This window comes from Paenibacillus sp. S-38 (assembly GCF_049942825.1).
GTDB lineage: Bacteria > Bacillota > Bacilli > Paenibacillales > NBRC-103111 > Paenibacillus_G.
The window spans coordinates 7,676,852-7,770,000 of the sequence record NZ_CP187970.1 but is presented as its reverse complement, the minus strand read 5'-3'; the positions used below and the strand labels follow the sequence as shown (position 1 = coordinate 7,770,000).

General features: G+C 52.3%; 88 protein-coding genes, 12 tRNA genes, 5 rRNA genes and 1 other annotated feature (2 of these 106 running past the window's edge). Of the genes, 98 read left to right on the top strand and 7 right to left on the bottom strand.

Features of this window, described 5'->3' with window-relative positions:
• From ACP26L_RS33975 to ACP26L_RS33620, 72 genes are all read left to right on the top strand, one after another.
• Window positions 1-2,119 (top strand): 23S ribosomal RNA (locus ACP26L_RS33975) (it extends 803 nt beyond the left edge of the window).
• Window positions 2,120-2,281: 162 nt separating this feature from the next.
• Window positions 2,282-2,398, top strand: a 5S ribosomal RNA gene (gene rrf, locus ACP26L_RS33970).
• A gap of 380 nt (window positions 2,399-2,778) precedes the next feature.
• On the top strand, window positions 2,779-3,240 hold the full coding sequence (locus tag ACP26L_RS33965) for a CtsR family transcriptional regulator (RefSeq protein WP_426449970.1): 462 nt from the start codon (window positions 2,779-2,781) through the stop codon (window positions 3,238-3,240).
• 52 nt (window positions 3,241-3,292) lie between these two features.
• Window positions 3,293-3,811 (top strand): UvrB/UvrC motif-containing protein, encoded by a 519-nt coding sequence (locus tag ACP26L_RS33960; protein WP_426455205.1) that lies wholly within the window; start codon window positions 3,293-3,295, stop codon window positions 3,809-3,811.
• 28 nt (window positions 3,812-3,839) lie between these two features.
• Window positions 3,840-4,907 carry a protein arginine kinase gene (locus tag ACP26L_RS33955; protein ID WP_426449969.1) on the top strand — a complete coding sequence of 356 codons (1,068 nt, stop codon included), beginning with the start codon at window positions 3,840-3,842 and terminating at the stop codon, window positions 4,905-4,907.
• A 73-nt stretch (window positions 4,908-4,980) separates the two neighbouring features.
• On the top strand, window positions 4,981-7,425 hold the full coding sequence (clpC, locus tag ACP26L_RS33950) for an ATP-dependent protease ATP-binding subunit ClpC (protein WP_426449967.1): 2,445 nt from the start codon (window positions 4,981-4,983) through the stop codon (window positions 7,423-7,425).
• 165 nt (window positions 7,426-7,590) lie between these two features.
• Window positions 7,591-8,958: a DNA repair protein RadA gene (radA, locus tag ACP26L_RS33945; protein WP_426449966.1), complete on the top strand. Its 1,368-nt coding sequence runs from the start codon at window positions 7,591-7,593 to the stop codon at window positions 8,956-8,958.
• A gap of 11 nt (window positions 8,959-8,969) precedes the next feature.
• Complete coding sequence (gene disA / locus ACP26L_RS33940; RefSeq protein ID WP_426449965.1) at window positions 8,970-10,052, top strand: DNA integrity scanning diadenylate cyclase DisA; 1,083 nt, start codon at window positions 8,970-8,972, stop codon at window positions 10,050-10,052.
• Between the two features lie 76 nt (window positions 10,053-10,128).
• Entirely contained in the window at window positions 10,129-10,860 is a 732-nt protein-coding gene (gene pssA, locus ACP26L_RS33935; protein WP_426449964.1) for a CDP-diacylglycerol--serine O-phosphatidyltransferase, read from the top strand.
• 148 nt (window positions 10,861-11,008) lie between these two features.
• Window positions 11,009-12,103 (top strand): PIN/TRAM domain-containing protein, encoded by a 1,095-nt coding sequence (locus tag ACP26L_RS33930; protein WP_426449963.1) that lies wholly within the window; start codon window positions 11,009-11,011, stop codon window positions 12,101-12,103.
• A gap of 92 nt (window positions 12,104-12,195) precedes the next feature.
• Window positions 12,196-12,903, top strand: a complete 708-nt coding sequence (gene ispD / locus ACP26L_RS33925; RefSeq protein WP_426449962.1) for a 2-C-methyl-D-erythritol 4-phosphate cytidylyltransferase — start codon at window positions 12,196-12,198, stop codon at window positions 12,901-12,903.
• Window positions 12,900-13,382, top strand: coding sequence for a 2-C-methyl-D-erythritol 2,4-cyclodiphosphate synthase (ispF, locus tag ACP26L_RS33920; protein ID WP_426449961.1), 483 nt, complete (start codon window positions 12,900-12,902; stop codon window positions 13,380-13,382). The genes ispD and ispF overlap by 4 nt, the downstream gene beginning before the upstream one ends.
• Before the next feature lie 82 nt (window positions 13,383-13,464).
• On the top strand, window positions 13,465-14,916 hold the full coding sequence (gltX, locus tag ACP26L_RS33915; protein ID WP_426449960.1) for a glutamate--tRNA ligase: 1,452 nt from the start codon (window positions 13,465-13,467) through the stop codon (window positions 14,914-14,916).
• Window positions 14,917-15,362: 446 nt separating this feature from the next.
• The gene (cysE, locus tag ACP26L_RS33910) at window positions 15,363-16,010 is read left to right on the top strand and encodes a serine O-acetyltransferase (RefSeq protein ID WP_426449959.1); all 648 of its coding nucleotides are present in this window, start codon (window positions 15,363-15,365) and stop codon (window positions 16,008-16,010) included.
• A 2-nt stretch (window positions 16,011-16,012) separates the two neighbouring features.
• Window positions 16,013-17,410, top strand: a complete 1,398-nt coding sequence (gene cysS, locus ACP26L_RS33905) for a cysteine--tRNA ligase (RefSeq protein WP_426449957.1) — start codon at window positions 16,013-16,015, stop codon at window positions 17,408-17,410.
• An 11-nt stretch (window positions 17,411-17,421) separates the two neighbouring features.
• On the top strand, window positions 17,422-17,856 hold the full coding sequence (locus tag ACP26L_RS33900; RefSeq protein ID WP_426449955.1) for a Mini-ribonuclease 3: 435 nt from the start codon (window positions 17,422-17,424) through the stop codon (window positions 17,854-17,856).
• Window positions 17,857-17,878: 22 nt separating this feature from the next.
• Complete coding sequence (gene rlmB, locus ACP26L_RS33895) at window positions 17,879-18,634, top strand: 23S rRNA (guanosine(2251)-2'-O)-methyltransferase RlmB (protein WP_426455204.1); 756 nt, start codon at window positions 17,879-17,881, stop codon at window positions 18,632-18,634.
• A gap of 14 nt (window positions 18,635-18,648) precedes the next feature.
• The gene (locus tag ACP26L_RS33890) at window positions 18,649-19,164 is read left to right on the top strand and encodes an NYN domain-containing protein (RefSeq protein WP_426449954.1); all 516 of its coding nucleotides are present in this window, start codon (window positions 18,649-18,651) and stop codon (window positions 19,162-19,164) included.
• A 113-nt stretch (window positions 19,165-19,277) separates the two neighbouring features.
• Window positions 19,278-19,922, top strand: a complete 645-nt coding sequence (gene sigH / locus ACP26L_RS33885) for an RNA polymerase sporulation sigma factor SigH (RefSeq protein WP_014372566.1) — start codon at window positions 19,278-19,280, stop codon at window positions 19,920-19,922.
• Window positions 19,923-20,306: 384 nt separating this feature from the next.
• On the top strand, window positions 20,307-20,456 hold the full coding sequence (rpmG, locus tag ACP26L_RS33880; protein WP_014372565.1) for a 50S ribosomal protein L33: 150 nt from the start codon (window positions 20,307-20,309) through the stop codon (window positions 20,454-20,456).
• Window positions 20,457-20,474: 18 nt separating this feature from the next.
• Window positions 20,475-20,687: a preprotein translocase subunit SecE gene (gene secE, locus ACP26L_RS33875; RefSeq protein ID WP_013921179.1), complete on the top strand. Its 213-nt coding sequence runs from the start codon at window positions 20,475-20,477 to the stop codon at window positions 20,685-20,687.
• 26 nt (window positions 20,688-20,713) lie between these two features.
• Window positions 20,714-21,247, top strand: a complete 534-nt coding sequence (gene nusG / locus ACP26L_RS33870) for a transcription termination/antitermination protein NusG (protein WP_014372564.1) — start codon at window positions 20,714-20,716, stop codon at window positions 21,245-21,247.
• 44 nt (window positions 21,248-21,291) lie between these two features.
• The gene (gene rplK / locus ACP26L_RS33865) at window positions 21,292-21,717 is read left to right on the top strand and encodes a 50S ribosomal protein L11 (RefSeq protein WP_013921177.1); all 426 of its coding nucleotides are present in this window, start codon (window positions 21,292-21,294) and stop codon (window positions 21,715-21,717) included.
• A gap of 102 nt (window positions 21,718-21,819) precedes the next feature.
• Window positions 21,820-22,512: a 50S ribosomal protein L1 gene (gene rplA, locus ACP26L_RS33860; RefSeq protein WP_013921176.1), complete on the top strand. Its 693-nt coding sequence runs from the start codon at window positions 21,820-21,822 to the stop codon at window positions 22,510-22,512.
• Between the two features lie 63 nt (window positions 22,513-22,575).
• Window positions 22,576-22,734 (top strand) — a sequence feature (ribosomal protein L10 leader region).
• 108 nt (window positions 22,735-22,842) lie between these two features.
• The gene (gene rplJ / locus ACP26L_RS33855; protein ID WP_013921175.1) at window positions 22,843-23,355 is read left to right on the top strand and encodes a 50S ribosomal protein L10; all 513 of its coding nucleotides are present in this window, start codon (window positions 22,843-22,845) and stop codon (window positions 23,353-23,355) included.
• 57 nt (window positions 23,356-23,412) lie between these two features.
• On the top strand, window positions 23,413-23,775 hold the full coding sequence (gene rplL / locus ACP26L_RS33850; RefSeq protein ID WP_013921174.1) for a 50S ribosomal protein L7/L12: 363 nt from the start codon (window positions 23,413-23,415) through the stop codon (window positions 23,773-23,775).
• 93 nt (window positions 23,776-23,868) lie between these two features.
• Complete coding sequence (locus ACP26L_RS33845) at window positions 23,869-24,465, top strand: class I SAM-dependent methyltransferase (protein WP_426449951.1); 597 nt, start codon at window positions 23,869-23,871, stop codon at window positions 24,463-24,465.
• Window positions 24,466-24,847: 382 nt separating this feature from the next.
• Window positions 24,848-28,402: a DNA-directed RNA polymerase subunit beta gene (rpoB, locus tag ACP26L_RS33840; RefSeq protein ID WP_426455202.1), complete on the top strand. Its 3,555-nt coding sequence runs from the start codon at window positions 24,848-24,850 to the stop codon at window positions 28,400-28,402.
• A gap of 117 nt (window positions 28,403-28,519) precedes the next feature.
• Window positions 28,520-32,140: a DNA-directed RNA polymerase subunit beta' gene (rpoC, locus tag ACP26L_RS33835; RefSeq protein WP_426449950.1), complete on the top strand. Its 3,621-nt coding sequence runs from the start codon at window positions 28,520-28,522 to the stop codon at window positions 32,138-32,140.
• A 150-nt stretch (window positions 32,141-32,290) separates the two neighbouring features.
• Complete coding sequence (locus tag ACP26L_RS33830; RefSeq protein ID WP_426449948.1) at window positions 32,291-32,542, top strand: ribosomal L7Ae/L30e/S12e/Gadd45 family protein; 252 nt, start codon at window positions 32,291-32,293, stop codon at window positions 32,540-32,542.
• A gap of 117 nt (window positions 32,543-32,659) precedes the next feature.
• On the top strand, window positions 32,660-33,079 hold the full coding sequence (rpsL, locus tag ACP26L_RS33825; protein WP_013921168.1) for a 30S ribosomal protein S12: 420 nt from the start codon (window positions 32,660-32,662) through the stop codon (window positions 33,077-33,079).
• Window positions 33,080-33,124: 45 nt separating this feature from the next.
• Window positions 33,125-33,595 carry a 30S ribosomal protein S7 gene (rpsG, locus tag ACP26L_RS33820; RefSeq protein WP_426449946.1) on the top strand — a complete coding sequence of 157 codons (471 nt, stop codon included), beginning with the start codon at window positions 33,125-33,127 and terminating at the stop codon, window positions 33,593-33,595.
• A gap of 43 nt (window positions 33,596-33,638) precedes the next feature.
• The gene (gene fusA, locus ACP26L_RS33815; protein WP_426449945.1) at window positions 33,639-35,714 is read left to right on the top strand and encodes an elongation factor G; all 2,076 of its coding nucleotides are present in this window, start codon (window positions 33,639-33,641) and stop codon (window positions 35,712-35,714) included.
• A gap of 35 nt (window positions 35,715-35,749) precedes the next feature.
• Complete coding sequence (gene tuf / locus ACP26L_RS33810) at window positions 35,750-36,940, top strand: elongation factor Tu (RefSeq protein ID WP_013921164.1); 1,191 nt, start codon at window positions 35,750-35,752, stop codon at window positions 36,938-36,940.
• A 241-nt stretch (window positions 36,941-37,181) separates the two neighbouring features.
• Window positions 37,182-37,490 carry a 30S ribosomal protein S10 gene (rpsJ, locus tag ACP26L_RS33805; protein WP_013921163.1) on the top strand — a complete coding sequence of 103 codons (309 nt, stop codon included), beginning with the start codon at window positions 37,182-37,184 and terminating at the stop codon, window positions 37,488-37,490.
• Window positions 37,491-37,544: 54 nt separating this feature from the next.
• Window positions 37,545-38,171, top strand: coding sequence for a 50S ribosomal protein L3 (rplC, locus tag ACP26L_RS33800; RefSeq protein ID WP_426449944.1), 627 nt, complete (start codon window positions 37,545-37,547; stop codon window positions 38,169-38,171).
• Window positions 38,172-38,195: 24 nt separating this feature from the next.
• Window positions 38,196-38,819: a 50S ribosomal protein L4 gene (gene rplD, locus ACP26L_RS33795; RefSeq protein WP_426449943.1), complete on the top strand. Its 624-nt coding sequence runs from the start codon at window positions 38,196-38,198 to the stop codon at window positions 38,817-38,819.
• Window positions 38,819-39,109: a 50S ribosomal protein L23 gene (gene rplW / locus ACP26L_RS33790; RefSeq protein WP_013921159.1), complete on the top strand. Its 291-nt coding sequence runs from the start codon at window positions 38,819-38,821 to the stop codon at window positions 39,107-39,109. Before rplD ends, rplW begins: the two co-directional genes overlap by 1 nt.
• A gap of 30 nt (window positions 39,110-39,139) precedes the next feature.
• Window positions 39,140-39,970 carry a 50S ribosomal protein L2 gene (rplB, locus tag ACP26L_RS33785; protein WP_014372561.1) on the top strand — a complete coding sequence of 277 codons (831 nt, stop codon included), beginning with the start codon at window positions 39,140-39,142 and terminating at the stop codon, window positions 39,968-39,970.
• Window positions 39,971-40,009: 39 nt separating this feature from the next.
• Window positions 40,010-40,291, top strand: a complete 282-nt coding sequence (gene rpsS, locus ACP26L_RS33780) for a 30S ribosomal protein S19 (RefSeq protein ID WP_426449942.1) — start codon at window positions 40,010-40,012, stop codon at window positions 40,289-40,291.
• A 47-nt stretch (window positions 40,292-40,338) separates the two neighbouring features.
• Window positions 40,339-40,674 carry a 50S ribosomal protein L22 gene (gene rplV, locus ACP26L_RS33775; RefSeq protein WP_426449940.1) on the top strand — a complete coding sequence of 112 codons (336 nt, stop codon included), beginning with the start codon at window positions 40,339-40,341 and terminating at the stop codon, window positions 40,672-40,674.
• 13 nt (window positions 40,675-40,687) lie between these two features.
• On the top strand, window positions 40,688-41,353 hold the full coding sequence (gene rpsC / locus ACP26L_RS33770; RefSeq protein ID WP_013921155.1) for a 30S ribosomal protein S3: 666 nt from the start codon (window positions 40,688-40,690) through the stop codon (window positions 41,351-41,353).
• 2 nt (window positions 41,354-41,355) lie between these two features.
• Entirely contained in the window at window positions 41,356-41,790 is a 435-nt protein-coding gene (gene rplP / locus ACP26L_RS33765; protein ID WP_014653005.1) for a 50S ribosomal protein L16, read from the top strand.
• Window positions 41,780-41,980, top strand: coding sequence for a 50S ribosomal protein L29 (gene rpmC, locus ACP26L_RS33760; protein WP_013921153.1), 201 nt, complete (start codon window positions 41,780-41,782; stop codon window positions 41,978-41,980). Before rplP ends, rpmC begins: the two co-directional genes overlap by 11 nt.
• Window positions 41,981-42,003: 23 nt before the next feature.
• Window positions 42,004-42,267 (top strand): 30S ribosomal protein S17, encoded by a 264-nt coding sequence (gene rpsQ / locus ACP26L_RS33755; RefSeq protein WP_013921152.1) that lies wholly within the window; start codon window positions 42,004-42,006, stop codon window positions 42,265-42,267.
• Window positions 42,268-42,310: 43 nt separating this feature from the next.
• Entirely contained in the window at window positions 42,311-42,679 is a 369-nt protein-coding gene (rplN, locus tag ACP26L_RS33750; RefSeq protein ID WP_013921151.1) for a 50S ribosomal protein L14, read from the top strand.
• 39 nt (window positions 42,680-42,718) lie between these two features.
• Complete coding sequence (gene rplX / locus ACP26L_RS33745) at window positions 42,719-43,072, top strand: 50S ribosomal protein L24 (protein ID WP_426449939.1); 354 nt, start codon at window positions 42,719-42,721, stop codon at window positions 43,070-43,072.
• A 32-nt stretch (window positions 43,073-43,104) separates the two neighbouring features.
• Complete coding sequence (gene rplE, locus ACP26L_RS33740) at window positions 43,105-43,647, top strand: 50S ribosomal protein L5 (protein ID WP_426449937.1); 543 nt, start codon at window positions 43,105-43,107, stop codon at window positions 43,645-43,647.
• 50 nt (window positions 43,648-43,697) lie between these two features.
• On the top strand, window positions 43,698-43,883 hold the full coding sequence (locus ACP26L_RS33735; RefSeq protein WP_010498863.1) for a type Z 30S ribosomal protein S14: 186 nt from the start codon (window positions 43,698-43,700) through the stop codon (window positions 43,881-43,883).
• A 33-nt stretch (window positions 43,884-43,916) separates the two neighbouring features.
• Complete coding sequence (rpsH, locus tag ACP26L_RS33730; RefSeq protein WP_013921148.1) at window positions 43,917-44,315, top strand: 30S ribosomal protein S8; 399 nt, start codon at window positions 43,917-43,919, stop codon at window positions 44,313-44,315.
• A 30-nt stretch (window positions 44,316-44,345) separates the two neighbouring features.
• Window positions 44,346-44,888, top strand: coding sequence for a 50S ribosomal protein L6 (gene rplF, locus ACP26L_RS33725; RefSeq protein ID WP_426449936.1), 543 nt, complete (start codon window positions 44,346-44,348; stop codon window positions 44,886-44,888).
• Window positions 44,889-44,952: 64 nt separating this feature from the next.
• Entirely contained in the window at window positions 44,953-45,321 is a 369-nt protein-coding gene (gene rplR / locus ACP26L_RS33720; protein WP_426449935.1) for a 50S ribosomal protein L18, read from the top strand.
• A 30-nt stretch (window positions 45,322-45,351) separates the two neighbouring features.
• Window positions 45,352-45,849, top strand: a complete 498-nt coding sequence (gene rpsE, locus ACP26L_RS33715; RefSeq protein WP_013921144.1) for a 30S ribosomal protein S5 — start codon at window positions 45,352-45,354, stop codon at window positions 45,847-45,849.
• Window positions 45,850-45,859: 10 nt separating this feature from the next.
• The gene (gene rpmD, locus ACP26L_RS33710; RefSeq protein WP_014372559.1) at window positions 45,860-46,048 is read left to right on the top strand and encodes a 50S ribosomal protein L30; all 189 of its coding nucleotides are present in this window, start codon (window positions 45,860-45,862) and stop codon (window positions 46,046-46,048) included.
• A 33-nt stretch (window positions 46,049-46,081) separates the two neighbouring features.
• Window positions 46,082-46,522, top strand: a complete 441-nt coding sequence (rplO, locus tag ACP26L_RS33705; protein WP_014372558.1) for a 50S ribosomal protein L15 — start codon at window positions 46,082-46,084, stop codon at window positions 46,520-46,522.
• Entirely contained in the window at window positions 46,522-47,823 is a 1,302-nt protein-coding gene (gene secY / locus ACP26L_RS33700) for a preprotein translocase subunit SecY (protein ID WP_426449934.1), read from the top strand. The genes rplO and secY overlap by 1 nt, the downstream gene beginning before the upstream one ends.
• 87 nt (window positions 47,824-47,910) lie before the next feature.
• Window positions 47,911-48,561, top strand: a complete 651-nt coding sequence (locus ACP26L_RS33695; RefSeq protein ID WP_014653004.1) for an adenylate kinase — start codon at window positions 47,911-47,913, stop codon at window positions 48,559-48,561.
• Window positions 48,561-49,313 (top strand): type I methionyl aminopeptidase, encoded by a 753-nt coding sequence (gene map / locus ACP26L_RS33690; RefSeq protein ID WP_426449932.1) that lies wholly within the window; start codon window positions 48,561-48,563, stop codon window positions 49,311-49,313. Before ACP26L_RS33695 ends, map begins: the two co-directional genes overlap by 1 nt.
• Window positions 49,314-49,322: 9 nt before the next feature.
• Entirely contained in the window at window positions 49,323-49,631 is a 309-nt protein-coding gene (locus ACP26L_RS33685; protein WP_426449930.1) for a hypothetical protein, read from the top strand.
• Between the two features lie 2 nt (window positions 49,632-49,633).
• Complete coding sequence (infA, locus tag ACP26L_RS33680; RefSeq protein WP_009676800.1) at window positions 49,634-49,852, top strand: translation initiation factor IF-1; 219 nt, start codon at window positions 49,634-49,636, stop codon at window positions 49,850-49,852.
• A gap of 58 nt (window positions 49,853-49,910) precedes the next feature.
• Entirely contained in the window at window positions 49,911-50,024 is a 114-nt protein-coding gene (gene rpmJ, locus ACP26L_RS33675) for a 50S ribosomal protein L36 (protein WP_003333770.1), read from the top strand.
• A gap of 16 nt (window positions 50,025-50,040) precedes the next feature.
• Window positions 50,041-50,409 (top strand): 30S ribosomal protein S13, encoded by a 369-nt coding sequence (gene rpsM / locus ACP26L_RS33670; protein WP_013921138.1) that lies wholly within the window; start codon window positions 50,041-50,043, stop codon window positions 50,407-50,409.
• Between the two features lie 19 nt (window positions 50,410-50,428).
• The gene (gene rpsK, locus ACP26L_RS33665; RefSeq protein ID WP_013921137.1) at window positions 50,429-50,824 is read left to right on the top strand and encodes a 30S ribosomal protein S11; all 396 of its coding nucleotides are present in this window, start codon (window positions 50,429-50,431) and stop codon (window positions 50,822-50,824) included.
• 127 nt (window positions 50,825-50,951) lie between these two features.
• Complete coding sequence (locus tag ACP26L_RS33660; protein ID WP_013921136.1) at window positions 50,952-51,896, top strand: DNA-directed RNA polymerase subunit alpha; 945 nt, start codon at window positions 50,952-50,954, stop codon at window positions 51,894-51,896.
• Window positions 51,897-51,951: 55 nt separating this feature from the next.
• Window positions 51,952-52,317 carry a 50S ribosomal protein L17 gene (gene rplQ / locus ACP26L_RS33655; protein WP_013921135.1) on the top strand — a complete coding sequence of 122 codons (366 nt, stop codon included), beginning with the start codon at window positions 51,952-51,954 and terminating at the stop codon, window positions 52,315-52,317.
• A gap of 93 nt (window positions 52,318-52,410) precedes the next feature.
• A complete protein-coding gene (truA, locus tag ACP26L_RS33650) occupies window positions 52,411-53,187 on the top strand; it encodes a tRNA pseudouridine(38-40) synthase TruA (protein WP_426449929.1) in 777 nt (258 codons plus the stop codon).
• Window positions 53,188-53,338: 151 nt separating this feature from the next.
• Window positions 53,339-53,776: a 50S ribosomal protein L13 gene (gene rplM / locus ACP26L_RS33645; protein WP_013921133.1), complete on the top strand. Its 438-nt coding sequence runs from the start codon at window positions 53,339-53,341 to the stop codon at window positions 53,774-53,776.
• A 19-nt stretch (window positions 53,777-53,795) separates the two neighbouring features.
• Entirely contained in the window at window positions 53,796-54,188 is a 393-nt protein-coding gene (rpsI, locus tag ACP26L_RS33640) for a 30S ribosomal protein S9 (protein ID WP_426449928.1), read from the top strand.
• Between the two features lie 195 nt (window positions 54,189-54,383).
• Window positions 54,384-55,076, top strand: a complete 693-nt coding sequence (locus ACP26L_RS33635; protein ID WP_426449927.1) for a phosphoadenylyl-sulfate reductase — start codon at window positions 54,384-54,386, stop codon at window positions 55,074-55,076.
• A gap of 27 nt (window positions 55,077-55,103) precedes the next feature.
• The gene (gene sat, locus ACP26L_RS33630; RefSeq protein ID WP_426449926.1) at window positions 55,104-56,279 is read left to right on the top strand and encodes a sulfate adenylyltransferase; all 1,176 of its coding nucleotides are present in this window, start codon (window positions 55,104-55,106) and stop codon (window positions 56,277-56,279) included.
• Window positions 56,280-56,349: 70 nt separating this feature from the next.
• On the top strand, window positions 56,350-57,114 hold the full coding sequence (gene cwlD, locus ACP26L_RS33625; RefSeq protein ID WP_426449925.1) for an N-acetylmuramoyl-L-alanine amidase CwlD: 765 nt from the start codon (window positions 56,350-56,352) through the stop codon (window positions 57,112-57,114).
• 65 nt (window positions 57,115-57,179) lie between these two features.
• Window positions 57,180-58,262: a P-loop NTPase gene (locus ACP26L_RS33620; protein ID WP_426449924.1), complete on the top strand. Its 1,083-nt coding sequence runs from the start codon at window positions 57,180-57,182 to the stop codon at window positions 58,260-58,262.
• A gap of 88 nt (window positions 58,263-58,350) precedes the next feature.
• Here ACP26L_RS33620 and gerD read toward each other — a convergent pair whose 3' ends face one another.
• Window positions 58,351-59,127, bottom strand: coding sequence for a spore germination lipoprotein GerD (gerD, locus tag ACP26L_RS33615; RefSeq protein WP_426449923.1), 777 nt, complete (start codon window positions 59,125-59,127; stop codon window positions 58,351-58,353).
• Between the two features lie 137 nt (window positions 59,128-59,264).
• Here gerD and ACP26L_RS33610 point away from each other — a divergent pair, with 137 nt between their 5' ends.
• A complete protein-coding gene (locus tag ACP26L_RS33610) occupies window positions 59,265-59,858 on the top strand; it encodes a KinB-signaling pathway activation protein (RefSeq protein WP_426449922.1) in 594 nt (197 codons plus the stop codon).
• A gap of 27 nt (window positions 59,859-59,885) precedes the next feature.
• Here the strand turns inward: ACP26L_RS33610 and pdaB are convergent, their stop codons facing one another.
• On the bottom strand, window positions 59,886-60,671 hold the full coding sequence (gene pdaB / locus ACP26L_RS33605) for a polysaccharide deacetylase family sporulation protein PdaB (protein WP_426449921.1): 786 nt from the start codon (window positions 60,669-60,671) through the stop codon (window positions 59,886-59,888).
• Window positions 60,672-60,777: 106 nt separating this feature from the next.
• Between pdaB and ACP26L_RS33600 the strand changes: the two genes are divergently transcribed.
• The 17 genes from ACP26L_RS33600 (at window position 60,778) to ACP26L_RS33520 (ending at window position 68,218) form a co-directional block, all read left to right on the top strand.
• Window positions 60,778-61,398: a stage II sporulation protein M gene (locus ACP26L_RS33600; RefSeq protein WP_426449920.1), complete on the top strand. Its 621-nt coding sequence runs from the start codon at window positions 60,778-60,780 to the stop codon at window positions 61,396-61,398.
• Between the two features lie 186 nt (window positions 61,399-61,584).
• Window positions 61,585-61,803 (top strand): hypothetical protein, encoded by a 219-nt coding sequence (locus ACP26L_RS33595; RefSeq protein ID WP_426455200.1) that lies wholly within the window; start codon window positions 61,585-61,587, stop codon window positions 61,801-61,803.
• Between the two features lie 305 nt (window positions 61,804-62,108).
• Window positions 62,109-63,645: ribosomal RNA gene (locus tag ACP26L_RS33590) — 16S ribosomal RNA — on the top strand.
• A gap of 274 nt (window positions 63,646-63,919) precedes the next feature.
• A 23S ribosomal RNA gene (locus tag ACP26L_RS33585) occupies window positions 63,920-66,842 on the top strand.
• A 197-nt stretch (window positions 66,843-67,039) separates the two neighbouring features.
• Window positions 67,040-67,156, top strand: a 5S ribosomal RNA gene (rrf, locus tag ACP26L_RS33580).
• Together the 16S, 23S and 5S rRNA genes with 12 tRNA genes alongside form the textbook arrangement of a ribosomal RNA operon.
• 31 nt (window positions 67,157-67,187) lie before the next feature.
• Window positions 67,188-67,263 (top strand) — tRNA-Asn (locus ACP26L_RS33575).
• 3 nt (window positions 67,264-67,266) lie between these two features.
• Window positions 67,267-67,342: transfer RNA gene (locus ACP26L_RS33570), tRNA-Thr, on the top strand.
• A gap of 4 nt (window positions 67,343-67,346) precedes the next feature.
• Window positions 67,347-67,418, top strand: a tRNA-Glu gene (locus ACP26L_RS33565).
• Window positions 67,419-67,446: 28 nt separating this feature from the next.
• Window positions 67,447-67,522, top strand: a tRNA-Val gene (locus ACP26L_RS33560).
• A gap of 1 nt (window position 67,523) precedes the next feature.
• Window positions 67,524-67,599, top strand: a tRNA-Thr gene (locus ACP26L_RS33555).
• A gap of 8 nt (window positions 67,600-67,607) precedes the next feature.
• A tRNA-Gln gene (locus ACP26L_RS33550) sits at window positions 67,608-67,682 on the top strand.
• 4 nt (window positions 67,683-67,686) lie between these two features.
• Window positions 67,687-67,762 (top strand) — tRNA-Lys (locus ACP26L_RS33545).
• Between the two features lie 42 nt (window positions 67,763-67,804).
• A tRNA-Leu gene (locus ACP26L_RS33540) sits at window positions 67,805-67,887 on the top strand.
• A gap of 7 nt (window positions 67,888-67,894) precedes the next feature.
• Window positions 67,895-67,969 (top strand) — tRNA-Gly (locus tag ACP26L_RS33535).
• 3 nt (window positions 67,970-67,972) lie between these two features.
• Window positions 67,973-68,049, top strand: a tRNA-Arg gene (locus tag ACP26L_RS33530).
• 16 nt (window positions 68,050-68,065) lie between these two features.
• Window positions 68,066-68,142 (top strand) — tRNA-Pro (locus ACP26L_RS33525).
• A gap of 5 nt (window positions 68,143-68,147) precedes the next feature.
• Window positions 68,148-68,218: transfer RNA gene (locus ACP26L_RS33520), tRNA-Gly, on the top strand.
• Window positions 68,219-68,311: 93 nt separating this feature from the next.
• Here the strand turns inward: ACP26L_RS33520 and ACP26L_RS33515 are convergent.
• From ACP26L_RS33515 to ACP26L_RS33495, 5 genes are all read right to left on the bottom strand, one after another.
• Entirely contained in the window at window positions 68,312-69,130 is an 819-nt protein-coding gene (locus tag ACP26L_RS33515; RefSeq protein ID WP_426449919.1) for an SDR family oxidoreductase, read from the bottom strand.
• A gap of 29 nt (window positions 69,131-69,159) precedes the next feature.
• On the bottom strand, window positions 69,160-70,185 hold the full coding sequence (locus ACP26L_RS33510; RefSeq protein WP_426449918.1) for an AI-2E family transporter: 1,026 nt from the start codon (window positions 70,183-70,185) through the stop codon (window positions 69,160-69,162).
• A 157-nt stretch (window positions 70,186-70,342) separates the two neighbouring features.
• The gene (locus ACP26L_RS33505; protein WP_426449917.1) at window positions 70,343-70,678 is read right to left on the bottom strand and encodes a general stress protein; all 336 of its coding nucleotides are present in this window, start codon (window positions 70,676-70,678) and stop codon (window positions 70,343-70,345) included.
• A gap of 73 nt (window positions 70,679-70,751) precedes the next feature.
• Window positions 70,752-72,497: an alpha-glycosidase gene (locus ACP26L_RS33500; RefSeq protein WP_426449916.1), complete on the bottom strand. Its 1,746-nt coding sequence runs from the start codon at window positions 72,495-72,497 to the stop codon at window positions 70,752-70,754.
• Between the two features lie 797 nt (window positions 72,498-73,294).
• The gene (locus ACP26L_RS33495; protein ID WP_426449915.1) at window positions 73,295-76,405 is read right to left on the bottom strand and encodes a response regulator; all 3,111 of its coding nucleotides are present in this window, start codon (window positions 76,403-76,405) and stop codon (window positions 73,295-73,297) included.
• A gap of 186 nt (window positions 76,406-76,591) precedes the next feature.
• On the opposite strand from ACP26L_RS33495, the gene ppc reads away from it, so the two are divergent.
• The 8 genes from ppc to ACP26L_RS33455 form a co-directional block, all read left to right on the top strand.
• Window positions 76,592-79,381: a phosphoenolpyruvate carboxylase gene (ppc, locus tag ACP26L_RS33490; RefSeq protein ID WP_426449914.1), complete on the top strand. Its 2,790-nt coding sequence runs from the start codon at window positions 76,592-76,594 to the stop codon at window positions 79,379-79,381.
• 581 nt (window positions 79,382-79,962) lie between these two features.
• Entirely contained in the window at window positions 79,963-80,520 is a 558-nt protein-coding gene (gene sigW / locus ACP26L_RS33485) for an RNA polymerase sigma factor SigW (protein WP_426455198.1), read from the top strand.
• Between the two features lie 91 nt (window positions 80,521-80,611).
• Window positions 80,612-81,223: a zf-HC2 domain-containing protein gene (locus ACP26L_RS33480; RefSeq protein WP_426449913.1), complete on the top strand. Its 612-nt coding sequence runs from the start codon at window positions 80,612-80,614 to the stop codon at window positions 81,221-81,223.
• Window positions 81,224-81,368: 145 nt separating this feature from the next.
• Window positions 81,369-82,175 carry a diadenylate cyclase CdaA gene (cdaA, locus tag ACP26L_RS33475; RefSeq protein WP_013921113.1) on the top strand — a complete coding sequence of 269 codons (807 nt, stop codon included), beginning with the start codon at window positions 81,369-81,371 and terminating at the stop codon, window positions 82,173-82,175.
• Window positions 82,176-82,177: 2 nt separating this feature from the next.
• Window positions 82,178-83,656 carry a CdaR family protein gene (locus ACP26L_RS33470; RefSeq protein WP_426449912.1) on the top strand — a complete coding sequence of 493 codons (1,479 nt, stop codon included), beginning with the start codon at window positions 82,178-82,180 and terminating at the stop codon, window positions 83,654-83,656.
• Window positions 83,657-83,824: 168 nt separating this feature from the next.
• A complete protein-coding gene (gene glmM, locus ACP26L_RS33465; protein WP_426449911.1) occupies window positions 83,825-85,165 on the top strand; it encodes a phosphoglucosamine mutase in 1,341 nt (446 codons plus the stop codon).
• 560 nt (window positions 85,166-85,725) lie between these two features.
• The gene (glmS, locus tag ACP26L_RS33460; RefSeq protein WP_426449910.1) at window positions 85,726-87,555 is read left to right on the top strand and encodes a glutamine--fructose-6-phosphate transaminase (isomerizing); all 1,830 of its coding nucleotides are present in this window, start codon (window positions 85,726-85,728) and stop codon (window positions 87,553-87,555) included.
• A 242-nt stretch (window positions 87,556-87,797) separates the two neighbouring features.
• Window positions 87,798-93,149, top strand: partial view of an S-layer homology domain-containing protein gene (locus tag ACP26L_RS33455; protein WP_426449909.1) — the 5' portion only. 2,859 nt of this gene lie beyond the right edge of the window; 5,352 of the gene's 8,211 nt are visible here — the first part of the coding sequence; the start codon lies at window positions 87,798-87,800; the stop codon falls past the right edge of the window.

Genomic DNA, 93,149 nt, shown 5'->3' with positions numbered 1-93,149 from the left:
GAGGTGGGGGTAGCGGAGAAATTCCAATCGAACTCGGAGATAGCTGGTTCTCCCCGAAATAGCTTTAGGGCTAGCCTCGGGTTAGCGTTGCGGAGGTAAAGCACTGATTGGGTGCGGGGCCCGCCAAGGGTTACCAAGTCCAGTCAAACTCTGAATGCCGCAAACGTGATGCCCGGGAGTCAGACAGTGAGTGCTAAGATCCATTGTCAAGAGGGAAACAGCCCAGATCATCAGCTAAGGTCCCCAAGTGTGTGTTAAGTGGGAAAGGATGTGGAGTTGCACAGACAACCAGGATGTTGGCTTAGAAGCAGCCACCATTGAAAGAGTGCGTAATAGCTCACTGGTCGAGTGACTCTGCGCCGAAAATGTAACGGGGCTAAACACACCACCGAAGCTATGACTAGATATCTATGATATCCTGGGGTAGGGGAGCGTTGTATGCGGGTTGAAGGTTGATCGTGAGGACAGCTGGACTGCATACAAGTGAGAATGCCGGTATGAGTAACGAAAAGATCAGTGAGAATCTGATCCGCCGAAAGCCTAAGGGTTCCTGAGGAAGGCTCGTCCGCTCAGGGTAAGTCGGGACCTAAGGCGAGGCCGAAAGGCGTAGTCGAAGGACAACAGGTTGAAATTCCTGTACCACCGTGAACCGTTATGAGCGATGGGGTGACGCAGAAGGATAGTGACGCGAGCTGATGGATGCTCGTCCAAGCAGTGAGGCTGATGTGCAGGCAAATCCGCACATCGATAAGGCTGAGCTGTGATGGGGAGGGAAACTTAAGTACCGAAGGTCATGAGTTCAGGCTGCCAAGAAAAGCCTCTAGCCAGGGAGAAGGTGCCCGTACCGCAAACCGACACAGGTAGGCGAGCAGAGCATGCTAAGGCGCGCGGAAGAACTCTCGTTAAGGAACTCGGCAAAATGACCCCGTAACTTCGGGAGAAGGGGTGCCTCGGTAGGGTGAATAGCCCGAGGGGGCCGCAGTGAAAAGGCCCAAGCGACTGTTTAGCAAAAACACAGGTCTGTGCGAAGCCGCAAGGCGAAGTATACGGGCTGACGCCTGCCCGGTGCTGGAAGGTTAAGGGGAGCGGTTAGGGGTAACCCGAAGCTGTGAACCGAAGCCCCAGTAAACGGCGGCCGTAACTATAACGGTCCTAAGGTAGCGAAATTCCTTGTCAGGTAAATTCTGACCCGCACGAATGGCGTAACGACTTGGGCGCTGTCTCGACGAGAGATCCGGTGAAATTTTAATACCTGTGAAGATGCAGGTTACCCGCGACAAGACGGAAAGACCCCATGGAGCTTTACTGCAGCTTGATATTGGACTTTGGTACGATCTGTACAGGATAGGTGGGAGCCTGAGAAGCCTGAGCGCCAGCTTGGGTGGAGGCGCCGTTGGGATACCACCCTGATCGTATCGGAGTTCTAACCTGGTACCGTGATCCGGTGCGGGGACAGTGTCAGGTGGGCAGTTTGACTGGGGCGGTCGCCTCCTAAAGCGTAACGGAGGCGCCCCAAGGTTCCCTCAGAATGGTTGGAAATCATTCGAAGAGTGCAAAGGCATAAGGGAGCTTGACTGCGAGACAAACAGGTCGAGCAGGGACGAAAGTCGGGCTTAGTGATCCGGTGGTACCGAATGGAAGGGCCATCGCTCAACGGATAAAAGCTACCCTGGGGATAACAGGCTTATCTCCCCCAAGAGTCCACATCGACGGGGAGGTTTGGCACCTCGATGTCGGCTCATCGCATCCTGGGGCTGAAGTAGGTCCCAAGGGTTGGGCTGTTCGCCCATTAAAGCGGTACGCGAGCTGGGTTCAGAACGTCGTGAGACAGTTCGGTCCCTATCTGTCGCGGGCGCAGGAAATTTGAGAGGAGCTGTCCTTAGTACGAGAGGACCGGGATGGACGTACCGCTGGTGTACCAGTTGTTCCGCCAGGAGCACGGCTGGATAGCCAAGTACGGAAGGGATAAGCGCTGAAAGCATCTAAGCGTGAAGCCCCCCTCAAGATGAGATTTCCCAGTATGTAAGACCCCTTGTAGACGACGAGGTTGATAGGTTCGGGGTGGAAGCGCGGCAACGTGTGGAGCTGACGAATACTAATCGGTCGAGGGCTTATCCAACAGCTTCCGCAAGGAAGCGGCAGCAATACTAAGGTTTAGATCTTTAGCTAGCGAGTGAGGATATATCATTTTGGTAGTGACCTTTGTGCGAAGCACAACGGAACGCAAAATGATATACCCGAATGTATATCCAGTTTTCAAGGTACAAGCCTTGAACAACCGTTTGGTGATGATGGCGGAAGGGAACCACGCGTACCCATCCCGAACACGAACGTTAAGCCTTCCAGCGTCGATGGTACTTGGACCGCAGGGTCCTGGGAGAGTAGAACGTCGCCAAGCCAATGAAAAGCCCCTTTGGACAATGTGTCCAGAGGGGCTTTTTTGGGTTAATAAAAAAGAAGTGCCCAGGTTCCGACCGTCGACCTGCCGCTAAGATGTTTTCCCGGCGTGTTCTGTTTTGCCTCGGGATTGGGAATAATACTAATCAGAAACCATGATAAGTGAACGGTACAGCTGTGCAGACCTGTTGCATTCTTGAGAATATCTGCTATAATGTATTCAAAGTCAAAGAAAGTCAAAGTCAATGAATCAAGCAGTTAGTGAATCGCAATGAAGTATAACGTTGTGCTTATGCGGTGGCTGAACAAGACCAACATCATTATTGTCCTAGGACACGCAGGCGTTTTTCTTCGTATACTTTGCCTTTGGAGGTTGAATGGATGCGCAATGTTTCAGAAATGATAGAACAGTATCTGAAGCAGGTATTGCAGCAGAGCCCCGATGGCGTGATCGAGATTCAGCGCAACGATCTGGCGGATCAGTTTCAATGTGTACCTTCCCAGATTAACTATGTGATTAGTACCCGATTTACCCTTGAGAAGGGGTATGTGGTGGAGAGCAAGCGCGGGGGAGGCGGTTACATTCGCATCCAGAGAATTGAGCTTCACTCCCATGGGGCCGTACTGGATCACATCTTCCAAACGATTTCCACTCACATGGATCAAACAGCATCTGAAGGCCTGCTGTATCAGCTCAAAGAAGGCGGTTTTATCACTGCCCGTGAAGCCGGCCTCATGAAGGCTGCGGTGGCCCGGGAGGTATTAGGGCTCAAGCTTCCGCTTAGGGATGAACTCCGTGCCCGGCTGCTGAAGGCCATGCTGATTGCATTATTGAGCAAATAATCCATTGAACCAACGATGTACTGCTGCTTATGGCAGAAAGGGAGGGAACCGGATGCTTTGTCAGGAATGCGGCAAAAAGCAGGCTACCCTGCATTTTACGAAAATCCTGAATGGTGAAAAAACGGAATTTCACATCTGTGAAACCTGTGCAAGGGAAAAAGGAGAACTGATCCCGGGCACGCCTAACGGCTTCTCGATTCACAATTTGCTCAGCGGGCTTCTCGATTTCGAGCCATCGGCCCAAAGTGCGGTTGCAAACAAAGCCCAGCCCAGCCGGTGCGAGCACTGCGGTCTAACTTACGGACAATTCAGTAAGGTAGGTCGCTTCGGCTGCAGCGAATGCTACAAGTACTTTGGTGACAAACTCGACCCCTTGTTCAAACGGGTACATGGGAACACGGTCCATACCGGCAAGGTTCCGAAACGTTCGGGTGGGTTAATTAAATATAAACGTGAGATCGATCAGCTGAAGAAAGACATGCTGGTTCGCATAGAGAATGAAGAGTTTGAGCAGGCGGCACAGATCCGGGACCAGATCCGGGAGCTGGAGAAGAAGGTTGCCGAAGGGTAACCGGCTCACACCGTAAGGAGGAATGCATATGACGGAAGCAAGCCGTTTCACCCAGCACGCACTGAGTGAATGGATGAAGGGGGAAGGGCCTGATTCGGATATCGTCATCTCCAGCCGGATCCGCCTAGCCCGGAATATCCGGGGTTACCCATTCCCCATGCTCGCCACGAACGGGCAGTCTCTGGAGGTTGCCGAGATGGCTGCCAAGGTGCTGGAGAGCGAAGAACTGGGAACCATCTCCCGCTTCACGCTGCTCCCGCTTGCAGATCTGGATGAGCTGCAGCGCCGCGTATTGGTGGAGAAGCATCTCATCTCGCCGGCTTTAGCCAACGAATCCCGCAATGGAGCGGTGATTCTAAGTGACAACGAGTCCATCTCGATCATGGTGAATGAAGAGGACCACCTTCGAATACAATGCTTGTGCCCCGGCTTTCAGATCAAGGAAGCCTGGGATCTGGCAGGTCAGATTGACGATGTGTTCGAAACCCAGCTGGAATATGCCTTCGACGAGAAGCGCGGATATATGACAAGCTGTCCGACGAATGTGGGCACCGGCATACGGGCCTCAGTTATGATTCACCTGCCGGCCTTGGTGTTGACGCAGCAGATCAACCGGATTTTATCTGCGATCACGCAGGTGGGCCTGGCCGTAAGGGGCTTGTATGGCGAAGGCAGCGAGGCGCTCGGCAACTTATTTCAGATTTCCAATCAGATTACCCTCGGGCAATCCGAAGAAGAAATCATCGATAATTTGTACAGTGTAGTCCGCCAGATCATTGAGCATGAAAGAGCAGCAAGACAGAGGCTGGCACACGAGACCCGTCCCAAGATTCTGGACCGGGTGAGCCGCTCTTACGGAGTGCTTTCCTATGCGGCCATTATGGATTCCAAGGAGGCGGCTCAGAGACTATCCGACGTAAGGCTCGGGATTGACCTCGGATTTATCAAAAATGTGTCGCCTCATGTGCTTAATGAGCTGCTTGTGATGACGCAGCCCGGTTTTTTACAGCAGACAGCAGGAGAAAAGCTAACGCCTGAAGAAAGAGACATAAGAAGGGCTCAGCTCATCCGGGAAAAAATCTCGGCAGCCGGCTGATGGCTCTACCCGCAAGGGGATCCATAAGCAGTGGGAACGTCATTTTGTTATACCAACCCTGGAGGTGTTATACATGATGTTTGGCAGATTTACGGAACGCGCACAGAAAGTGCTCTCTTTGGCTCAAGAAGAAGCGGTACGCTTGGGACATAACAATATCGGCACAGAGCATATTCTGCTCGGCCTGATTCGCGAAGGCGAAGGGATTGCAGCGAAGGCGCTGATTGCCCTGGGTCTTGGACTTGAGAAAATCCAGGACGAAGTGGAATCCCTGATCGGCAGAGGTCAAGAACAGCCCTCCAACATTGCTTACACCCCTCGGGCGAAGAAAGTCATTGAGCTGTCGATGGACGAAGCGCGCAAGCTGGGACACACCTATGTGGGTACGGAGCATATTCTGCTCGGCCTGATCCGCGAAGGGGAGGGTGTTGCTGCACGCGTGCTTGGGAACCTGGGCGTAAGCCTCAACAAGGCTCGCCAGCAGGTGCTTCAGCTGCTTGGCAGCAGCGAGGTAGTCTCGCCGAATCATGGTAACCCGGCCAATGTGAATACGCCGACGCTGGATGGCCTGGCCCGTGACCTGACGGCTTACGCCAAGGAAGGCAACCTAGATCCGGTCATCGGCCGGAGCAAGGAAATTGAGCGCGTCATTCAGGTACTCAGCCGCCGTACGAAGAACAACCCGGTCCTGATCGGGGAACCTGGTGTAGGTAAAACGGCGATTGCCGAAGGATTGGCCCAAAAAATCGTCGCCAACGAAATCCCGGAAACGCTTCGTGACAAGCGCGTCATGACGCTGGATATGGGGTCGGTGGTAGCCGGTACGAAGTACCGCGGCGAATTCGAGGACCGTCTCAAAAAGATCATGGACGAGATTCGTCAAGCCGGCAACATCGTGCTCTTCATCGATGAGCTTCACACGCTGATCGGTGCAGGAGGTGCGGAAGGCGCGATCGATGCCTCCAACATCCTGAAGCCTGCACTGGCCCGCGGCGAGCTGCAGTGCATCGGGGCCACGACGCTGGACGAATATCGCAAATATATCGAGAAAGACGCAGCCCTGGAGCGCCGCTTCCAGCCGATTACGGTGGATCAGCCGTCGCCGGATGAAGCGATTCAGATCCTGCACGGTCTGCGTGACCGCTACGAAGCGCATCACCGGGTGAAGATCACCGATGAAGCCATCGAACAGGCCGTGAAGCTGTCGGACCGCTACATTACGGACCGCTTCCTTCCGGATAAGGCGATTGACTTGATCGACGAAGCGAGCTCTAAGGTAAGGCTCCGCTCCTACACGGTACCGCCGGATCTGAAGAAACTCGAAAGCCGGCTGGAGGATATCCGCAAGGAGAAGGATGCTGCGGTACAGAGCCAAGAGTTCGAGAAAGCCGCTTCTCTGCGTGATACCGAACAGAAGCTGCGTGAAGAACTCGATTCCACGAAGAATGAGTGGAAGGAAAAGCAGGGCCGCACGGACTCCGAAGTGACACCGGATGACATTGCCCAGGTAGTGGCTAGCTGGACGGGGATTCCGGTCGTAAAGCTGGCGGAGGAAGAGACCCAGCGTCTGCTCCAGATGGAGTCGATCCTGCATGACCGGGTCATCGGCCAGGATGAAGCCGTTAAGGCTGTATCCCGTGCCATCCGCCGGGCGAGAGCAGGCCTTAAGGATCCGAAGCGTCCGATGGGCTCCTTCATCTTCCTTGGCCCTACAGGGGTAGGTAAAACCGAGCTTGCCCGTGCGCTTGCCGAATCGCTGTTCGGTGATGAAAACTCCGTGATCCGGATCGATATGTCCGAGTACATGGAGAAGCATTCCACGTCCCGTCTGGTAGGCGCGCCTCCAGGATATGTCGGGTATGAAGAGGGCGGCCAGCTCACCGAGAAGGTACGCCGCAAGCCATACTCGGTCGTGCTTCTCGATGAGATCGAGAAAGCTCACCCGGAAGTATTCAACATTCTTCTGCAGGTGCTTGAAGACGGCCGTCTGACCGACTCCAAGGGACGTACGGTAGACTTCCGCAACACCCTGATCATCATGACATCCAATGTGGGTGCCGATGTCATCAAGAAGAATTCGACCCTCGGGTTCACAGCGACGATCGATGCGGGCAAAGAATACGGCAACATGAAGGATAAGGTCATGGGCGAGCTCAAGAAGAGCTTCCGTCCGGAGTTCCTGAACCGGATCGACGAGATCATCGTGTTCCACTCCCTCGACGAAGCGCACATCGGCCAGATTGTTTCCCTCATGGCGGAAGAGCTCCGCAAGCGCCTGAAAGAGCAGGAAGTGGACTTTGTTCTGACGGATGCGGCCAAGGCCTTCCTCGCCAAAGAAGGCTACGATCCGACCTTCGGTGCAAGACCGCTTCGCCGGGCGATTCAGAAGCATATCGAAGACCGCCTGTCCGAAGAGCTGCTTCGCGGCAACATCAACAAAGGTGACACGCTCACGATTGACGAGAAGGATGGAGACCTCGTGGTCGAGCGTACCCAAGGGGTAACTTCGCAGGCATAAGGACTTGCCCGATCTTGTAGGCTGACAATATACAGAGAAGAAGCTTCTGCAGACCGGTTTGCGGCTGCAGGGCTTCTTTTTTTGCGTACGGGCCCGGGAAGGGTTTTCAAGGCAAGGGAAACCATGGTAAACTTTGTAATGGAACTGAAAGGCAGTGATAACAGCATGGCTAAGACCAAAACCAAGTTTTTCTGTTCGGAGTGCGGATATGAATCGCCCAAGTGGCTGGGCAAATGTCCCGGCTGCCAGGCATGGAATTCGTTTGTGGAAGAAATCGAGACGGTATCGAAGAGCCGTGGCTTCCATGGGGGAGCTTCGGAGAAGAAAGAAAAAGCCGTATCGATCATAAACATAGAAAGCAGCGAAGAAGCCCGGATCATTACCGAGAACCGGGAGCTTAACCGTGTGCTCGGAGGCGGTATCGTTCCGGGTTCCCTGATCCTCGTCGGGGGCGACCCGGGTATCGGCAAATCCACCCTTCTGCTTCAGACTTCTTACGAGCTGACCAAGCAGGAGTGCAAGGTGCTCTACATTTCCGGCGAGGAATCGGTGCGCCAGACCAAGCTGCGGGCCGACCGGCTGCAGGCGATTTCCCCGCTGCTGTTTGTTCTCTCGGAGACCAACGCCCAGTTTATCGAGGCGGCGATCGTTGAGATCCGTCCGGACTTCGTCGTCATCGACTCCATTCAAACGGTATATCATCCTGCCGTGGAGTCGGCACCGGGAAGCGTGTCTCAGGTGCGGGAATGTACGGGACACTTTATGCGGATCGCCAAGGGTAAAGGTATAGCTACGGTACTCGTTGGCCATGTTACCAAAGAAGGGGCGATTGCAGGTCCGCGGATGCTCGAGCATATGGTGGATTGTGTTCTGTACTTTGAGGGAGAGCGTCATCATTCGTACCGTCTGCTTCGCGCAGTGAAGAACCGCTTCGGTTCGACCAATGAGATCGGCATCTTCGAGATGCAGGAGACCGGTCTTGTGGAAGTCAGCAACCCTTCCGAGCTCTTCTTATCGGAGCGTCCGCTCGGCGTATCGGGTTCGACGGTCGTTGCCTCCATGGAAGGCACGAGGCCCGTCCTTGTGGAGCTGCAGGCACTGGTCTCTCAGACCAATTTCCCCTCCCCGCGGCGGATGGCTACAGGCTACGATCATAACCGGCTTGCTTTAATCATTGCTGTGCTGGAGAAGCGAATGGGCATGTTCCTGCAGAATCAGGATGCCTACTTGAATATCGCCGGCGGGGTAAAGCTGGATGAGCCTGCCGTTGATCTCGCGGTAGCGGTGAGCATCGCTTCCAGCTTCCGTGACCAGCCGACCCAGCCGTTTGATGTGATCATCGGCGAGATCGGGCTGACGGGTGAAGTCCGCGGCGTCTCCCGAGTGGACCAGCGGGTGCGTGAGGCCCAGAAGCTCGGATTCAAGCGGATGATCCTCCCGCAGAAAAGCCTCAAGGGATGGACACCCCCCGCGGGGATCGAGATTATTGGCGTGAACACCGTGGCCGAAGCGCTTTCGGTCGCTTTAGTATAGGAGGGACACCCTTGAGCAACAAGGAAGAAGCCAAACGGGACGTAATGAGCCAGCTCCTGCAGCTTGTTGCGCCGGGAACCCCTTTCCGAGACGGACTGGAGAACGTACTGCGGGCGAAGACGGGGGGGCTTATTGTCGTGGGCTGCGGCCCTGAAGTCATGGAGATAGTCGACGGCGGCTTTTCCATCAACTGCGAGTTTTCTCCAAACTACTTGTATGAATTGGCGAAGATGGATGGGGCGATCATACTCAGTGAGGATCTGAAGCGGATTCTTTTTGCCAATACGCAGCTCATCCCGGACTCCTCCATTCCCTCCATCGAGACGGGCATCCGCCACAGAACCGCGGAGCGGGTGGCGAGGCAGACGCAGAAGCTGGTTGTGTCCATTTCCCAGAGGCGCAATGTGATTACCCTGTACCAAGGGACCCTGAGGTATGCCTTGAAGGATATCGGCGTCATCCTGACGAAGGCGAATCAGGCCATCCAAACGCTCGAGAAATACAAGTCAGTACAGGATCAGGGGATGACCAACTTGGCTGCCTCGGAGTTTGAAGAGCTGGTTACTCTGCACGATGTAACCGGGGTGATCCAGCGGGTGGAGATGGTACTGCGTATTAAGGCTGAGATCAAAAGGTATATTAATGAGCTTGGGAATGAAGGCCGCCTCATCTCCATGCAGCTGGAAGAATTAGTGGGAAATACGGAACTTGAAGCGTATTTGCTCGTAAAAGATTATATAAAGGATCCAAGTGAAGAGAAGATCCGTGAAGTGCTCACTGTGTTGAAGCGGCTGGCTTCCGAAGAAATGCTGGATCACTCCCACATCGCGAAGGCACTGGGTTACCCGAATGCTTCAAGCAGCGCTGAGGAGAGCGTGTCTCCAAGAGGATACCGGGTGCTGAACAAGATTCCGCGGCTGCCGGCAGTCATTATTCACAATTTGATTGAACGATTCAAAACGCTCCCACATCTCATGATGGCCACTATTGAAGAACTGGATGAAGTCGACGGTATAGGTGAGGTTCGCGCGAGAGCAATCAAAGAAGGTCTCAAGCGAATTCAAGATCAGGTGCTCATTGACAGACATATCTAAAGTGCATACAATCAGAGGGTAGCCTAATATAATGCTGAGTATTAGGGTACAGTATAACCAGAGGTGGAGCCAACTAATGATAACAAAATCCCTGCCGAACGTATTTACCGTTGGGAATCTGTTCTTAGGAATTATCGCAATTATTATGGTGTTTAATAATAAACCGGAGCTGGCGGCCATCATGGTCATCGTAGCCATGCTTCTGGACGGTTTGGACGGACGAGTAGCCCGTGCTCTCAACGCGCAGAGCGAATTCGGCAAAGAACTCGATTCCCTCTCCGACGTCATCTCGTTTGGTGTAGCTCCCGCTTTTATCATGTACGTCGTCGCTTTTACCGAAATGAATGCTGCAGCAGCCTGGATCGTGACCGCAATCTTCCCGATTTGCGGCGCCCTCCGTCTTGCTCGGTTTAACGTGGTTGCCGGTACGCCGGGCTATTTTATCGGACTGCCGATTCCGGCAGCAGGCGGTGTGCTCTGTACGCTGGCCTTGTTCCATAAAGAACTGAATACGATCGTGCTTGTGCTTTCGACCCTGCTGCTTTCCTACCTGATGGTGAGCACGGTGAAATACCCGAACTTCAAGAAAGTCGGGATTCCGAAAGCGGCGATCTGGATTACGCCGATCGTGGTCATCATTGCCGTTGTGCTGGCAGTCATGTTCCCGGGGACGCTGTCCAAGATGATCTTTGTACCGCTGCTCCTCTACGCACTGTACGGCCTAAAAAAAAACGTTGATCGACTCTTCTTCATAGGCCGCCGGAAAAGAAAGACAGAAGAAGCGGAGTCGAAAACCACAACCGTATAATACTGCCAGTTGAAGCGTCATTTCCTATGAGAGGAAATGGCGTTTTTTTTATTTTTCAGCGAGGCGGTTAGGATTAAGCAGGAAGGTTTTGGTTCATAATTGTAATGAAAGCAAAAAAAAGAACATGGAATTGATGGAGGTGAAGTCTATGATGAAAAAAGGGTTCCAACTTCTGTTTGCAGTTATCGGCGGTGCGCTGGGTGTTCAATGCAGTGATATGATCGGGAGGCCGCTTTTTGACGTCATAGCATCCGTAACGGGTTTGGAGATTAGCGGGGAAAAAGGGTGGATGTTCCTGATCGGAGCGATTCTATTCTGGTCGGTCAGCGGATCGCTCTACCGCGGTCTGCTTCAAGCCCTGCAGCAGAGTGAAGAACGTATCACAAATGTTCCGGTTATCGATCTTGTGGCCGGTTCGGCAGGCATGGTTATCGGACTCGTCGTTTCTTCCGTACTGCTCTATCCATTGGAGAGGACGGGGGCGCTGAATCCGCTGCTCCTGATGCTCTGCGTTGCTGCCCTGACTTTTGCCGGTTTTCGCCTCGGCCGTGTGAAGAAAGAAGAGCTTCTCGCCTTCCTGGAGAATAAGCGCAGGGACCGGAGCAGAGGCAGTCAGGGAGAGGCCAAAGGATTCGAGGAGCACAAGATCCTGGATACCAGTGTAATTATTGACGGCCGGATTGCAGATATTTGCAAAACGGGATTTATCGAAGGGACGCTGGTGATTCCCGAATTCGTCTTGGAGGAGCTGCAGCACATTGCCGATTCCTCGGACCTGCTGAAGCGCAACCGGGGACGGCGGGGACTCGATATTCTGAACAAGATTCAGAAGGAGCTTGATGTGAAGGTTTTGATCTACGAGGGAGACTTCGATGAGATCTCCGAGGTGGACAGCAAGCTGGTCCGTCTGGCGAAGGTGCTGCAGGGCAAGGTCATCACCAATGATTTTAACCTAAACAAAGTATGTGAGCTTCAAGGGGTATCGGTGCTGAACATCAACGACTTGGCGAATGCGGTTAAGCCGGTGGTGCTGCCGGGTGAGGAGATTCTCGTGCAGGTCATTAAAGACGGCAAGGAGCACGGGCAGGGGGTAGCTTACCTGGATGACGGTACGATGATTGTTGTAGAAGGCGGCCGGGATTTCATCGGTACGACGCTCGATGTGCTGGTGACCAGTGTCCTGCAGACCTCCGCGGGACGCATGATCTTCGCCAAGCCGAAGCTATTGGAAAAAGCGCTCTGATCCGGTATGATAGAAGGGATGCGCTTAGGACGCTGCGCTTGGCACTCGCCGGCCGTAACGCCTGAGGCTTAGAACAATGGCAGGTGGACAAGATGGCGGACAAGCTGGGAATCATTATCGTGGCCGCAGGCCGCGGATCACGGATGGGCACGAAGGAGAGCAAGCAGTATCTGCTGCTGGACGGCAAGCCCATCATCGTACATACGCTTGAGCGGTTCGAGAAGATGAGCGCTGTAGAAGAGATCGTCCTTGTTACCGGCAGGGAAGATGTCCAGCGCTGCCGTGATTATGCGAATCAGTACGGACTGACCAAATGTAAACACATTATATCCGGGGGGAAGGAAAGGCAGGACTCCGTATATCAAGGGCTGCTGGCCTTGGACCGGTCCACGGAATGGGTCATGGTACATGACGGGGTAAGACCCTTTGCTCATCCGGACCATGTTCTTGCCTGCCTTCAGCGTGTCCAAGAGATGGGCGCCGCCGTACTGGCGGTTCCGGTCAAGGACACGATCAAGGTCGTCAGCCCGAATGGGACCATTAAGTCTACCCCCGACAGAAGCAGCTTGTGGGCGATCCAGACCCCGCAGGCTTTTCGTTTTGCCCTGCTGCTGGATGCCCATGAGAAGGCCCGGCAGGAAGGATTCACGGGAACGGATGATGCCATGCTGGTCGAGTGGCTGGGTCATCCTGTCGATGTGGTTCCTTCGGATTATTACAATATCAAAATTACGACGCCGGAGGATCTGCCTTGGGCGGAGTGGATTCTGCGTCATGCCAGAGGAGAGGTGTCAGAATGATACGTGTAGGACAAGGATTCGATGTGCATCAGCTGGTGGAGGGGCGCCCCTGCATTATCGGCGGGGTAGAGATTCCTTATGAGAAAGGGCTTCTGGGCCACTCCGATGCGGATGTGCTGCTGCATGCGCTGAGTGACGCCATCCTGGGAGCATTGGGGCTTGGGGATATCGGCAAGCATTTTCCGGACACCGATGCCGCCTTCAAGGATGCGGACAGCTATGTACTGCTCGAGCAGGTATGGAGTCATGCAAAGTCGATGGGCTACCGGCTGGGGAATGCGGACTGCACGATCATTGCCCAGCGTCCGAAGATGGCCCCATATATCCCGGCGATGGTTGAACGGATCGCGGCCGGACTCGGTGCCGAGGCCTCGCAGGTGAACGTGAAAGCAACGACGACCGAGCAGCTCGGCTTCACCGGCAGGGGAGAGGGAATCGCAGCGCAGGCTGTTGTTTGCTTAATTCGAGATGTGCTATGATAACAAATAAACTTTTGGTCAGGAACAACCTTCCTTAGGCAGCAAGAGACGCTGGGGAAGGCTTGGGAGGAGAGACGGGGATATGTCAAAGTTACGGGTAAGGTATGCGCCGAGTCCTACGGGACACTTACATATCGGCGGGGCTAGAACGGCCCTGTTCGATTATTTGCTTGCTCGCAAAGAAGGCGGCGAGTTCATTATCCGCTTCGAAGATACGGATCAGACACGGCATCTGGAATCCGGGATCGGCAGCCAGCTGGACGGTCTGAAGTGGCTTGGCGTGGATTGGGACGAGAGCGTGGATATCGGCGGGCCGTATGGTCCTTACCGGCAGACCGAGCGGCTGGACCTGTATCAGCCTTTTGTGGAGCAGCTGCTGAGAGAGGGCAGTGCTTACCGCTGTTACTGTACCGAAGCGGATCTGGAGCAGGAGCGGGCTGCACAGGAAGCTGCAGGCCAGATGCCGATGTACTCCGGCCGCTGCCGCCACCTGACGGCCGAGCAGATCGCCGCCTTCGAGGCGGAAGGCCGCAAGCCGTCGATTCGCTTCCGCGTGCCGGCGGATCAGACCATCTCGTTCGTGGATCGGATCCGCGAGCAGGTGGAGTTCGAGACGAATGGCATCGGAGATTTCATCATCGTTCGTCCGGATGGGATTCCGACCTACAACTTTGCCGTTATTCTGGATGATCACCTGATGAAGATCAGCCTGGTCATCCGCGGGGAGGAGCACCTGACGAACACCCCGCGTCAGATCATGATGTACGAAGCATTGGGGCTGCCTGTGCCGGAGTTTGCCCACCTCGCGCTGATCCTGAACCAGGACCGCAAGAAGATGAGCAAGCGCGATGAATCCATCATTCAATTCATCGAGCAGTATAGAGAGCTCGGCTATCTGCCGGAAGCGGTCATGAACTTCATCGCCCTGCTGGGCTGGTCGCCCAAAGGGGAAGAGGAGATCTTCACCAAAGAAGAGCTGATCGCCCAGTTCGACCTTGACCGCGTGTCGAAGAGCCCGGCCGTATTCGATATGGATAAACTGAACTGGATGAACAACCAGTATATCAAGAAAGCCGACACGGACCGGATCACGGCCCTGGCTCTGCCGCACTTGCAGCAGGCCGGACGCCTGCCGGAAGAGCTTACGGCCGAGCAGCAGCAGTGGGTCCGCTCGCTGGTCGGGCTTTATCAGGAGCAGCTTCGCTATGCGGCCGAGATTGTCCCTCTCTCCGAGCTGTTCTTCCGCGAGGATGTCAGCTATGACGAGGAAGCCCAGACCATGCTCGGAGAAGAACATGCGCCGGTAGTGCTGCGCAGCTTCCTGGAGCAGGTGGAAGGGGCGGCCGAGTTCAGCGTGGATGCACTCAAGGGCCTGATCAAATCCGTGCAGACCGCTACAGGCTATAAAGGCAAGCAGCTCTTCATGACGATCCGCGTGGCGCTGACCGGCCAAATGCATGGCCCGGATCTCAACATGACCTTGTTCCTCCTCGGCCGGGAAACCGTAGCGGCACGGCTGAAGAAATTATTGTAATAGGTTGCGTTTTCCGATATACTGACAATAACATTTTGGCAACTCTATAGTTTCTATGGCGACGAACGGGAAAGTACGCAGCTGCAGGGTTATCAGAGAGAACGACCGGTCCGTAGATGGGCCAGGCTGGAAGTCGTTCAACCCTTCTCTTGACGGAAGTGCACCCGGGAGCCGCACAGCCGATCTGCCTGCGAGCATACATGCTGCAGCGGCAGGGTAGTCTGTGCCGTGAGCGTTCACGTTACGAACGATGAAGATGGGAAGGCTGTGTCTAAGGGGAGAACACTTAAGACGTATGCCGAACCAAGCAGAGTGGAACCGCGCTTCGAACGCCTCTGCAGCCCGTAAGGGCTGTAGGGGCTTTTTGATTTGCGCCGGAGCTCCGGTAAACCGGTCTGCTGGTGATTCAGATGGGGTATAAGGGCGGGGGAAGTGGTGATACTGGTATGTTTAGAAGAATGAAAGAAGACATCGAGACGATCTTCGAGAACGACCCAGCAGCCAGAAGCTGGTTTGAAGTGGTATTCACTTATGCCGGCCTGCATGCCTTGTGGGCGCACCGGGTGGCCCATTGGTTTTACCGCAAGCGCTGGTTCACCCTGGCGAGAGTGATTTCCCAGATGAGCCGGTTTATGACCGGGATTGAGATTCATCCGGGAGCGACCATCGGAAGAAGATTCTTCATCGACCACGGCATGGGGGTGGTCATCGGGGAGACCTGCGAGATTGGCGACGATGTACTGCTCTACCATGGGGTAACGCTCGGAGGCACGGGCAAGGAGCGCGGTAAGCGCCACCCGACGATCGGCAACAATGTGGTCATCTCGGCAGGAGCTAAGGTTACCGGCTCCTTCACGGTAGGTGACAATTCCCGGATCGGTACGAATGCCGTTGTGCTGAGTGAAGTGCCGCCGAACAGTACGGTGGTAGGCATCCCGGGAAGGATCGTCAAGCGGGATGGTGTCCGGGTAGGACGTCTCGAGCACGACAAGCTGCCGGATCCCGTGGTGGATATGTTCCGCCAGACCCAGCAGCAGATCGATGAACTCAAGTTGGAACTCGATTCCATGAAAGCCAGAAGCGGAGGGAAGTAAGAATGACCCTGAAGATTTACAATACGATGTCGCGGACCAAAGAGGAGTTCCGGCCGCTGGATCCGGGTAAGGTGAGAATGTATGTTTGCGGGCCGACGGTATATGATTACATTCATATCGGCAATGCCCGTCCGGTCATTTTCTTTGATGTGGTGCGCCGCTATCTTGAATCCGTCGGCTATGAAGTAAACTATGTCGTTAATTTCACCGACGTCGACGACAAGCTGATCCGCAAGGCAGCCGACATGGGCATGACCGTTCCGGAAGTTGCCGATCTCTTCGTGCAGAAGTACTATGAGGATACCAAAGGTTTGGGCGTCCGGGAAGCGACGCTCCATCCTAGAGTCACGCAGAACATGACGGAGATCATTGAGTTTATCTCCGGCTTGGAGGAGAAGGGTTTGGCTTACGAAGCGGGAGGAGATGTGTTCTTCCGCACGCGGAGTTTCCCCGAATACGGCAAGCTCTCGCATCAGAACCTCGAAGAGCTTCAATACGGCATCCGTGTGGATGTAGATGAGCGCAAGGAGAATCCGCAGGATTTCGTTCTTTGGAAAGCGGCGAAACCCGGTGAGATTTCCTGGTCCAGCCCTTGGGGGGAAGGACGTCCGGGATGGCATATCGAATGCTCGGCCATGGTCCGCAAATTCCTGGGGGACACCATCGATATTCACGGCGGCGGACAGGACCTGGCGTTCCCTCACCATGAGTGTGAGATCGCTCAGTCCGAGGGAATGACCGGTCATGCGATGGCGAACTATTGGATGCATAACGGGTTTGTGAACATCAACAATGAGAAAATGTCCAAATCCCTCGGGAACGGCATCAATGTGAACCGGCTGCTGGAGACGATCCCATCCCAGGTGATCCGCTACTTCATGCTGTCGGGCCACTACCGCAACCCGCTGAATTTCAGCGATGAGGCTGTAGAGCAGGCCAAAGGAAGCCTTGCCCGGCTGGAGAACTGTATTGCGGGGCTGAAGCACCGTCTTCAGTCCGCGGTGGAAGGGGAGGCGGAAGAGGATGTCACCGAGGCTGTCCGGTCCGTGAAGGAACAGTTCGAAGCCAAAATGAACGACGACTTCAACACGCCGGATGCCATTACCGCCATGTTCGAGTTGGTGAATTTCGCCAACCCGTACGCGGCGCGTGAGAGTGTAAGTACGGCTTCTCTTCAGCTTCTGCTGGAGCAGTTTGCAGCGATGGACGGCGTGTTGGGCATACTAACTCCGGAGGATGAAGGTTTGCTTGACGATGAGATCGAGCAACTGATCATCGAACGGACGGAAGCCCGCAAATCCAAGAATTGGGCGCGGGCTGATGAAATTCGCGACCTGCTGACGGCGCGGGGTATCCTGCTGGAAGATACGGCGCAGGGCATTCGTTGGCGGCGGAAATAGGGGACTATCGAGTGGAAATATCAGAACTTACGCTGGGGGGCGGGCTCTTTGCCTTTCCTCCGGCCAAAGAACCAAAGCTGCTGAACCCATTGGTATTGGCTTACGTGGGGGATGCCATATATGAAATGTACATCAGGCAGTATGTCATTTCTCAGACGAATCATAGGCCAAACCATCTGCATAAGCTGTCTACCCGGTACGTATCGGCGAAAGCCCAAGCGAAGGCGCTCGAGCGGTGGCTGCCGCTGCTGACAGAGGAAGAGCTTGATATTGTCAAACGAGGGCGCAACGCCAAATCCGGATCCTCCGCGAAGAATGCGGATATCTTGGAATACCGGCACAGTACGGCTTTTGAATGCCTTGTGGGCTACTTGTATTACTTGGGGCGCTGGGAGAGACTGCAGGAACTGCTCCGGCTTACGCTGGAGGCGCAGGATCCACAGTAAGGAGAGGAGAGGGGGAACCATGATGGAAGAAAAAGAGGAAGATATCATCGGTGGCAAGCACTCTGTTATGGAGGCCCTGCGGTCGGGACGGTCGATCAATAAGATCTGGATCGCCGAGGGAGCGCAGAAGCAGGTTGTTGCACCGATCCTAACGGAGGCTAAGGCCCAAGGCATCATTGTCCAGAATGCGGATAAGCGCAAGCTGGATGCCATGGCGCCGGGACTCCAGCATCAGGGGGTCGTGGCACAGGTGGCTGCCTATGCTTACGTCGAGGTTGAGGATCTGCTTGCTCGCGCCAGGGAGAAGGGGGAAGAACCGTTTCTGCTGCTGCTCGATGAGATTGAGGACCCGCATAACTTGGGATCGATTCTTCGGACAGCGGACTGTACAGGGGTTCATGGGGTGATCATTCCCAAGCGCCGGTCGGTAGGACTTACGGCGACCGTATCGAAGACCTCGGCAGGTGCAGTGGAATATGTGCCTGTAGCCCGTGTTACGAACTTGGCCCAAACCATCGACCTGCTCAAAGAAGAAGGGGTATGGATTGCAGGTGCGGATGTAGGCGCAACCCAGCCGGTATTCGAGACGAATCTGAATCTGCCGCTGGCGATTGTCATTGGTAATGAACAGAAGGGAATGGGCAGGCTCATCCGGGAGAAATGCGACTTTCTCTTGAAGCTGCCGATGTCGGGCAGTATCAATTCGCTTAATGCTTCCGTTGCCGCGGGCGTATTCATGTATGAAACCGTTCGGCAGCGGATGGCGGCGGCCCGCTAAAGCGGGAGCAGGCTATGATTCAAGAAATTCTCATCGTGGACGGTTACAACATCATAGGAGCCTGGCCGCATCTGCAGCAGCTCAAGGAGATCCGGCTGGAGGAAGCGCGCGATAGGCTCATTGAGATCATGGCGGAATACCAATCTTTCTCAGGGATGAAAGTGATCTTGGTTTTTGACGCATACTATGTACCGGGGCTTGGCGGCAAGTATCTGCAGAGCCGGCTTCCGGTGTATTATACGAAGGAGAAGGAAACCGCGGACGAGCTGATCGAACGGCTTGTTACCGCCCATGTGGGCCGGCGCAAGCAGGTCTATGTAGCCACCTCCGACATGACGGAGCAACATGTAATCTTCGGCAAAGGGGCATTCCGGATACCGGCTTCCGAGCTTTTGATTAAAGTTCGTGCCGCGCGTCAGGACATCCGGCGGAAGATCGAGCAGGATACGGACAGGCGGACCAATACGTTTGACAGCAGGCTCGATAAGGACACGCGGGACCAGCTCGAAAAGTGGAGGCGGGGGAAGTAAGATCATTCCGGCCTATACCAGAAAAAGGTTTTTCGCAGGGGATTCGGTTGACGATGATAGATTACATAATGTATACTAATCCTATCTTTCAAGCGTAGGCCGGGGGGATTGTGGTGAGTGTCGACCTCAAAGAGTTGAGAATGTCCGAATACGACCTCAAGGCAGACGAAGATATTGTCGAAGCGGTCCGAGAAGGGGACAGTGACGCGCTGGAATACCTGATTAACAAGTATAAGAATTTTGTACGCGCCAAGGCGCGTTCTTATTTTCTTATCGGTGCGGATCGTGAAGACATTGTCCAGGAAGGCATGATCGGTTTATATAAGGCCATTCGTGACTTCCGCGGCGATAAGCTCGCTTCCTTCAAGGCGTTTGCCGAACTATGCATCACCCGCCAGATCATTACGGCCATTAAGACAGCTACCCGACAGAAGCATATTCCGCTGAATTCCTATGTTTCGCTGGACAAGCCTATTTATGATGAGGACTCCGACCGGACGCTGCTGGATGTAATTTGCGGCTCCCGTGTTTCCGACCCGGAGGAATTGATTATCAATCAGGAAGAGTTTAGCGGATTGGAAGACAAAATGGGAGAAATCCTAAGCGACCTGGAGCGCAGGGTGCTCATGCTTTATTTGGATGGAAGGTCTTATCAAGAGATTGCTGTAGATCTTGACCGGCATGTAAAGTCGATAGACAATGCGCTGCAGAGGGTCAAACGGAAGCTGGAACGATATTTGGAAGTGCGCGACGCCTAGAGCCGGCACCTTGCAAACCTTGCAGGGTGCTTTTTATTATGTAATTTATGGGATATCTTTATTATAGAATGCTTGTTCGCTTCTTGCAAGTGGAACAACGGAATATACCGTTTGGAAAACTTTGTTTAAAAAAAGCTCACCCCGTTAATAATGAAGGCAAGGGACGGATGCTTACTTTATGCTTTTTTCTTGACATGGAATAGGGCGTATGCTAAAGTATTCAGGTAGCCTTAGGGACGAAAGGCGTTTTTTTGCTGGTTTGATAAGAAAATGCATCTGCTGATCTTATGAAATCAACTCTTTTGCGCAAGTGAGAGAAGCGAAGAGACGTTTACTCTAGTATCGTAAGGTAAATTTTGAGGCTGGTCCGTAGGAGGTGACATCATGCGGGTGATCATCACGCTAGCGTGCACGAACTGCAAGCAAAGAAACTATACGTCTTCCAAAAATAAGCGCAACCATCCCGACCGCATGGAGTTGAAGAAATATTGCAAGTTTTGCAATGAACAAACGGCTCATCGCGAGACTCGCTAGTTTTTTGGAGGTGTAGTTGTGTCCTTTTTGGCTAGAATGAAGCAGGGATTCGGCAACACATTTTCTTTCTTCGGCGATGCCTGGGCAGAGCTGAAAAAGGTGAAGTGGCCTACCCGTAAAGAGCTCACTACCTATACGCTAGTTGTGTTATTTACGGTCATCTTCGTGACGGTGTACTTCTACGTGTTAGACTTGGGCATTTCTGAGCTGCTTCGCCTCGTGTTCGAATGATGATGACTACAGGTGGCGCTATGGAAATGGAAAAAAGATGGTACGTCGTACATACCTACTCCGGGTATGAAAACAAGGTGAAGGCAAACTTGGAGAAACGCGTTGAATCCATGGACATGAAGGACAAGATCTTCCGTGTTCTCGTACCCATGGAAGAAGAGCTTGTGAACAAAGACGGTAAGAAGAAGACGGTTATGCGCAAAGTGTACCCGGGTTATGTTCTTGTGGAGATGATCCAGACGGACGATTCCTGGTATGTTGTGCGTAATACGCCTGGCGTTACCGGGTTTGTAGGTTCGACCGGTTCCGGATCGAAGCCTACGGCGCTGCTTCCTGAGGAAGTGGACTCCATTCTCAAGCACATGGGGATCGAGGAGCCGAAGCCGAAGATCGATTTCGAGCTCAAAGAAACCGTGCGCGTAAAAGTCGGGCCTTTTGCCAACTTTGTCGGATCGGTGGAAGAAATTCTGCTCGACAAAGCAAAGCTTAAGGTTCATGTAAACATGTTCGGCAGAGAGACTCCTTTGGAGCTTGACTATAACCAGGTTGAGAAAATCTAGGTTACTGGAAAGTCTGCCATACTACGGATGAGGGGGTGTCACACATGGCAAAAAAGGTTATCAAAATGGTGAAGCTGCAGGTTCCTGCAGGGAAAGCGAATCCGGCGCCGCCAATCGGTCCGGCACTTGGTCAAGCAGGCGTGAACATCATGGCGTTCTGCAAAGAGTTCAATGCTCGTACAGCTGACCAAGCAGGTCTGATCATTCCGGTTGTTATTACGGTATTCGAAGACCGTTCCTTCACGTTCGAAACGAAAACTCCGCCGGCTGCAGTACTGCTTCGCGTTGCTGCTGGAATCGAAAAGGGTTCCGGTGAGCCAAACAAGAAGAAAGTTGCGACGGTTAAACGTTCGAAAGTTCGTGAAATCGCCGAGCAAAAAATGCCTGACCTTAACGCTGCATCTGTTGAAGCTGCAATGCGTATGGTTGAAGGTACAGCTCGCAGCATGGGCGTTATCATCGAAGACTAATCGTCGACTAATGATAACGTGCAGGCTATAGGCATTTCCCTTAACCGGGTGTGCCATTCAGTGGGAGGATATTCCGCTAATACCACTTAGGAGGATAAGATTGTGCCAAAACACGGTAAGAAATACTTGGAAGTTGCCAAGCAAATCGATGCCGAAGCATTCTACGAGCCGCTTGAAGCGATCCAGCTCGTGAAGCAAACGGCGCGTGCTAAGTTCGACGAAACTGTCGAAGTAGCCGTACGTCTCGGCGTTGACCCGAGAAAACAAGACCAAGCTGTTCGTGGCGTAGTAGTACTGCCACACGGTACGGGTAAAACAAAGCGTGTTCTCGTATTCGCAAAAGGCGATAAAGCAAAGGAAGCGGAAGCTGCCGGCGCTGATTTCGTAGGCGATCAGGACATGATCAATAAAATTCAGCAGGGCTGGTTCGACTTTGATGTCTGCGTAGCTACGCCGGACATGATGAGTGAAGTGGGTAAGCTCGGCCGTATTCTCGGTGGTAAAGGTTTGATGCCTAACCCTAAAGCGGGTACAGTTACGTTCGACGTAACCAAAGCCGTTCAGGAGATCAAGGCAGGTAAAATCGAATACCGTCTGGATAAAGCCGGTCAAATTCACGCGCCTATCGGCAAAGTTTCTTTCGATGCCGAGAAGCTTGCTGAAAACTTCAAAGCACTGATCGATGCACTGAACAGAGCGAAGCCTGCTGCAGCTAAAGGTGTATACCTGAAGAACGTAGCGGTATCCTCGACCATGGGTCCTAGCGCTCGTGTGAATGCAACGATTCTGAGATAGGAAAGTAAGGGTTGACTTTTATAGTCATCCATGCTAACCTATGTTAGGTTGCTTAGAAGAACTAACAAACGAATATGCTTACCGTAGACAGCAGGTGCCTCAGGGCTTAATTTCCTGCCGAGGTGTTATGATATAAGTTCGGATATTCTTTGCTCGTGAGCTGAAGAATACTTGAATCATCATGCCTTCGCCTTGTCTGCGAAGGCATTTTCGCATTTATGCGAGAATGTCCGGAAGCTGGGTGAAGGCTGTAAGCCCTCGGGATGTGTTTGCGTCGTAAGTTTTTGAAGGATGTCAGTTTTCTCACGAAAACTTGTAGGAGGTGCAAAAATGGCAAATGCAAAAGTAATCGAGCTGAAATCGCAACAGGTATCGGAAGTATCCGAGAAGCTGAAAGTGAGCTCCTGCTCCATCGTCGCTGACTATCGTGGTCTGAACGTTGCTCAAGTTACCGAGCTTCGCAGACAGCTTCGTGAAGCTGGCGTTGAGTTCCAGGTTCTGAAGAACACGCTGGTACGCCGCGCTACGGCATCCGCTGAACTGTCCGAATTGGATGAGTTCCTTACGGGTCCGACAGCGATCGCATTCAGCAAAGACGATATCATTACTCCAGCGAAAATCCTTACGGATTTCGCTAAGAAGAATGACAAGCTGAGCGTAAAAGCGGGTGTAGTTGAAGGCAAGGTTGTTGACTTCAACCAAATCAAAGCGCTGGCTGAACTCCCATCGAGAGAGGGTCTTCTGTCCATGCTCCTCAGCGTGCTCCAAGCTCCTATGCGCAACTTCGCCCTTGCGGTTAAAGCTGTGGCTGAGAAGCAAGAAGGCGGCGCACAAGAAGCTTAATTCTTTTGAAATGAATGTTTTACCCAATACTTTATGAATGATAATGGAGGTTTAACCATGAGCAAAGAGCAAATCTTGGAAGCCATCAAAGGCATGACTGTACTCGAACTGAACGATCTGGTTAAAGCAATCGAAGAAGAGTTCGGCGTAACTGCAGCAGCTCCAGTAGCAATGGTAGCTGGCGGCGGCGCAGCAGAAGTAGCAGAGCAAACTGAATTCGACGTAATCCTGACAAGCGCTGGCGCTTCCAAGATCAACGTTATCAAAGTTGTTCGCGAAATCACTGGCTTGGGTCTGAAAGAAGCAAAAGACCTGGTAGACAACGCTCCGAAGCCACTGAAAGAAAAAGTAGCTAAAGAAGAAGCTGAAGCGGTAAAAGCGAAGCTTGAAGAAGCTGGCGCATCCGTAGAAGTGAAGTAATTTTGTTTTACCGATGACCCCTTGATGAGGCTTCCTCTCAAGGGGTTTTCGTTTTGGATGAATAGGGAATAAAAGTAGAAAGGGGGGATCGATGTGTCAGAACATTACTATACCGAGAAGCCGACCACAGGTCATGATCTCGGCCAGGTGGAAGAAAAGCTCCGCGGCCGCACCTATACGTTTGCTACGGATGCTGGAGTCTTCTCCAAAAAGGGTGTGGATTACGGATCGAAGCTGATGATAGAAACGATGGAGTTTCAGGCCGATGCGAGGGTGCTTGATGTCGGATGCGGTTATGGACCGATTGGATTGGCTGCGGCTGCCTTAGCCGACCAAGGCCAAGTAACGATGATCGATATCAATGAACGAGCGATTGAGCTGGCCAAGCGGAATGCCCAGCGCAACAGCATACGGAATGTACGGATCATGCAGAGTGATCTGCTGGCCGAGGTAGCCGGTGAGTCTTTTGATATCGTATTGACCAATCCGCCGATTCGAGCAGGGAAAGAAACGGTACACCGGATCTTCGAGCAGGCTCACGCGGTCTTGATGGTGGGGGGAGCCTTATGGGTGGTTATTCAGAAGAAACAGGGAGCTCCATCAGCGCTTACCAAGCTTGAATCCTTGTTTTCATCCGTGGAAGAAGTGGAACGGGACCGAGGGTATTGGATTTTAAAAGCAACCAAATAATCAGGGTATCTTGGGTTTCGGAGATGCGATCCTTACCAATCCAGCAAACATGTATATCTTATGGGAATATTGTTGACTTGATTTTTTGAATGTGATATCATAGTTAAATGTCAGCATTAGGATTGGGATATATGTCTTTAGTTTACTAAAATGTCAAGATTTATTTTTTTCTTGCCGAGGTGAATAAAATTTGGGCTTTCGACGTATAATGTCTAAATTTTAAGTAAACCCTGAAAGGTATGAAGAAAATAATGGTAAGATTGACGGATAGTCTCCCATCGTATGTACGTAACTAGAAGCTTCCTAAAGAAGTGACTCTTCGCGCAGTATTTACTCGAGAAGGCTTCCCTAAGAGGCTTTTATTTTGTTCCATTGAGTAGACATAAGGGGTGAATCTAAGTTGGCGGGTCATCTGATTCAATTAGGTCGACGTAAACGCAGGTCGTACGCTCGGATTAATGAGGTTCTGGAAGTGCCGAACCTGATTGAAATCCAACAAAAATCATACCAGTGGTTTTTGGATGAGGGATTGCGTGAAATGTTTCAGGATATTTCCCCGATACAGGATTTTACGGGGAATTTGGTGTTGGAATTTATCGATTACAGCTTAGGAGAGCCTAAGTACTCTGTCGATGAGTCCAAGGAACGCGACGTCACCTTCGCTGCACCGCTTCGTGTGAAAGTGCGTTTGATCAATAAGGAGACCGGTGAGGTAAAAGAGCAGGAAGTCTTTATGGGCGATTTCCCGCTGATGACGGAGACGGGTACCTTTATTATCAACGGAGCTGAACGGGTTATCGTCAGCCAGCTGGTTCGTTCCCCTAGCGTCTATTTTAGCACGAAAATAGATAAGAACGGTAAGAAAACTTACACCGCTACGGTCATTCCGAATCGCGGTGCCTGGCTGGAGCTTGAGACGGATGCGAAGGATATCATCTATGTCCGGATCGACCGCACACGGAAGATTCCGGTTACGGTACTGCTTCGTGCGCTTGGCTTCGGTACGGATGCGGAGATTATTGACCTGCTAGGTGATGATGAGTACATCCGCAATACGCTTGATAAGGATAATACCGATTCGACGGACAAGGCCCTGATCGAGATTTATGAGCGTCTGCGTCCGGGCGAGCCTCCGACACTGGATAATGCAAGAAGCCTGCTTGTAGCTCGCTTCTTTGATCCGAAGCGTTATGATCTGGCGAATGTCGGCCGGTACAAGATTAACAAGAAACTTCACATAAAGAATCGTCTGTTCAATCAGCGTCTTGCTGAAACGCTGGCGGATCCGGAGACAGGCGAGATCATCGCCGAGGCTGGCCAGCTGATCGACCGTCGCCTGCTTGATACGATTCTGCCTCATCTGGAAGACAATGTGGGCTTCAAAGAGTGGAGCGTAGCGAACGGTATTGCCGACATGGATAAAATTCCAATGCAGTGCGTTCATGTCTACTCCCCGATTGAAGACGGCAAGGTCGTTAAGGTCATCTCCAACGGCAAGATCGACAAGACGGTCAAGAACATCACGCCTGCGGATATCATCTCTTCGATCAACTACTTCATCGATCTGCTTCACGGGATCGGCAGCACGGATGATATCGACCACCTGGGTAACCGCCGTCTGCGTTCCGTAGGCGAACTGCTTCAGAACCAGTTCCGGATCGGTCTTTCCCGGATGGAGCGTGTAGTCCGTGAGCGGATGTCCATACAGGATGTCAACACGATTACGCCACAGCAGCTCATCAATATTCGTCCGGTCATTGCGTCCATCAAGGAGTTCTTCGGCAGCTCCCAGTTGTCGCAGTTTATGGACCAGACGAACCCGCTGGCTGAACTTACGCACAAGCGCCGTCTGTCGGCACTCGGACCGGGCGGTCTGACGCGTGAGCGGGCAGGCTTTGAAGTCCGCGACGTTCACCACTCCCACTATGGCCGGATGTGTCCGATCGAGACTCCTGAGGGACCGAACATCGGTCTGATCAACTCCTTGTCGACCTTTGCCCGTGTGAACGAGTTCGGCTTCATCGAAGCGCCATATCGTAGAGTTGATCCGCACACTGGTGTGGTTACGGATAACATTTCTTATCTGACAGCGGATGAGGAAGATAACTACGTTGTGGCTCAAGCGAATGCCAAGCTGGACGAAGAGGGCAAATTCGCGGAGGACGTCGTTATCGTCCGTTACAAAGACGATAACTTGATGCTTGCCAAAGAACGCGTCGACTATATGGACGTATCTCCAAAGCAGGTCGTCTCCGTAGCGACAGCGCTCATTCCGTTCCTCGAGAACGATGACTCCAACCGTGCGCTCATGGGATCGAACATGCAGCGTCAGGCCGTGCCGCTTCTCATTCCGAAGTCCCCGCTTGTCGGTACAGGGATGGAGCATAAGTCGGCTAAGGATTCCGGTGTATGTATCGTATCCAAGGTCAACGGTGTGGTTGAACGCGTATCGGCCAATGAGATCTGGGTTCGCCGTCAGGAGATGGTTGATGGTAAGCTGGTGAACGGAGACCTCGTTAAACATAAGCTTCACAAGTTCCTTCGTTCCAACCAGGGAACGTGCATCAATCAGCGTCCGATCTGCCACAAAGGGGAACAGGTTCGCGTAGGCGATATTCTCGCTGACGGTCCTTCCACCGAGATGGGCGAGCTGGCGCTGGGCCGCAACGTAGTCGTTGCCTTCATGACTTGGGAAGGGTACAACTACGAGGATGCCATCCTGTTGAGTGAGAAGCTCGTGAAAGAGGACGTTTATACTTCGATTCACATCGAGGAATACGAGTCCGAAGCACGGGATACGAAGCTAGGACCGGAAGAGATTACGCGCGACATTCCGAACGTTGGTGAAGACGCGCTGAAGAATCTCGATGAGCGCGGTATTATTCGTGTAGGTGCCGAGATTGCCGCGGGCGACATTCTCGTCGGCAAAGTAACACCAAAAGGTGTAACGGAGCTGACGGCGGAAGAACGGCTGCTTCACGCGATCTTCGGTGAGAAGGCCCGTGAGGTTCGTGATACTTCCCTCCGTGTCCCTCACGGTACTGACGGGATCGTAGTGGACGTAAAAGTATTTACCCGCGAAAATGGCGATGAACTCCCTCCTGGTGTAAATCAGCTGGTGCGTGTGTACATCGCTCAGAAGCGTAAGATCTCCGAAGGCGATAAGATGGCGGGTCGTCACGGTAACAAAGGGGTTATCGCCCGTATTCTTCCTGAAGAGGACATGCCGTTCCTGCCGGACGGTACGCCGGTCCAAGTCGTACTGAACCCGCTCGGCGTTCCGTCGCGGATGAACATCGGGCAGGTGCTCGAGGTTCACTTGGGGATGGCGGCCAAGTATCTGGGGATTCATACGGCCACACCGGTATTCGACGGTGCGCGTGAATATGACGTATTCGATACGATGGAAGAAGCAGGCATGCAGCGTAACGGTAAGACCCTGCTTTATGACGGACGTACCGGTGATCCGTTTGAGCGTGAAGTGACGGTTGGCGTCATGTACATGATCAAGCTGGCGCACATGGTCGACGATAAGATCCATGCCCGTTCCACAGGTCCTTACTCGCTCGTTACTCAGCAGCCGCTGGGTGGTAAAGCGCAGTTCGGCGGCCAGCGTTTCGGCGAGATGGAAGTATGGGCGCTCGAGGCCTACGGCGCCGCTTATACGCTGCAGGAGATCCTGACGGTAAAATCCGACGACGTGGTTGGCCGTGTCAAAACGTACGAGTCGATCGTCAAAGGCGAGAATGTACCGGAACCGGGCGTGCCGGAGTCCTTCAAGGTATTGATCAAAGAGCTTCAGAGCTTGGGTATGGATGTTAAGATCTTGTCCGAGAACGAAGAAGAAATCGAAATGAAGGAAATGGACGACGACGATGAGGTCACAAGCGACAAGTTGAACCTCAATCTGGAAGGCGCCGAGATGGGTGTGGAATAACACCCATCTGTCACAATGACGTAATGCAATGGTGTAAGCCGCACATAGACAGCACATTGTTACAACGGATGCTTCCGATGTAGTTTTGTTGCACAAAACTTGGAGGAGGGTTGCTCCTTGATCGACGTCAACAATTTTGAGTACATGAAAATCGGTTTGGCATCTCCGGATAAGATTCGCTCGTGGTCCAGAGGTGAAGTCAAGAAGCCGGAGACGATTAACTATAGAACGCTGAAGCCTGAGAAAGAGGGCCTATTCTGCGAGAAAATCTTCGGGCCTACGAAGGACTGGGAATGTCACTGCGGTAAATACAAGCGTGTCCGTTACAAAGGCGTCGTTTGCGACCGCTGCGGTGTAGAAGTTACCCGCCAGAAGGTACGCCGTGAGCGCATGGGCCACATCGAGCTCGCCGCGCCGGTGTCCCATATCTGGTACTTCAAGGGCATCCCGAGCCGGATGGGTCTGGCTCTGGATATGTCCCCGCGTTCGCTCGAAGAGATCATTTACTTTGCATCCTACGTGGTTACTGACCCTGGTGATACGCCGCTCGAGAAGAAGCAGTTGCTCTCCGAGAAGGAGTATCGCAGCTACCGCGAAAAGTACGGCTATGCATTCCAGGCAGGAATGGGAGCTGAGGCGGTCAAGAAGCTTCTTCAGGACATCGACATCGAGAAGGAAGTCGAGATGCTGAAGGAAGAATTGAAGACGGCTCAGGGTCAGCGCCGTAACCGTGCGATCAAGCGTCTTGAAGTTATGGAAGCATTCCGTAACTCCAAGAACATGCCGGAGTGGATGGTACTTGATGTCCTCCCGGTTATTCCGCCGGAACTGCGTCCGATGGTACAGCTCGACGGCGGCCGTTTTGCGACGTCTGACCTGAATGACCTGTACCGCCGCGTAATCAACCGGAACAACCGTCTGAAACGTCTTCTGGACCTCGGAGCGCCGGATATTATCGTGCAGAACGAGAAGCGTATGCTTCAGGAAGCCGTTGATGCTCTGATTGACAACGGCCGCCGCGGCCGTCCGGTTACCGGACCGGGCAATCGTCCGCTCAAATCCCTCAGCCACATGCTGAAGGGTAAACAGGGACGTTTCCGTCAGAACCTTCTGGGTAAGCGCGTAGACTACTCGGGCCGTTCGGTTATCGTAGTAGGACCTAGCCTGAGAATGTATCAGTGCGGTCTCCCGAAAGAGATGGCGCTCGAGCTCTTCAAGCCGTTCGTCATGAAGGAACTTGTCAATAAGGGCCTCGCCCACAACATAAAGAGCGCGAAGCGCAAGGTAGAGAGAGTCTCTCCAGAGGTTTGGGATGTGCTTGAAGAAGTCATTAAGGAGCATCCGGTCCTTCTGAACCGTGCCCCTACGCTTCACCGTCTCGGTATCCAGGCATTCGAACCGATCCTGGTCGAAGGCCGTGCGATCAAACTGCACCCGCTCGTATGTACGGCTTACAACGCCGACTTCGACGGTGACCAGATGGCCGTCCACGTGCCGCTGTCTGCCGAGGCTCAAGCTGAAGCACGCCTGCTGATGCTGGCTGCCGGCAACATCCTGAACCCGAAGGACGGCAAGCCTGTTGTTACGCCTTCGCAGGATATGGTTCTTGGATCGTTCTACCTGACGACCGAGAACAAGAATGCCAAAGGTTCGGGTACGATTCTGCGTACCGTAGCGGAAGCTGTGTCTCTCTATCACCGTGGAGACGCCGCGCTTCATGCGCGTGTCGCTATTCCGGCCAAAGCGCTTGGCAAAGAGAGCTTTACGCCTGAGCAGCAGGAAGCTATGCTCGTTACCACCATCGGTAAGATTATCTTCAACGAGATCTATCCGAAGGACTTTCCGTACATCAACGAAGCGACCAAGGCGAACCTCCTGAACGGGGCGTCTGATAAGTACTTCGTATTCGGTAAGGGACAGGACATCCGCAAAGCGATGGATGAACTGCCTGAAACCAAAGCCGTGGGTAAGGATTACCTGGGGACTATCATTGCGGAGTGCTTCCGTAAATATCACACGACCCAAACCTCGATTATCTTGGATGATATCAAACAGCTGGGCTTTACGTATTCCACGCGTGCGGGGATTACGATTGCCGTTGCGGACGTTGTCGTACCGCAAGAAAAGACAAAGATCATGCAGGAATCCGATGACAAGGTCAGCGTGGTAACGAACCAATACCGCCGTGGTCTCATTACGGACGATGAGCGTTATGACCGAATTATTGCGATCTGGAGCAAAGCGAAGGATGAGCTGACGGATATCCTGATGAGATCCCTCGACAAGTACAATTCCATCAACATGATGGTGGAATCGAAGGCGCGGGGGAACAAATCGCAAATTACCCAGCTGGGCGGTATGCGTGGTCTCATGGCGAACCCGTCCGGTAAGATCATCGAGCTCCCGATTAAGTCGAACTTCCGTGAAGGTCTGACAGTACTCGAGTACTTCATCTCCACACACGGTGCCCGTAAAGGTCTCGCCGATACGGCACTTCGTACAGCCGACTCGGGTTATTTGACCCGCCGTCTCGTTGACGTGGCGCAGGATGTTATCGTACGTGATGAAGATTGCGGTACGGACAAAGGCTTCCTCGTATCGCGGATCCAAGACGGCAAAGAGGTTATCGAGGATCTGTACGACCGTATTGAAGGCCGGTATTCCTTCGAGACCGTACGTCATCCGGAATCCGGCGATATCATTGTGAACCGCAACGAACTGATCGATTCTACGGTAGCTGATCAGATTATTGCGGCAGGCATTACCAAGCTTCAGATCCGCTCCGTACTCAGCTGCCGCTCCAAGCACGGCGTATGCAAAAAGTGCTACGGCCGTAACCTGGCAACGGGTCAGTTCGTCGAAATCGGGGAAGCTGTAGGGATCATTGCAGCTCAATCCATCGGGGAGCCGGGAACCCAGCTGACGATGCGTACGTTCCATACAGGGGGCGTAGCAGGGGATGATATCACGCAAGGTTTGCCGCGGATTCAGGAGCTGTTCGAGGCCCGTAATCCTAAGGGTCAAGCGATCATTACGGAGATCGACGGCGTAGTGAAAGAAATCCGCGAAGCCAAAGACCGCAGAGAAATCGAAGTACAAGGCGAAGCGGAATCCAAGACATACAACGTGCCTTACGGCTCGCGTATTCGCGTTACCCTCGGCCAGAACGTGGAAGCAGGGGATGAGCTGACGGAAGGTTCCATCGACCCGAAAGAAATGCTGCGTATCAAAGGCATCAGGGGCGTACAGAACTACATTCTGCAGGAAGTTCAGCGCGTATACCGTAATCAGGGCGTAGAAATCAACGATAAGCACGTGGAAGTTATGATCCGTCAGATGCTGCGTAAAATCCGTATCGTAGATGCGGGGAATACAACGCTCCTTCCAGGCTCCTTTGTTGATATGCATGAATATGAGGAGGCCAACAAGGTGGCGCTCATCGCTGGCGAGGAGCCTGCGGTTGCGAAGCCGGTTCTTCTCGGTATCACCAAAGCATCGCTGGAGACCGACTCCTTCCTGTCTGCTGCATCCTTCCAAGAGACGACACGTGTCCTGACGGATGCCGCCATTAAAGGGAAGGTGGACCAGCTGCTGGGTCTGAAAGAGAACGTTATTATCGGGAAACTCATACCTGCTGGTACGGGGATGTCGAGATACCGTAATATTCGAATCACCGATCCGAATGCGGATCCTCTCGATGAAGAAGTGACAGAGGCGGAAGCCGTAACGGTAGAGTAAGGATACAACCGCTTGCCTTGGAAAAGGTCTTCAAAAATCTTTGAAAAGGCAAGCGATCCTTTCTTGACACAGTCTGGTTGAAGTGATAATATATCCAAGTGTGCCAAAGCACATGGTTCCTGACCTGTTCTACTTTGGAGGATATGCCTCATGTCTTATGATAAAGTGAAGCAGGCGGCGAAGCTGTCTATAGGCAACAAGCAAGCGACGAAGACGGTTGAACAGGGCAAGGCCTTGGAAGTCTTTGTAGCCAAAGATGCAGATCCGCGAATTACGATAAAAATGGTTAACCTTTGCAAGAAAATGGGGGTTAATGTAACATACGTGGAATCCATGAAATTGTTAGGTAAAGCGTGTGGAATCGAAGTAGGCGCCGCTGTGGCGGCCGTAGTGAACGACTAATGTTTTTGTCTGAGAAGAGAATTTCAAGGGCAAAAACTTTTCATTTGTTCATTTACGATTCGCCTGGATCTGTGGACTTGAAATTGATGAATTATCCCATTGAAGGAGGTGGCCAAAATGCCAACAATCAACCAACTCGTTCGTAAAGGACGGGAAGCTAAAGTTGTGAAATCCAAATCCCCGGCTCTCCAAAAAGGCTTCAACGCTTTGAAAAGAGAATCGACGGATATCAGCTCGCCACAAAAACGCGGTGTGTGTACTCGTGTAGGTACGATGACGCCAAAGAAGCCGAACTCCGCTCTTCGTAAGTATGCGCGTGTTCGTCTGACTAACCGTGTTGAGGTTACAGCTTATATTCCGGGTATCGGACACAACCTGCAAGAGCACAGCGTAGTACTGATCCGCGGCGGTCGTGTAAAGGACCTTCCGGGTGTACGTTACCACATCGTTCGTGGTGCGCTGGATACAGCAGGCGTTAACAACCGTAAGCAAGCTCGCTCCAAGTATGGCGCGAAGCGTCCGAAAGTGAAGAAGTAATAATCTATCAAAATCCGAATGATTTTTTGAGAAAGGGGGATAACTATGCCTCGTAAAGGTCCAGTTACTCGCAGAGACGTATTGCCCGATCCGGTGTATAACAGCAAATTGGTTACTCGCCTGGTCAACCGTATCATGTATGACGGGAAGAAGGGGGTAGCGCAAGCTATTCTTTATAACGCCTTCAACCTCATTCAAGAGCGTACGGGTAAAGAGCCAATGGAAGTGTTCGAACAAGCAATTAAGAACATTATGCCGGTTCTTGAAGTCAAAGCTCGCCGTGTGGGGGGCGCGAACTACCAGGTGCCAATCGAAGTAAGACCAGAGCGTCGTACTACATTGGGTCTGCGTTGGCTCGTCAACTATTCCCGTCTTCGTGGTGAGAAGACGATGGAAGAGAGACTTGCTCAAGAGATTATCGATGCAAGCAACAACACTGGCGCTTCTGTTAAGAAGCGTGAGGATACGCACAAGATGGCGGAAGCCAACAAAGCGTTCGCTCACTATCGTTGGTAGAATACTAATTCAAATTCCTAATGTATAGGAAGGAGATTCCCTGATGGCAAGAGAGTTTTCTCTAAAAGATACGCGCAATATCGGGATCATGGCGCATATCGATGCCGGTAAGACGACCACGACCGAGCGTATTCTGTTCTACACGGGCCGCGTGCACAAGATCGGTGAAGTTCACGAAGGTGCTGCTACGATGGACTGGATGGAGCAGGAGCAGGAGCGCGGAATCACGATTACTTCCGCCGCTACGACCGCTCAGTGGAAAGGTCACCGCATCAATATTATCGACACCCCGGGTCACGTTGACTTCACAGTTGAAGTAGAACGTTCCCTGCGCGTATTGGATGGAGCCGTAGGCGTGTTCAGTGCGAAAGAAGGCGTCGAGCCACAATCCGAGACCGTTTGGAGACAAGCGGACCGTTATAGTGTTCCACGGATTGCATACGTCAATAAGATGGACATTATCGGTGCGGACTTCCTTCAAGTTATCGAATCGATGCGTCAGAAGCTTGGTGCCAACGCGGTTGCTATTCAACTGCCAATCGGCGCTGAGAATGACTTCGCAGGCGTAATCGACCTGGTTGAGCGCAGAGCCTATGTATACCAGGATGACTTGGGTAAGGATCCAATCGAATCCGAAGTGCCGGCTGAGTACAAGGATAAGGTGGAAGAGCTTCGTCTTGAACTCGTCGAGAAGGTTGCAGAACTGGACGAAGAGCTCATGATGAAGTACCTGGAAGGCGAAGAGTTGACTATTGAAGAGATTAAGGGTGCGCTGCGTCAAGGCGTAGTAAACGTTAAGATCTTCCCAGTTATCTGTGGATCTTCCTACCGTAACAAAGGCGTTCAAATGATGCTTGATGCGGTTATTGACTACCTGCCTGCTCCAATCGACGTACCAGATATCAAAGGTACGCTCGAAGACGGTACAGAAGTTATTCGTAAATCGTCTGACGATGAACCGTTCTCGGCACTCGCCTTCAAAATCATGACAGACCCGTTTGTCGGTAAGCTGACATTCTTCCGCGTATACTCCGGTGTTCTGAACTCGGGTTCCTATGTGTTGAATGCCACTAAAGGCAAACGTGAAAGAATCGGCCGGATTCTTCAAATGCATGCGAACAGCCGTCAAGAAATCAGTATCGTTTACTCTGGTGATATTGCAGCTGCCGTTGGTTTGAAAGAAACCGTAACTGGTGATACACTGTGTGATGAGAAGAACCCTGTAGTTCTCGAATCGATGAACTTCCCTGAGCCGGTTATCCAACTGGCGGTTGAGCCTAAGACGAAAGCGGACCAAGATAAAATGGGTGTTGCTCTGTCCAAGCTCTCCGAGGAAGATCCGACGTTCCGTGCACATACGGACGAAGAAACTGGACAAACGATTATCTCCGGTATGGGTGAGCTTCACCTGGAGATCATTGTTGACCGTATGCTTCGTGAGTTCAAAGTTGAGACTAACGTAGGTAAGCCGCAAGTTGCATACCGCGAGACGTTTAAACAAGCAGCAAAGGTCGAAGGCAAGTTCGTTCGCCAATCCGGCGGTCGCGGTCAGTACGGCCATTGTTGGGTTGAATTCCAACCGCTTGAGCCAGGGACTGGATTCCAATTCGAAAGCAAGGTTGTGGGTGGATCGATTCCTAGAGAATTTATCGCTCCAATTCAAGCGGGTATTGAAGAATCCATGAAGAACGGCGTATACGCAGGTTTCCCACTTGTGGATATCAAAGCTACTGTTGTCGATGGCTCCTATCACGATGTGGACTCCAGTGAAATGGCGTTCAAAATCGCAGGTTCCATGGCTCTTAAAGCAGCAGCTGAGAAGTGCCGACCTGTACTTCTTGAGCCGATCATGAAGGTAGAAGTCACTGTACCTGAAGAGTACATGGGCGACGTTATGGGTGACCTTAACTCCCGCCGTGGACGTATCGAAGGTATGGATGCTCGCTTCGGTGCGCAAATCATCCGTGCGAAGGTACCTCTTTCCGAAATGTTCGGTTACTCGACAACTCTGCGTTCCCGTACACAGGGCCGCGGCGTTTACTCGATGGAAATCTCCCACTATGAAGAAGTACCTAAGTCCATTGCTGACGAAATCGTCGCGAAGAACAAAGGTGCCTAAATATAAAATCAGTTACTTAAGGAGGCTGTCTTTCCATGGCAAAAGCGAAATTTGAACGTAATAAGCCGCACGTTAATATCGGTACTATCGGTCACGTCGACCACGGTAAAACTACCCTGACGGCTGCAATCACAACTGTTCTGTCCAAGAAATACGGCGGCGCAGCTGTAGCATTCGACCAAATCGACAAAGCACCAGAAGAGCGCGAGCGTGGTATCACAATCTCCACTGCACACGTTGAATACGAAACTCCAAACCGTCACTACGCACACGTTGACTGCCCTGGCCACGCCGACTATGTTAAAAACATGATCACCGGCGCAGCACAAATGGACGGCGCGATCCTCGTAGTATCCGCAGCTGACGGCCCAATGCCACAGACTCGTGAGCACATCCTGCTCTCCCGTCAAGTAGGCGTACCATACATCGTTGTATTCCTCAACAAGTGTGATATGGTTGAAGACGAAGAGCTCCTCGAGCTTGTTGAAATGGAAGTTCGCGACCTGCTGAACGAGTATGAGTTCCCAGGCGACGACACTCCAATCATCCGCGGTGCAGCTCGTGAAGCTCTGCAAAACCCAGATGGTCCTTGGGCTGAGAAGATCGTTGAACTGTTCGAGCAGATCGACACTTACATCCCAACTCCAGAGCGCGACACGGACAAGCCTTTCCTTATGCCAGTCGAGGACGTGTTCACGATCACTGGTCGTGGTACCGTTGCTACAGGCCGTGTAGAGCGTGGCGTTATCAAAGTCGGCGACGAGATCGAAATCATCGGTCTGGCTGAAGAAACTCGCAAGTCCGTTGTTACAGGCGTTGAGATGTTCCGTAAGCTTCTGGACTCCGCTCAAGCCGGCGACAACATCGGCGCACTGCTTCGTGGTGTAGACCGTAAGGACATCGAGCGTGGTCAAGTTCTGGCGAAGCCGGGTTCGGTTAAGCCTCACACGAACTTTTCCGCACAAATCTACGTTCTGACAAAAGAAGAAGGCGGCCGTCACAAGCCTTTCTTCACTGGCTACCGTCCACAGTTCTACTTCCGTACAACGGACGTAACAGGTATCATCAACCTGCCTGAAGGTTCCGAGATGGTTATGCCAGGCGACAACATCACTGTAACGGTTGAGCTGATTTCCCCGATCGCTATCGAGGAAGGCACTCGCTTCGCTATCCGCGAAGGCGGCCGTACAGTTGGTGCAGGCGCAGTTGCTTCCATCAGCAAGTAATTAACTTGTGTAAGAGCCCTTTATCCTTAGGATGAAGGGCTTTTATTTTATTTTGGGCAAGAGTGCATTTTTTGCTTGCTTTTTTCTTCTAGATTTAATATAATAGTGAACGTTGGTCTGAGACGTTGCGATGAAGTGAGAGGTTGCTGACACACCCGGCCCCTTTGCCATAGGGGCGGCGTCAGGAGATTTTCACGGAGTATGTCCGATACTAAATTGGGCGATAAAAGGAGGGAATACTATGGCAAAGCAAAAGATTCGTATTCGTTTGAAGGCTTATGATCACAGAGTTCTGGATCAATCCGCAGAGAAAATTGTGGATACAGCCAAGCGTTCCGGTGCTGGAGTTTCTGGTCCGATCCCGCTTCCAACTGAGAAGCAGATCATTACCATTCTCCGTGCGGTACACAAGTACAAAGACTCGCGTGAGCAGTTCGAGATGCGTACACATAAGCGTTTGATCGATATCGTTAATCCGACGCCGCAAACCGTTGATGCACTGATGCGTCTGGATCTGCCGTCCGGTGTGGACATCGAAATCAAACTGTAATATACACATTGTGAATAACTAGAGCAAAGCAAGAGAGGAAAAGAGGTGTCAACGATGACTAAAGGTATCTTAGGTAAGAAACTTGGGATGACTCAAGTGTTTACTCCCGAAGGATTGGTTGTACCGGTAACAGTTGTTCAAGCAGGTCCTTGCACAGTGCTGCAGAAGAAGGATGTTGAGAACGACGGGTACGAGGCCATCCAAATCGGTTTTGCCGATAAGAAAGAACAAAACGCAAACAAACCGGAGTTGGGCCACGCTAAGAAAGCAGGCACAACACCTAAGCGCTACGTTAAAGAGCTTCGCGGTGTTGCGATTTCCGACTACGAAGTTGGCCAGGAAATCAAAGCTGACGTGTTTGCTGAAGGTGAATTCGTTGATGTAACAGGCACTTCCAAGGGTAAAGGATTCCAGGGTGTTATCAAGAGACACAACCAATCCAGAGGTCCTATGGCTCACGGTTCCCGTTATCACCGTGGCCCGGGTTCGATGGGTTCCATCCAGGCAAACCGTGTACCAAAAGGTAAGAACCTGCCAGGACATATGGGTTCGGAGACGGTTACGATCCAAGGTCTTGAAGTTGTAAAGATCGACGTTGAGCGTAACGTGCTTCTGATCAAAGGTTCCATTCCTGGTCCTAAGAACAGCTACGTTACCGTTAAATCGACGGTAAAAGCTTAAGATAGCAAGAAAGGAGGATAACACATGCCAAAAGTAGCGGTATTTAATGTGAGTGGTGCTCAAGTTGGTGAAGTGGAGCTGGCTGAATCGGTATTCGGTATCGAGCCTCATCTTCATGTCTTGAATGAAGCTGTTCTGATGCAGCGCGCATCCCTTCGTGCAGGTACGCACAAAACCAAAGGTCGTTCGGAAGTTCGCGGCGGTGGCCGTAAGCCTTGGAAACAAAAAGGTACAGGTCGTGCCCGTCAAGGTTCCATCCGTTCCCCGCAATGGAAAGGCGGCGGTATCGTCTTCGGACCAACTCCGCGCAGCTACTCCTACAAACTGCCTAAGAAGGTTCGTCGTCTGGCGATCAAATCTGCGTTGTCTTCCAAGGTGAAGTCGAGCGAGATTATCGTTCTTGACCAGCTTCAACTGGCTGCTCCAAAAACAAAAGAATTTGCGGCAATTTTGAATAACCTTAAAGTGGATCGCAAGGCTCTGGTTGTAACGGCTGCTTATGAAGAGAATGTAGCACTCTCTGCACGTAACATTCCTGGCGTGAAGTTCGTTGTCGCTGAAGGAATCAACGTACTGGATGTTATGGTCTACGACAAGCTGATCATTACGAAGGACGCGGTGCAAAAGGTAGAGGAGGTGTTTGCGTAATGAAGAACCCTCGCGATATTATTAAGCGCCCGATCATTACCGAACGTTCCAGCGAAATGATGGCGGACAAGAAATACGTGTTCGAAGTTGATATCCGTTCCAACAAGACGGAAGTAAAACAAGCAATCGAACAAATCTTCAAAGTGAAGGTTTCGAATGTTAACACGCTGAGAATGCCGGCGAAGCCGAAGCGTTATGGCCGTTACTCCGGTTATACTTCCGAATGGAAGAAAGCCATTGTGACCCTTAGTGCGGACAGCAAAGAACTGGAATTCTTTGAATCGGTATAAGTAATTTTCTAAAGTAAGGAGGGAATCCACGTGCCAATTAAAAAGTACAAACCAACGTCACCTGCGAGACGTGCGATGTCGGTTTCGACATTCGAAGAAATCACAACATCCACTCCGGAGAAATCGCTGCTTGCTCCTCTGAGCAAAAAAGCTGGACGTAATAACCAAGGTAAAATTACGGTTCGTCATCAAGGCGGCGGACACAAGCGTAAATACCGGATTATTGACTTCAAGCGTAACAAAGATGGAATACCAGGTCGCGTTGCTACAATCGAGTACGACCCGAACCGTTCCGCTAACATCGCTCTGATCCACTATGTGGATGGCGAGAAGCGTTACATTATCGCTCCAAAAGGCTTGAAAGTGGACGATCAAGTAGTATCCGGCCCTACGGCTGATATTAAGGTCGGTAACGCCCTTCCGATGGAGAACATTCCTGTCGGTACGGTTATCCACAACATCGAGCTGAAGCCAGGCAAAGGCGGCCAACTGGTTCGCGCTGCTGGTACGGAAGCTCAACTGCTCGGTAAAGAAGATCAGTACGTTATCGTGCGTCTTTCCTCCGGCGAAATGAGAAGAATCCTGAAAGTTTGCCGCGCTACCGTTGGTTCCGTTGGTAACGAGGATTACGAGCTCATTAAAATCGGTAAAGCTGGCCGTTCCCGCTGGCTCGGACAAAGACCGGAAGTTCGCGGTTCCGTCATGAACCCTAACGATCACCCACACGGTGGTGGTGAAGGCCGTTCCCCGATCGGACGCAAATCTCCAATGTCTCCTTGGGGCAAGCCGACACTCGGTTACAAGACTCGCAAGAAGAACAAAGCTTCGAATCAGTACATCATTCGTCGTCGCACGAAGTAATACGATTTACGCTTTGCTTAAAGAAGGGAGGAACAACGCATGGGTCGCAGTTTGAAAAAAGGTCCTTTTATCGATGGCTACCTTCTGAAGAAGGTTGAAGATATGAACGAAGCTTCCAAAAAGCAGGTTATCAAAACTTGGTCTCGCCGTTCCACGATTTTCCCACAATTCATCGGTCACACTTTCGCTGTTTATGATGGTAGAAAGCATGTGCCGGTATACGTGACTGAAGATATGGTCGGACATAAGCTTGGTGAATTTGCTCCAACCCGTACTTACAAAGGTCATGCTGATTCGGATAAGAAAACGGGCAAGCGCTAATTTGGATCGGGAATCAAATGATTTCGTAATTGAGAGGAGGTACTTCCATGCAACAAGCTAAAGCTATTGCTAGATATGTTCGAATTGCTCCCCGTAAGGCTCAGCTCGTGGTTGATCTGATCCGCGGTAAGCAGGTGGGTGAGGCTATCGCAATTCTGCGTCACACTCCGAAATCGGCTTCCCCAATCGTAGAGAAGCTGCTGAACTCGGCTATTGCGAATGCAGAGCATAACTATTCCCTGGATGTAAACAATCTGGTCGTTTCTACAGCTACTGTAGACCAAGGGCCAACATTGAAGAGATTCCGTCCTCGTGCAATGGGTCGTGCGAGCCGTATCAATAAACGTACCAGCCACATCACTTTAGTGGTATCTGAGAAATAAGGAGGGACAACGTGTGGGTCAAAAAGTAAACCCGGTGGGACTTCGTATCGGTATCATCCGTGACTGGGAGTCCAAATGGTATGCCGGCAAAGATTTCGGCGATCTGCTGATGGAAGACGTTAAGATCCGTGAATATCTGAAGCAAAAATTGAAAGAATCTGCCGTTTCCCGTATTGAAATTGAGCGTGCAGCTAACCGCGTAAACGTTACGATTCATACTGCGAAGCCAGGCATGGTTATCGGTAAAGGCGGCTCTGAAGTAGAAGTGATCCGCGGCTACCTCTCCAAGCTGACTAACGGCAAAAAGGTTCACATCAACATCTCCGAAGTGAAGAACCCTGAACTGGATGCGATTCTGGTTGCAGAAAGCATTGCACAACAACTGGAGCGTCGCGTATCGTTCCGTCGTGCACTGAAGCAATCGATCCAAAGAACGATTCGTTCCGGCGCAAAAGGGATTAAAACATCGGTTAGCGGTCGTCTTGGCGGTGCTGAAATCGCCAGAACGGAAGGATACAGCGAGGGTACGGTACCTCTTCATACTCTTCGTGCGGATATCGATTACGGTACTGCAGAAGCTCATACAACCTATGGTCGTATCGGCGTAAAAGTATGGATCTACCGTGGCGAAGTTCTTCCAACGGCTAAGAAAAAGGCTGCTGCGGAAGGAGGCAACTAATCATGTTAGTTCCTAAACGTGTAAAACACCGTAAAGAGCACCGCGGCAATATGCGCGGTCGTGCAAAGGGTGGCGCAGAGGTTCATTTCGGTGAGTTCGGTCTCCAGGCTATGGAACCGGCTTGGGTAACCAACCGTCAAATCGAAGCGGCTCGTATTGCAATGACTCGTTACATCAAGCGTGGCGGTAAAGTTTGGATTAAGATCTTCCCTTCCAAGCCAATTACTCAAAAGCCGCTTGAAGTCCGGATGGGTAGCGGTAAAGGTAACGTAGAGAAATGGGTAGCTGTTGTGAAGCCGGGCAAAGTTCTGTTTGAACTTGCTGGTGTAAGCGAAGAGATTGCCCGTGAAGCTATGCGTCTTGCCTCTCACAAGCTGCCAATCAAGACGAAGTTTGTGAAAAGAGAAGATGTAGGTGGTGAAGCAAATGAAGGCTAGTGAATTTCGCAACCTAACCACTGCTGAGATCGAACAAAAGATTGCCGGATTTAAAGAGCAGCTCTTTAACCTCCGTTTTCAACTGGCTACCGGTCAACTGGATAATCCCGTACAAATTCAGAAAGTCCGCAAAGAGATTGCCCGGGCAAAAACTGTTTTGCGTGAAAGAGAATTGGGAATCACTAGTTAATGAATGAGAGAGGAGGATCTCACATGGCTGAACGCAACGAGCGTAAGACGCAGCTGGGCAAAGTCGTTAGCGACAAGATGGATAAAACCATTGTTGTAGCTGTAGAAACTTACAAAAAACACGACCTTTACCACAAGCGTATTAAATATACGAAGAAATTCAAAGCCCATGATGAGAACAACGAAGCTAAGATTGGTGACGTTGTGAAAATCATGGAAACTCGTCCACTCTCCAAGGATAAGCGTTGGAGACTGGTTGAAGTGGTCGAAAAAGCGGTTATCGTTTAATATAAAGGTTCGGTAAATCAAGGCCGGAAGGAGGAAATACACAATGATTCAACCATTTACACGCTTGAACGTAGCTGATAACTCTGGTGCTAAATCGCTCATGTGTATCCGAGTGTTGGGTGGTACGGGTCGTCGTACAGCTAACATCGGCGACTTGATCGTTTGCTCCGTGAAAGAAGCAACACCAGGTGGCGTTGTCAAAAAGGGTGATGTAGTTAAGGCTGTTGTTGTCCGTACGAGACGCGGTGCTCGCCGGAAAGACGGTTCTTACATCACATTCGACGAGAATGCAGCTGTAATCGTTAAAGAAGATAAGAGCCCGCGCGGTACTCGGATCTTCGGACCAGTTGCACGCGAACTTCGTGACAGAGACTTCATGAAGATCGTATCTCTGGCTCCGGAAGTTATCTAATATCAGCAGTGAACGTCTTGTTCAGGAGGTGGAACCACAATGCCAAAGCAACCGAAAAAACTCGAGTCCCATAACAATAAACTGCACGTGAAAAAAGAGGATACGGTTATCGTGATCACGGGTAAGGACAAAGGGAAAAAAGGCCGCGTAATCGCAGCTTTCCCTCGTGAGAACCGTGTGCTGGTAGAAGGCGTGAACATGATCAAGAAGCATGCGAAGCCTTCACAGCAGAATCCACAAGGCGGCATCCTTAACCAGGAAGCTCCTATCCACGCATCCAACGTTATGCTGGTTGATCCTAAGAGCGGCCAACCAACTCGCGTAGGCTACAAAGTGCTTGAGAACGGTAAGAAAGTCCGCGTCGCGAAGAAATCCGGCGAGGTTATCGATTAATCGTAAAGGTAAGAAAGGAGGTACTCGGATTCATGGCTGCAAGAATGAAAGAACGTTTCCTTAACGAAATCACTCCTGCCCTGATGCAGAAGTTTAACTATTCTACGGTTATGCAGGTTCCTAAGATTGAGAAAGTGGTTATCAACATGGGTGTGGGCGAGGCTGTCTCGAACTCCAAAGTGCTTGATACTGCTGTATCTGACCTGCAGCTGATCGCCGGTCAAAAGCCGGTTATCACGAGAGCTAAGAAATCTATCGCTGGTTTCAAACTCCGTGAGAACATGCCGATCGGTGTGAAGGTGACGCTCCGCGGCGAGCGCATGTATCACTTCCTCGACAAGCTGTTCAATGTTGCACTTCCACGTGTACGTGACTTCCGTGGTGTATCGAACAAAGCGTTCGACGGCCGCGGTAACTATACACTTGGTCTGAAAGAACAACTCATTTTCCCTGAAGTTGAGTATGACAAAGTGGATAAAGTTCGTGGTATGGATATCGTAATCGTAACTACGGCTAAATCGGACGAAGAGTCCCGTGAATTGCTCACGCAGCTCGGCATGCCGTTCACTAAATAATAAGTAGAAACGAGCAGTTTCCTACGGAAACTTTGGAGGTGTAAACTGAAGTGGCAAAAACTTCGATGAAGATTAAGCAGCAGCGTCCTCCGAAATTCAAAGTGCAGGCATATACTCGCTGCGAGCGCTGCGGTCGTCCCCATTCCGTACTCCGGAAATTCAAAATTTGCAGAATTTGTTTCCGCGAATTAGCATACAAAGGCCAGATTCCTGGCGTTAAAAAAGCAAGCTGGTAAAACTCAAAGTTTCGGGAAGGAGGTTTACAACACATGGTTATGTCCGATCCAATTGCAGATATGCTTACACGCATTCGTAACGCTAACGTTGTTCGTCATGAGACTGTTGAAATTCCGGCTTCGAAGGTCAAGCGCGAAATCGCTGAGATCCTCAAGAAGGAAGGCTTCATCCGTGACGCTGAATATATCGAAGACAGCAAGCAAGGCATCATCCGCTTGTTCCTGAAATACGGTCCGAATCAAGAGCGTGTTATCACGGGTCTGAAAAGAATCAGCAAGCCAGGTCTTCGCGTTTACGCGAAAAGCCAGGAAGTACCTCGCGTACTCGGCGGTCTCGGCATCGCAATTCTGTCTACATCCAAAGGGGTTATGACAGACAAGGAAGCTCGTCAAACTAAAGCCGGCGGAGAAGTTATCTGCTACGTCTGGTAATATCGATTTAGAAAGAACGGAGGTGCAAACATGTCCCGTATTGGTCGCAAACCGATCACGATCCCAAGCGGAGTAAACGTGACTCTTGACAATACAGTAATTACGGTTAAAGGCCCGAAAGGTACCTTGACCCGTGAGCTTCACAAAGATATGAAGATCAGCGTTGAGGACAATGTCCTGACAGTAGAGCGCCCTTCTGACAACAAGCTGCATCGCTCCCTGCATGGTACGACACGCAGTGTTGTACAAAACATGGTTAGTGGTGTAACGGATGGCTTCGCAAAGAACCTTGAGCTGGTCGGCGTAGGTTACCGTGCTAATAAAACTGGCGACAAGCTGGTTCTGAACGTAGGTTACTCCCACCCGGTTGAAATCACACCTGAGAACGGTATTGAGTTCGAAGTTCCTTCGAACACGAAGATCATCGTTAAAGGTATCGATAAAGAAGCCGTTGGCGCGATCGCTGCAAAGATTCGTTCCGTTCGTGAACCAGAGCCTTACAAAGGCAAAGGTATTAAGTACGAAGGCGAACGCATCATTCGCAAAGAAGGTAAGGCTGGTAAGAAGAAGTAAGGTGGCCTAGGCTTACGGCCTAGCCCCGAAGCTTCTGACCGAACTCGAAAGGAGTGAAACTCGAATGATTACTAAGGCGGACAAAAACAAGGCGCGTCTGAAAAGACATCTTCGCGTTCGTAAGAAAATTCAAGGAACGGCTGAGCGTCCTCGTCTCAACATTTTCCGTTCCTCTAAACATATGTACGCTCAACTGATTGACGATGTGAAGGGTGTAACCATCGCTTCCGCATCCACTCAGGACAAGGAACTGAAAGCCGGAATCGGCAACGGCGGCAACGCTGAGGCTGCTACGAAAGTCGGTGCCCTGATTGCTGAGCGTGCTAAAGCAGCAGGCGTAGTTCAAGTCGTATTCGACCGTGGCGGATACCTGTACCATGGACGTGTTAAGGCTCTGGCTGACGCTGCTCGCGAAGCTGGTCTTGAATTCTAATTCAAATTTACACATAAGGAGGTAAAGCACTTGCGTATTGATCCCAATACTTTAGAATTGTCTGAAAAAGTTGTGCAGATCAACCGCGTTGCTAAAGTTGTAAAAGGCGGACGCCGTTTCAGCTTTAGCGCTCTTGTGGTTGTTGGCGACGGCAACGGTTGGGTAGGCGCTGGAATCGGTAAAGCTTCCGAAGTACCTGATGCGATCCGCAAAGGTATCGAAGATGCAAAGAAAAACCTGATTCACGTTCCTATCGTCGGAACTACTATTCCTCACCTGGTAACTGGTAAATTCGGCGCAGGTCAAGTTCTTCTGAAGCCTGCATCCAAAGGTACTGGAGTAATTGCCGGCGGCCCTGTTCGTGCGGTACTTGAACTGGCTGGCGTAGGTGATATTCTGACGAAATCCCTGGGTTCTTCCAACTCCATGAACATGGTTAACGCGACTCTTGAAGGCCTTCAACGCCTGAAGCGTGCGGAAGACGTTGCTAAGCTTCGCGGAAAAACCGTTGAAGAACTCTTAGGTTAGGAGGGATACCATGGCTAAGCAATTGCAAATTACCCTCAAGCGCAGCCTGATCGGTCGTCCTGAAACGCAGCGTCGTACTGTTGCCGCTCTTGGACTCCGCAAGCTGCATCAAACGGTAACACAAGCAGACAATGCTGCTATCCGCGGCATGGTTAACCAAGTGACTCACTTGGTAGAAGTTAAAGAAATCGAAGCGTAAAGCTTTACCATATAGCTAGAGGAGGTGCAAACGATGAAATTACATGAACTTACATCTGCTCCAGGATCGCGCAGCGCTCGCAAACGTGTAGGCCGTGGTGTTGGTAGTGGTATGGGTAAAACTTCGACTCGCGGTCACAAAGGGCAAAACGCTCGTTCCGGCGGCGGTGTTCGTCCTGGTTTCGAGGGTGGTCAAAACCCACTTTATCGTCGCTTGCCGAAACGTGGATTTAACAACCAATTCCGTAAGGAATACGCTGTTATCAACGTTGAGGAACTGAACAAGTTTGCGGCGGGTACAGAAGTTACTCCAGAAGTTCTACTCCAATCGGGTATTGTCAAAAACCCTAAAGACGGCATCAAGATTCTGGGTAATGGCGAAATTACGGTCGGACTGAACGTGAAGGCGAGCAAATTCTCCCAATCTGCGGTAGAGAAAATCCAGGCTGCCGGCGGTCAAACCGAGGTGATTTAATGTTCCGTACCATATCCAATATTATGAAAGTAGAAGATCTCCGGAAGCGTATCTTGTTTACGCTCCTGGTACTGATCGTCTACAGAATTGGTGCGTTTATTCCGGTACCTAACATCAACACAGAGATTCTGAAACTTCAAGATCAGGCGGGCTCTACCGGTATATTCGGCTTGCTTAACACCTTCTCGGGCGGCGCATTGTTCCAATTCTCCATCTTTGCGATGGGGATCATGCCGTACATTACGGCTTCGATCATTGTGCAGCTGCTGTCGATGGATGTCATTCCGACTTTCACTCAGTGGGCCAAAGAGGGCGAGGTAGGCAGAAAAAAGCTGGGTCAGATTACCCGTTACGGGACGATCGTTCTCGGCTTAATTCAAGCGTTTGGACTGGCGGTTGGGTTTAACCGTGCGTATTCCGGATTGGTTATCAATCCTACGATTACCACTTATGCATTAATCGCCATTGTACTCACCGCGGGGACAGCTTTTCTGATGTGGTTAGGGGAACAAATCACCGAAAATGGGATTGGAAATGGTATTTCCATTATCATCTTCGCGGGTATCGTTGCAGGCATCCCGAATTCAATCGGGCAGATTTATCAAACGCAGTTCACCGGTGCGGAAGGAACACTCTTCCTGAGTATTCTGAAGGTAGTCTTGATCGCAATCGTGGTTATAGCCATGATCGTCGGGGTAATCTTCGTGCAGCAGGGAGTGCGTAAAATTCCAGTCCAGTATGCAAAACGTGTAGTGGGACGCAAAATGTTCGGAGGACAATCCACGCACATTCCTCTCAAAGTGAATGCTGCTGGCGTTATTCCGGTCATCTTCGCAGTATCGCTGATCATGTTTCCACCTACACTCGCTAGCTTTTGGCAGGGTAATGTGGTAGCAAACTGGATCATCACCAACTTTAACTATACTCATCCTCTTGGGATGACACTGTATGTCCTGCTGATCATCGGCTTCACTTACTTCTACACCTTCGTTCAAATGAACCCTGTTCAGATGGCCGACCAGATGAAGAAGAACGGTGGTTACATTCCAGGTATTCGCCCTGGTAAAACGACTTCGGTATATCTCACAAGAGTGATGACAAGAATCACCTTATCAGGCGCACTGTTCTTGGCTGCCATTTCGATCTTCCCAATGGTTCTTGCGGGAGTAGCCGGACTGCCACAATCCGTACAGATTGGTGGTACCTCCTTGCTGATCGTTATTGGTGTGGGCCTCGAGACCATGAAACAAATCGAGAGCCAGCTGATCAAACGCCATTACAAGGGGTTCATTAACAAATAGCAAATAGGTACTGGTAGTTAACTTGTTAGCTATCGGCACCTATTGTGCTGTTAGCATCTATGGGTGATTGTGGGGGAGGAAGTCACGGTGAATATCATCTTTATGGGCCCTCCTGGTGCCGGCAAAGGTACACAGGCGGAAAGAATCGTTGATGAGTTTCAGATTCCGCATATTTCAACGGGGGATGCTTTCCGACTCGCGATGAAGCAGGAAACACCGCTGGGTGTGGAAGCGAAGAAATATGTGGATCAAGGTTTGCTTGTTCCGGATGAGATTACGATTGGTATCGTCCGCGAACGACTTCAGCAGCCGGACTGCAGTAAAGGATTTTTGCTCGATGGGTTCCCGAGAACCATATCCCAAGCAGAAGCGCTCGACGAGATTGGCGCATCCATGGATAAATCCATTGAACATGTCGTTAACTTGAGTGTAGATCGGAATCTGCTGCTTGCACGTCTGACTGGTCGTCGAATCTGCAGATCCTGCGGTGCGACGTATCATATCTTGTTTAACCCTCCTGCACGTGAGAATGTTTGTGACAAATGTTCTGGTGAATTGTATCAGCGTTCGGATGACACCGAAGAAAAAGTAGGGACTCGTTTGGACGAGTATATCAATAAAACCGCTCCACTGCTCGAGTACTATCGTAACAAGGGAATATTGCGTGAGGTTAACGGTGAGCAAGAAATTAATACGGTCACTGCACAAATCAGTTCACTATTGCGAGGGCAAGCGTAATGATCATTTGTAAGTCAGCTGCTGAATTGGAATTGATGCGGGAGGCTGGCCGCATAGTCGCTGAAACGCATCGTCTGCTCAAGCAGTCCATTCAGCCCGATATTACAACGAAAGAGCTCGATCAAATCGCAGAAGACTATATTCGCAGCCAGGGCGCAATTCCGTCTTTCAAAGGTTACAACGGATTCTCCGGAAGTATCTGCGCTTCGGTTAACGATGAATTGGTTCACGGCATACCTGGTCAGAGAAAGCTGAAGGATGGCGACATCATCAGCATAGATATCGGTGCTCAGTACAAAGGGTATCATGGGGATTCGGCTTGGACGTATGGTGTAGGAACAATCTCCGATACGGCTCGCAAATTGCTTGAAGTATCAGAGCGTTCGTTGTACGCTGGATTAGCGGAAGCTAAGCCGGATGTACGTCTGTATACCATCTCCCATGCCATTCAAAAAGTGATTGAAGATGAGGGTTTTTCGGTTGTTCGCGAGTATGTAGGTCATGGCATAGGAACACAGCTTCATGAGGAGCCCCAAATTCCGAACTACGGCATAGCCGGTCATGGTCCGCGGCTGAAGCCTGGCATGGTTCTTGCAATCGAACCAATGGTTAACGTGGGTGAACGCTTTGTCAAAACCCTTGAAGACAATTGGACGGTTGTCACAGTGGATGGCACACTGTGCGCTCATTTCGAGCACACCATTGCAATTACGGCAGATGGCTACGAGATTTTGACACGACTCCAGTCGTAGGTTCTGAGTATGGCGAGTTCTCTACTGCCTGAGATCGGACAGATCGTTAGAGTAATTCGGGGACAAGATTCCGGCAAGCATGCCGTCATTATCGGCGTCGTAGACCAACGATACGTGTGGATCGCTGACGGCAGCAAACGGAAATTCGATGAACCGAAGAAGAAGAACTTGATTCATCTGGAACTTTTGCCTGTGATCAGTACGGAAGTGTCTGATAGCATCCGCACCACCGGTCGTGTAACGAATGGGAAGCTGCGGTTTGCACTGAACAAATATGTCACACCATCATCAAATGAAGCAAAAGAGAAAGGAGAATGACTGTGGCCAAAGAAGATGTGATTGAAGTTGAAGGTACAGTGATTGAACCTCTTCCGAACGCAATGTTTAAGGTGGAACTGGAGAACGGCCATAAGATACTTGCTCATGTATCCGGCAAAATCAGAATGCACTTTATCCGGATCCTGCCCGGAGACAAAGTGACAGTGGAACTCTCTCCATATGATTTAACCAGAGGCCGTATAACCTATCGTTTTAAATAAATCGTTAGTAACGTTTACGAAGTAGTTTGCTCCCGCAAACTTTGAGGAGGTAACCACCATGAAGGTAAGACCATCGGTCAAGCCGATTTGCGAAAAATGCAAAGTCATTCGCCGCAAAGGAAACGTAATGGTAATCTGCGAAAATCCGAAACATAAACAAAAACAAGGCTAAGGAGGTGCTGAGTTAAATGGCACGTATTGCTGGTGTAGACTTGCCTCGTGATAAACGAGTCATCATCGCTCTGACTTACATTTTCGGTATCGGTAACACTACGGCTCAAAAAATCGTGGCTGAAACAGGTATCGATGCAAGCACTCGCGTTCGCGATCTGACGGAAGATGAAGTAAGCAAAATCCGTGATGTAATCGACAAAACCCTGAAGGTTGAAGGCGATCTGCGTCGTGAGATTTCCCTGAACATCAAGCGTCTTATCGAGATCGGCTGCTACCGTGGAGTTCGCCATCGTCGTGGCCTGCCTGTTCGCGGTCAGCGCACGAAAACAAACGCTCGTACGCGCAAAGGTCCTCGTCGTACTGTAGCTAACAAGAAGAAATAGTAAAGGAGGGAAAATCTAAATGGCTAAACCTAAAAAAGTCGTACGTACAAAGCGTCGCGACCGTAAAAATATCGACTCTGGCGTGGCACACATCCGTTCCACGTTCAACAACACCATCGTTACCATCACGGATCCGCATGGCAATGCCATCTCTTGGGCAAGTGCCGGCAACCTGGGCTTTAAGGGCTCCCGTAAAAGCACTCCATTTGCTGCGCAAATGGCTGCTGAGTCCGCTGCCAAGGCCGCTATGGAACATGGTATGAAAGCAGTAGAAGTTATGGTTAAAGGACCGGGTGCAGGTCGTGAAGCAGCAATTCGTTCGCTTCAAGCAGCAGGTTTGGAAGTCAACCTGATTAAAGACGTAACCCCGATTCCTCATAACGGATGCCGTCCTCCGAAACGCCGTCGTGTCTAATTTAGGATCTCTAAGCTGGGTGGTATAAATATCCAAAAGTTGAGAATACTATTTGGATAGGCATACTGCGCGTTCTATACGTCTTAAGTTATCCAAAGGGAAACGACGTTTGAAGGAGGGTTAAACCTTGATCGAAATCGAAAAGCCGAAAATAGAAACCGTATCATTGAGTGAAGACGGCTCTTATGGCAAATTTGTTGTGGAGCCCCTCGAAAGAGGCTACGGAACTACGCTCGGTAACTCGCTTCGCAGAATTTTACTTTCGTCCCTGCCCGGAGCTGCTGTAACCTCCGTGCAGATCGACGGGGTTTTGCACGAGTTTTCCACGATTCCAGGGGTCATGGAAGATGTTACGGAGATTATCCTGAACCTGAAGGGTTTGTCGCTTAAGATCCACTCCGATGAGGAGAAGGTTCTTGAGATCGATGCCGAGGGCGAAGGGGCTGTTGTGGCTGGCGATATTCGCGGTGATAGCGATGTGGAAATTCTCAATCCGGATTTGCACATCGCAACCCTATCCTCCGATTCCCGTCTTCACATGAGAATTCATGCGAACCGCGGCCGGGGATATGTATCGGCAGACAAGAACAAAAAAGAGGATCAGCCGATCGGCGTGATTCCGATCGATTCGATCTATACTCCGATTACGCGTGTCAATTACAGCGTGGAGAACACCCGCGTCGGTCAAGTGACCAACTATGACAAGCTGACTCTCGAAGTTTGGTCGGATGGCAGCATCCGTCCAGAAGAGGCAGTGAGCTTGGGCGCCAAGATCCTGACTGAGCATCTGATGCTGTTCGTCGGTCTGACTGACGAAGCCAAAGATGCTGAGATCATGGTTGAGAAGGAAGAAGACAAGAAGGAAAAAGTCCTCGAGATGACGATCGAGGAGCTTGATCTTTCGGTTCGTTCCTACAACTGTCTGAAGCGTGCGGGGATCAACACGGTTCAGGAATTGATTACAAAAACGGAAGAAGATATGATGAAGGTTCGCAACTTGGGACGCAAATCTCTCGAAGAAGTACAAGAGAAGCTCGAAGAGCTTGGTCTTGGCCTCCGTATGGAAGATTAGCACCCAGCATGTTGCATACCCTCTCAGCTATTAAGCAGAAGGAGGTTGCACACACATGGCATACCAAAAGTTGGGTCGTGATTCCAGCGCACGTAAAGCTTTGTTCCGTGACCTGGTAACAGACCTGTTCATACATGAACGTATTCAAACGACTGAAGCGAAAGCGAAAGAACTTCGCTCGATCGCAGAGAAGCTGATCACACTGGCTAAGCGTGGAGATCTTCACGCTCGCCGTCAAGTTGCATCTTTCGTACGCCGGGAAGCAGCTAACGAGAACCAAGACGCCATTCAGAAGCTTTTTGCTGAACTGGCTCCACGTTATGCGGAGCGTCAAGGCGGTTATACTCGGATCTTGAAGCTGGGTCCTCGCCGCGGCGATGCAGCACCTATGGTTTACCTGGAACTGGTAGACCGCGCTTAAAGAGAAAAGGATGGGAAAGGGTGGACGGGATCTCACGATTCTGATGAAACCCTTTTTTTCTTGTACTTTTGGTTGATTGCATGGAGGACGGAATTGAGAAACATCGCCATGAAAGTCAGCTATGACGGAACGGCCTATCATGGATTTCAGACTCAGCCTGAGCATCTTACAGTGCAGGATGAGCTGGAACAAGCCATTCTGTATCTTACGGGCGAGAAGGTGAAATTAACCTCGTCCGGACGAACAGATGCAGGAGTCCATGCCAAAGGGCAGGTCATCAATGTACAAACAGAGTCGAGGATTCCCGTCGACCGGTGGTGCCATGCGATGAACTCCCGTCTGCCGGACGATATTGTCGTTTGGCATGCGGAAGAGGTTCCTGCAGCATTTCATGCCAGACGTTCCGCCAAACGCAAGACGTATAGATATACAATCCGCTGCGGTAAGTTGATGGATCCCTTCAAACGCCAGTTTGAGTTCCATCATCCCGGTAAGCTTGATGTGGAAAGCATGAGGAATGGGCTGCTTCATTTGGTTGGTGAACATGATTTTACATCTTATTGTTCCACGCGAACCGCTTCGCTTAGTCATGTTCGTACCGTCTATGATGCGTACATAGAATGTGAGCCGGTAGATGACGCACTGAAATCCTATGCCATGCACATATTCGTAAGCGGAAATGGGTTTCTTTATAACATGGTTAGAATTATTGTAGGCACGCTGTTGGAAGTAGGAGAAGGGAAGCGAAGCAGTGATGCGATCGGGGAGATTCTCGCTGCCTGCAACCGTTCCAAAGCAGGGCCTACCGCAATGGCACACGGCCTGATGTTGTGGGAAGTTTTTTATGATCAGGATGCCGATAAGGCTTGAATACTGCAACCAAGTGTAGTATAATTACCATTGGCGTTTCTTGACTGGCTACCCCACGGCCCCGGGTCTTGAAAGTGCCACAATTGCAATAACCTAACTATGACAATGTATGATATTTGGAACGAAGATAGATTCTAGGAGGAACATTTACATGCGTACCACATATATGGCGAAGCCAAATGAAGTAGAACGCAAATGGTACATCATCGATGCTACCGATAAGACGCTTGGCCGTCTGGCCAGTGAAGCTGCAAGCATTCTTCGCGGCAAGCATAAGCCGGAATTCACTCCGCATGTTGACACTGGCGATTTCGTAGTGATCATCAACGCTGAGAAGATCGTACTGACAGGTAAGAAGATGCAGAACAAGATGTACTATCGTCACTCCCTGCACCCGGGTGGTCTGAAAGTTACTTCTGCTGCAGACATGCTGAAGAACAAGCCTGAGCGTATGCTGGAACTGGCGATTCACGGAATGCTTCCGAAGAACCGCCTGGGCAACCGTATCAAGCTGAAGCTGAAAGTATATGCAGGTTCGGAGCATCCGCATCAAGCACAACAACCAGTAGTTTGGGAACTTCGCGGTTAATTAAAGGGAGGATTGTCTTGTGGCACAAGTTCAATATTATGGCACTGGCCGTCGTAAGCACTCTGTAGCACGTGTACGTCTTGTACCGGGCGAAGGCCGTATCGTTATCAATAAGCGTGAATTGGATGAGTATTTTGGTCTGGAGACCTTGAAGCTGATCGTTAAGCAGCCGCTTAACCTGACTGAGACATTGACGAAGTATGATATTCTCGTTCTTGCTCATGGTGGCGGGATCACAGGACAAGCTGGAGCCATTCGTCACGGTATCTCCCGTGCACTGCTGAAAGCTGACCCTGAGTTCCGTGGAGCCCTCAAGAAAGCGGGCTTCCTGACTCGTGACCCTCGTATGAAAGAGCGTAAGAAGTACGGCCTCAAAGCCGCTCGTCGCGCTCCTCAGTTCTCCAAGCGTTAATTTATCCAAAAAGAGCCTTTCCGTTTACGCGGAAGGGCTTTTTTATTTCACCGAACGGTGGATTTGACAATAATATAGGGTATAGCCTAACGTAAATTTCTAATTGACAAAAAGTAGCCCATCGTTATAATTAAAATTAAATATCAGAAAACGTATGATCATACTCGGAATTATACCCTTGGGAGGTAAGTAATCATGAACTTGTTTGAAAAAGAAGCGCTGATTAATAAGGCGGCCGAGGAGTTTGAAAATCAATCCCCCGAAGCACTTTTGGCCTTTGCGGTAGAAAGATTCCCCAATATCACGCTTGCCTGTAGTTTCGGAGCTGAAGATGTAGTTCTTGTCGACATGCTCCAGAAGGTCAGCCCCAAAACAGATATCTTTTATCTCGATACGAATGTGCATTTTAAAGAGACGTACGAAACTCGTGATCGTCTGCAGCAGCACTATGGTCTTCAGTTTGTACAGGTTCTGCCGAAGCTTACGTTGGAAGAGCAGGCGCTTCAGCATGGTGAGGAACTGTGGAAGACATCGCCGACCGACTGCTGCAATATTCGCAAAGTTGACCCGCTTACGGATATCCTGAAGAACTATGACGCATGGTTCACGGGTATCCGCCGTGATCAGGCACCTACACGCGCCAACGCCAAGAAGGTAGAGTATGACGTAAAGTTCGGATTGGTCAAATTCAACCCGCTGGCTGATTGGACGTCTGAGGACGTATGGAATTACATCCGTAATAACAACCTGATCTACAACCCGCTTCACGACATGAACTACCCAAGTATCGGTTGCGAACACTGCACACGTCAGGTAGCTCCAGGTGAAGACCCAAGAGCCGGCCGTTGGGCTGGGTTTGAGAAGACGGAGTGCGGACTGCATAAATAAAATATTGAGATTATTGGAGGATGCGGCATGACACAAACGATCCAGCCTCATGGTGGCACACTCGTTAACCGCTTAGTGGAAGGTGCGGAAAGAGAAGCTCTTCTCAAGCAAGCGGAAGGATTCTACCAACTCAAAATTAATGCTTGGACCATTTCTGATCTCGATCTGATCGGTGTTGGTGCGTTTTCTCCATTGACCGGTTTTCTAGGACAGGAAGATTATCTCTCCGTTGTAGAGAACATGAGGCTTGCCAATGGTACAGTATGGAGTATCCCAATCACCTTGTCGGTTGAGGAGCAAATCGCATCCGAACTGAAACAAGGCCAAGATGTGGCACTTGTTGGTGAATCTGATGGGGTCATTTATGGTGTGATTCGTGTTGAGAGCATCTACCAAGTCGACCAGAAGAACGAAGCAGTGAAAGTCTTCAAGACGGATGATCCGGCACATCCGGGCGTTCAGAAACTGTTCTCTCGCCCTAACACATATATTGGTGGCCCTGTTCAAGTTTTAAATCGCCCTAGACCGGAGAAGTTTGAAGAGTTCTATTTCGAGCCTACTGTGACGCGTCAAATCTTCGCTGAGAAGGGCTGGAGAACGGTTGTAGGCTTCCAAACAAGGAATCCGGTACACCGTGCCCATGAGTATATCCAGAAGAGTGCTATGGAGATCGTGGACGCCCTTTTCTTAAACCCGCTGGTGGGTGAAACCAAGTCCGACGATATTTCTGCCGATGTTCGCATGCGCAGTTACCTGGTACTTCTGGAGAACTACTACCCGAAGGATCGCGTATTCCTGGGTGTATTCCCCGCGGCCATGCGTTATGCAGGTCCAAGAGAAGCGATTTTCCATGCCATGGTTCGTAAAAATTATGGCTGCTCGCACTTTATTGTCGGCCGTGACCACGCGGGTGTAGGTGACTATTATGGGACCTACGAAGCGCAGGAGATCTTCAGTAACTTTACGGCCGAAGAACTTGGCATTACGCCGCTCTTCTTCGAGCACAGCTTCTTCTGCACGAAATGCGGCAATATGGCATCCAGTAAAACCTGCCCGCACACCAAAGAAGACCACATGCACTTGTCGGGAACAAAAGTTCGCGCACTCCTTCGCGACGGTCAATGCCCTCCACCGCAGTTTACTCGTCCTGAAGTGGCGGAAGTGCTGATTGAAGGTATGAAAGAACCGGAATATCAAGTGTAGGGCTGGTCTAATAATCCACCTCGTCCCATAAGATGAAAGAGAGTCTATGGGGATGCGAGGTGGATTTTTCATGTTCCGAAGAAAGAAGAGGGTCATTGTCTGGCTCACCATGCACGGGGGGCTCAAAATAGCCATGTCAGCCCTGCTTGTGGCCTTGATGCTGTTCCTGTTTACCTATGAGCTGCCAAGCACCAAGACTTGGACGTATTGGACAATGCCGCTTTCGGGCAAAGTGATCGCGTTGGATGCGGGGCATGGTGGTCCCGACGGGGGAGCCACCAGCAAAGACGGGCTTATAGAGAAAGATGTGAATTTGGCCATCACCAAATATTTGCGGGATTATCTTCAGCAGGCAGGTGCTCTGGTCGTGATGACAAGGGAAGATGATAGGGATCTGGCGGACCCATCCACCAAAGGCTACAGCCGCCGAAAAACAGAAGATCTGCATAAGAGGGCTGAGTTCGTTGTTCAACAGAAATCGGATCTTCTGATCTCTATCCATATGAACAGCATACCTTCTGAAAAATGGTCCGGCGCTCAAACCTTTTATAATCCGGAGGGTACGGGCAAAGAGAACGCACGTTTGGCTGCGTTGATTCAGGATGAAATCATTAAGAATATGGAAAACACGGACCGAGTGGCGAAGCCGGCCGATAAAGATATTTTCTTATTGAAGGCGATGCGGATTCCAAGTGCTTTGGTGGAAGTCGGGTTTTTATCGAATCCAGGAGAAGCAGGGCTGCTTAGAAATACATCGTATCAAAAGAAAATTGCCGCATCGGTTTACCAGGGGATTCTAAGATACTATTCCGGTGAGAAGCTGGGCTCTAACTGAAAATGTGGTATAATAATCCTCAGTAAGTAACTTGGATTCCTATTACCTACCGCTGAGGTGACATTGTGGCTACCAAAGAAGAGCTGCTGGCCTCCATAAGCCAGCTGAATGATCCGGAGTTTGGTCTTAGTCTTACGGACTTGCAATTTGTAAGGGATATGATGATAAAAGAAAACCGCGTGGCAGCAACTGTTCTGCTGTCGAGAGAGGATGAGATGTACAAGTCCGAACTGCAGCGTGCGATTATAGAGTCGTTCAAAGCTGCCGGTGCGGAGGAAGTCCATTTGCGGTTTCGACCGTTGACCGAGTATGACAGGAATGAAGCAGCAAAGAAGCTCCAGAGCCAGCAGGCGTCTGAACACGAGGAAAAGCCTGCGTCTGTAAATGTGCTGGACACGCAGTCCGGAGTCCAATTTATTGCGATCGCAAGCGGTAAGGGGGGAGTGGGGAAGTCGACGGTAACCGTTAATCTAGCCGTTTCACTTGCCCGTCTTGGCAAGAAAGTGGGCTTGGTGGATGCTGATATTTACGGCTTCAGTGTGCCGGATATGATGGGTATCGAGGAGCGTCCCCAGATGGTGGACAACCGCATCCTTCCGGTTGAACGCTTTGGGGTGAAGGTCATCTCCATGGGTTTCTTTGTGGAAGAGAATACGCCTGTCATTTGGCGGGGACCTATGCTCGGGAAGATGCTGAGGAATTTCTTTAGCGAGGTCGAATGGGGCGAGCTTGATTACATACTGCTGGACCTGCCGCCTGGGACAGGCGATGTAGCGTTGGATGTCCACCAAATGATTCCCCAAAGCAAAGAGATTATCGTAACTACACCTCATGCTACTGCTGCATTTGTAGCAGCTAGAGCAGGTGCCATGGCGATTCATACGGAACACGAGATTCTGGGTGTAGTCGAGAATATGTCGTATTATGCCTGCGGTCAATGTGGAAATAAAGAATATATTTTTGGCCGCGGAGGCGGCGCCAAGCTGGCTGAAGAGCTGCATACCGGATTGCTTGCTCAGATTCCGCTGGGAGTGCCCGAGAACCATGTGGCCGAGCCGGATTATTCCCCTTCGGTGTATAAAGCTGAGACGCCCACCGGACAAATTTATCTTGAGCTTGCAGAAGAGGTTGTGCATCGGCTCGGATAGGATAACAAAAAAAGGACTGGCCGCTGCGGCCGGTCCTTTTTCTCGGATTAAAAAAGCAGGTTGCGACCATGAAAGGCCAGGCCATGGGCTATTCTTGCTTTTTCTTTTCGCCGCCCTCTTCTCCCTGCTTTTCTTCGCCGCCGCCATCACCGCCATCGTCGTCGCTGCCACCACCGGATCCGCCACCTTCACCGCCGCCGCCTTCTTCCTTCTTCTGGTCTCCTCCCTGGCCTTCTTTCTTTTCTCCCCCACCACCGCCACCACCGGCAGCAGCCTGGGTTTGTGATTTCGGGGCGGATTCCTCCTGAAGAACCTTCTTCATCAGTTCCATCATTTCAAGCCGGAATAAAGGGCTCTGCAGGGACTCTTGAATAACGGTCTTGGTTTGAGTACGGTATGGTGTTGATTTCATGGTATCCAGGAGCATGCCTTCGAATTCTGGGCTCTTCATCGCATCCATCATTTGTTTTTGATATTCCGGATCTTTTAAGAGATCTTTTTGCAGCTGTTTGGTTTCTTTCTGTATAGCTTTTGCGAATTGCCCTGCAAACTTTGGATCGGAAATCATCGTCTGCAAAAACTTCGTGTTGTCTGTGTCTACGAGTACATCCTTTACCGCCAGCTGCAGCTGCTGCGTATCACCGGCAGAGAGAACCGATAATTTACTGGTATTTTGAACGGTTGCTTCTTGGATGGCTTTACGGCCATCCTCTGTCTTCAGAATATCCAAAACCATGGATTTGGTATCTTTATAAGTATTGCTGTTACTGCCCGAAGCTTGTTGCTGTTGAGGTTCCGAACCGCAGGCCGCCAGGAATCCGACGATCATGACAGCGGGCATGATACGTTTCCAATGCTCGATCATCAGGTACAGGCTCCTTTCATTGTTTTGCGGATAGTATTTGTCCGGGGCAGGGAGTTTAACACAATTCTTGTTAGCTTTTTATTGTGAAGGTTGGTACAATTAACTGTTGTAACTACTGATTGTGGGGGTACAGGAAAGTGACTTTGCGAAAATGGTTTTATCTATTCTGGACCACGCTGCTTGCTGGGGCGATTGCGGCGCTGGCAGCCGGATTATCTCTTCAGCTAAGCGACCAGGAGATAACCTGGGGCGGAAGGGAAATGGGTTTCAATGCGGCCTCCATGCTGCTTGGAGGAACTTTAATCAGCGTATTCAGCCAGATGGGGTTCTTTGCGTATCTCATTGTGCGATATATGGCCGTAGGGATGTTCCGCAATAGATGGACCTGGAATATGATCCAAGTCATCGTAATCCTTATCGTAATGTTTGACTTGATCTACTTGCGCTATACGGAATCGGCGGATGAGGGGTTGGCTGCTTTTATCTTACTGCCTGTTTTCTTGTTATTAGCTGCTGCTGGGATTGCTTGGTGGAAGGTGCGTTTGACCAATACGTCCTCCTGGATTCCAACGCTTTTCTTTATGATTGCAGTAACATCGATCGAGGCAATACCTTGGTTACGGTTAAACAATGCAGCCTCCACTGTATTTATGATGGTACCTCTGATGGCATGCAATGCATGGCAGATTCTGATTTTAAGTAAGGTAGTAAATGCAAACAAAGAGCCGTAAGTACGGCTCTTATTGTTTATCCGAATTTTATTGAATTCGTTTGAAGGTCTGGTCCTCTAGCGGAGGCTTGTTGCCAACCTGTGTTCCCTTGAGGAGTTGACTTACACTTACAAACTCGTATCCTTTTTCCCTAAGCTGATCTATAATTTTTGGGAGGGCTTCGTGAGTTTGTTTAGAGGAATCACTTGCGTGCAACAGCACAATGTCGCCGGGGTGAGCCTTGGATACGACTCGATTCACGATTTGATCCACACCGGGGTTTTTCCAGTCCATAGAATCCGTATCCCATTGAATCACCGTATAATTCATCTCACTGGCGATGCGAAGAACTCTTTTATCAAAATCCCCGTTTGGAAGACGCAGCAGGGTAGGGTGGGAGCCGGTAATCTCGCTCAGAAGCTGATGGGAAGTTTGAATTTGGGCCCGGATCTCTTCATCGCTTAAGGAACTGTAGTTCACATGCTTGTGTCCATGATTCCCTACTTCCCAGCCATTCTTAGCGATTTTCGCTACGATGTCGGGATGGGTTTTGCCCCAAGGCGATGATAAGAAGAAGGTCGCTTGTTTGACTCCCTTATCTTCGAGGACCTTCAGAATCGGTTCCGTTCTCTTGTCCCCCCAGGAAATGTCGAAGGTAAGGGCGATGACTTTCTTGTCCGTTGACACATTGTAGATGGCTGCGGGTTCATTTTGGGAGAATACGGTCACATTGCCCCGTTCCGAATAAACGATTCCGATGGCAAACAGGAATGCAACGGTAATAATGAGTGCTTGTTTTACCTTTTTACCGTTCATAACATAAAAGTAATTCACAACATGGCCTCCTCCGTCCGCCCTCTTTTTTGAGAAGGCTTGTTTAACTGAGATGTTACAATGTATGCTCGTACCGATTATTTATGCCCTTATAGGAGGACTGACTGTGAACTGGAGTCTAGCTTGGCAGCAGGCGAAACAAATGAAGCATTATTTTATAGCTTCCGCATTAGTAATGATCGTTGGAATCTACATGGGAGCGGCATCATCAGAGCGGTTCGACAACATGATTTTGGGACAATTGGAGGCATTGAAAAGTATTACGGACTCCATCAAAGATGAGCCAAACCAGCAGTGGTCCATCTTCTGGCTGATTTTTTGGAACAATGCTTCCAAATCATTAATTATCATTGCACTAGGGGCTTTCCTGGGGCTTCCGCCTCTATTCTTCCTTGTCGTAAATGGACTTCTGATTGGTTATATGAGTGTACTCGTAGTGGAAAAGGCTTCTTGGGCTGCTCTCATCAAAACGATTGTGCCCCATGGCATTCTGGAGCTGCCGGCAGTAATCATTGCCTGTGCTTATGGTCTTCGCCTAGGGATCCTGGTACTCAAGTGGATGGTTTCTCTTCCAAGCCCTTCTCGTAAAGGAGTTGTTTATCAGCAGTTTGCTCGTTATTTCCGGACACTTCCGGCCGTTAGTGTTGCATTGGTAATTGTATTGTTCGTTGCAGCGGTAATCGAGAGCACGTTGACGTTCTGGTTGGCGTCAGGATTAAAAATATAATAAAGCCACTCATAAAAATGCCAAAAACTGTGCATAACAGTAAAGCGATGGAAGAGATATTGCTTGTTGGCGTGAAGAGGGGATGCACTGGCCCGGGCCAAAGAAATCTTATAGCGGGTCAGAAAAGCATTCTCTCTTTTTTTTTTTTTCTGGACCTAGCTTATCGAAAGGGGCAGTTCAGTGAGCATGTTGGGCTTCTTGTTTAATGAACGCGAATGCAGAGAATTGGATTATGTACTGCGAAAAGAACTGGATGAAATGCTCTTCGATTTGAATGACAAAAGAATTGATGCGGATATTAAAGCAGCCATTGAATCCCGGTACAAAGTAATTTTTCGCATGTATGCACGTCTCGCATCTCCTCGAGAAATATCGAAATATGCAAGAAACCGGATGTATCACTAAAAAATAATTCTTGTGGCTTGACTATTCAAAATCCCTGTGGTATCTTATATCTCGTTCTCATTTAACGGACAAACTGTTGCAAGGATAATGCTTCAAGAAATTTTCAAAAAGTGCTTGCAAAGAACCGGGCGAATGTGATATATTTAAAAAGTCGCCGATAAACAAGGTGACAATAAATGACAGATTTGTATATCGGAAATCTGCATAGAAATTGCCCTTTGAAAACTGAACAACGAGTGAGTGTTAAATATAGAGACTCAGCGATGAGTTTCTGCCAAGCTTCAAAATGAGTCATCAGCTTTTCTTTAATGGAGAGTTTGATCCTGGCTCAGGACGAACGCTGGCGGCGTGCCTAATACATGCAAGTCGAGCGGAGCACTTCGGTGCTTAGCGGCGGACGGGTGAGTAACACGTAGGCAACCTGCCTGTAAGATCGGGATAACTACCGGAAACGGTAGCTAAGACCGGATAGCTGGTTTCGGTGCATGCCGGAATCATGAAACACGGGGCAACCTGTGGCTTACAGATGGGCCTGCGGCGCATTAGCTAGTTGGGGGGGTAATGGCCCACCAAGGCGACGATGCGTAGCCGACCTGAGAGGGTGATCGGCCACACTGGGACTGAGACACGGCCCAGACTCCTACGGGAGGCAGCAGTAGGGAATCTTCCGCAATGGGCGCAAGCCTGACGGAGCAACGCCGCGTGAGTGATGAAGGTTTTCGGATCGTAAAGCTCTGTTGCCAGGGAAGAATGTCGTGGAGAGTAACTGCTCTGCGAATGACGGTACCTGAGAAGAAAGCCCCGGCTAACTACGTGCCAGCAGCCGCGGTAATACGTAGGGGGCAAGCGTTGTCCGGAATTATTGGGCGTAAAGCGCGCGCAGGCGGTTTTTTAAGTCTGGTGTTTAAGCCCGGGGCTCAACCCCGGTTCGCACCGGAAACTGGAAGACTTGAGTGCAGGAGAGGAAAGCGGAATTCCACGTGTAGCGGTGAAATGCGTAGAGATGTGGAGGAACACCAGTGGCGAAGGCGGCTTTCTGGACTGTAACTGACGCTGAGGCGCGAAAGCGTGGGGAGCAAACAGGATTAGATACCCTGGTAGTCCACGCCGTAAACGATGAGTGCTAGGTGTTAGGGGTTTCGATACCCTTGGTGCCGAAGTAAACACAATAAGCACTCCGCCTGGGGAGTACGCTCGCAAGAGTGAAACTCAAAGGAATTGACGGGGACCCGCACAAGCAGTGGAGTATGTGGTTTAATTCGAAGCAACGCGAAGAACCTTACCAGGTCTTGACATCCCTCTGAAAGCCCTAGAGATAGGGTCCTCCTTCGGGACAGAGGTGACAGGTGGTGCATGGTTGTCGTCAGCTCGTGTCGTGAGATGTTGGGTTAAGTCCCGCAACGAGCGCAACCCTTGACTTTAGTTGCCAGCATTAAGTTGGGCACTCTAGAGTGACTGCCGGTGACAAACCGGAGGAAGGTGGGGATGACGTCAAATCATCATGCCCCTTATGACCTGGGCTACACACGTACTACAATGGCCGGTACAACGGGAAGCGAAGTCGCGAGATGGAGCGAATCCTTAGAAGCCGGTCTCAGTTCGGATTGCAGGCTGCAACTCGCCTGCATGAAGTCGGAATTGCTAGTAATCGCGGATCAGCATGCCGCGGTGAATACGTTCCCGGGTCTTGTACACACCGCCCGTCACACCACGAGAGTTTACAACACCCGAAGCCGGTGGGGTAACCCGCAAGGGGGCCAGCCGTCGAAGGTGGGGTAGATGATTGGGGTGAAGTCGTAACAAGGTAGCCGTATCGGAAGGTGCGGCTGGATCACCTCCTTTCTATGGAGATCATGGCCATGAAGATGGCCGGATCAAATCGGCAGCGCAAGCTGCAAAAGCCGCGTAAGCGGGACACTCACTCGTGTTCAGTTTTGAAAGGTGCAATGCCTTTCAAACTCAATGTTTGTTCCTTGAAAACTGGATATACGAAACAAACTAGCTGAAGTAATCTAATGTTTATCTTTGTAGCTGCTAGCGATGTATTTCGTTTTTGACAGCGACCTTTATGCGAAGCATAACGGAGCGCAAAAACGAAACTACGAGCATCGCATTTGGTTAAGCTATTAAGAGCACACGGAGGATGCCTAGGCACCAGGAGCCGAAGAAGGACGTGGCGAACAACGATAACGCCTCGGGGAGCCGTAAGCAGGCTTTGATCCGGGGATGTCCGAATGGGGAAACCCACATGTGGTAATTCGCATGTACCATGCAGTGAATACATAGCTGCATCGGAGGCAGACGAGGGGAACTGAAACATCTAAGTACCCTCAGGAAAAGAAAACAATAGTGATTCCGTCAGTAGCGGCGAGCGAAAGCGGAGAAGCCCAAACCAAGGAGCTTGCTCCTTGGGGTTGTAGGACGTCAATGTGGGTAGAGCAGAGTAGGCGAACAGGTCTGGAAAGGCCGGCCAGAGTGGGTAAAAGCCCCGTAACCGAAATTCTGCGAACACCCTAGACGGATCCTGAGTACCGCGAGACACGTGAAACCTCGTGGGAAACCGGCAGGACCATCTGCCAAGGCTAAATACTCCCTGGTGACCGATAGTGAAGCAGTACCGTGAGGGAAAGGTGAAAAGAACCGCGGGAGCGGAGTGAAAAAGAACCTGAAACCGTGTGCTTACAAGAAGTCAGAGCTCGTTAATGAGTGATGGCGTGCCTTTTGTAGAATGAACCGGCGAGTTACGTTCCCGTGCGAGGTTAAGGTGAGAAGCCGCAGCCGCAGCGAAAGCGAGTCTGAATAGGGCGAATGAGTACGTGGACGTAGACCCGAAACCGTGTGATCTACCCCTGTCCAGGGTGAAGGTGCGGTAACACGCACTGGAGGCCCGAACCCACGAATGTTGAAAAATTCGGGGATGAGGTGGGGGTAGCGGAGAAATTCCAATCGAACTCGGAGATAGCTGGTTCTCCCCGAAATAGCTTTAGGGCTAGCCTCGGGTTAGCGTTGCGGAGGTAAAGCACTGATTGGGTGCGGGGCCCGCCAAGGGTTACCAAGTCCAGTCAAACTCTGAATGCCGCAAACGTGATGCCCGGGAGTCAGACAGTGAGTGCTAAGATCCATTGTCAAGAGGGAAACAGCCCAGATCATCAGCTAAGGTCCCCAAGTGTGTGTTAAGTGGGAAAGGATGTGGAGTTGCACAGACAACCAGGATGTTGGCTTAGAAGCAGCCACCATTGAAAGAGTGCGTAATAGCTCACTGGTCGAGTGACTCTGCGCCGAAAATGTAACGGGGCTAAACACACCACCGAAGCTATGACTAGATATCTATGATATCCTGGGGTAGGGGAGCGTTGTATGCGGGTTGAAGGTTGATCGTGAGGACAGCTGGACTGCATACAAGTGAGAATGCCGGTATGAGTAACGAAAAGATCAGTGAGAATCTGATCCGCCGAAAGCCTAAGGGTTCCTGAGGAAGGCTCGTCCGCTCAGGGTAAGTCGGGACCTAAGGCGAGGCCGAAAGGCGTAGTCGAAGGACAACAGGTTGAAATTCCTGTACCACCGTGAACCGTTATGAGCGATGGGGTGACGCAGAAGGATAGTGACGCGAGCTGATGGATGCTCGTCCAAGCAGTGAGGCTGATGTGTAGGCAAATCCGCACATCGATAAGGCTGAGCTGTGATGGGGAGGGAAACTTAAGTACCGAAGGTCATGAGTTCAGGCTGCCAAGAAAAGCCTCTAGCCAGGGAGAAGGTGCCCGTACCGCAAACCGACACAGGTAGGCGAGCAGAGCATGCTAAGGCGCGCGGAAGAACTCTCGTTAAGGAACTCGGCAAAATGACCCCGTAACTTCGGGAGAAGGGGTGCCTCGGTAGGGTGAATAGCCCGAGGGGGCCGCAGTGAAAAGGCCCAAGCGACTGTTTAGCAAAAACACAGGTCTGTGCGAAGCCGCAAGGCGAAGTATACGGGCTGACGCCTGCCCGGTGCTGGAAGGTTAAGGGGAGCGGTTAGGGGTAACCCGAAGCTGTGAACCGAAGCCCCAGTAAACGGCGGCCGTAACTATAACGGTCCTAAGGTAGCGAAATTCCTTGTCAGGTAAATTCTGACCCGCACGAATGGCGTAACGACTTGGGCGCTGTCTCGACGAGAGATCCGGTGAAATTTTAATACCTGTGAAGATGCAGGTTACCCGCGACAAGACGGAAAGACCCCATGGAGCTTTACTGCAGCTTGATATTGGACTTTGGTACGATCTGTACAGGATAGGTGGGAGCCTGAGAAGCCTGAGCGCCAGCTTGGGTGGAGGCGCCGTTGGGATACCACCCTGATCGTATCGGAGTTCTAACCTGGTACCGTGATCCGGTGCGGGGACAGTGTCAGGTGGGCAGTTTGACTGGGGCGGTCGCCTCCTAAAGCGTAACGGAGGCGCCCCAAGGTTCCCTCAGAATGGTTGGAAATCATTCGAAGAGTGCAAAGGCATAAGGGAGCTTGACTGCGAGACAAACAGGTCGAGCAGGGACGAAAGTCGGGCTTAGTGATCCGGTGGTACCGAATGGAAGGGCCATCGCTCAACGGATAAAAGCTACCCTGGGGATAACAGGCTTATCTCCCCCAAGAGTCCACATCGACGGGGAGGTTTGGCACCTCGATGTCGGCTCATCGCATCCTGGGGCTGAAGTAGGTCCCAAGGGTTGGGCTGTTCGCCCATTAAAGCGGTACGCGAGCTGGGTTCAGAACGTCGTGAGACAGTTCGGTCCCTATCTGTCGCGGGCGCAGGAAATTTGAGAGGAGCTGTCCTTAGTACGAGAGGACCGGGATGGACGTACCGCTGGTGTACCAGTTGTTCCGCCAGGAGCACGGCTGGATAGCCAAGTACGGAAGGGATAAGCGCTGAAAGCATCTAAGCGTGAAGCCCCCCTCAAGATGAGATTTCCCAAGTCAGTAAGACCCCTTGTAGACGACGAGGTTGATAGGTTCGGGGTGGAAGCGCGGCAACGTGTGGAGCTGACGAATACTAATCGGTCGAGGGCTTATCCAAACAGCTTCCGCAAGGAAGCGGCAGCAATACTAAGGTTTAGATCTTTAGCTAGCGAGTGAGGATATATCATTTTGGTAGTGACCTTTGTGCGAAGCACAAAGGAACGCAAAATGATATACCCGAATGTATATCCAGTTTTCAAGGTACAAGCTGCCTTGAATATGTATTACCGTGTATCCTGGCCGATACACAAACCGTTTGGTGATGATGGCGGAAGGGAACCACGCGTACCCATCCCGAACACGAACGTTAAGCCTTCCAGCGTCGATGGTACTTGGACCGCAGGGTCCTGGGAGAGTAGAACGTCGCCAAGCGGATCTTAAGATCCATGATTCAAATCATTATTCCCTGATAGCTCAGTTGGTAGAGCACTCGACTGTTAATCGAGTTGTCACAGGTTCGAGTCCTGTTCGGGGAGCCATTCGCTTCCATAGCTCAGTAGGTAGAGTGCATCCATGGTAAGGATGAGGTCACCGGTTCGATCCCGGTTGGAAGCTCCAGTATGGCCCGTTGGTCAAGGGGTTAAGACACCTCCCTTTCACGGAGGTAACAGGGGTTCGAATCCCCTACGGGTCATTGTTACTTTAAGAGTAACCTTTAGCGTGGAGGCTTAGCTCAGCTGGGAGAGCATCTGCCTTACAAGCAGAGGGTCGGCGGTTCGATCCCGTCAGCCTCCACCACGCCGCTGTAGCTCAATTGGTAGAGCAACTGACTTGTAATCAGTAGGTTGGGGGTTCAAGTCCTCTCGGCGGCACCATGTTTTATTGGGGATTAGCCAAGCGGTAAGGCAACGGACTTTGACTCCGTCATGCCTAGGTTCGAATCCTAGATCCCCAGCCATTATGAGCCATTAGCTCAGTCGGTAGAGCACCTGACTTTTAATCAGGGTGTCGTAGGTTCGAGTCCTACATGGCTCACCATCAACACTCTAAAGTCGGATTATGTTCTATTTTAGAGGTTACGCGCGTATGGCGGAATTGGCAGACGCACCAGACTTAGGATCTGGCGGGCGACCGTGGGGGTTCAAGTCCCTCTACGCGCACCATAATTTTGCGGAAGTGGCTCAGCGGTAGAGCATCGCCTTGCCAAGGCGAGGGTCGCGGGTTCGATTCCCGTCTTCCGCTCCATATGTTCCCTTAGCTCAGCTGGATAGAGCGTTTGACTACGAATCAAAAGGTCGGGAGTTCGAATCTCTCAGGGAACGCCATTATTTCATGATTCATCGGGACGTAGCTCAGCTTGGTAGAGCACCTGGTTTGGGACCAGGGGGTCGCATGTTCAAATCGTGTCGTCCCGACCATCTTTGCGGGTGTAGTTCAATGGTAGAACTCCAGCCTTCCAAGCTGGTAGCGTGGGTTCGATTCCCATCACCCGCTTCATTGCAAACAAAGAACCCTTGTAAGCTATAAGCTTACAAGGGTTCTTTGTTGTATCAATGCTTGGCGGAAAGGGGGGTCAGGTCGACTCCCTTATCCGTGCAGCAAGGACTCCGCCCCATCGATATAAATCTCTGTTCCGGTGATATGGGAAGACTCATTTGAAGCGAGGAACAATACGAGATCGGCCACTTGTTCGGAGGAGCCCGAGGCTTGTTTTAACGGCTGGTCACCTTCAGGGAATTCGATAGGAATTCGAATTTCCTCTACTTCCGGTTTGCGTTTGGTGTTCTCGTCGATATTGGTAGAGATTGCACCGGGGCAGATGGCATTCACACGGATTTTGAATTTAGCCAGTTCCAAAGCGGCCATTTTCATGAAAGCGACCTGACCCGCCTTGGTGGTACTGTAGGCACTGAAACCAAAGTTAGAGAATACCCGGTTTCCATTGATAGAGCTTGTAATGATAATACTGCCGCCCTGTTCCTTAAGGTAAGGAATGGCGTATTTGACAGTAAGGAAGGTGCCTCTCAGGTTAATATCCACCACCTGCTGCCATTCCTTGACTTCCATAGCTTCGATGGAAGTAAGAACTCCGTTGATCCCCGCATTGGCAAAAACGATATCAAGACGTCCCCACTTCTCAGCAGCCTCTTGCAGGCTTTTCTCCATTTGTTCGGGGATGGAAATATCCGCCTTGAGGCTGCACACTTGTCCGCCTTGATCCTTGATGAGTTTCTCGACTTCTTGGAGCTCTTCTTGATCTCGGCCGAGGATTACTACCTTGGCGCCCTGCTCAGCCATTCGAATCGCCGCGGCCCGGCCGATCCCAGAGCCTCCCCCCGTTACCAGCGCTACCTTGTCCTTAAGTCGTTGATTAGCCTGCAAGGGCTGTTTGTTCATCAATGTCATGTGAGTCTCCTCCTATCGAATCAATGGATTTATACGTTCAGATCAGGCTTACAACGAAGCCAGATTATCTTTAGCACCATATATGTCGGAATGGACAGCAGCATTCCGAGAATGCCGGCGGTCTCAGCGGACACCAGCAATAATATGACGACCGTGAGAGGGTGAAGATCCATCCGCTTGCCGAACACTTGGGGAGAGACCAGGCTGTTATCCGCCATTTTGGCGATGATAAAGATCAGCAGCACCCATAACGCCATACCTGATGACTCCGTAAAGGCGATCATGAGACAGGGAACAAGGCCAATCAGCGGCCCGATGAATGGAATGAAGTTCATAATCATCGCAAAAGTAGCGAGAAGCAAAGGATAAGGCAGAGAGATCATCAAAAAGCCGATATAGAGCATCGCTCCAACTACAATGCAGACGAGGATCCGGCCGATCATGAACTCACTAAGTACCTTATCCATGTCATCCAGCATATCGCGGATGGGAGGCTGGTACCTCTCAGGGAATAATTCGAGAAAGGCTTCCATCGCCTTAGGGCCGTCAGAGAGCAGATAATACAGAATAATGGGAATAGCAGTCATGATCAGCAGGGCACTGGTCGTGACACCGAGCGCATTCGTGAGATAGTCCGCTGCCACATTCATGGTCGTACTGATCCACTCCGACAGCTTGGCGGATAGATTGAGCGAATCATTATGGAAGTAACCTGACAGCCATCTCGTTCGCTCCATCTTTTCGACTTGTGACGTCAGTCCTTCTAGCATCTCTGGGATGTTCTTGACGAAAAGACTTGTTTGACTTTGGAGCATGGGCCCCAGGCCCACGACAACCAGTGCTGCTACCGCCGCCAAAAATATGTATAACACCAGGGTGGCTGACGGTCTTCGAATACCGCGGGACTCCAAGAGGTTGACCAGCGGACGCAGAAGATAGTAGCAGAAACCGGATATGACGAAGGGAATCAGGATCGTTCGGGCGATGGCATACAGAGGAGAGAAGAGAAAGCTGACCCGGATGAACAAATTGAGAATGATCAGCACGAGGATCACCCCGAGACAGATCCGAAAAAAACGGCTTTGCGGCAAGCGGACCACTCCACTCTTCCCCTTACTGGCATAGAAGCATTGATGCGGCATCGCTGACAGAAAGAGATTTGCCCATCGGCGGCAAACCTCTTAGCCTGGCTGCACGTATCCGAAGCGCAAGCTATCGGCTCCCGATGGCAAGAAGAACGATCTTGCCGTCGTCCAGCTCCTGTTCGAGCCGCTCGGCTTCGGCTTCCGGGACATGCAGCGCTTTTAGCTTCGCACGCAGCTCATCCCCCTGGGAACGGAACATATTGGCGATGCTGTTCCACAGCCCTTCCTCCGACATGCCGATCTTCTCGGCATTGGAATAATCGGCGACAATATCCGTCCTCGCCTCATCGTGAGCCAGCACATAGATCTCTTCTTTGTTGTGTCCCTGAAGCACCCAGAGGCGGACCTGATCGCGGGCTTCGTTGGCATCATGGACAACACTGACACGCGGTCTTTTTTCCATCGCATCCACCTTCCCTCATCGGTATATCTTACTTCCTGCAATGTCATTACCTGTCCGAATTCGCTTTGAAACACTAGAGCCAACGGTACAAAATCCGGTAGCCGAGCGGGTCCAGCTTGATATTCATCATACCGTTCACGGGAACCACTTCTTCCTGCGAGAGGGCGTCTTTCCAGTCCTCGGTTTCCATCGGGTGGGAGAGCACTGTCTCTTCTTCCGTATTGTTCATCCAGACCGTAAAGTGCATTTTGTCATCAATGCGCTCGTAGATAATCCGGGAATCCCCTGCGTCAGCCTTCAAGAAACGGAATCCGCCTTGCCGCAGAACATCGTAATCTTTGCGGAGTGCAATCAGCAGCTTATAAAAGTCATAGAGCTCATTGTCCTGGTGTTCCTGCTCCCAGACCATACATTTGCGGCAGTCCGGATCTCCGCCTCCGGTAAGGCCTATCTCGTCCCCGTAGAAAATACATGGGGTTCCGATGTAGGTCAGCAGAAACACAACACAGAGCTTGAGCCGGCGCTTGTCCTCTCCCACACACGTCAGCACCCGGGGCGTATCATGGCTGCAGAGTAGATTGAAGACGACCTCATTGGTCTGCTGCGGATAACGCATAAGCAGAAAACCCATGCTGTTGGCGAACGTATAGCCATCCATATAGGAGCTTGAGAAGAACTCCAGCACCTTGTTGGAGAACGGATAGTTCATGACCGAGTCGAATTGGTCGCCAAGCAGCCATTTGAGCGAGTCGTTCCATACCTCGCCGACGATATAAGCTTCGGGATTCGCTGATTTGACTATTTTGCGGAAATCGCGCCAGAAATGGTGATCAATCTCGTTGGCTACATCAAGACGCCAGCCGTCGATCTTGATCTCCTTGATCCAATATTCGGCTACATCGAGTAGATATTCTTTAACCTCCGGATTGGAAGTATTAAACTTTGGCATGTGTTGAAAAAAGCCGAAGGTGTCGTAAGACGGGATCCCGTCTTTGACCTCGATCGGAAATTCGCGGACATGGAACCAGTCGGCGTACTTGGACTTCTCCCCGTTCTTAACGACATCCTGGAACAAGGTGAAATGCTCGCTGCAGTGATTGAATACGGCGTCCAGCATGACGCGGATCCCACGGTCGTGACAAGCCTCGACAAGCTCTTTCAGTTTGGCATTGTCACCGAACTGCGGATCGACTTTTTTGTAATCGAGGGTGTCGTACTTGTGGTTGGAGGGGGACTGGAACACGGGAGTCAGGTAGATTGCATTGACGCCCAGATTAACAATGTAGTCCAGCTTGTCGATTATACCCTGCAGGTCTCCGCCGAAGGAGTTGTCCGTGGTAGGCGTGCCGCCCCAGTGTTCGGTGCCCTCCGGATCGTTCTCAGGGTCCCCATTGGCGAAGCGGTCCGGGAAGATCTGATAGAAGATGGCGGACTTGGCCCATTCGGGCGCCGCGAAGAGGTCAATCTCATGGATATAGGGGAAATCGTAATATCCGCCCGGAGGATGCGGCTGCTCATCGTACACGCCGGTCTCCACCATCCATACCGTTTCGGTCCCCGCCGTGATTCGGAATCCGTAGGTGAGCCGCTTGTATTTGGGCTTCACCGTAGCCTCCCAATAGTCAAAGTAAGCGTCCGAAGCAATGCGGAGCATGGGGTATTCTTTGTATGTACGGTCCCAGTCGTATTTGTCCCCGGTCACGGCCGTAATCTCGTTCACGTCGTCACGTTTGGTCCGGAAGCGGAGGTGAATCTTTTCTTTGGTGTAGGCGTAAGCCCAGTTACTGTTGGAAACATGATAAAAGCACTCCCGAAGCATAACGTCAGCCCCTTCATCGAACAGAATATCAGACTTATCCTCCTATTAACCTTGCCCTAAGTCTACTAAACAAAAGGAAGGCGGTTACATGAAAAGAGGAAGGAGGGAAAGACGAGAGGGAGTCTGCAGGACGTGGCGAAGGCGAGGGTAAGGGAACCTGAATGGGGAAACCCAAAAAGCTCTGATCTTGGGGGAGCAGGGCATACGGTGCTGAGAGGGCGAAAGAGCCCTGGTTCGGGATGTGAATCAGAGTGTACGTTGCTGAGTGGGCGCAGGAAGTGCAAAAAGGGCGGCATGAGTCTGTAGGACGAGGCGAGGAGATGTGAGCGAACCTTAGTGGGTAAAACCAAAGAGCCCTGGTTCGGGATGTGAACCAGAGTGTACGTTGCTGAGTGGAAGCGGGAAGTGCAAAAAGGGCGGCATGAGTCTGTAGGACGAGGCGAGGAGATGTGAGGGAACCTTAGTGGGTAAAACCAAAGAACCTTGGTTCGGGATGTGAATCAGAGCGTACGATGCTGAGAGGGCGCAGGAAGTGTGAAAAAGAACAGCATGGGTCTGCAAGGTGAGGTGAGGGCGAGAGAACCTTAGGGGTAAAACCAAAGCCTTGGTTCGGGATGTGAACCAGAGTGTACGTTGCTGAGTGGAAGCGAGAAGTATAAAAAAGAACGGCATGGGTCTGCAAAAGTGAGGCGAGGGCGAGAGAACCTTATGAGGAAAACCAAAGAGCCCTGGTTCGGGGGGGAACCAGGGCGTACGATGCCTTGAAGCGGGAAGTGTAAAAGGACCGCACAATGCTCTCAAGCCCGGGGTCTCAGCCAAGTCTGGAGCAGTGTGGCAAGCTTCAGCACATCGACGGGCTTGCTGAGATAGTCGGACGCTCCGGCATCCAGGCAGCGCTGCCTGTCTTCTTTCATCGCTTTGGCTGAGAGGGCGATGATCGGGAGTTTGCGGTACCTGGGGAGCGCGCGGATGCTCCGGATGGCTTGGTAGCCGTCCATCTCAGGCATCATGATGTCCATGAGAATCAGGTCAATGCGCGGATTGCCTTCCAGCAAATCCAGAGCTTCCTTGCCGTTATCAGCGAACAGGACACGGATCCCGTATTTCTCGAGGATGTTCGAGAGCGCGAAGACATTACGAATATCGTCTTCTACAAGCAGCACCTGCTTTCCTGTAAAGGACAGATTAGGCAGCTCGGGTACCGCCGGTGGATCTGAAGAGGCTCCGGTTGGCGGAGCCTCCTTGGGCTGGCTTAGAAGCAGCCTCGTCTCGGCCAGCAGACGCTCCCCGAAGTCCCCCTCGGTCTGCAGCAAGCGGGCGGCATACGGCTTCAGCTTGGCTTCATCCTGCGCGGATAAGGGCTGGTCAGTGTAGAGCAAGTATGGAGGCGTAAGGGAACGGTTCACACCTTCAAGCCGTTCAAGGAGCTCCGGCAATTGAGGGTCAGCCGGGTTCAGGTGCACAAGGATTCCATCCCATGGGGACAGCTCCATCACATCCAAGGCCTCCTGGGTGCTCCCGGCCGCCCGCACATGAACATCGCTTCGTCCGATCAGCTGCATAAGGTGGGCGCGACAATCGGGGTCCGGCTCAACAAGCAGCAGCTGCTTGTGTGTTGTCCTGCGGGAATCCTGCGGCCCTGCCTCGAGCGTGGCTGCCGCCTCCTCCACCGGTACAGCGGCCGTGGTATCGGGCTGCAGACTCTCCAGCCGTTCAGGGAGATAGAGGGTGAAGCGGCTTCCGGCACCTTCCGAGCTCTCTACCCGGATACTGCCGCCGAGCAGCCTGGCCAATTCGCGGGAGATCGTTAGTCCCAGCCCTGTACCGCCATAGCGGCGGCTGGTCGTCCCGTCGACCTGCTGGAATGCCTCGAAGATGAGATCGAGTTTATTCTTCGGAATGCCAATCCCCGTGTCAATGACCGAGAAGGCAACGGCAGGGATGGAGGTGCCGTCCGCCTGGCGCAGGACCGATCCATTCCGGTCGATCCGAAGGGCGACGCTGCCCTTGGACGTGAACTTAAAGGCATTGGACAAAAAGTTCCGAAGGATCTGCTGAAGACGGTGGCTGTCCGTATAGATTTCTTCGGGCACATCCGGATGAACGGCGATATGGAAAAAGAGTCCTTTCTTATCGGCCAGAGGTAAGAAGCTTCGCTCTACCCACTGAATCCAAGGACGCAGGGAGACTGTCTCGGGTTCGATCTTCATGCGCCCGGCCTCGACCTTCGACAGGTCCAGAATCTCGTCGATGAGACGCAGCAGGTCGCTGCCGGAAGCGTGGATCGTCTGCGCGAACTCCGTCTGCTTGTCCGTCAGATTGCCTTCCTTATTCTCCGCCAGAAGCTGGGAGAGAATCAGCATGGAATTCAGCGGCGTCCGCAGCTCGTGGGACATGTTCGCGAGAAATTCCGATTTGTACTTGGAGATGGCGGCAAGCTCTTCAGCCTGCTTCTCCAAGGTGAGCTTCTGCCACTGCAAACGCTCCTCGGACTGCCGAAGGGCATCGTTCGAATAGATCAGTTCCTCATGCTGGGAATGCAGCTCTTCCGATTGCGCTTGAAGCTCCTCCGTCTGTGTCTGGAGCTCCTCGGTGAGCACCTGACTCTCCTGATAGAGCCGGTCCACTTCCATCCGCCCCTGAATGCTGTGAATCGCAATGCCGAGTGTCTCACACCCCCTCCGCAGCAGCTCTTTGTGCCGCTCCTGGAAGGGCGCGAAGGAGGCAAGCTCCATGACGGCGATGGTGTCCCCTTCAAAAGAGACCGGAAAGAGGATCAGCGAGCGAGGCTGGGCTTCGCCGAGTCCTGAGCCGGCGCGCACGTACCCGTCCGGGAGCTGATCGAATACCATCATGCGCTGCTCCGCCGCAGCTTGGCCGGCAAGGCCCTCACCGAGACGGAACGAGGATTGCACCCGTACTTCTCCAAGCTCGGCGTAAGCGGCGGAGCGGGCGAATCTCAGCGACCTGCCCTCCTCCTCCCGGATATAAAGGGCCCCGTAAGCGGCATCCAGGTGTCGGCCCAGCCAGTTCAGAATCGACTGAGCAAATTCCCGGATGTCCGTATTCCCCTGATACAGGGTCGCGACATCGACTAAGCACGTCTTCAGCCAGTTCTCTTCCTCTACCCGCGCGAGCAGGGCATTCGTGGCATCAGCCAGATCGTGAATCTCATCATGGCTCCGGACATCGATTCGGGTGGCCAGGTTCTCATCACCGGCTGCAATGCTTCGAATGGTGCCGGTAACCAGCTCAAGCGTATGAACAATCGAGCGGGACAGCAGCAGAATGACGAGCAGCGCGATGAGGATCGCCGCAAAGAGAAGAAGATACAGCTCCGCCTTCAGGGTATTGTTGCTCTTCTCCAAGGCGGAGGAACGTTCTTCCGTCTCCTTTTTGCCGATCTCGCGGTATTCGGCCAGCCGGCTTCGCAGCTGGTCGATGTCCCTTTTGCCGGGACCCTCCCCGTAGAAGCGTTCCAAGTCGCCGGTACGGCCTGCTTCCTTCAGTGCGATAGCCGGTTCTAAGGCGGTTTGGATCCAGCGCTCGACGGAAGAACGGATCTCCTCGAGCCTCTGCAGCTGCGCCGGAGAGTCCGCCGACAGGCGGCTCAGCTCCAGATATTCGTTCTTCCAGCGGGCTTTGCCGCTGTAGTAAGGCTCAAGATAAGCCGGGTTTCCCGTAATGATGTATCCACGCTGGCCGGTCTCCATATCAAGGATGTTTTTCTCCATTCCATTGGCCCTGTCGTGCAGTGTCATATCGTGCGAGATCATATATTCCATGGTCTGTTGCTGTGAATAGATGCGCTGGATGAGCAGAAAGGTCGACAGACCCAGACAGACCAGAATGGCGATAAAACCGGCGGCAAGCTTGACACGTATGTTGGAACGGAAGAAAGTCGGCAATGGGATCTCTCTCCTTTGGCGTGGTGGGCTTTTGTCTTCCATTATTTTACCCCGCTGCCACTTAGCCTTCAATGTTTATATGGATAGGGGAATTTTTCGGCTTTAGTGCACAAAAGGATTACATGACAAGGAACGTTGTGATAAAATAGGTGGTATGACTTTGCTTTGTCAGGATGGAGGAGAACCATGTCGGATTCAGTCAGTTTAATTCACAAGAACACGTCCAATAATCTGCTTCGCCGGGATGTCCGGTTTCTGGGGCACATTTTGGGTGAGGTGCTGGTTCACCAGGGCGGCAATGCGCTGTTTACCGTCGTAGAGAATATCAGAGAGATGAGTAAAACGCTGCGCGCCGATTACACGCCGGAGATGTACGCAGAGCTGAAAGAAACCGTGACGGGCCTGGCGCCGGAAATCCGCCACCAAGTGATCCGTGCGTTTGCGGTATATTTCCAGCTTATCAATATCGCCGAGCAGAATCACCGGATCCGCCGCAAGCGGGACTACGAACGGACGGCTGGGGAGAACGTGCAGCCCGGTTCGATCGAGGATTCGGTCCGTGAGCTGAAGTCGCTGGGCATCTCGCCCGGTGAAGTGCACGAGATGATTCAAGGCATCTCCCTTGAGCTTGTCATGACCGCACACCCGACGGAAGCTACCCGCCGCGCCGTGCTGGATATCCACCAGCGTATTGCAGGCGACGTCATGGAGCTCGATAACCCGAACCTTACGTTCCGGGAGCGGGAGCAGCTGCGTGAGAAGCTTCTGGGTGAAGTCATCACCCTGTGGCAGACCGATGAGCTGAGAGACCGCAAGCCGACCGTCATCGACGAGGTCCGCAACGGTCTGTACTATTTTGACGAAACTCTGTTCGACGTGCTCCCTGAGGTCTATCAGGAGCTTGAGCGCTGTCTGGACAAGTATTACCCGGAAGAGGACTGGCATGTGCCGACTTATCTCAAGTTCGGCTCCTGGATCGGCGGCGACCGGGACGGCAACCCTTCCGTTAAAGCTTCGGTTACGTGGGAGACCCTGACCATGCACCGCAAGCTGGCCCTCGCCAAATACGAGGAGGAGCTGACGGAGCTGCTGGAGCACATGAGCTTCAGCCGGAGTATCGTCGAGGTCACCGAGGAGCTTCTCGAATCGATCGAGAAGGACCGCCGCGAGATTGAGCTTTCGTCGGATAACGAGTGGCGGAACCTCAAAGAGCCTTACCGCATCAAAGTGAAATTCATGACCGAGCGGATCCGCAATACGGGCAATCCGAATGCATCCGAGAAGCGCAAATACAACAACCCGGATGAATTCCGCGCGGACCTGCAGGTGATCGAACGCAGCCTTCGCAACCACTATGCGGACTTCATTGCCGATACCTATGTGCAGAAGCTCGTTCGCCAAGTCGAACTGTTCGGGTTCCATCTGGCGTCTCTTGATGTGCGCCAGCACAGCAAGGAGCACGAATCGGCGATGACTGAGATCCTGGCGAAGATGAGCATCTGTGAAGACTACTCGAAGCTTCCAGAGGCTCAGAAGATCGAGCTGCTCACCGGGATTCTGAACGATCCGCGTCCGATTACTTCACCGTACCTGCGGTACAGTGAATCGACCCAGGAGTGCCTGGATGTGTACCGTGTCGTCCAGAAAGCACAGCAGGAGTTCGGCCGCAGCTGTATTTCGAGCTACCTTATTTCGATGACCCAAGGCGCGAGCGACCTGCTCGAAGTGCTTGTCTTCGGTAAGGAAGCGGGGCTGTATATCCATGAGAATGACGGCTCCATCACATGTACGCTGCAGTCCGTACCGTTGTTCGAGACGATCGACGACCTGCACGCGGCTCCCGACATCATGACGACCCTGTTCCAGATTCCGGCTTACCGGAATTCGCTCGTATCGACGAACCACCTGCAGGAGATCATGCTCGGGTACTCCGATAGCAACAAGGACGGCGGCGTTATCACAGCCAACTGGGAGCTGCGGGTAGCCCTGCGCAGCATTACGGCAGCGGCTAAGCGGTTCGACGTAAAGCTGAAGTTCTTCCACGGCCGCGGCGGGGCGCTGGGCCGCGGTGGCATGCCGCTCAACCGGAGTATCTTGGCTCAGCCCGCCGATACGGTCGGCGGCGGTATCAAGATCACGGAGCAGGGCGAGGTGCTCTCCTCCCGCTATTCGATGAAGGGCATCGCCTACCGCTCTCTGGAGCAGGCGACATCCGCTCTCATTACGAGCGCGCTGCAGGCAAGAAATCCGCAGACGAATGCCTCTGAAGAGGAATGGGAGCATATCATGCGCGGCATCTCCGAGCAGGCGCAGACGAAGTACCAGGACCTGATCTTCCGGGACGAGGACTTCCTGACGTTCTTCAAGGAGTCTACACCGCTGCCGGAGATCGGCGAACTCAACATCGGTTCCCGTCCTTCCAAACGGAAGAACAGCGACCGGTTTGAGGATCTGCGTGCGATTCCTTGGGTATTCGCCTGGACGCAGAGCCGTTACCTGCTGCCGGCCTGGTATGCTGCCGGTTACGGGCTGAACAGCTTCTACGCAGGCAAGAAAGAGAACCTGGAGAAAATGCAGGAGATGTACCAGAACTGGTCGTTCTTCCGTTCGCTGATCGACAATCTGCAGATGGCTCTGGCCAAAGCGGATCTGCTCATCGCGAAGGAATACGGAAGCATGATTCAGGATCAGGGCATCGCCGAGCGTATCTTCGGATTGATCCAGGAAGAGTATACGCGTGCCTCGGAACTCATCCTGAACATCACCGGACAGCAGGAGATCCTGGATAACGTTCCGGTCATCCAGGAATCGATCCGCCTGCGCAATCCGTATGTCGATCCGCTGAGCTACATGCAGGTAGGGCTGCTCTCCGAGCTTCGCGCCCTGCGTGATCAGGGGGATGACGATGCGCTGCTGCTCCGCGAAGTGCTGCTGACCATCAACGGCATTGCTGCGGGGCTGCGGAACACGGGCTGATGCCTTGGATCGATTGAACAAAGCAGTAGGGTATCCTTTTAGAACTCTGGCGGTCACCGCCAGGGTTCTTTTTATATAGGGGGGACTACAAACCGGAGGTTCTTCATTCGAATTGAAAGTGACTAAGATGAAACCGCAAGGGGCGAGGCCGATGCAGTGGGCTGTGGGTTAGGGATTGAATGAATTTGAACGTGGATCCGAATCCGCCGGACCAGGGCGAAACCACAGGGGAGAATCGGACGTAAGAAAGATGAAGGAGCGGAGCTCTTCTTTAGTTACCATTAGGGGAAGGTACATAGACGACCAGAATGGTACTGCAGCGGCTGCTTTGTCTGTGGAGGAGGCCATGAAGGGAAGAAATACCCTCCGGACATCGCGCTAATATGCATCGCTGCCGATCGGCTGCCCGGTACTTTCTTGGGGGGAGACTGTACATGAAGTGTTATGATTTGGTATGCTTTGCATAATAGCAGGGAGGGTCTTCCGTAGGGAAGACATGATCCTGTAGAATCCGGACCGGTTGTTCTGCGTCAAGAGACGCGTGGGCGGCTCCGGAGGTTGGAGGTAGGCTGGTGGATCAAATGGACACCCGGCTCGCCAAGCTGGCCCGCGGCGGTGACCGTGCGGCGTTTGCCGAGCTTGTGGAACTGTATAAGGATAAAATATATCATCTCGCATACCGGATGCTGAGGAGCCGGCATGAAGCCGAAGAGATCGTGCAGGAGACATTCCTGCGGGTCTACATGAACCTCGACCGGTATGACGAGAACCAGAAATTCTCGACATGGATCTACCGGATCGCTACGAACCTGTGCATCGACCGTCTGCGCAAGCGCAAGGTCAACTATTCGCTGGATGCGGAGATGGGGGATGGAGAGGGCAGCGACTGGTATTCCACACTTGCGAGTCAAGATCCGTCACCGGATAACCAGGTGCTTCTGTCCGAGACACAGATGCAGATCCGGGAGTCGATCGAGACACTGCCGGAGAAGTATAAGGCGGTCGTTATTCTCCGGTATTTGCAGGATTTGTCCCTGCAGGAGATCAGTGACGTGCTGTCTATGCCGGTGACGACGATCAAGACCCGGCTCCACCGCGGCAGGGAATTTCTACGTAAGAAGCTGGAAAAAATTTTATAAAAAATGTTCTGCACTTTTTGAAACATGTCGGAAGACGGCACGTAGTGTATAACAAATTCAGATTATGGACAGAAGAAAGGAGCGGCTCATAATGGATTGCAAGGAAGCCCTCCCACTGCTGCATGAATATATGGACGGGGGACTCGAGGGAAAGGAATCGGTACAGCTTAAGGAGCATCTGCTGGCCTGTCCGGACTGCCGCAGACGCCTGCAGGAGTTCGAGAAGGTGGAAGCTCTTGTGGCGGCCTGGCCCCATCCCCCCGTGCCGGACGGTCTCACCCAGCGAATCATGGATGCCCTGCCTCCGGCCAAACGCCAGAACCGAGGATACCGCTGGATTCGCAAACATCCGGCAGCTTCCGTAGCTGCGGTGTTTTTTGCTGTGATGCTGTCTTCCTTCATGACTGCATGGGACAATGACCGGGATCTAATCGTCAAGGGAACGGACCTGGAGTCCGTAGTTATTCAAGGACATACCGTGGTCGTGCCGGCCGGCAAAAAGGTCAGCGGCAATCTCACCGTAGAAGGAGGCACCGTTCAGGTGGACGGCGACGTCGAAGGCAATGTGGTGGTCATCGACGGCTCTGTGGTCCAGGCCTCTACCGCGCACATCTCCGGACAGGTGAAGCAGATCGACGAGGCCTTCAGCTGGATGTGGTACAAGATGAATCAATGGGTCAGCCAGGTATCGGACACCCCTTAAAGAGCCAAGCTTTGGAATTTCTAAAAATCCTCCCCAAACCATCTTGGAAGGGGAGGGTTTTTTGTTGTAAATATGGTATGATTTAAAGAGTACATACTAAACTAGAGACAGACATCACCGCGGCAGGGACTTGGGGGCACACGCGATGGATTGGATTACAGAAATCCGGATAAAGGATATTATCGATATATTGATCGTCAGCTACGTGATTTACAAGCTGATCCTCGTCGTACGGGGAACGCGGGCGATCCAGCTGCTGAAAGGGATCCTCGTGGTGGTCGTCACTTGGGCGCTGTCATCCTGGTTCAAGCTGAATACGCTGCAGTGGATGATGAATCAGATGTTCACCTTCGGCTTGGTGGGCGTGTTCATTATCTTCCAGCCGGAGCTCCGGCGTGCGCTCGAGCAGCTTGGACGGGGCACGCTGTTCTCGCGCACCAACTCCGAAGAGGACCAGGACGTCAACCGCCGCATCAATGAGGTGCTCAAAGCGGTGAACTACATGGGACGGCGGAAGATCGGGGCCTTAATTGTCTTCGAGCGGGAGACCGGACTTAATGATTATATTGAGTCGGGCATCGGCATGGAATCCAAGATCTCGTCGGAGCTGCTGATCAATATTTTCGTGCCCAATACGCCGTTGCATGACGGAGCCGTCATCATCCGGGGAGGACAGCTGATGGCCGCGGGCTGTTACCTGCCCCTGTCGGAGAACCCGTTCATCTCGAAGGAGCTGGGGACAAGACACCGGGCTGCGATTGGGATGACGGAGGTGTCGGATGCCATGTCCGTCATCGTCTCCGAAGAGACGGGACAAGTCTCCCTGGCCATGAACGGCCATGTGCTGCGGGACATTAAGGAAGACGCGCTGCTGGCAAAGCTGTTCGAAGAGCTTAAACCGAAGACGAAAGAGAAGAAAAGCAGCCCTCTGTGGAAATGGAGGCGGCGGTAGTTATGGATCAGTGGCTGCGGAATACCAATGTCGTAAAAGTGATTGCCTTGGTGATCGGCGTGCTGTTGTGGGCCGTCGTCCGTTCATCGGATGCCGGCATGGTGTCAAGCAGCTCCAGCAGCGCCATAGGTGAAGAGAATATAGGCAATGTGGCGATTACACCCAAGTATGACAAGGACCAATTCTACGTGGAGCTGGTGGAGCCGGAACGGGTTACGGTGACGCTGTCAGGCCGCGACTCCGTCGTGAAGAAGGTCATGACCTCCGGCGGCTATTCGGTGGAGGTTGACCTTACACAGGTCGGCAAGGGCGAATATACCCTGCCGCTGGTACCGGTGGGCTTTCCTGCCAACGTATCCGTCAAGGTGACGCCGGCCACCGTGAAGGTCGTCGTCGACGAAAAACGCAATAAGTCGATGCCTGTCACGGTGAATGTGACGGGGATCCCGGGAGTAGGGCTGAAGGCCGGTCAGCCGGTAGCCAAGCCGTCCCAGGTTACCGTATCGGTTCCCAGCCGCATCTACGATGAGGTGGAATCCGTCAGGACGGATGTCAGCGTAGAGAAGGCGACGTCGCCGGTCTCCAACCGCAAAGCGGTGCTGGCCGCCTATGACAAGAACGGCAAGAAGATCGAGACGGCGACGATCACCCCTAACGTGGTCGATGTTGAAGTGCCGATCACCAGCCCGTTCACGATGGTGCCGCTTCAGGTGAAGCTGGTCGGCGAGCCTCCTGCAGGCTATGCCGTGGCGTCCATCCGTCAGAGTACGGATAAGGTGACCGTGTACGGGCCGCAGAATGTACTGGATAAGCTCGAATTCTATGAAGGACCGCAGGTGGAGCTCAGCAACCTTAAGGAAGATACGGAGTTTACGCTGAGCATTCCGCCCAAGGAGAATGTAAACCAGCTTGATCCGGATAAGGTCGTGGTCAATGTATCGATTGTTCCTTCCGTTACGAAGACCCTGGAGGGCATCAAGCTGTCGATTATCGGCCAAAACGATATTTTCAATACCAAGGTAGTCCGGCCTGCGGCCGGCGTAGTGGACCTGAAGGTGGAAGGCGCGCCGACGCTGATGGACAAGCTGAAGCCGCAGGACGTGCAGGCGATTCTCGACGTAAGCAATCTGCCTCCCGGCACCCATGAGGTTACGGTCACATGGAATCTGCCGACATTCGTCAAGAAGGGGCCGGGCCAGGAGTTCAAGATGACGGTGGAGATCACCGCCAAAACCACGACTCAGCCGGCTGCTCCCCAGACACAGACGCCGGCTCCGGAGACTCCTGCGGAGACACCGCAGACTACGTCTCCAGAGCCCGCGGCACCGCAAACGCAGACTCCGGTAGAAACCCCGGCGGATGCAGGACAGCCGTCTGCGCCGACTTCCTCCACAGAGTCTGCCCCGGCACCATCGGCAGGGGAAGCGGCGGACGGCTCCAAGGATGCGCCGGCCGCTCCTGCAGGGCCTCCATCTCCCTGATGGGAGAAGGCCCAATTGTTGGATTTGACCCTGAGTGGCGAATCCGCAATAATGGGAATAGTTTGTTACAGGGCATAGGCGGTATAGAAATCCAGGTAACATCGTATACAGAAAACGTGAAGATGATCCATTGAAGTGATGGTCTACAGAGGGAGAGACAAAAGCGTTATGGGGAAATATTTTGGAACGGACGGAGTCCGCGGGGTCGCAAACCAGGGACTGACTCCGGAGCTCGCTTATCAAATCGGCCGCTGCGGCGGCTATGTGCTGGCAGGACAGGTAGAGAAGCCGGTGGTGCTGATCGGGCAGGACACCCGGATCTCAGGTCCGATGCTGGAAGCCTCGCTGGTCGCGGGACTGCTGTCGATCGGAGCCAATGTCGTTCGGCTCGGCGTTATTTCGACACCGGGCGTCGCTTATCTGACACGTCTGCTGAAGGCGGATGCGGGTGTGATGATCTCTGCGTCTCATAACCCCGTAGAGGATAACGGAATCAAGTTCTTCGGCGCTGACGGTTACAAGCTGTCCGACGAGACGGAACTGGAGATCGAACGCCTGATGGACGCGGAGAAAGACGAACTGCCCCGCCCGGTCGGCGGAGAGATTGGGACCGTGACCGTGAACGAGCAGGCGAAATTCCAATATCTCGACTATATTCAATCCACGGTAAAGTCGTCCTTTCAAGGCTTCCGCATCGCGCTGGACTGTGCCAACGGTGCGGCCTATGAGCTCGCCCCGAAAGTATTCGAAGCGCTGGGTGCCGAAGTGATTACCATCGGTGCGGAGCCGAACGGCCGCAATATCAACGACCACTGCGGGTCGACTCATCCGGAGAACCTGCAGAAGCTCGTCGTGGAAAGCGGTGCCCACATTGGTCTGGCGTTCGACGGGGATGCGGACCGTCTCATTGCAATTGATGAGAAAGGCGAGGAAGTCGACGGCGACTACCTCCTCAGCATCTGCGGCCACGCGTTGAATCAGGCCGGCAAGCTGAAGGAGAGCACCATCGTTACGACGGTAATGAGCAACATCGGCTTCTTTAAGGGCATCGAAGCGGTTGGACTCAAGGCAGCCAAGACCGCGGTAGGCGACCGTTACGTGATGGAAGAGATGCGCCGCGGCGGTTATAATCTCGGCGGAGAGCAGTCGGGACATGTCATCTTCCTCGATTACAACACGACGGGAGACGGCATTCTGACGGCGCTGCAAGTGATGGATACCTTGGTGCAATCGGGCAAGAGCCTCAGCGAGCTCAAAGGGATCATGCGAAAGTACCCTCAAACGCTTGTGAATGTGCGCGTAGTCGATAAGAGCAAACTGAAGGACAATGCGGCTGTGGAAGCGGCAATCCGCCAGGTGGAAGAAGAGCTTGGCGACAACGGCCGGGTACTCGTCCGTCCATCCGGCACCGAATCGCTGATCCGCGTCATGGCCGAAGGCCCTGATGCCTCCCAAGTGGAAGCGTATGTGAAATCGATCGCCGAGGTCATCGAGCGCGAGCTGGTATAAGGCATACAAGATGCTGACAAGCGGGAAATCCCCGGAGCGGCAAGGCTTCCGGGGATTTTTTGCCTATACTGGGGGGAGCTGTGTTATTGGGATAGCATCATGAAATCATGGTGAAAATATCAGTTGCACATCGCATGCAAAATGAATAAGATGGGGATATGTCTTTTTACTCAGATATAGAAAGGAGGATCGGGGTTCTTCGGTTCGACAAGCGCCAGAACTGGATCTGTCTTTTGTCCTGGGTGCGTTTTTTGCTGCGTATCGGTCTTCGAGTCTGCTTCTACGGTACTAACCCGTAAGAGAGGGACTCCAACTTATCTCCTAGACGACGCAGGAATTCATCGGCTGCAGGAATTGACAGACCAGTTGACGAGGTGAAGGTGTTCGAAACATTCGGCGGGGGCCTTCCGGGAGCGATCCATTCCGTATAAGTCGAAGTGCAAAACGTCCGGGCGACCGGGCCGACAAGAATTCGACGGGGATCGGCAGCTGTGAGCATACAGCATGAGCAAGCATTGTGGGTATTATTGAGCTTTTTACAATCAGGAGGGTACTATCATATGTGCGGAATTGTTGGTTATATCGGGAAGCGCGAATCCCAGAATATATTGATCGAAGGCTTGAAGAAACTAGAATACCGCGGTTACGATTCGGCGGGTGTGGCCGTCTACACGACCGAAGGTCTTCAAGTGAAGAAGTCCAAGGGCCGTCTGGCTGTACTGGAGTCGAAGCTGGAAGAAGCACCGCTGAGCGGAACGATCGGGATCGGTCATACCCGCTGGGCAACGCACGGCAAGCCGTCGGACGTGAACTCCCATCCGCACACGGACAATTCCCATAAATTCTCCGTAGTGCATAACGGAATTATTGAGAACTATATTTCCTTAAAGGAAGAATTGGCCGCTCAAGGGCATGTGTTCGTATCGGAGACCGACACGGAAGTCATCTCCCACCTGATCGCATCCTTATACGAAGGCGATATTGTCAAAGCCGTGCAGAAAGCCGTATCCCGCATGAAAGGGGCTTTCGCGCTGGGCGTACTGACAGAGTTCGAGCCGGATAAACTGGTTGCCGTCCGTCTTGCGAGCCCTCTGATCATTGGTGTCGGTGAGGGCGAGAATTTCATCGGATCGGATATTCCGGCCATTCTGGAGTACACGCGCAATGTCTACATCCTGAACGACGGCGAAATGGCGGTTCTGACACGTGAGGGTGTCGAATTAATGACACTCGAGGGGAATTTTATTTCCCGGGAATTATTCCATGTCGATTGGGATATTGTTACGGCGGAAAAAGGCGGATTCGATCACTTCATGCTGAAGGAGATCCACGAGCAGCCTAAGGCGTACCGTGATACCATGGGAGCGAGGATCGATGCATCCGGCAAAAAGGTTGTGCTGCCTGAAATCGGCATGACGCCTGAACAGATCCGCAGCATCCGCCAGGTTCACATCGTAGCCTGCGGAACGGCATTCCACGCCGGCCTTGTCGGCAAGACGGTCATCGAACAGCTGGCCCGCATCCCGGTGGAAACCGACGTGGCTTCCGAGTACCGCTACCGCTCGCCAATCATTACGCCTGAGACGCTCGTGATCGTGGTCAGCCAATCGGGCGAGACGGCAGACACGCTCGCTGCTCTGCGTGAAGCGAAGAAATGCGGCGCCCGCGTACTTGCCATCACGAACGTGGTAGGCAGCTCCGTTTCCCGTGAAGCGGACGACGTGATCGTTACATGGGCAGGTCCGGAGATTGCCGTAGCTTCCACGAAGGCTTACACTTCCCAGCTCATCGCGTTCTATCTGCTTGGCCTGTACCTGGCCCAGACGCTGGAGACGAAGAGTGAAGCCTATATCGCTGAAGTGATTGCAGGTCTTCAGGAACTGCCTCAGAAGGTTGAGAAGATTCTGGAAGGCGCAGAAGCCATTAAAGAAGTTGCGGAGCAGATCTCCACGCATGACAACCTGTTCTTCATCGGCCGCGGTCTGGATTATGCCGTTGCCCTGGAAGGCTCGCTGAAGCTGAAGGAGATTTCGTACATCCACTCCGAAGCTTATGCAGCCGGAGAACTTAAACACGGTACGCTGGCATTGATCGAAGAAGGCGTTCCGGTGATCGCCCTTGCTACGCAGGAAGATCTCTTCGAGAAGACCGTCAGCAACATTAAAGAAGTGACGGCACGCGGTGCACATGTGTTCGGCATCCATCATGAAGGCGAAACCGAGCTGGCGAAAGTCGTCGATCAAGTGTACGCCATTCCGGGTACGCAGCCGCTGTTGACTCCTGCACTGTCGGTTATTCCACTGCAGCTGCTGTCCTACTACGCATCGCTGGCCCGCGGCAATGATGTCGACAAGCCGCGCAACCTGGCGAAGAGTGTTACGGTAGAGTAGTAAACAACTCAATAATTATATTTCAAAGCTGAGCAGGTCAGGATGCTTTTTCTGACATCTGCTCAGCTTTTTCTTTTTGGAAAGGACAAAAGATCGAATGGGTCTAGTGACCTGTGTCATCAGAAAGTAGTGACCATCTCAATTACCGGTGTCACTATCGAGACAAGAGTCATCCCGTTTACACTGATACACATGGTAAACTTTTCGATACGTGAGTATTGAGGCGACGGGGGATGTACAGAATGAAACGAAAACGAAGCAGGATATGGAAGAGGGGAACCGCACTGCTGCTGGCCGCCACCATGGTCCTTGGCGATTGGGGTGCAGCACTGGCTGCAGGACCTGAGGTGCCGGGTCCGGCCGACGTGATCACAGCGGATACCGTTATGAACGCGGTCTACGGGCCTGAAGGGGGCATGACAGTCCCATCGCCGGTGCCCCTGGCCCCGCAGCCGATGCCTTTGGCTCCACAGCCGGTGGCGGCCGGGGAACCGCTGTCCTGGAATCTGCTGACGAAGATCGACCGCAGTAAGATTCCATCGATCTATCACCCGGAAGACCAGGTGCTGAAAATGAGTGCGGACGGGCGGTACGTTGCATTCAAACGCTTTGAGCTGGTCACCGAGGAGCCTGCCCATGTGAACAAGGTCATTACCATCTATGACCGTAAGACAGGGGCCATGGATGATATCCAGTCTCCTCCCAATCATTCGCAGAACGATGAAGTAGTATATTTTGACATGAGCGGCGATGCCAGATATGTGGCTTTCTCGTATATGAGATACACGGAGGACTGGAGGGAAAAGAAGACGAAGGTCTATCTGTTCGACCGGGAAACCCGCAACCTGACACCGCTGACGACGGTGGAGGGCAGTTCGGACTCCCGTGACGGTACGGACCGGGTGGCCCTCAGTGCAAACGGACGCTATGTGGCGTTCGATTCGGATGCACCTGGCATCGTACCGGAGGATAACGACGATCTGCGGGACGTCTTCGTGTATGACCGGGAGACGGCCGTAACCAAGCGGATCAGCACGCATCCGGAGATGGGCGAATACGACTACGGCGACAGCGAGGCCCCGACCATCAGCTCGGACGGGCGTTACATCGCTTTCCACAGCGATTCGAAGTTCATGGAAAAGGATACATACGGTCACACCCAGGTTTATGTATATGACCGTGAAGACAGCAGTGCCAGGCCGCAGCTGGTCAGCATCGGGCCGGGCGGAGCTGCAGGCGAGGGGCACAGCACCCTGCCGTCGATCAGTGCCGACGGCTCGGTCATTGCTTATGAATCCACGGCAGAGAATTTGGATACGGGCGATACGAACGAAGTGAAGGACATTTTTGTATATAACCGCAATACATCGACAACCAAGCGGGTTTCCTTGGCGGAGGGAGGTATTCCTTTCAACCGCGACAGCATGAGTCCTTCCATCAGCAGGGACGGCCGCTACGTGGGCTTCCACCTGGATTATGAATGGGTGGAGGATACGGATGACGACTATGACAACGATGATGAGAATGATATTCCGGAGCAGGCGTATGTCGCGGAAGCAGCGTCCCAGACGGCTTATCCGGTAACGGTGCCCCAGGCACCCTACCAGCTCCTGAGCCCAAGCCAATTTCCAATCGTGGGTGATGGGGGCAAGCTCGTTGTCTATCTCTCGGATTATTACTACTCTTATAGCGGTGGAAGTGAAGGGACGCCTTTCCCGGGAATCTTCATTGCAGAGAAGGGCGAAGCCCCGGTATGGCCGGCAGGCAGCAAGCTGGAGCCGTCGAACCGCACGAACGACAGCGTTACGCTGAGCTGGCCGGACGCCATGGACGCGTCAGGCATTCTCGGGTATCACATCTACCAAGACGGCAAAAACATCGGTTATGTGGAGTACCGGGGGGCGGGCAGCAATACGTTTACCGCCGGGGGACTGCTGCCGCTATACGAGCCCGAGTTTCAGGTGGAAGCGGTGAACACGGCCTACCGCGAGAGCTATGGCGGTCCGACCTACAAGCTGGGTACGGGCGGAGGAGAGAATCCTGCCGGCGAGCTGCGGGTGCTGTGGGACGTCGAGGATATGCGCTATAACATGGCGTTTCCCGGAAGTATGGTGGGCATAACCTCTTACGGCGAACCGGGCAAACAGGCAGCCGCTGCGCTGACCTATATGGTATGGAAGAATGAGACGGAGCAGGAGACGAAGACGGAATCGATCCCGCTTACGGAGAGCGCAGCCGGCACCTATACGGCCAAGTGGAAGATGGTCGAAGGCGTCAGCCAGATAACATCGCTGAGCGTCCAACTGAGCGATCCGGCGAAGCCCGGTACCGTGCTGGAGAAGCCTGCAGCCGGATTCCCGGTACAAGTGGCGGGGGCCGTGGAGCTCAGCTTCGCGAATCCGAGCGGCGCCAGTCTGACAGGCAGTCTGCTGACATCGACCAGCCGTCAGTATGGGCAGCAGATTGCACTCCTTCCGAATTCAGACGCCTATGTCGTGAACGGCTTGTATCCGGGCAAGGAGTACAGCTTCACCCTGCGCTCGCCGGATGGCCGTCACACTTGGGGCAGTCTGGAGCAGGTTCAAGTGGAAGGCGGCAAGCGCAGCAAGGCCAGCATGAACATTGAGCAGCCGGCCCAGCTCCGGTTCCAGGTGGTGGACCCGACAGGGCAGCCGGTCAGCGGCGTAGAAGTGCAGCTGTTCGGACCGGGCCAGAGCTATATCGATGCCTCCTCCACCTACGGAGACGGCTGGACCTCATGGACCGATTATTTGAAGGCGGGCGATTCCGTTACGGCCAAGGTGAATATCGGTGACCGGATGTATGAGCAGCCCGCGAATCAGGAAGTCATTCTCAAGCCGGGCACCAACGAGCCGGTCATCAAGCTGAAGGCACCGGGTGAAGGCGTGCTGGAGGGCTTCGTCAAGGGACCTGACGGCAAAGGAGTACGCAATGCCTATATCACCTCGACTCAGACGTTCAAGGGGCAGCCTGTGGTCCGGCGTGCGCGGACGAATCTGGAGGGGGCCTACCGCCTATCCCTGCTGAAGGGCGAAGCCAAGATCGAGGTCTTTGAATCTTCGTATCTTTACGGCACGGATGGACCCCTTACCGTGCAGGTGACGGAAGACCAGACGACGACACTGGATCTGCCGGTGAAGCAGCCGAGCAAGGGTGTGGTGAATACGGAGGTCCGCCTAAAATATCTCGAGGATACGGATTTCGGTCCGCCGGTCAATATGGAGGAAATGGCCTTCCTGACGCGCATTGAATCCAAACGCGGCTGGATGAGCGGTTATTTCCAGAATGCGCATCAATTCTACGGATCGCCTGGGGATACCGTATCGGTATGTGTTACGGGCAGCGTACCGTCTTACATGACCAGCTGCACGGATGTGGTGCTGGATAAGGACGGGAATGCAACCGCCAAGCTGTTCCTGGAGGAGAAAGGGGCCCGCATACAAGGGAAACTGGCCCAGACCCATCACCGCTGGATCTCTGGCGGACTCTACAAGCTGAAGGATCAGGGATACCGTTCGGCTGAGTCCTATCTCAGCGACAATGATTTTGAGGCGGACGGTTCCTTTAACATTAACGTGCCGGAAGCAGGCACTTATGTCATGGAGCTTGCCGGGGCGCTGCCGGGCAGTCCTTTGACATACGAATATGCCACCGTACAGTTTACCGTATCGGACCGGCAGATTCTGCAGGTGGGGAGCGTGTCATTCAGCTCCAAGAGCTTCTTCTCCAACTATTACGGCAATTACTATAATGCGCTGAGCTCCCGGATCGCTCCGGGGGGGACGGTTACGATGCGGGCCGGCTATAAAAACAGCAGCAGCGTGGACGCCGGTGAAACGAAGCTGCTCATCGACATTCCGGATGGAACGACGCCGGTGAAGGATACGGCGGGCCGCATCGTGGTCAGCGGCGCCCAGCTGGCGGGTGACCCGGTCCTGGACGGAGGGACGCTCATCCTGCCGGTCGGTACGGTGGCGCAGAAGCAGTCCGGTACCCTCAGCTTCCAGCTGAAGGTAGACCCGGCCTTCAACAAGAGCTCGGCCAAATCATCGGCCCGTATCCGGGCCAAGATGGGGGCGGAGCAGATTGAGGAGCTGCTCGGCAGCGTACTGCTGGATGCCCCGCTGGTCACGCTCGAAGCACCGGAGCGGGTCTCCAAGCCGGCGGACAGCAGTTCCCCGGTGCTGAAGCTCAGCGGGGTTGCTCCAGCAGGAAGCCAGGTCAGCGTGTATGACGGCAAGCTGCATCTCGGAAGCACCGCGGCATCGAATACGGGCTTCTGGCTGCTGTCGGTTCAGGAGCTGCCGGACCTAGGAGATCCGGGGGTCCATGCGATCCGGGCCGAAGTGGACTCGAACGGCGTGAAGCTGCACTCCCCTGTCTCTTATGTTCATTATGACAACGTGAAGCCGCAGCTGCTTGAGCTCGCGATGGCGCAGGCACCGGAGGGCCGGTGGATGACGCTGAATCTTCGCGAGGGCATTCCGAATCAGCCGTATACCGTCGTTCCGGGCAATCCGTTCCAGTTCGAGCTGAAGTTCGACAAGCCGGATGAAGTGGAGAATGTCGAGATTTATCTCGAAGGCCAATCCGGGGAGCCGGTGAAGGCGGTTCGGGAAGGAGGCATCTTCCGTGCGCTGACTCCGACGGATAAGGGCGCACTCGGTGCGATCTATGTGGATTATGACCTGAAGCCGAAGCCTTTTGTACTGGACGACAAGCAGCCGACGCTGGATGAGCTCCGGGAGACGCTCCCGCCGACCATGCGCGACTTTGAAGCCCGTGTCACCGCACCATTCGAGCTCAAGGACGGCAAGTATGCAGGTACGGTGGAGCTGACCTTCCCGCAGCTGCCGGGCTTCAAGATTACCGAGAAGCTCAGCATTCGTCCGGATGCGAAATATACGGCTTCCCCGCAGGAAATTGAACTTGCGCAGCGGTCCGGCCTGCCGATGCTGAACGGTTCGGTCAGCGTAACGGAAACGGGCGATGGGTTCAAGACGGTTTCCTCGGGCTATATGCCGATGAAGCTGCTGTTCCCAAGCGGCGTGCCCGGAAGTCTGAAGTCCGCTCTAGCAGCCAAAGTCCGCGCTTTGGCTGCAGATGAAGGTCCTGACTTCGGTACACTCGCAGACGTTTCGGTCGAGACCTACGTGCAGTACGGCGAAGGCGGCGAGGATGCCGGGACCGTCTACAAAATCAAGAAGCAGTACGAAGACAGCATGGAGTTCGCCGAGAAAATCAATAAGATTGCTTATAAAGTGGAAGCCAGCGGAATGGACTGCATCCAGGAACTGCCGACCACCGTCAAGCAGGCGGGTAAAGCGCTGGTTGCCGTTGTGGGCGGCGAAATAGGGAAGGTCGCGCTCGGTGCATGGACGGGAGCTATGGGGCTTACCGGACCGGGAGCGATTGCAGCCGCAGGCGCATCGGCCGTCATCGAAGACAAGATCGATAACTATGTTGACGAGCAGATTGACGCGATCGGAACAGGCTACAACCAATGCCGCGAAGAAGATGAAGACGAAAAGAAGAAGCGCAAGCGCAAGAAAATCGCCCGTCTGCGCTGGATC

What these genes read in the sequence shown, in the direction of transcription:
- ACP26L_RS33930 (WP_426449963.1), top strand. Translation starts at nt 11,009, where the DNA reads ATGATGAAAAAAGGGTTCCAACTTCTGTTTGCAGTTATCGGCGGTGCG.
- rpsM (WP_013921138.1), top strand. Translation starts at nt 50,041, where the DNA reads ATGGCACGTATTGCTGGTGTAGACTTGCCTCGTGATAAACGAGTCATC.
- cdaA (WP_013921113.1), top strand. Translation starts at nt 81,369, where the DNA reads ATGGATTGGATTACAGAAATCCGGATAAAGGATATTATCGATATATTG.
- ACP26L_RS33470 (WP_426449912.1), top strand. Translation starts at nt 82,178, where the DNA reads ATGGATCAGTGGCTGCGGAATACCAATGTCGTAAAAGTGATTGCCTTG.
- glmS (WP_426449910.1), top strand. Translation starts at nt 85,726, where the DNA reads ATGTGCGGAATTGTTGGTTATATCGGGAAGCGCGAATCCCAGAATATA.
- sat (WP_426449926.1), top strand. Translation starts at nt 55,104, where the DNA reads ATGACACAAACGATCCAGCCTCATGGTGGCACACTCGTTAACCGCTTA.
- radA (WP_426449966.1), top strand. Translation starts at nt 7,591, where the DNA reads ATGGCTAAGACCAAAACCAAGTTTTTCTGTTCGGAGTGCGGATATGAA.
- nusG (WP_014372564.1), top strand. Translation starts at nt 20,714, where the DNA reads ATGGAAAAAAGATGGTACGTCGTACATACCTACTCCGGGTATGAAAAC.
- ppc (WP_426449914.1), top strand. Translation starts at nt 76,592, where the DNA reads ATGTCGGATTCAGTCAGTTTAATTCACAAGAACACGTCCAATAATCTG.
- ispF (WP_426449961.1), top strand. Translation starts at nt 12,900, where the DNA reads ATGATACGTGTAGGACAAGGATTCGATGTGCATCAGCTGGTGGAGGGG.
- map (WP_426449932.1), top strand. Translation starts at nt 48,561, where the DNA reads ATGATCATTTGTAAGTCAGCTGCTGAATTGGAATTGATGCGGGAGGCT.
- ACP26L_RS33480 (WP_426449913.1), top strand. Translation starts at nt 80,612, where the DNA reads ATGGATTGCAAGGAAGCCCTCCCACTGCTGCATGAATATATGGACGGG.
- cwlD (WP_426449925.1), top strand. Translation starts at nt 56,350, where the DNA reads ATGTTCCGAAGAAAGAAGAGGGTCATTGTCTGGCTCACCATGCACGGG.
- rpmG (WP_014372565.1), top strand. Translation starts at nt 20,307, where the DNA reads ATGCGGGTGATCATCACGCTAGCGTGCACGAACTGCAAGCAAAGAAAC.
- ACP26L_RS33500 (WP_426449916.1), bottom strand. Translation starts at nt 72,497, where the DNA reads ATGCTTCGGGAGTGCTTTTATCATGTTTCCAACAGTAACTGGGCTTAC.
- ACP26L_RS33505 (WP_426449917.1), bottom strand. Translation starts at nt 70,678, where the DNA reads ATGGAAAAAAGACCGCGTGTCAGTGTTGTCCATGATGCCAACGAAGCC.
- sigW (WP_426455198.1), top strand. Translation starts at nt 79,963, where the DNA reads ATGGACACCCGGCTCGCCAAGCTGGCCCGCGGCGGTGACCGTGCGGCG.
- ACP26L_RS33965 (WP_426449970.1), top strand. Translation starts at nt 2,779, where the DNA reads ATGCGCAATGTTTCAGAAATGATAGAACAGTATCTGAAGCAGGTATTG.
- rpsL (WP_013921168.1), top strand. Translation starts at nt 32,660, where the DNA reads ATGCCAACAATCAACCAACTCGTTCGTAAAGGACGGGAAGCTAAAGTT.
- rplC (WP_426449944.1), top strand. Translation starts at nt 37,545, where the DNA reads ATGACTAAAGGTATCTTAGGTAAGAAACTTGGGATGACTCAAGTGTTT.
- rlmB (WP_426455204.1), top strand. Translation starts at nt 17,879, where the DNA reads ATGGAAGAAAAAGAGGAAGATATCATCGGTGGCAAGCACTCTGTTATG.
- ACP26L_RS33960 (WP_426455205.1), top strand. Translation starts at nt 3,293, where the DNA reads ATGCTTTGTCAGGAATGCGGCAAAAAGCAGGCTACCCTGCATTTTACG.
- ispD (WP_426449962.1), top strand. Translation starts at nt 12,196, where the DNA reads ATGGCGGACAAGCTGGGAATCATTATCGTGGCCGCAGGCCGCGGATCA.
- rpsJ (WP_013921163.1), top strand. Translation starts at nt 37,182, where the DNA reads ATGGCAAAGCAAAAGATTCGTATTCGTTTGAAGGCTTATGATCACAGA.
- ACP26L_RS33595 (WP_426455200.1), top strand. Translation starts at nt 61,585, where the DNA reads ATGTTGGGCTTCTTGTTTAATGAACGCGAATGCAGAGAATTGGATTAT.
- rplK (WP_013921177.1), top strand. Translation starts at nt 21,292, where the DNA reads ATGGCAAAAAAGGTTATCAAAATGGTGAAGCTGCAGGTTCCTGCAGGG.
- rplF (WP_426449936.1), top strand. Translation starts at nt 44,346, where the DNA reads ATGTCCCGTATTGGTCGCAAACCGATCACGATCCCAAGCGGAGTAAAC.
- pssA (WP_426449964.1), top strand. Translation starts at nt 10,129, where the DNA reads ATGATAACAAAATCCCTGCCGAACGTATTTACCGTTGGGAATCTGTTC.
- rplQ (WP_013921135.1), top strand. Translation starts at nt 51,952, where the DNA reads ATGGCATACCAAAAGTTGGGTCGTGATTCCAGCGCACGTAAAGCTTTG.
- rpsH (WP_013921148.1), top strand. Translation starts at nt 43,917, where the DNA reads ATGGTTATGTCCGATCCAATTGCAGATATGCTTACACGCATTCGTAAC.
- rplN (WP_013921151.1), top strand. Translation starts at nt 42,311, where the DNA reads ATGATTCAACCATTTACACGCTTGAACGTAGCTGATAACTCTGGTGCT.
- rplX (WP_426449939.1), top strand. Translation starts at nt 42,719, where the DNA reads ATGCCAAAGCAACCGAAAAAACTCGAGTCCCATAACAATAAACTGCAC.
- ACP26L_RS33955 (WP_426449969.1), top strand. Translation starts at nt 3,840, where the DNA reads ATGACGGAAGCAAGCCGTTTCACCCAGCACGCACTGAGTGAATGGATG.
- rpsK (WP_013921137.1), top strand. Translation starts at nt 50,429, where the DNA reads ATGGCTAAACCTAAAAAAGTCGTACGTACAAAGCGTCGCGACCGTAAA.
- rplW (WP_013921159.1), top strand. Translation starts at nt 38,819, where the DNA reads ATGAAGAACCCTCGCGATATTATTAAGCGCCCGATCATTACCGAACGT.
- rpmJ (WP_003333770.1), top strand. Translation starts at nt 49,911, where the DNA reads ATGAAGGTAAGACCATCGGTCAAGCCGATTTGCGAAAAATGCAAAGTC.
- clpC (WP_426449967.1), top strand. Translation starts at nt 4,981, where the DNA reads ATGATGTTTGGCAGATTTACGGAACGCGCACAGAAAGTGCTCTCTTTG.
- cysE (WP_426449959.1), top strand. Translation starts at nt 15,363, where the DNA reads ATGTTTAGAAGAATGAAAGAAGACATCGAGACGATCTTCGAGAACGAC.
- rpsS (WP_426449942.1), top strand. Translation starts at nt 40,010, where the DNA reads ATGGGTCGCAGTTTGAAAAAAGGTCCTTTTATCGATGGCTACCTTCTG.
- rplL (WP_013921174.1), top strand. Translation starts at nt 23,413, where the DNA reads ATGAGCAAAGAGCAAATCTTGGAAGCCATCAAAGGCATGACTGTACTC.
- rplJ (WP_013921175.1), top strand. Translation starts at nt 22,843, where the DNA reads ATGGCAAATGCAAAAGTAATCGAGCTGAAATCGCAACAGGTATCGGAA.
- rplO (WP_014372558.1), top strand. Translation starts at nt 46,082, where the DNA reads ATGAAATTACATGAACTTACATCTGCTCCAGGATCGCGCAGCGCTCGC.
- fusA (WP_426449945.1), top strand. Translation starts at nt 33,639, where the DNA reads ATGGCAAGAGAGTTTTCTCTAAAAGATACGCGCAATATCGGGATCATG.
- gltX (WP_426449960.1), top strand. Translation starts at nt 13,465, where the DNA reads ATGTCAAAGTTACGGGTAAGGTATGCGCCGAGTCCTACGGGACACTTA.
- rplV (WP_426449940.1), top strand. Translation starts at nt 40,339, where the DNA reads ATGCAACAAGCTAAAGCTATTGCTAGATATGTTCGAATTGCTCCCCGT.
- cysS (WP_426449957.1), top strand. Translation starts at nt 16,013, where the DNA reads ATGACCCTGAAGATTTACAATACGATGTCGCGGACCAAAGAGGAGTTC.
- ACP26L_RS33635 (WP_426449927.1), top strand. Translation starts at nt 54,384, where the DNA reads ATGAACTTGTTTGAAAAAGAAGCGCTGATTAATAAGGCGGCCGAGGAG.
- ACP26L_RS33830 (WP_426449948.1), top strand. Translation starts at nt 32,291, where the DNA reads ATGTCTTATGATAAAGTGAAGCAGGCGGCGAAGCTGTCTATAGGCAAC.
- rpmD (WP_014372559.1), top strand. Translation starts at nt 45,860, where the DNA reads ATGGCTAAGCAATTGCAAATTACCCTCAAGCGCAGCCTGATCGGTCGT.
- rplR (WP_426449935.1), top strand. Translation starts at nt 44,953, where the DNA reads ATGATTACTAAGGCGGACAAAAACAAGGCGCGTCTGAAAAGACATCTT.
- rpmC (WP_013921153.1), top strand. Translation starts at nt 41,780, where the DNA reads ATGAAGGCTAGTGAATTTCGCAACCTAACCACTGCTGAGATCGAACAA.
- rplM (WP_013921133.1), top strand. Translation starts at nt 53,339, where the DNA reads ATGCGTACCACATATATGGCGAAGCCAAATGAAGTAGAACGCAAATGG.
- rplD (WP_426449943.1), top strand. Translation starts at nt 38,196, where the DNA reads ATGCCAAAAGTAGCGGTATTTAATGTGAGTGGTGCTCAAGTTGGTGAA.
- rplE (WP_426449937.1), top strand. Translation starts at nt 43,105, where the DNA reads ATGGCTGCAAGAATGAAAGAACGTTTCCTTAACGAAATCACTCCTGCC.
- rpsQ (WP_013921152.1), top strand. Translation starts at nt 42,004, where the DNA reads ATGGCTGAACGCAACGAGCGTAAGACGCAGCTGGGCAAAGTCGTTAGC.
- rpsG (WP_426449946.1), top strand. Translation starts at nt 33,125, where the DNA reads ATGCCTCGTAAAGGTCCAGTTACTCGCAGAGACGTATTGCCCGATCCG.
- ACP26L_RS33685 (WP_426449930.1), top strand. Translation starts at nt 49,323, where the DNA reads ATGGCGAGTTCTCTACTGCCTGAGATCGGACAGATCGTTAGAGTAATT.
- secY (WP_426449934.1), top strand. Translation starts at nt 46,522, where the DNA reads ATGTTCCGTACCATATCCAATATTATGAAAGTAGAAGATCTCCGGAAG.
- ACP26L_RS33515 (WP_426449919.1), bottom strand. Translation starts at nt 69,130, where the DNA reads ATGACATTGATGAACAAACAGCCCTTGCAGGCTAATCAACGACTTAAG.
- rplP (WP_014653005.1), top strand. Translation starts at nt 41,356, where the DNA reads ATGTTAGTTCCTAAACGTGTAAAACACCGTAAAGAGCACCGCGGCAAT.
- gerD (WP_426449923.1), bottom strand. Translation starts at nt 59,127, where the DNA reads ATGATCGAGCATTGGAAACGTATCATGCCCGCTGTCATGATCGTCGGA.
- ACP26L_RS33890 (WP_426449954.1), top strand. Translation starts at nt 18,649, where the DNA reads ATGATTCAAGAAATTCTCATCGTGGACGGTTACAACATCATAGGAGCC.
- tuf (WP_013921164.1), top strand. Translation starts at nt 35,750, where the DNA reads ATGGCAAAAGCGAAATTTGAACGTAATAAGCCGCACGTTAATATCGGT.
- glmM (WP_426449911.1), top strand. Translation starts at nt 83,825, where the DNA reads ATGGGGAAATATTTTGGAACGGACGGAGTCCGCGGGGTCGCAAACCAG.